This window comes from Microcoleus sp. LAD1_D3, assembly GCF_036702135.1.
Lineage (GTDB): Bacteria > Cyanobacteriota > Cyanobacteriia > Cyanobacteriales > Microcoleaceae > Microcoleus.
This window is the reverse complement of the sequence record NZ_JAUBSB010000011.1, coordinates 1-115,343: the sequence shown is the minus strand read 5'-3', so window position 1 is coordinate 115,343 and position 115,343 is coordinate 1. Positions and strand designations below refer to the sequence as shown.

The window sequence follows — 115,343 nt, the reverse complement described above, 5'->3', positions numbered from 1 at the left end:
TCCCCCAATATAAAGCTCCCCTACCTCTCCCTCGTTACATGGCTCCATCGCTTCGTTGAGCACGTAAAAATGCTGGTTGGTCATTGACCGACCGTAAGGGATGCTTTTCCATTTCGGGTCAACGGTTTCGATGGGATATAAAATCGACCAAATGGAAGCCTCGGTTGCACCTCCTAAGCCAATAACAGCAGGGGTTGAAGCCGGGCTGAGCTCAGATATTGCATCAAGGCCCTGGGCGGGCGGGACGCCCACCCCACCACCAGAGGCTGATTTTTCTTGTGGGATGGGCATCTTGCCCGTCCTCTTCAATTGAGTTGCAATATCTAAGTCTAAACTTTCGGACACCGAGCTAGAAATTAAAGCTTTGATTTGACCTGGCAAGGTCAGCGGTATCCAATCACCGCTGAGAAGGACTAATCGCACAGATGAGGGTAAATCTTTGCTATGACTAGCGGCATAATCCACCAGCATCTGCATCAAGGCGGGTGCGGAGTTCCAGATGGTGACTTGTGCTTGCGCGATCAGATCGACCCAGTGAGCGGGATCTGGCGATGCTGACGGTTGGGGGATAACAACCGTTCCTCCCGCAGCCAGCAAGCCGAAAATGTCATATACAGATAGGTCGAAACTGAGGGAGGATAGAGCTAAGACGCGATCGCCTGCTCCGACTTCAAAGCGGTAGTTAATATCGAGGAGTGTGTTAACTGCACCGCGATGCTCGATCGCTACTCCCTTGGGTTGACCAGTAGAGCCGGAGGTGTAAATCACATAAGCTAAATTATCCGGTGTCACCCCGCTGTCTGGGTTTTCTTCGCTGAAGCGATCTAATGTTTGTGAATTCCCATCCAAGCAGATGACACGCGCTTGGTGTTCGGGTAGAGACTCGGCTAAATGTTGTTGTGTAAGCAAAACCGGCGTTTGGGAATGTTCCAACATGAACGCCAGCCTGTTTTGCGGATAGTGCGGATCTAGCGGTACATAAGCTCCGCCAGCTTTGAGAATGCCTAATAGACCTACAACCATCTCTAGCGATCGCTCCACACAGGCTGCGACCAATACCTCTGGCCCTACACCCAGATTCTTCAGATGATGCGCTAACTGGTTAGCTTGGGAGTTTAACTCTTGATAAGTTAGCTGCTGGCCTTCAAAAATTACTGCAATAGCGTCAGGCGATCGCTCTACTTGGAACTCAAATAACTGGTGAATGCAAGTATCTTGGAAATTACCTAGCATTTTCTTCTTCCTTAGATAGGGAAATCCTGAGTTTTTTTGAGTTTTTTGCTCCGTTCCCATCCGAGTTGGGGAGTTAATAGCAGACCATAACCAACAGGCTTAAATTATTTAAATAAATTGGTAGTCAGATGGGGGTGATAGCGCCTAGCACCACCCAATAAAGCTAAGCTCGGTAAACTTTTGCTGCGATCGCCTAATCACTTTATGATATATGTTAATCGCGGTATCTGTGCGATCGCGGTCACTATTTCATCTACATTTAGGTACGTAGTTGGGCTTTAGCCCCCAAAGAGCGCCCAAGCGCCACTACGTACCTTTGAATCAACCCTTAAGTCAGGTACGTAGTTGCGCTTTACCCCCCCCCAAGCGCTCAGTTCCCTGCTTGAGTGGAATCTCAATCACGAACTCTGCTCCCTGTCCAGGCGCGGAAATACAAGCCAGTCTACCATGATGTTTTTCTACTACAATTTGGTAGCTAATAGCCAACCCCAAACCAGTGCCTGATCCGACAGGTTTCGTAGTAAAGAAAGGGTCAAAAACCTTCTGCCTTACTTCCTCTGTCATCCCCGCTCCATTGTCGGCAATCCGAATCTCTACTTGGTTACTATTTATAACACTGGTACGAATACGAACTTGGGATTTTTTCTTAGCCCTTGATGCTATAGGAGAAGTCGCTAATGATTCCTCTATAGCATCAATCGCATTGCTGAGTATATTTATAAATACTTGGTTCAGGAAGCCGGCGTAGCATTCTATTTCAGGGAGCTGACCATACTCTTTAATAATTTCAATTCCAGGATGGTCTGGCTTAGCTTTTAGCTGATTTTGCAACAGTAGCAGAGTGCTCTCGATCCCTTCATGAATATTTACTGGTTTCATTTCCGCCTCATCCAAACGCGAGAAATTCCGCAGCGACAAGACAATCTGGCGGATGCGTTCTGCCCCTAGCTGCATCGAATCAAGCAGTCTAGGAAAATCGGAAGTTAAGAATTCCAGATCGATATTGTCGGCAAAATTCTGAATTTCAGGAGTTGCATTAGGCAATTGCTCCTGATAGAGATTCAGCAACCCCAGCAAGTCATGAAAATAGTCGTTAGCGGGGGTAAGATTGCCGTATATAAAGTTAATTGGGTTGTTAATTTCGTGAGCAATACCAGCAACCATTTGCCCCAGACTTGACATTTTTTCAGTTTGAATTAGCTGAGTTTGTGTGGCTTGCAATTCTTTTAGGGTGAGTTCAAGTTGAATTGCTTGTTCTCTCAGCAGGCTATTTTTTTGGTTTAGCTCCAGAGTCCTATGTTCTACTTTTTGTTCAAGCGTTTGGTTGTAATCCTCTAATTGTTCATTAGCTGTTTTCAAGTTTTGAGTAGCGCTTTCCAATCTCCCATAGAGCATTGCATTTTTAAGGGATATAGCTATCTGTGAAGACAGTATTTTTAATACCTCCACCCTTTCCATGGTAAAAGCACCACTTGTTATATTATTCTCCAAATAAACAATGCCAATCAGCTTGCCTTGATTAATAATAGGCATAGATAATATGGACTTCGGTTTGGTTTTTAGGATGTAAGGATCGTTTATGAATCTTTGTGACACTCCTGCATCATTTAATACCACATTTTCTTTAGCTGTACGCACATAATTAATTAGGGAAAGGGGCAGGTTCTCACTATTTTCAACGGGTGATTCTGAACACAATACAACCGCATCTCTCTCCACAACACCTGTAGCTTTTATCACTAACTTTCCATCTTTATCTAAAATCAGGCAGCCAGTTGTAGCTCCAGCATTTTCCATCACAATTTTAAGTAACTTATCTAGCAACTTATCGAGAACTATTTCCTCAGCCAAAGCCAGAGATGCTTTGTTCACACTGGACAAATCCAAAACCGCCGAACTTCCTCCCGTGGTCGATGTTGTTGTTGTCCTATTAATCTCTATGCCTATAGATTCTCGCATCAGCATCTCGGAAAATACCAAATGATATCTAGACTCTAAATCTTTAACTTTACTTTTTGCTCCCCAACGAATATATCCGTAGTAAGCTTGTGTCAGATAGATTCGAGCAAACTTGTCTCTGCCTAGGGAGAAATAAAACTCGGCTGCTAGTTCCGATGCTAGTGCTTCTTCCTGAATGTATCCTTGTTCTTGAGCTCCCTTTATAGCTCGGTCATAATATTCCATTGCTTCTACAATTTGTCCTTGAATCCGTGCTTTCTCAGCCTCCACAAGCTCATATTTATGCTGGAAATTAGACGGGGCATCAAATGACCATTTCTGCATTTTTTGTTGATTTTCATCGACAATCGCCAAGTATTCTTGTTGCTCCGAGCTTGAATCTTTGGGATACTGAGCAAGGAGAGCCAGCGAATAATAGAAGTTGTGAGGAGCAGAAACTACCATACCGAGCGCACTGACTGCGTGTTCTGCGGCTAAACTGGCGTTGGCAACGGCATTCTTAGAATCTTTAAACAGATAAAAGAGAATGGTCTTGGCGAGATAAGCAATAAATAGCAGAATTCTATTGTTAGTTTCAATAAAAATCGGTATCATTTGTGTTTCATTAAAACTTTGCCCCACTAACTGACATTTAATCTCAGCTTCATTTTGAAGATTTAGTGTCAATTGATGAAATATCTGGATGTAATATATAGAATAGTCTTGTTTTAGCTTGAGCGCTAAATCAAGATATTGCTCTTGTTCCTCTTCTACAATGTCTAATCGTTGCCCGGTCAAAAATAGGCTGGCACAATAAACAGTAACACAATAACCAGCATATTCTATATCTCCCGTTTCCAGCCCACTTTGCAACCCTGATATTAAAAATGGCAAGGCTTCTTTAGCTGGCTTTTTCCAATGTACGACAAAACCGTTAAATAATTGGTAGACTTTACATTTAAGCGAATTGGCGTTAAATTTATCCAACAGCTTTAACGCTAGCTGACCTGCATGATATCCAGCATCTATTTCCCCGATGGCTGAACACAGTATTATGCTATAAAAAACATACGCAAAAGCGGCAAGAGGGGAATGACCGTGTTCCACGCAGATTTTAACTAGAGTCACTGCAAGCGGGAGCAAAATTTCGGGTTTGGCAGCGTAAGCAGGAGAAACAAGGGACATCAGTATCCTTAAAGCCGCTATCTTGTAAGGGTCTGTCATTTCTGGGATCTTGTCTAAGTCCGCGAGCTTTGGCAATCCAACCACAAAGCCGCCGTCACCTTCGTCATTTGATAAGGAAACACCCAGCATATCCAGCACTTGCAGCCCAGTATTAATGGCTTTTAACATCTGATTTTGAGCCATATAAAACTGGATTTGTAGCTCGTATACTTTCACTCTTTCGAGCAGCGTGTTAGCTTGTTGCAGAACGACTTCCGCAAGAGTGGCTGACCTTTCATAGTTGGTATTGAGATATTCCGCCTCCACTGCTTCTACATATAGTGCGAGGGTAAGGTCATAGTTACTGTGCCAACTGTTTTCTGCTAAGAGTTCTAACCCTACTTTTAGTAGCGTGACAGCAGCTTCATAAGCTGTGGCTGCTTTAGCTTTTCGACCAGCTATTAAATTTAATCTAGCCAGCTTGTATTTTTCTTCTTGCTCGGTAATGAATTCTACTCCCACATTGAGCTGGTTAACAATATCAAAAATATTTTCTTCTAAGTCGTATTGATTTGTATTCTGCCACAGTAGTTGACCAATTTTTAGGTGGGTAGCTTTTTGCTCGTCAGAAGGAATCAGAGAATAAGCCGCTTGCTGCACGCGATCGTGCAAAAATTTGTATGATACTTTGTAAGTATTAATTTCTGATTGGGTTCCTTGATCGCTCCCCATTACCAATGACTCATTACCATTGAAGAGTAAAGGAAGTTTAGAGGCACTTTCGCCGATGGGCAAAATTAGACCTGCCTGAAGCGCCTCCCATAAAGCAGATGCTGTTTCTGATATAGATTTTTCACTTACTATTGCCAAAACCTCTAAATTAAAGCGGTTGCCAATACAAGCTGCTAACTTTAAAACTTTTTGGGTATCTGGAGGCAGTTTTTGAATATTTCTGGCTATGAGTTCGACGACATTATAATCTGCAATTCCAATAGTTTGAATTTTTCCCAGGTCCCACGCCCAACTACCAATGCTGAAGTCAAATCTCAACAGTTTGTCTGTGTAAAGAGATGTGAGCATTTGAGTTAGAAAAAAGGGATTTCCTTGAGTTTTATTGAAAACTAACTCAGCTAATAACTTACACTTTTCTCTTTCAGTGTTCTTGTTTTTAGCAACCCAACTTTCCCCCTCAATTTGTCCGTGTTGCTCAGAAAAACAAGCAAGAGAGGGAACTGCTGATGAGCAGTTGTCACCCAAAGTGTCAGCGACTAATTGATTGACTGTACTAAGTGTCAACGGTTGGAGGACGATATTATTTATTATTGAGCCACAGCAATAAATACTATCTAAAGTCTGCATTAAAGGATGAGTTGGACTGACTTCGTTATCTCGATAGGCTCCAATTACCAATAAATATTGGCTATCTGAGTCAGTTAGCAGCACATGAATCAATTTTAATGAAGCAGAATCTACCCACTGCAAATCATCTAAAAATAAAACGAGCGGATGTGCTTTTTGGGTAAAAATATGAATGAATTGTTTAAAGGCAAGATTGAAACGGTTTTGTGATTCGCTTGCCCCTAATTGAGAAACTTCAGGTTGGTTGCCAACGATCAATGCCAACTCGGGAATAACGTCAATGATCACTCTAGTATTTGGACCTAACTCATTTAAAATCTTCAGTCTCCAAAAGTTGATTTTTTCAGGACTTTCTGTTAAGAGTTGGCGAATTAGTTCTTCAAAAGCTTGAATTAAAGCTGCATAGGGAATGTTACGCTTAAATTGGTCAAACTTGCCTGCGATAAAATAACCCCTGGCTCCGACAATGGGTTTGTGGATTTCATAAACTAAGCAAGATTTACCTATTCCTGAGTAACCGGAAACTAGCATCATCTCGGCTGTTCCAGCACTAACTCTGTCAAAAGCCTCCATTAGATGGGCTACTTGCGTTTCTCGTCCGTACAGTTTTTGTGGAATCAGAAATCGACCGGACTTATCACGCTCACCCGGAATAAAGTTACAATTTTTGCCAGTTTGTTGTAAGTGATTGAGACATTGTTCTAGATCGGCTTTCAGACCATAAGCACTTTGATATCTATCTTCAGCAGTTTTGGCTAATAATTTCATCACAATGTCAGAAATTGCTTTGATAATCTCGTCATTTTGAATTTGAGATTGGCGAGTGTCACTCGTAATTTCTACTCTGCTGTTTTCCTCTTTTGCCGAGATCATGTGCCAGAGCGGGACAGGCTGTTTAGCGATGTGGCAGTGAACTAATTCCATCGGATCTGTAGCCTTAAATGGCACTTCACCGCACAGCATTTCATAGAATGTGATACCTAAAGAGTAGAAGTCGGTGCGGTAGTCAAGTGAGCGATTCATCCGCCCTGTTTGCTCTGGTGATATATAAGCGATTGTGCCTTCTAGTAAAGTGGGATGGCTGAGTGTTTGGGTTTCTCTCGACAATCGCGTGGCAATGCTAAAGTCAGTAATTTTTACGTCGAGGCTAGCAGGAGTGATGATGATATTTGTTGGCTTAATATCTTTATGAATAATTTGGTTGTCATGCAATTTCCCCAGAGTATCTGCTAACTGAATAGCAATTCCCAAAAACTCTTTGAGTTCAAGTGGGCGACTATTCAAAAACTTTTTGAGGGCTTCTCCTCGTGAATCTTCCAATATCAGTGCTAGACCATTACGATCATTTTCCAATCCATAGGTCTTGACAATCCCTTCTAAATTGAGATGTCGGGAGATTTCATATTCATGTCTCAATTGCATAATCTCTTCGACCGTAGGATACTCACCTCTAAGGAGCTTGATAATTACAGGACTCCGATCTTCCTTCCTCTCGGCGCGATAAACTACTGTATTTAAACCCTCATTAAGTTTTTCGAGGAGCTTGTAATTTGCTGTGATATTCATAAATATTGAACCTATCTTAACACTATAGTATTTGATGCTGTACGACAGTAAATATTGAGGGCATTTTCGCTAACACTTTCATTCTTGTTTTAACATTCAAGCATGAAAAAAATGTTTTTTCGTTAATTACCTTAAAAAATGTCTTTACTTTGGCAAAATAGATGACCCTTTATCTCTAAATAGGATACCACATGCCGCCCCTAAGTAGATAGGCGCAAAAAAATATAAATGGGCTGTAGGGGCAGGTTTAGCCCGTAATCATTGCTAGGAGAGATTTTGGCTTTTTAAAACAGATCCGGCCCACCTTTGTTTACAGTGGTTTTCAAGTGTATGAGGTAGAGTAACAACAATGAGTAAACCAATTTTTAAGAGCTTTGAGAGTGAGCGAGTCGAATCCGTACAAATGCTGACGCTTAGGTGTCACTACTTACGTGCTCCAACCGAACGTAGATATTTTGTAGCTTAGACTCTTCTGCTTTCAAGCGGATTTAAATATGGAGAGTAAAAAGACAGGTAAATAACTTGCTTCTCATAGGGCTTCAATCAATCAGGCTTCGGGATACCTCAGCATATTTCTCATTAACGTAAGTTTGGAGGCATTGCTGAGAAATCTCGATCGCACGAGCAATCCCGGCAAGTGAAATACCTTCTAACAACAATGGCTCAATTAGTTCTTTTGTCTGCTGGGCAATCATTTTATGAATGCGGAGGTTCAACGAATTGCTGCTGATCGCACTTAACGCACTTAACACACTTAAACCGTTGTTTACTGTTGTGAATGCGACCGTTTTTGACAGTCTGGCAAGAAGAACAGTTAGGACAAAGAGGCATAGTCAGGGATAGATTAGCAAGAACTACTGCTAATCTAGCATCATTACTTCTAGGGCACTACCGGAAAAACCTTGTCTTTTTCCTAATCGCTAGAAAATGACATCGGTGCCATCGGCTATTTTGTAGATCGGTACAATGTATCCTTACTTCTTTAGCACTACTAAGGTAGTTTATAACTGCTCGATCGCACAATCAATTCACCTTGACTGGGGTTACGACTGAAGATAAAAGCTCCTTCTTGAGTTTCGCCACTTGACAAAAAATCAATTTGTTGGTCGCCGGATTCCACAACTTCGCCGTTGACCCGCAGTTCGGCACTAATTTGAACTGATTCTGCCGTTTCGCCGCCCGTGTTTGTCACTGTAAACGGTACATAAAATTGCCCTTGAGTTTCACGAATAGGCGTGTTCCGAGTGACAGAAATAATCGGAGGTTCGTCTTTTTTAGTCACCCAGTTGTAGATTACGAGTCCGGTGAGGGTAAAAAGGATCAAGCAGGCGATCGCAAATGTCACCCATTCAGCAAAAGTTCTTTTGTGTTGCTGTTCGTTATTGCTTTCACTCATACCGCCAACCTCCCCGCCGCGCCGCCAACAGCCGCCGGCAATCCCAATACTAACGTATAGTTCAACCAAAGCGACCACGGGTCGTCAAAAGTGAGTTTGTGGAAGAAAAACATCATAAATGCAGAAGCCGCCAGGGACACTAAATAGGCCATGACAGTTTCGCTGAGGGGACGCTGAAAAATCCCTTGCTGCTGCTGCCTTTTTGCTTGATAAGTAAAGCCTGCTACAAATACTATACCGTAAGAAATTAGCAGCGAAGTGGCGATAATTGCTAATTGCCAAGGCGGCGAAATAGCTGCCGCTAGCATGGGAATTTCGTCAGTTGGGGCGATGTTAAAAGCAATGATCATCGCGCCGATTAAAGTAGCGCCGATATCTGCTAGAGTTGCATTAATTGTAGGTTCCTGTTCACTGTCTGAACTTTGATAGCGATCGCCGCTCAAGAAACCGTTGGCCAGGGCTACTCCCAAGGCAAACGGCAGGCCTTCAAAGATGATTTTCCCCAAAGTTTCATGCAGCGGAGTCTCCGGCGTAATTTCCCTGAGCAAAAATAGGATAAAAGCCGCACAAACAATGCCAATGGCGATCGCTACTACGGTATCGATTGCAGCATCTAGCCAGCGGATGTCTTGAGTTTTGCGAAAACCTTCCGTGCGAGTCAGCAAGAAAACGACGAGAAAAGTAGTTGCGATCGCGATCGACATTTCCGCTGGTGTAGTATACGAACCGATCCACCAAACCTCCATCGTATAAAGCAGGGGAATTCCGAACAAAAAGCCGCCCGATGCACCTCGAATGATGTCGTTTAGTTCATTTGACCACTGATTTTTGCGCTGTTTTTTTCTCTGGTTCATTTTTCAGTTAAAAGGCCAATTAAAAATTATACAAAATTTCCCGTGCTTATAAATCCCGTTGCCAAATCTTGATAGTTTTGTCATCACTTCCACTAACCAGAGTCTGCCCATCCGGGCTAAAAGCCACAGAGTAAACTCCCCATGTGTGTCCTAAAAGAGTACAAATCTTCTCTCTAGCCTCTAGATTCCAAAGTTCTATCGTTCCGGGTTCGCTATCATAATCTGCGTTCTCACCATCGCTTCCACCAGTTGCGATAATTTTATCATCACGGCTAACAGCTAAGCAGAAGCTTCCCATTGAATTTTCCGCAAGAGTATAAATTTCTGTTCCTGTATCAAGATTCCACAACTTGATAGTTCCGGCACAGTCTAAGGTAGCAAAAGTTGCTCCATCAGGGCGGACAGCCAGGGCACAAACAGAGTCCATACCCTCCTGCCAATTCTTTGTCCAGATTTCATCTCCTGTGATTAAATTAAAAGCTACTGCACTTAGAGAAACACAATCATCTCCACTGCTACTGAGTAAAATATTTCCGTCATGGCTGAATAAGATATCTAAACTATAAAATACTTCTACTGGCCACTTTAAAGTCCGAATTTCTTCTCCATTTCTAAGGTTCCAAAGTTTGATAGTTGTGTCTTCACTGGCACTTGCCAGAGTCTTCCCGTCGGGGCTGATAACTACAGAAGTAATTATGTCTGAATGTCCGGTGATGGTGTAAATTTCCTCTTTAGTGCTGAGATTCCAAAGCTTGATAGTTTTGTCCTTACTGCCGCTAGCAAGAGTTTGTCCATCAGGGGCGAGGGCAATGGATCTAACCCCTTGTGAATGTCCTGATAAAGTGTGAAGTTCTTGCCCTGTGTTGAGGTTCCACAGCTTAATTGTGCTGTCAGCACTTCCGCTAACTACAGTCTGTCCGTCTGGAGTGATGACAACAGAAGTTACCGAGCTTGAATGCCCGTAAAGGGTGTGTACGCATTGCCAGTTAGTTTGAATCATTTGATATTACTCCTAGCATTCATCCAGCAACCACATTTTTACTGATTGTTTTCAATGCCATTAAAGTGCAAGCTGAATTTCGGAATATTCTCCTAAAGCTTCGTTGACAACAATCAGTTTTCCTTGACTATCCGCCCCTAATTGTTGATTGGCATTGAGTAATTCAATTCCATAAATAGTACCGTCGGGGGCAATATCCACATTCATTTGCTCGCTAACCTGGATAGTTTTTACCTGTGTGGTTTTTTCTTTCAGGTATATATAAGCTACGTTGTATCTTGGATCGTAAGTCAGTTTCATGGAACCTCCTGCTCAAAAGAATTTGACAATTACAGTGATAATTATCCAGTCTTCGCCTTCTGGGGCTGCGATCGCCTCCACTTTCTTCATAGCATAAACTTTTCCCTGCCACTCAGCATTGAAGGAAAAGTTGCGCCTAAATCCGGTTCGGCCAAATTGAGCCGGAAAAGTTGTGCCACTTTCAACAGTAGCAATTACTTCTGCCTCAGTTGCACCTCGCTCAATCAATCGTGCTTGAGCATGGGGATGTAATCTAACGCTCACGTTGCTATTACCTCCTTTTTGCCTCTTTATTTTTGCACTAACTTAATTCACCACAGCCGCGCATAAGCATCAAAATAAAGGCATGAGTGTCCAACAACAATCTCATTCCATGTACTCCTTAAACTCTTCTAGCGGTTCGTCAAAATCATCGGACATCCAAACCATTCCTTTGGCACTTCCTGCTTGCCGATTGGGTTTAGCTTGTTTGGGAATTCCTACCAATTTTACAACAGGCTGGTTATCTTGAGTAATCGCAACTTCTTCGCCTCTCATTGCCGCTTCGATTAATTCCAGAAGCTTTTCTTTTGCCTCAACAATGTCTACTTGATACATAATTCGTGGCTCCTTACTATCAATTTCAAACATCTGTATTCTAACTCAATTAAACAAATCTTCTTCCTCCAAATCAACAGACTGTAATTCCAGATCACCAGACTGCAACTGAGCCGGTGTAGCAGGAATCGCGGCAATAATTGCATCGATTACCTTAGCCACTGGAATAATCTCCATCCCCAACTCCGGAACCGGTTGATTTTTAGGAATAATCGCCCTTTTGAAACCCAATTTCGCCGCCTCCCTCAGCCGCAATTCTAATTGGGAAACCGGCCGCACCTGTCCCCCCAAACCAACTTCTCCAAGCAAAACTGTGCGCGCATCGATTACCCGATCGCGAAAACTGGCCACAACGGCGATCGCAACTGCCAAATCCGCCGCAGGTTCATCCACCTTCAACCCGCCAACCGTTGCCAAAATCACATCTAATTTAGATAAAGGAATCCCCACCCTTTTCTCCAAAACAGCTAAAATTTGCTGCAATCTAGCATTGTCCACACCAGTAGTAGTGCGACGCGGCGAACCAAAACTCGCAGGGCTGACTAACGCCTGAATCTCCACTAAAATCGGTCGAGTTCCTTCGCAAGTAACAGTCGTCGAAGTACCGGGAGAAAATTCATCTCTATTCCCTAAAAACAACTCCGACGGATTATTTACTTCTCGCAAACCGTTGGCTACCATTTCAAAAACACCGATTTCGTGAGTCGCGCCAAAACGGTTTTTCATCGATCGCAAAAGTCGGTGAGAAGCAAAGCGATCGCCCTCAAAATACAGTACAGTATCTACCAAATGTTCCAAAACCCTCGGTCCGGCCAAAGCTCCATCTTTCGTAACGTGACCGACAATAAATAAGGTAATATTTTCCCTTTTCGCCACCTGCATCAAAGCCGAAGTACATTCCCGCACCTGAGCCACCGAACCCGGAGCCGATGTTAAACTAGCAAAATAAATAGTTTGGATGCTGTCAATCACCGCCACATTCGGTTTCAGCGCTTCCAACTCCCGCAAAACAACCTCTAAATCCGTCTCTGGAAGCAAATAGAAATTCTCCGCTGAATTGTCCTCAAAATCTGTTTTAACTTCCCCGTTACTGCCAGATTTATGTCCGCCATTACTTGACAATTCAACCGGATTAGCCACGCCCAAACGCTGCGATCGCAACTTCACCTGCTGGCCGGACTCCTCCGCACTGACATACAGTATCCGATCCTTGCGGGCCAACATATTCGCCACCTGCAACAGCAGCGTCGATTTCCCGATTCCCGGTTCCCCCCCAATCAACACCAGCGAGCCCGGAACAATCCCGCCTCCCAAAACTCGATCGAGCTCCCCGTAACCAGAAGGCCAGCGAGACTGAGTTTGGTCGGAAATCTGCGATAATCTGAAAGATACCCTTGGTTGACCCTTCGACTTATCAGGGGGCGAACCGCCCACTGTCTTAGTTGTCACCCCAGTTAAACCAGCCCGCGGCACACCAGCAGTAGGTTGCTCTAACTGCTCGTCAAAAGAATCCCACTTCTGACAGCTAGGACATCTGCCAAAATATTGTGGTGAATCATAGCCGCATTCCCGACAAATATATTGTATTCGAGGCTTAGGCATTGTTTACTATGATAAATAGTCACCCTAACATTTAGAAAAGTCTGAGTTAAAGCAATTATCAAGCTTTCAGACCCATCCTTACACATGATTCAATTTGTGTCTTCTATGATAGGGTACAAAAAAATAACATTATCTGAAATGTAACTTAAGGAGTGCTCGGTAACTTGGAAAACCATAAAGAAAAAATTCTGGTAGTCGATGACGAAGCCAGTATCCGCCGCATTCTGGAGACTCGCCTTTCCATGATTGGCTACGATGTCGTCACCGCTGCTGACGGCGAAGAAGCTCTGGAAACATTTCGCAACACCGAACCCGACTTAGTGGTTTTGGACGTGATGATGCCAAAGCTCGACGGTTATGGCGTCTGTCAGGAGTTGCGTAAAGAGTCAGACGTGCCTATCATCATGCTAACCGCTTTGGGAGACGTAGCCGATCGCATCACCGGTTTAGAATTGGGCGCCGACGATTACGTCGTCAAACCTTTCTCTCCCAAAGAACTTGAAGCCCGCATCCGTTCGGTACTGCGCCGGGTTGACAAAAACGGAGCATCAGGCATTCCCAGTTCCGGAGTCATCCACGTCACCAATATTAGGATTGACACCAACAAGCGCCAAGTTTACAAAGGCGACGAACGAATTCGGCTCACGGGCATGGAATTCAGCTTGTTAGAACTGCTTGTCAGCCGTTCTGGAGAGCCTTTTTCGCGATCAGAAATTTTGCAGGAAGTGTGGGGATACACGCCCGAACGCCACGTAGACACCCGCGTAGTGGACGTTCACATCTCGCGGCTTAGGGCAAAGTTGGAAGACGACCCCAGCAATCCCGAATTAATTCTCACCGCCCGTGGGACCGGCTATCTCTTCCAGCGAATTGTCGAAATTGGAGAAGTAGGATAAAGTCAGTTGGCAGTTGGCAGTTGGCATTAGTTAAATTACCAACTACCAATTACCAATGACTAATGACTAATGATTAATGACTAATGACAAAATCTGATCCCAATAGAGTTTTGCGGCAATTGCCCTTAGTTGCAGGAGGGTTAGCAGGTACGCTGCTAATGGTCAACCGCTTGTTGACAGAGCAAATTACAGATTCTCAAGCTCGATCGGACGCTTTGGGAGTAATTATTAGCGCTTTGCTGATTTTAACAGGTTTGCTGTGGCAGCAGGTGCAAGCGCGATCGCCGGATTCCGTAAAACTTATCGGCGAAGAAGGTTTTGAATTTGCGCCGGATTTGCCGGATGCTGTGAAAATAGAATTAGCCTGGGCGTCGCGTTTGCTGTTGACAAATACCGCCACAAGGTCGATCGTAATTGTGTATCAAGGAAAAGTTTTATTGCGGCGCGGTATTTTAGGCATCAATCCCGAAGTCAAACCAGGACCGATATTGCAGCGAGTGCTCGACAAAAACAAACCAATTTATTTAGTAAATCTCAATATTTATCCCGGCAAAATTGAATTTGACTATTTGCCAGAAAATACTCAAGGAGTTATCTGTCAGCCGATCGGCAGCCAAGGCGTTTTAATCTTAGGTGCTAACGCACCCCGCAGCTACACAAAACAAGATGAAAACTGGATTGAAGGGATTGCCGACAAACTAGAAAATACCATCAATCAATTTTAGATTTTAGATTTTAGATTTTAGATTTTAGATTGTGGATTTTAGATTTTGGATTGTGGATTGCACAATTCCAGCCCTATCAAGGTGCGATCGTCTTCGAGGGCTGCGCTAACGACGGATTTGCCTCATTCTAGGTGTTGGCTATCGGCAATAAACAAGATTTATTACCGATATCTTTTGAAAAGAACAAGAGCGCTTCCCCCAACAAAATTTGCAGGGTTTGAGGGTATTCTTCACCACTCCTGAGCCGGCTGCGTGCACAGGGCGGCTCTTAGTCCTCAACAACGCTCTCCGGGTGCGCTAGGCGCACCTTACTAGCTCAAAACTCTCAACTCAAAACTCCAAACTACTACCGAGCCCAGTCAGTACCGCGCCACAGCGTAAAAAACAAAACACTAGAAATCAGCGCGCCCAGCAGCCACTTAATAGCATTTTTAAATAACCCCACGCGCTGATTTGACTGAACCGCAGCACTTTGCGTCTGTAACCGTTCCTTAGCCGGAGTAATTCTAGAAAGAATTTGCTCTTTCAATTGCTGTGGGTTTTGCGTATCCGCTGGTACCCCCAAACGGGTAAGTTCCCCCGCCAAATTCCTTAAATCTTCAGGACTACCCTTATTCAGCCGTTCTTCCACCTGCTGCAACTGAGCTAATTGTTGGTTTGCTTGAGTAGTAATTTGCTGGTTGTTTTGGTTGTTGACGTAGATAGTGCCAAAAATTCCCAAAGGTAGCATCAACAGAAAAAGCAGACCTAGCAGCAGACACACCCAAGACAAAACCTTCAAAAAAACGTCTTCCAAACCTCTGCGATCGTACCCTTCTCCAAAAAAGATCAGCGCCATTGCCAGTAAAGGAACTGGCACCCGTTCCACTACAGCCCCAATCGTTTGCAATTCCCAGAGACGATTGCCAAAATTGGCTGGTATAAGAACTGCGATCGTATCTAATACAGACAAAATTAATAGGCCGTAGCCAATCCAACGCAGTCTGTAGATAGAAAAACCTTGTTCGCCTTGTAAGTCATTCATAAAATAATCAGAGTTGTTGTTAAGAAAAATCTCTCTTGACCCCGCCCAAAGAACGGATACAAGTCCCCGACAACAGTCGTGGAGAGTCAAAAATTTTAGACTCTTGTTCAAGCTTCCAGATTCCCCTGTGGAGTCAATCTAAAAGCTAAAAGCTAAAATCGACAGAATCGAGTCAAGGTTCGGGGAATCGCGGCTGCCACCACTCATACCAAGAAACCCAAGCATTCTCTAGAATTTTTTTGGCATTTTCTGGAGTTGTTTTATCCAAAGGCACAGACATCTGAGTCCACAAACAGCGTCGGTCTTGAATATTTCCCCTACCCAACAACCAAAACAGAATACGGTTTGGCTGCCAATCGCGAGTATTTCGATTATATCTAAACTGTTGGGAAGTTACTGTAGCACTGCCATTAGGATTGATACACGAACTCAAATACAGTCTATTTTGCTGTTGCAAAATTCCGTGAAACCCCGCGCTTTGAGTGTTTGCCAATGCTAGTTTACCAGGATACGACTTGAGAATAGTATGTCCCTTCATCATACCTTCCACATCCCCAATGCTGTCTACCGCATAGCGCATCTCTATTTCTAGAGCCATGCTATTTTTTTGATATTCATATTTCCTGGCAGCTTTGAATTCTGAATTTTCCTTAATTTTCAGAAGCGCGCTCTTGTTTAGTTTCCAATCGGCTAGAGGCACCGACTCGGGAAACTCAAACGGGGTTGCCACATTCTTGCCGTCCGATGGATAGAAAACCAATTTTCCGGCAACCAACAAAACGCCTCCCAAAGTAACAGCCAACAGGGAAAGCCTAAGTGGTTTCCAAGAGGTAATAGCCATTAGCAATTCTGTCCTTCCTGATTTGGGGGTTGGTCTTTCAAAATTGCGAACCAGCAGAATAACCCGAAAATAAATACAGCAATCATAGAAAAGATTACCGAACCATTTCCTTCGTGCCAGTATTTAAATGCTTCGGGTTGAGATAGCGATACCAGCACGGCCAGGAGACCAACGCGCGCGGCATTCACTACAAATGCAGTAATTATTGCCACGAATGGCAATACCATTTTCTGACCCTTAGTGGTAGGAAACATCAGTAAAAAAACCAGAGCTAGTCCTAACAATTGTAGCATCGCATTCACCCCGGAACAGCCGTGATTCACTTCCACGCTTCCCTTCTCCAGGATTAGAAAAACCCCTTTCCGCACCACTTCAAATCCTAGATAGTGCAGGATGAAAGCTGAAAATTTAGCGGTTAATTTGGGGACATCAACGAATACTCCGATCAATCCGGGAGGAATAGCTGTATAGCCAAGAATTAGAAGTTCCTGCCAATATTGTTTGAGTCCTTTTGTTCCAGAAGCCAGCAATGCGAGACTGATTCCACACAAAAAAGGCGTTGCTCTGATAAAAAAGTCGTATCCCGATATCGACGAACTTTTGAGCAATATTAAAGCAATTAACGATGACCCAAAGAAGCTGGCGAAAATTCCGCTTTCAAAAGTTAAGGATTCGTGCCTTTCCCAAATGAGAAATGCTACGACTCCCCAAAACAGTAACATTGTACCGAACAGGTCTGTGTCGTTTGTTCGGGAAGTCAGAGTTAGGTGTAGGGCAATCAAACCGGAGGCGATGCCTAACAGCCAGTATTTAGGTTCTTGGACGTGCTTGAGCCAGTTGATTTCGGTCATTGCTGCTTTGTGTTTTTCCTAAAAGCTTCTAACATACTTAACCTTGTAACTCTATTAAAATTATCAGCTACAAACACTTGAATTTATGCGTTTGTGATGATTTTTCACTAAATCTTCACAAAGATTGACAAGAGTAAATATGTGTGATAATTACCTTCACTCAAGTAATTCTGAAGTTAGGCGCAAAAACCAAAGAAAACAGGTTTTTTAACTCTGATCGATCGCACTCAACTAAAAATTTTCCTCCCTCAAACCCGGTTTCTGCGCCTAGAGTTTAAATGTAAAGCTTGAACGCAAGACAGAAACCATTCTTGGACGCACTCTTGAGCTTGAAAACCAGTTTTTTACCGGTGCTGGTTTTTGGTAGCCCGTGCGTCCAGGAGTAGATTAATGAGAGTAGACTTTCCGGTAGTAAGTTTGATATTCCTCCGAAAGCAGGGGTTCCCACCACTCTCGATGGGCTAAGTACCATTCTACCGTCTGCCGCAAACCTTCTTCAACGGTTACTGAGGGAGTCCAACCTAACTCAGTTTTAATTTTGCTGGCATCAATAGCGTAACGCCGATCGTGCCCGGCTCTATCTTTGACAAATGTGATCAATTGTTCGCAAGGACGCGCGGGTAAATCCTCAGCTAATTCATCCATTAGCTGACACAGCATTTTGACTAAATCGAGATTTTTTACCTCGTTGTTGCCGCCAACATTGTAGGTTTCCCCAGGCTGACCACGGTGAATAACGGCATCTAAAGCACGGCAGTGGTCGAGAACGTAAAGCCAATCTCGCACGTTTTGACCGTCGCCGTATACTGGCAGCGGTTTGCCCAATAGCATATTGATGCACATTAATGGAATCAGCTTTTCTGGGAAGTGATAGGGGCCGTAATTGTTGGAACAGTTGGTGATAATTGTCGGGACGCCGTAGGTGTGGAAATAGGCGCGGGCGAGGTGGTCACTGCCAGCTTTGGAGGCTGAGTAGGGACTGTTGGGGGAGTAGGCAGTTGTTTCTGTGAAGGCTGGGTCATCGGGGCCGAGACTGCCGTAAACTTCGTCGGTAGAAACGTGGAGGAAGCGCATTGGTGCTTTGAGAGAGGGCTCATCAATTGCTTCAAAATGCTTGCGGAAGGCTTCTAAAAGTGTGAAGGTTCCGACAACGTTTGTTTGAACAAAGGCGGCAGGCCCGATAATTGACCTGTCAACGTGGGATTCTGCGGCAAAGTGGGCGACGGTGGTGATGTTTTCTTCTTTGAGCAAGGTATCGACTAGGGTACGATCGCAAATATCCCCCTGCACAAACCGAAAATTTTCGCCTCCTTCCAAAGTTGCCAGGGTTTGTCGGTTTCCGGCGTAGGTTAAAGCGTCGAGTACGACTACTCGATCGCCCGGATAGCTGTTGCACCAGTGATGCACAAAATTCGAGCCGATAAATCCAGCCCCGCCCGTCACCAACAATCGGCGTGGATCTCGCTCAATGCCTTGAGTCGCGTTGTCTGTCATAAAAATAAGAGTTATTCCAATAACTAAGCCTTTACAAAAGTAGCCTTAAAAGTAGTTTGTCACCAAGTGTTTGCCAGTCTGTAACTAAATTTTCTACTGTCTCACCTCAGATGTTCTAATTTGGGCGCGATCCAAGTATTGGTTAACAAAACTTGAACTTCCACCGATCTGTTAGCCCAAACGCTTACATAGCAACCATTCCAGATGTTTAAGCGGGCAATTTAAAATTTGAATTGCGTGACGCTATAGCTGACTTTTGCGATCGATCCGCGATATGGGCTGCGCCCAGAGTTGATACATTTGTAAAGAGCTGTTACCATTAATTTTTTAATTATCCTTTACAATCTCCAGAGCACCATGAAGAAGTTTCAAGTGTTAGCTGGCATTGCTTCCGTCGTCGCGATCGCAAGCAGTATCGCTGTTTGTGACGCCGCATCTGCTTTCCCCTGTTCCTACAGCAAATCTGGGGCGGCTAAATCTGGTTCTGCGACAACGCTCCTAGGTTCCGGCGGCTCGGAGCGAATCAATCCGTGGAAATCCTACAAAACAGCAGCTCTCGGTTTCCTAGGTTTGGCTGGAGTTTTTGGTGGCGGTGCGGCCTACATGAGCTACCGTGCCGGCAAGCGCGCCTCTGCTGCTTGCGCTGCGATGACCGATAATTTTGAAGTTTTTGAAGAGTCGGCTCCGATCGCAGATGCAGATGTTTCTGGACGCATGGAAGTTCCCGCCTTGCTGGATTTGGCGCCGGCGGGTGCTGTAGCTGAGTCAGCAGATGCGGTTGCAGCCGTTCGCGAACACCCAGAAGCTCCGGGCGGTGAGCTGGATTTGCCGGTTTCGCCAGTTGCCGAGTTGAGTTCTGAAATTGCGATCGAACAAGTCCAAAGCGCGATCGTCAAATAGTTATCTCAAACCAAAGTATTCGTTTAGCGCACCTCCAATCTTGCAAGATTGGAGGTTTTTTGACTTGAAATTATCTACTCTACAATTTCTTGTCCGGGCGATCGCGAAGCACTGCCAACAATAGACAAATGAATCGATAGCACACAATATCATATTCCGCCTAAGCAAACGAGCATTTAATTAATATCAATTCAAAAAACTCTGGCTACAATCATCAATTTTATATCACTTATTAAAAGTCGCAGAACCCGTTAGGACAAGGCTGTATCCATTGGTGTCAACTTAAGTCTAAAAACCTTGAGAAATATCGCTTTTACCTGAGTCCAAATCCCCCTAAATCCCCCTTAATAAGGGGAGTAGGGGTTGACTTTGAGCCTTTCCGGTTCCCCCCTTCTTAAGGGGGGCGCCAGGGTGATCTAAGCTTAATAGTCAAACAGCAGTATGTGGCTGGGTTTGAACTTAAGTTGATACTAATGGGTTGTGTCGTTTTCTTACTGTATTTGATTCGATTGAAAACTGCTATAAAATTAGATGAGTCAAAGCGAGACAGTAGGCTGCCGAGGCGATCGCTAAAAATGCTCTTCAGATCAATCTGAGGGTAGACGGCAAGAGTTCAAATCCCCTGCTATCGTGGGAAATATAGCCCTACAGATTACAACTATAGGTTATTATGAATGCTTGGCGCGATCGATTCAATCAATTTACAGGTAAAACTAGACTGGCAGTTTGCCGGGTGTTCGTTCACCTAACAGGCGAAGAAGTTGCACCGCTGTTAGGAGTTCTCAACCGCACCGCCAGAAAAGCAATTGATGCCGATGGCGACATAGCAGTTTTAGGAGAAGGTCTTGTAGAAATTTGCAATCACCTGTTGCAGTACGACAACTACTGGCAATCAGCCGCCAATGAAGGCGATGTTTTTTGGAATGAAGGCGAAGCCGGCGATTATGTGGATGAACTTTTCACTGATTCAGCCGATCGCTATCTCAGCGAGCCTCAATACAGTACATCTGTTTACGATAAAAATTCCCCCTTGTCTTTGCCTGTAACTAGAAATGTGGTGGTGATGCTGACAGTTGCGTATGAAGGCGAAGTTCCTGCCCTAGAAACTGACCTCGCTGACATCAGCCCGCTGAAAGTCGGTTTAAAAGCAATGATTAATTTACATTACCAAGAAAGGCTCCGAGCTGTGCAAGTTCACTTTTCTCCCGCACAGTTGGGAGACGAACTTACCAACGAGCAAGTGTTGGTCAATTTCCCGGAACTTATTCCCATTTAAGGAAGGCAGAAGTTCGGCAACGGATTCAGTAACTGATGTAACTGATGTAACTGATGCCGGGAAGAAGGAAGAAGGAGCAATTATCAAACAACCCAGGCTAAATTACAAATTACAAATTACAAATTACAAATTACTATTTATGATGCTGCGAAGACTGACAATTTATTTAATGGCTTTAACTTTTTTATGGACGGCAACCGCCTGCGGTTCTCCTAGCAGACAAACTTCGACAAATCCTGCGGGAAATCCAAATATTAACACAGTGCGTCCTGCACCAAATAATAATAACTTGACTCAAGGTCAATATTCTGTACAGCAAGCTACCTACGACGATGCGGATGGCGAATACAGTTTAATGTTGCTGAATACTCCCGCCGGCAGTCCCCCTGTTTACCGCACTAGGGATTTGCAAATGGCTCGATTAACAGATGAAGAAATATCCGCAGGCAAGAAAAGTTATCTAAATGTGGATAACAATAAAGCGGTTTTGCATTTGACAGAAGATTTTAAAATTGAGTACGTTCACAACGTGACTGAAACTGTCAATAACCCTCAAACCGGTCAGCCCCAAACCGTAGTAGTGCGGCAGCAATCTGGCTTCTGGGCACCGTTTGCTGGAGCTGTTGCCGGTCAGGCGATCGGCAGTTTGTTATTTAGACCGCAATATTATATGCCACCAGTCTATCAGCCGGGAATTATGACAGGATATGGCGGCTATGGCAATACTTACGGCCAAGCTGTTAACCAATATCAAACTCGCTACCGAACTCCGCCTCCAGAGGTGAGAAACCGTCAAGTTTTAAGGACGACCGGCCGCTTGCGATCGCCCACATATAACCAGCCAGTAAGACCCTCAGCACGGCCAAATGGCAATCGATCAACCGGTTCGGGTTACGGTGGCAGCACTTTGAGGCGATCGCCGCAACCGCGTCAAAATCAAAACAAGCGGCAGCCGAGTTTTGGTAGTGGCAGAAATTCTCGTCAACCTAGTCGGAGTCGCTCTTTCGGGAGTGGCAGAAGGCGCTGAGTAGAAGATTGCCAAAATCAGCCACTGACATCGGTAAAAGTTGATTTTATATATTCTCCCGATGCCACGCCGCCGCAGGTATGGAGAATGAAAACTTTGGAATAATTGATTTAGCCTTCTCTGTTTCCCCCAGACCCAAAAAATATGTGATTTAATTTCTACATTGGTATGTAGGTGACAATATGTCTTCTTCACAACCCCCGTCAGGGGAAAGAAACCCTCTAGGATTGGATGAATTGATTGCTATCTTGGTTGCCTTCGGCACGATGGGAGCAATTTTATTTTGGGTAACAGGTAAAAATCCCGATCGATTGAATGCCAGAAATTGGCAATTTCCAGCCGTTTTTTCTCAACCTGCTGTCACACCCGCGAGCCCGGGAATATTAACGCCTGCGACGCCGAATTCGGATGTACGATCGCCCGCTACAATCCTGATTCCCTCAGAATCGGATGTCGCACCTGTGGGATCTTTAGGGCCGATTTTACCGCAAAATCCTCCGGTGGGGGTGATCGTTGTTCCTCCCACGCCAATTGCGCGATCGACTCCCGCTCCAGCAATTACCAAACCGAAAGGCGATAAACCGAAAGCAGATAAACCCAAAGTTGGGCCCGTTAGATTCTCCGATGTTCCAGACAAATATTGGGCACGTCCGTTCATTGTAGCCTTAGTCGATCGGAAAATCTTTACTGATTTGACTGACAGCAAATTTCGTCCCGACGAACCGATGACGCGAGCCGAACTAGCGCGCTTAATTCAGCGAATGTCCGACGACAAAAAGCCGATCCGAAAACCGATTGATTTTAAAGACGTAAAAGAGAAAAGTCCTGCAGCTACTGCGATCGACCACACCGTCAAAACTGGATATCTTAAAGGATACCCAAACAATGAGTTCCGTCCCGAAAAACAGATTCCGCGTGTCGAAGTCATCGCCGCTTTAGCGAGCGGTTTGAGCCTGAAACCATCAACAAAAGCAACCAAAACTTTACAAGTTTATACAGACAGGGCAAAAGTGCCGAAATGGGCAGTTAACAAAGTAGCATCAGCCACAGAAGCTGGCATTGTTGTCAACCACCCGAAGCGCACACTTTTGCAGCCTAATAGAACAGCAACTCGCGCTGAAGTAGCAGCCATGATTTACCAAGCTATGGCCAAAAAAGACCAAGTACCTGCTAAGTCTTCTGAGTATGTTGTGAAGCCTTTAAAGTTGCCCAAGTAATATTTTAGGGGCGTTGCTCAGAGCAACGCCCCACAATAACATTTAATCGCTCTTGTTTGTAGTCAGGACTGAAGCCTTCTCACTACGAACCAGCTAGATTAATCTTGAAACACCATAATGCTGCCCGAATAGCAAGCTACCCAAACCTGATTAGTTTTCGGATCGTAAGTAATCCCGATCGGACTTGAATTAACCTTCACTGTTTGCAGCACTTTCATATCGCTCGTCCTAACTTTGCTAACAGTATTCGAGAAATAGTTGACGACATAAAGCAGTTTTCCCTGATCGGAAATTGTCATGCTGCGAGGTGCTTTCCCTGTCGAAACTTTGTCCACCACTTTACCAGTTTTTAGGTCAATTTTTGCCACATTTCCTTCACCATTTAAAGTGGCATACAGATACTTTCCATTGGGATCGATCGTCAAATGACGTGGCGCATTGCCAATATTCCTCAGCCATTCTACGGAAAAGTCTATAAGATTAACTTTCGCAATATCGGAAGAACCCATGACGGCAACATAGGCATCTTTTGAGTCGGGAGTAACAACAATACCCCGAGGATACGCACCCAGTTTAACTCGCTCGATTTCGAGATTTTTATTGATATCAACTACGCTCAAATCCCAACTGCACCAATTGCTAGCGAGCGCGAAGCGATTGTCAGGCGAAACAGCATTAAATTTCGGAACTGCACCTACAGGAATTACCTTTTCTATTTTCAAAGTTTGGGTATTGATGCGGTACAGAAAACTTTGGTCGTGTTTGGCCGCTGGAGAACACCTGTCGGTTCCCGGATTGCTAAACCCCGAACCGTACATTTTGTAGTTGGAGACGTAGGCATATTTTCCATCGGTTGAAAAAGCCGCTTCTACGGGAGAGCCTTTATAATTGCCTTTGAATTTAGAAAAGCCGAATTTCGACAAATTTACTGTATCGGGAATAGTCTTGACTAATTTAAAGTTCCTGTCGTAAACTGTGATTGTGTGGCGGTACATCATGTTTTGAGCAAAAAACAAACCCGCTCCCGAATAAACTATTGATTTGGGCGAAATGTTGCCGTAAATAGTTTTTTTCAAGGTCATTTTTCCTTGAGGGTTGTCGGGAGGATTTACTAGGTTTGGGGTTGGTAATTCACTTTCTTTATCCTCGGAGTTTTCAGTTTTAAATGGTGGCAGAGAGGGTTCTTGGGGCTGAGTTTGAGTTGGATCTTCGAGTTCGTTTGTGTTATCTGTGGCGGTAGGAGATGGCGAAGTTCGGTCGACATTTGGCGCGATTTTTTCCGCAGCTTCAATACTCGCCTCTTCCAGCTTACCTTTCAGTGCTGACAAGGTTTTAGGGCCAACAATTCCGTCAACTTTCAGGTTGTTCTCTGCTTGAAACTTTTTCACAGCAGCCTGGGTGAGAGAACCGTAAAATCCTGTGGGCTGGCGACGAAAATAGCCTGCGTTTTGTAGAGTTTTCTGGAGGTTTGCCACTTCTGGGCCTGAATCACCTTTTTTGAGGGCGAGTGCGGGGTTGACTAAATTGAAAATTGTGAGAGCGATCGTAAAGAAAAGTAAAGGAGTATATGCTAAATTCAGGTGCATTTTTGAGTGGGTCGATCGAGTTTGACCCGCAGCCGTTTCCCAAGTTTCAGCTAAATGTAGGTAGGCCAGTCCGTCCATAGTTTTTACCGGGTATTTTTGGTGCTATGATACACCAGTTAACTTTGATGAAAGAGAGAATCTTATTATAATCAAACTTAGGATAAAATCTCCAAGCAGTTTTTAATGGTGCAAGCAAGTAGGAGCGATCGACAATGAGGAGTGGGGAACAAACAACCGCAGAATCAACGACCAAAGAATCCCGCCAGACGGTGCTGGGGGACGGTGACGGGGGACTTTGCCAGCGGGCTTGGGTAGAAATGGATTTAGCAGCTTTAACTCACAATGTAAAACAGCTTAAAAAGCTCTTATCTCCCAACACAGAACTGATGGCAGTTGTGAAAGCAGATGCTTACGGACACGGTGCTGTTGCAGTCAGTCAAATAGCATTGCAAGCAGGTGCTAGTTGGCTGGGAGTGGCGACAATTCCCGAAGGAATAGAATTGAGAGAAGCTGGGATAGAAGCGCCGATTTTGCTGTTGGGGGCAACCCATACAGCCCAACAGGTAAAGGCGATCGCCAAATGGCATTTGCAGCCCACTATTTGTACTGCCAAACAAGCCCTAATTTTTTCGGAAGTTCTCGCTGGTCTTAACCAATCTTTGCCGGTTCACGCTAAGTTGGATACGGGAATGTCTCGCTTGGGTACGCCCTGGCAGGAAGCTACAGAATTTGTGCAATTAGTCAAGCGGTTGCCCAATTTAAAATTAGCCAGTATTTACTCTCACTTGGCGACAGCAGATAGTCCCGACCCCGCCGTTATGAGAGAGCAGCACCAGCGGTTTCAACAGGCGATCGAGCAAATTAAAATAGCAGGAATTAACCCCCCTCGCCTCCACTTGGCTAACTCTGCTGCAGCCCTCGCTGACCCGGATTTGCACTACGATTTAGTACGAGTAGGTTTAGCTACCTACGGTCTTTATCCAGCACCTCACTTGCAGTCGAGATCCAATTTGAAGCCCGCAATGCAGGTAAAAGCTAGGGTAACGCAGGTGAAAACAATTGAAGCAGGAACTGGCGTCAGTTACGGCCATCAATTTATAGCTCAGCGGCAGACACAGATTGCCGTAATTGGTATCGGCTATGCAGATGGCATTCCGCGCAATCTTTCTAATAAAATGCAGGTTTTAATCAGGGGTAAATTCGTGCGGCAAGTGGGCGCGGTAACGATGGATCAATTAATGCTGGATGTAACCGATATTCCCAATTTAGAAGTCGGCGAAGTGGTGACGCTGTTGGGCAAAGATGGGGAATATCAAATTACTGCTGACGATTGGGCCGCGACTTTAGGAACTATTTCGTGGGAAATTCTCTGCGGTTTTAAACACCGATTGCCCCGCGTAGCAGTAAACTATTAACAGTAGTCCGGCAGGGGTTTAAACCCCTGCCTCATAGCTAAAGTCGGTTTAAACCGACTCAAGAGTTTGAAGGATAAAATTATCGAGTTTAGTCCTCTTCTAGAGGACTTCCGCTATGAGACAGGGGTTGAAAACCCCTGTCGGAATCTCGGAATAAGCGATAAGACTGAGACTGCAATTCTCAATTTCCAATTCCCAATTCCCAATTAACATGACAGTTATTCAGACGTTTTTACCAATAGCCCAAACCTTCTATTCTCAGCTAAATGCAGAAAGAACACAAGCCTTGGAACTAGCCCAAGAATTCTCGAAAAAATTCGTAGAATTGGGGTTTAAAATTGTACCTCAACTGCTGTGGGCGATCGGCATTTTGTTAATTACCCGATTTGCGATCGACTTTGCCGGCCGCGTGACTCGCCGAGCACTGAGTCGCACCGAAGCCACGCTGCGGAAATTCTTAGTTCAAGCTGCCGAAATTACGATTTTGGTAGTGGGAGTAGTCGCCGCTTTGAGTCAGTTGGGAATTCAAACTACCAGTGTGGTTGCGGTGGTGGGTGCAGCGGGTTTGGCGATCGGTTTGGCGTGGCAAAATACTTTGTCCCACTTTGCTGCTGGGGTAATGTTGATTAGTTTGCGGCCCTTTGAAGTCGGAGATGGGATTGAAGCTGCGGATGTTAAGGGAGTGGTGGACAGCATCGGGATTTTTTCCACAACCGTGGTGACAGACGATCGCATAAAAATTATTGTCCCGAACAATCAGTTGTTTAACGGTACACTGAAAAATACAACGGCAATGGGAACGAGGCGAGTAGACTTGAAGATTGATATTGGCGATCGGCCAATTCGTCCGACAGTAGCTGAGTTATTAGAAATTGCCCACTCTCACCCGCTGGTGTTGGAAAATCCGCCCCCGACTTGTTTGGTGGCCGAGATTACTCCCGATACAACTATTTTATCTCTCCGACCTTGGTGCGCGTCGGTGGCCTACGAACAAGTGCGATCGCAAGTTCAACAATACGTCAAAGAGGCAATGGATGCCGAGAAAAATCAAGAACAATAGATATAAATCTCAAATCTAAAACCTACAATTGATCCGAGGTATTTCCCATGAGCAAGTGGTATCCGCAGCAAATTTTGCAAGAACCCGGTGTCAGGATCACCCCAACCGAGAAACAAACAATTCTCAGCAAATTTCCGCCTCCCGACGAAAACGGTCAAATCTATGCCGACGGGGTTTTTGAAGGCGGCGGCGTGCGCGGAGTTGCCTTTTTAGGAGCACTCAGGTGCTGCAACGATTTGGGCATCCGGTGGCGAAAATTGGCAGGTACTTCTGCCGGTGCAATTACTGCCGCAGTATTGGCAACCGACTTGTCAATTGATGATTTAGAGGAAATTTTAGGACAGCTCGATTACAGCATATTTTTAACTAAAAAAAACAGTCCTCTAATTTTAAACGGCGACCCCGCCGACGACTTGCAATCTCCTGCTTGGACTCTACTTTTCTTAACAGTTAGCCGTCAAATGGGAGAATATTCGGCGCAGCCTTTCCGGCAGTGGCTGGAAGCAATGCTCGGTCGAGGTAACTTGCACACTTTTGCCGATGTCAAACAAATCGTAAAAGACCGGGAATTAAAAGTAGTAATATCCAACCTCACTCGCGGTGAAATGTTGGTGCTTCCCGACGACTTGCGGCGGCAGGAATCGGCGGATTCCGATGCTTTATACCAGCAGTTGCAGCTCACACATCCAGAAGATTTTAGCGTGGCTGAAGCCGTTCGGTTGTCGATGAGTATTCCGCTATTTTTTGAACCGGGAAAACTGGGCGATGACTTAATTGTAGATGGCGGAATTCTGAGCAATTTCCCCCTGTGGATTTATGACAAACCATCCGTCGGTTCGACTCCCGCTGTGCCCCGCTGGTTTACCTTTGGGTTTCGATTAGTTGATACTGGAATTGAGAGTAAAGTTAAGATTGATACTCCGCTGTCGATGCTGGCGGCGATGTTCCGAACGATGATGAAAGCAAGAGACCGCTATCACCAGCGGGAAATGGATAAAGGCAGGGTGATTAATATTGATGTGACTGACGCTGGGGTGACGACGACGGACTTTAATCTCGATGGCGATCGCAAGGCTCACCTGTACCGCTTGGGGTATTTGTATACTAAGAGGTTCTTTTTGAGTTCCAATTTTAGTTGGGAAAAGCACTTGAAGGCTAGGGGCTTTGGGGAAGAGGCTGGAGGTTGAGGTCGCAAAAAGTATACAGAGTAAGGGATTGAGGAATTTTTAAATTAGGGGTTGGCAAAAAGAAGATGTGTGTGCTATAGTTAGTTACTGTCATCTTGGAGAGGTGGCTGAGTGGTCGAAAGCGGCAGATTGCTAATCTGTTAAGGGTGTTAACATCCTTCGAGGGTTCAAATCCCTCCCTCTCCGTTTTAGAGCTTCTAGGAAAAAATTCCTTTTAATCAAATTTTTGGACGGGCTAGAACCCCATCCCACAAGAAAATTTTGTGGGATGGGGTTCTAGCCCGTCCAAATTATTTTTGCAATTCAAGTCTCGTCTAGCCGCAATAATCAACTACTAAATCTAATTCAGTGCCTTCATCGCTTCGACAAATTGCCGCGATATAAATGGCAAAATTTCTTCATTCTTGCTATTCTCTTTGCCCTCGGTAAATACAACCAACAAATACGGCCGCAAGCCGGATATTTCAATATAAGCAGCATCGTGACGAACTTGACTTGTCAGTCCCGCTTTTGACCACAATTTTGCTGATTCTGGCAATCCGCCACCTAAAAAACCTGTAACTTGATTTTCAGGATCTGCCTCTAATTCTGCGGGGTCTAAACTGCGTTTCATTAAACCCATCATTTCTTGGGATGCTTGGGCAGAAACAGCTACGCCACCGATTATACTGTGCAGCAAACGCGCCGCTGCATTTGTGGTCAGCATATTTCTATTTTCCATTAATTCTCCCAGAAATGCTCGCTCGCGACCGTAGGGGCCGTCACACCAGGTTTTTTGATTGGCGTTAATATTTTGTAATTCCGGCCAATCCAATGATTGAAAGTAACGGTTGACGAGGTTTCGCTGCTGTTTCCAAGTTTCAAAGGGGCCTGGTGATAATTCTGGGCCGCTGGTGGTGCCGGTGAGCGCGTCTACTACTAAACTGGTGGCGTCGTTGCTGGAATCAACTATCATATCTCGGACGGCGCGTTCTAATTCTGGCGATGTTTGAATCATGCCTTTTTGCGCCCATTCCCAGATGGCAACGAGGTAGAATAATTTGACGATGCTGGCGGGATAAATTCGTTCGGAAGCTCGGTTGCTAAAACCTCGGGGTTGATATTTCCAAAATTCTTCTGCACTCAGGGCGCCGCCTGTATTGACTCGCACCGGAGGATCGTAGACTATCCAGGTAATGGCTGTACGATCGCCACTTAATCCTGTAAATTCTGCTTTTGCTGCGTCTATAATGCTACTGCCGAGGGTTTCTAATTGTTCGTCTTTGTGGAAAAATGTCATGGTTGATGGCTGACGGTTAACGGTTAACGGCTAGCAGCTAATGGCAATCTATCGTTAAATGCGAACAATTAACAGCAAACAATGAGCAATTAGCAATGGCCAATTATCAATTATCTGATGTTGTGGAGTATCGGGCCCGATCGCACATAAATATTTACGATTCCCCAAAGTGTGATCGATTGGCAACTCAAGCAGCGCTGGGGCGACATTTGCGCGTCGTTGAACTCCCCGTAAGAGAGAGCGATGTAAACTTGGATACAACGGCTGTGATGGTGCGACTGTGCGAAGATGATTATCGGGGATGGCTGGATATTCGAGATGTTGAGTTGCTCGATCCGACAGAAACAGTGTATCATCCTCTGGTGGTTTCTGAGGCCCAAATCAAGGAAAAATTACCAATTGTAATTACTTTCGCTCGCGAGGCTATGAACCAATCCAATTATTATCTTTGGGGCGGTACAGTCGGGCCGAATTATGATTGTTCGGGCTTGATGCAAGCTGCTTTTGTTGCTGCGGGCATCTGGTTGCCGAGGGATGCTTATCAGCAGGAAGCTTTTACTAAATCTATTAGTATCAGTGCTTTAGAACCGGGGGATTTAGTATTTTTTGGTACGCCAGAAAAAACAACTCACGTAGGATTATATCTCGGAGATAATCGCTACATTCACAGTTCGGGACAAGCACAAGGTCGCAACGGTATCGGTATCGATGTTTTGTCGGAGGATGGCGATCTAGTCAGTCAAGCTTATTACCAGCAATTGCGGGGGTATGGTAAAGTTGTGGCAAGTTATCAACCTAGTTAGTTGTTAACTGTTGACTGTTGACTGTTGATGTTATCGAATAAATAAATGGACGCTGCATTATTTTTGGAAAAATTGGCTGCACAGCAGGCTGGCGCGGAGGTTGTTCTCGACGTGTCGGTGGTGGTGCCGGTGTATAATGAGGTGGAAAGTTTGCCTCATTTGATTGAGGCGATCGCCTCTTCTATCCAACCATCTGGACTCAGCTATCAAATTATTTGTGTAGATGACGGTTCTAAGGACGGTTCTGCTGAACTTCTCCAGCAGTTAGCCAGCAGTCGCGATGACCTTTGTGCTGTAATTTTGCGTCGCAATTACGGGCAAACTGCTGCCATGTCCGCAGGTTTCGATCGCGCTCGCGGCCGTGCTATTGTTACCCTAGACGGCGATTTGCAAAATGACCCGGCTGATATTCCGCTGTTGTTGGCAAAGTTAGATGAAGGCTACGATTTAGTTAGCGGCTGGCGGAAAAATAGGCAAGACAATACTATTAGCCGGTTGATTCCTTCTAAAATTGCGAACTGGTTAATTGGTCGCGTTACAGGCGTAACTTTGCACGACTACGGCTGTTCTTTGAAAGCTTATAAATCTGAGTTGGTAGCAGACTTGAATCTCTACGGGGAATTGCACCGCTTTTTGCCTGCTTTGGCGTTTATTGAAGGGGCGAGAATTGCAGAAATTCCAGTGCGACATCACGCCCGCCGTTTCGGTCAAAGTAAGTACGGAATTTGGCGGACTTTTCGGGTGTTGATGGATTTGTTAACTATTTCTTTTATGAAAAAGTTCCTGACTCGACCGATGCACGTTTTTGGACTTTTGGGACTGAGTTCTATGACGTTGGGAACGGTTTTAGGAATATATTTGAGTTTCGTGAAATTTGGTCTCGGTCAAAGTATTGGCAATCGTCCTTTGCTGATTTTGGCTGTGGTTTTACTGTTAACTGGCGTGCAGTTATTTTGTTTTGGTTTGCTGGCGGAAGTGATGATGCGGACTTATCACGAGTCGCAGGGAAAACCAATTTATCGGGTGCGCGAGGTATTTGGTTCTAAGTAAGGGGTTGCTCCCAATTGTACTCTGTGATAAACAGAGGAAAAGTTTTGAGTTGTAAGTTAAATAATTTAAAACTCAAAACTCAAAACTACTTCCTAATCTTCAATTCTCTCATCTAAACTCTCAAATCTCAAATCTAAAATTGATTGACTTTTTGAGCTTGTCGGAGAGATGTAATAGTTGCGATAGCGTGTTGGGCTACTGCATCTATTTCTGCTTCGGTATTGAACCGGCCAATACCAAACCGAATTGAAGCATAAGCTAATTTGTCCGATCGCCCGATCGCTGCTAAAACATGAGATGGAGAAATTTTCGCCGAAGTGCAAGCAGAACCCGAAGAAACTGCCGCCGCCGGTTGCAAACCCAACATCAACGCTTGACCGTCAACGCCGCCTACACTAATATTGAGATTCCCCGGCAATCTCTTCGTAGCGTGACCGTTGAGAAAAACATCGCCCAATTCACTCAAGTTTTCCCACAAACGCTGCCGCAAATTAACAACTCGTTCTGTTTCCGACGGCATTTCTGCAATTGCCAATTCTACTGCTTTGGCAAACCCAACTATTTGCGGTGGGTAGAGAGTTCCCGATCGCATTCCCCGTTCGTGGCCTCCTCCGTGCATTTGCGGCGCTAGCTGCACTCTCGGTTTGTTGCGGCGCACGTAGAGAGCACCGATCCCTTTTGGCCCGTAGATTTTGTGGGCTGTCAAGGACATTAGATCGATATTCATCTCCTCTACGTCGAGGGGAATTTTGCCGATCGCCTGTGCCGCATCTGTGTGAAAAAGAATGTCATTTCCGCGACAAATTGCTGCAATTTCTGCGATCGGCTGGATGACGCCAATTTCGTTGTTAGCCGTCATCACTGAAACTAAAATTGTCTCGGCGCGAATCGCTTTGATCAAATCGCCTATATCAATCAGCCCGTCGCTTTTCACGGGTAAAACAGTAATGTCAAACCCCAATTTTTGCAAATAGGTACAGGGGTCGAGAATTGCATTGTGTTCGGTTTTTACTGTGATAATGTGCTTTCCTTTACTGAAATAAGCCTCGGCGATGCCTTTGATCGCTAAGTTATTTGCTTCGCTTGCACCGCTGGTAAAAACAATTTCTTCTGGGGAGGCGTTGATCGCTTCTGCTATGATTTGTCGTGACTGTTTTACCGCTGCTTCTGCTTCCCAGCCGTAGACGTGGTTGATACTGGCTGCGTTGCCGAATTGTTCGGTGAAATACGGCAGCATCGCATCAAGTACCCGTTGATCTACGGGGGTTGTGGCGTGATTGTCGAGGTATATAGGACGTGCGGACATAGTGCAGTTTTGGGTGAAAAAAGTGTTAGGTTTATTGTAGACGAGCCCCTTGTTCTACTACAAAACTTTATAATTAACAAATATTTGTGAAGATTTATGCGAGCTGACATTCAGGGATTAGAAATTACTGTTGGTGAGCTCAAGCACCTCACAGGCGCGCGGCCCGATCGCGTATACCGGCCGCCGACAGCGACTAAGTTTGCCCGCGAAGCTTTGAAAACAGTCGGTTTAATTGTTTTGCTTCTAATCAGTTGTTGGCTAATGGTTGCGATATTTCCTAGAGCTTATTTGTTGTGGTTCGCCTTTCACTTGGTTGCGATCGTCGGTTTAATCCTTGAGGATGCGTGGAAAATTCGGTGCAGTCGGCAAAACAAAGATTTAATCAATCTTTTTGATGATGTCGAGCGCTATAATGGTATAATCGAAGCGATCGCCATTAATGATCAGATAGAAGATGCTGGCAATGCGGGAGTCAAAATCGGCGATCGAGCAAAAGTTATTGAAGCCTTGCAGCTAATCAGAGACGATTTAGTCAGAGCTTTGAAAACCGAGCGAATTCTTAGGGAAAACAAAAAATTTGTCGATACTAACTCCGAATTGTTTGCCAATAATTTGAGAACTTTGAATGCCCTGCAAATTAGCGATCGAGCCAGCGAACAAGGACGATTGCTCAACGAAGCTTTGCAAGTAGCTGTGGGAGTTCAAGCAGAAATGAAAAAGTTGCAAGATCGAAACGCTGCTAATTTTAAAAATGGCAAAACTTAGTAGCTTGCACGGCTGCGTGCGCCTCTTACCCAGTAGCAATAGGCAGCTTACTGAACCCAGCGAACTCAAACACATTCTCCAAATTAGGAGTTATGAAAATAGTTAAAAAAATATCATAACTATTGTAAATTTTTTCCTGTTACGTAACAGGTAAGGATATCTTGGAAAGGTGACGTTAACAACCAGGTCAGTATGTCTTCTGCCAAACCCAAGATTATAGTTCTCGACGACGATCCGACTGGTTCTCAAACCGTGCACAGTTGCTTGCTGCTGACACGTTGGGACGAAGACACCCTGCGTTTGGGGCTGCGGGACAAGTGCCCGATTTTCTTCATACTGACAAATACTCGATCGCTAACTCCCGAAAAAGCAGCCTCCGTCACCCGCGAAGTGTGCCAAAATCTCAAAAAGGCGATCGCCAGCGAAGAAATCGAAGACTTCCTAATAGTTAGCCGTTCCGATTCTACCCTGCGCGGCCACTATCCCATCGAAACCGACGCGATCGCTGAAGAACTCGGCCCCTTCGACGCTCATTTTCTAATTCCCGCCTTTTTTGAAGGAGGCAGAATTACCCGCCACAGCGTGCATTACCTAATGGTTAACAGCGTCGCAACGCCTGTTCACCAAACCGAATTTGCCAAAGATTCAGTCTTTGGCTACAGTCACAGTTACCTCCCCGACTATGTAGAAGAAAAAACCAAAGGTCGCATCCACCATGATACTGTCGATCGCATTTTACTCGAAGACATCCGCTATGGAAGTTTAGATCGACTGATGGAGATGACAGACAACCAATGTGCAGTTGTGGACGGCGAAAGCCAAGCCGATTTAGACACATTTGCCAAACACGTTCTCGATGCAGTCAGTCAAGGCAAAAAGTTTTTATTCCGCAGCGGGGCGAGTATTTTAACATCCTTAGCTGACCTCGGTCACCAGCCAATCGCAGCCGACAATATGGCAAAATACGTGAGGGGCGGCAAAGCGGGTGCGGTAATAGTTGGTTCCCACGTTAAGAAAACTACTGAACAATTGGAACGCTTGTTAAAAGAACCCAATATAGTTAGCATTGAATTAGATGTATCTCACTTGCTAGAAGATTCACCAGAGTATCGCACCCAAATGCTCGATGAAATTCTCGAAAAAGTCCGCACTGCTCATGCCAATGGCAAAACGCCTGTAATTTATACCAGCCGCAAGGAACTCGAATTTGACAATGCAGAAATTAGGTTAAAATTTGGAGAGGCGGTTTCTGCTTTACTGATGGATATCGTGCGGGGACTGCCTGCAGATATCGGTTTTTTGATTAGCAAGGGCGGCATTACTTCTAATGATGTTTTGAGTACAGGTTTGTCGCTGAAAAGTGTCAGGCAAATCGGTCAAATTATCGCAGGTTGTTCGGTGGTGAAAACCGATGCAGATCATCCTCTGTTTCCCAATTTACCTGTAGTTTTGTTTCCGGGAAATGTGGGCGATAGCCATGCTTTGGCTACGGTTTACAAGCGGCTAAGCAAGTAGTATAGCTCGTTGAATCGCAGATTAACGCAGATGAATGTACCTTCAATTCAGGTAGAATGTTCATCTGCGGTTCGTCGATGGGTTTCAATGCTCGATCGAACTTTATGGCAATTGTTACTGCACGGCAACTTCAAAAAAAATCTCTAGCCAACTTTTCCCTTGTCAAATCCACCACCATAGGATATAATTGAAAGTCTGTCTGTAACTAAAGCCGATCGCCCCATCTCCCAATCGCCCCTCAGCAGTCGCTCTCAAAAAAATCAAATTTAGGAAAAAAAATTAAGGCAGAACTCTACATATAGAGCCAACAGCGCAACAGCTACAGCTATCAGTAGCGTTTCCAGCTTGTATCAGCCTAAATTTTAAAATTAAGTAGAAATTTGCAGCTCGTAATTTTTAGCTCAAAGGATTAGCATATAAGGGTGACAGAACATTATCATCCCCTAAACTCATTAAAAGATGGCCATTGGTTCAAGCTGATCTGTGGGGCGAGCTTTCAACACCTGCCAGCAGTTCGGAATCTCACCTTGGCTTACACCCTAGCAGGCGCTGACTGTATCGATGTCGCGGCAGATCCCGCCGCCGTCGCCGCAGCGAAAGAAGCCCTACAAGTGGCCAGCGACTTACAGGCAAGAACTCAAAACCGCAGGTTTGGCGGCAAAGGGTTGCCGTTGCTGATGGTGAGTTTAAACGATGGGGAAGACCCGCATTTTCGCAAAGCCGAATTCAACCCAGCCGATTGTCCGGTGGACTGCTGGCGGCCGTGCGAAAAAATATGTCCAGCCGAAGCAATAGTTTTTCAGAGTGCTGGCAGTGGTTTTTCCGGGGTGATAGACCAGCAATGCTATGGCTGCGGTCGCTGTCTGCCGATTTGTCCGAGCCAACTGATTTACACTCGTTCTTACGTGTCTGCTCCCGCCGCGATCGCACCTTTAATCTTGCAATCCGGTGCGGACGCCCTAGAAATCCACACGCAAGTAGGCAGAGAGGCAGATTTTGCGCGACTTTGGTCGAGCATAGCTCCCTGGGTCGCTCAACTCAAGGTAATAGCAATTAGTTGCCCCGATGGAGACGGTTTGATTGATTATTTGCGGACACTCTATCAAATAATTTCCCCCCTTCCTTGTCCCCTAATTTGGCAAACCGACGGTAGACCAATGAGCGGAGATATCGGAACAGGAACTACTAGAGCCGCAGTCAAACTCGGTCAAAAAGTTTTGGCTGCCCAGTTGCCGGGATACGTGCAACTTGCAGGCGGCACTAATGCTCACACTGTCAGCAAGTTGAGAGCCGAGGGACTGATGAAGGATGCCGGGAAAAATTTGTCAGTTCCCCCTGTCCAATACATTGCAGGTGTAGCTTACGGCAGCTATGCCAGGGTTTTGCTATCGCCAATTTTAGAACAATTAGAAACAATGCAGACCGATCGAGCTTATGCCGTTCCGGTGGCAGTCGCGCGGTCAGCAGCCGGAGTTCAAACATCTCGGCTACCTCAGCTCGAAGCCGTCCCAGAACTTCTCTCGGAGGCCGTGAGTTTAGCTTGTTCTCTAGTTTCCCAGCTCAAAGAATTTTAGTCATTAGTCATTAGTCATTAGTCATTAGTCATTAGTTACAAGTAAAAAACAACTGACAACTGGCAACTGGCAACTGACAACTGACTAAAAAGTTGAAAACGTCACCGAACAAATCGAGGCGAATGCAGATTACAGACGACCTCAACAGATTATTAGACATCGTGCCAGATGAGATCCGGCAGCCCTTAGAGCAGCACCCGCAGCGCAACAATCTCATTGAGATTGTTATGGATTTGGGCCGCCAACCAGAAGCTCGTTTTCCATCCTTGGCCGAACCTCTTTCTCAAACGCCTGTTTCCAAGGCAGACCTCAACTATTGCATCGAGCGAGTCGGCCACTTCGGCGGCGACAATCGAGCCGGTATCGAGCAAACCCTGCACCGAATTAGCGCCCTTCGCAACCGCAGCGGCGAGATTATCGGCTTGACTTTGAGGGTGGGCCGCGCTGTGTTCGGGACGATCGGTATTATCCGCGATTTAGTCGAAACCGGTCAGTCAATTTTGATGCTAGGTCGCCCCGGAGTCGGCAAAACCACTGCCCTGCGCGAAATCGCCCGCGTCCTCGCCGATGACTTGGAAAAACGGGTGGTAATTATCGACACCTCCAACGAAATTGCCGGAGATGGAGATATCCCACACCCGGCGATCGGCAGAGCTCGCAGAATGCAAGTTTCCCGCCCCGAACTCCAGCATCAAGTCATGATCGAAGCAGTGGAAAACCATATGCCGCAAGTGATCGTGATTGACGAAATCGGCACAGAGCTCGAAGCTTTGGCGGCTAGGACGATCGCCGAAAGGGGCGTGCAGTTGGTCGGTACCGCCCACGGGAACCGGATCGAAAACTTGATGAAAAACCCGACTCTGGCAGATTTAATTGGGGGCATCCAAGCGGTGACGCTGGGAGATGACGAAGCAAGACGGCGCGGTTCTCAAAAGACGGTTTTGGAGCGCAAAGCACCGCCAACTTTTGAAATTGCCATCGAAATGCTCGAACGCGAGCGCTGGGTAATCCACGAGCGAGTTGCAGATGCGATCGACACTTTGCTGCGGGGACGCGAACCGCACCAGCAAATCAGAAGCGTCAGCGAGACTGGAGAAATAATTATCGAGCGCGAGTCAGCCGCTCCCCCCGCCCGGTTTCCGGGGATGGCAGCTTCCAGCGGCCCGGCTGCGGTATCAGCAATCCGGCCCGTCACACCGCTCTCTGGGTGGCGCAGTGCTGGCAAAATGGTGCCGATGCCCGCTCCCAGCGAGAACTTAGCTGCTAAGAGCGCGCCCGTTGCTGAGACTCGGTATTTCGAGCAACTGCTCGAAGAATCCCTGTCCGTCGAACCGGTACCCAAGGCCGGACGCTATTCCCATAATGTCGGCCCTAACGGCGAAGATTTGCCCCTCCACGTTTATCCTTACGGCATACCTCGCCACCAGCTCGAACAGGTGATTTCGACGCTGAACCTGCCGGTACTGCTGACGAAGGATATTGAGAGTGCTGACGTGGTTGTGGCTTTGCGATCGAACGTTCGCAACCAGTCGAAATTGAGGCACTTGGCCAAAACTCGCCAAGTTCCCGTGCACACAATTAAGGCCGCCACTATTCCCCATGTAGCCAGAGCTTTGCGGCGTCTGTTAGACATGGATGACCCCGGCACCCCGGAAGTGGCAGACCTCGCCTTATTCGCCCGCAGCGGTTCTTCTGATGAGCTCGAAGCTCTGGAAGAAACGCGCTTAGCAGTCGAGCAAATTGTCATTCCGAAGGGACAGCCGGTGGAACTCCTGCCCCGTTCTCCTAACGTCCGCAAAATGCAGCACGAACTTGTGGAACACTATCACCTGAAGTCCCACAGTTTTGGGGAAGAACCAAATCGTCGCTTGCGGATATATCCAGCTTAAAGTTGGAGATTAGTGCTTTTGAAGGCAGAAGGTAGAAGGCAGAAGGGATAATTTTTTCCTGGCTTGTGTCTTTTACCTTTTGCCTTTTTCTTTTGAGTAGCTGGCAAGTTTCTGATATGATGTGGTGTGACACTGTTCTTGTTAATGCGATCGGCTAAATTCCCAATTTATAATTCCCAATTTATAATTCCCAATTCCCCATATTTGGAATACACGAGCTTACAAGTTCCCCAATTCCTAATAGTTCAGCTACGCACTTCCCTTCGGCTCCCTTCGGCTTCGCCAACGGACGAGCCGCCGGCTAGCAACTATGCTCAGCACAAACTCATCAGCACCTGCTCAGTAAAAGTTGCCACTTCCCCAATTATTAAACGAATCTACCTGAGTTGACATGAATGATTCCATAATTCAGCTATTTATTAACTTAATTACTACTGAGATTGGAGTGCGAATCAGAACCCAAGATAGAGCGGGCTTGTCTCATAAAATCATCAGTCGAATGAGAGCCAGAAAAATCGCAGAAGCGGAAAAATATTATAAATTTTTAACCGACAAAACTTTTGAAAGTAAAAATGAATGGTCAGAATTAGTATTGCTATTAACAACAATTGAAAGTTATTTTATGCGAGATAAAGGACAATTTGCTCTGTTAAAAAGAGTAATTTTTCCTGAATTGATAGAGCATAAAAGAAACTTGCACAAGACCTTGGGAATGCAGCCGACATTGCGAATCTGGAGTGCGGGCTGCTCCACCGGTGAAGAACCTTATTCTTTAGCTATTGTTTTAAAACAGTTGATTCCCGATTGGGAACACTGGAAAATATTAATTTTAGGTACAGATATCAATGAAAAAGTAATCAAAAAAGCGCCCCAAGGAGTTTATAGTCATTGGTCGTTTCGCTTGGTTGAACCGCAGATACAAAAGCAGTATTTTCATCCGAGGCAAAATGATTGGGAAATTAATCTAGAATTGCGCCAAAGTGTCAACTTTAGCTGTGTAAATTTAATCACAGATGAGTTTCCTAATATTTACCAAAATATTTATAATCTAGACTTAATTTTGTGTAGAAACGTTTTTGTATATTTTGAACATAAGTATATTTCACTGGTACTGAAAAAATTTTCCAAGACCCTGAGACCTGGAGGATATTTAATGACTGGTCACGCTGAAGTTTTCGGTCAAATTATGAACGAGTTTCAACCCAAAATTTTCCCGGAGTCGGTGGTGTATCAGCGTCGGGATACAGTACCGGAGGAAGGCTCTCAAATAGAGTCTAGGATTGCAAGGGTAGGGGAAGCCAACTCGGCATTTAGGGACTTCCCGAAAGCAGATACTATGGGCGATGATAGTGGTGAGTTGCTAACAGGGGAAACGATGCCACCTAGTGTTACTACTAACAGCAATTTTTCCGAGATGCCGCCCGTATTAAACATAAGTAATCCGCTGGGGAAGATGCTGCCCTCTCGCTATCTGGAGGACGCATTGCCGAACAATGGCCTGTCAGTTACACAAAAAATAATAGCAGAAAATACTCAAAATAAAACTGCTCAAATACTCATTTTAGAGGCTAAAAAATTATTTAAAGCTCACGATTATGCTGAGGCAATCAACAAGGCACAAGAGGCAATAGACTTGCAGGGGCATAATTTTGATGCTTATTTTTTAATCGCTCAAGTTCAGGCAAATGCAGGCAATTATTCTCAGGCAATAGAATACTGTAATCGAGCTAGGAAAGTAGAGCCTGGATCAGTATATACTGATTATTTACAAGCTCAAATTGCTGAAGAACAGGGGCAATTGGAAACAGCAAAAAAATTATTAAAGAGGACTATTTATATGTGTCCATCTTTTATTTCAGCTTATATAGAACTAGGGAATATATACAATAAAGAAGGTCAAGTAAAAAGAGCTCTTAAAATGTACAATTCATCTTGTGAAATCCTGAAAGCACTACCGCCAAACACTCCCATAGATTCGCAGGGGAAAATGACAGCTAGTCAAGTGCTGATGAACGTAAAAAAAAAATTGTTAAGATTATACAGTAAAGAAACTGTATACTAAAATATGGAAACTAAACCGTATCTTATCTTTGAACAGAACGGTTTTCTCTGCGGTATAGAAGCCTGTTATGTTCGGGAAATTTTCTTTCTGCCGGAGTTGACAGCAATTGCAGAAGCACCTCAAGATATTGTTGGGGCGATCGACCTTCGGGGCGAAATTCTGCCCGTGATAGATCTGAATCTCCGTTTGGGATACGTTTGGCAGGAGTATTCTGTGACAGATAGTACGATCGTCATCGAGTGGCAAGAATTTAAAGTCGGTATAATTGTCAATCAAGTTCGCGAAGTTAAGGAACTCTCAGAAGATGCCATCACTCCGCAGCTATCTTACGGGCGAGAGAATTCAGAAGCCTCTCATCATTTTGTAGCGGGACTTGCCCGCTGCGAAGCCGATATTATCATGCTGCTGAATCTCGATCACTTAATTCGATATTCTCCCGAAAAGTCAGAGGAAAACTGGCCTGTTTCTCTAAGCAATGCAGGTAGTGAAGCAGCAGCTGATGAGGCAGAGACGGAAAATTTACACTCGCAAATAAGTACAAAATTGTTAGGCAAAAATCCTACAAATGTGAGCAATCGTCACGTTTTTTGCCCGCAGGCTACCCCCGAAGAAAAAGCAATTTTTCAATCGCGTGCTAATAATTTGAGGCGGCGAGGCGAGGGGGAAAATGATGCTGCAATTAATATTTCCCTGGCGGTGTTTGTTTTGAATGGCGAATACTTTGGTATTCCTTTGGATGTAGTGCGCGAATTTACTGATATTAACCAAGTAACTCCGGTTCCTTGCACTCCCGATCGCATAGTGGGAAATATAAATTTACGGGGAGAAATTGTGACGCTAATTGATATTCGCAGTGTTTTAAATATGTCTTTAAATATGTTGGAGACGGCAAATTATCTCTCTAAGGCGATCGTTGTTGAAGTTGGGGATTTTGTCACTGGTATAGTTGTTGACGAAATATTAGATATTATATACTTAAATGTGTCGGAAATTGCGGGTGTTCCGGCTGCACTGTATTCTGCCAACCGCGAATATCTACGGGGGACAGCTCTTTACGGGGACAAAATGATGGCTATTCTGAACTTGCAAAAACTTCTGACAAAAGGAGGATTAGTTGTTGATGAAGAGGTTTGAATCAAATCAAAAACAGGACTTACGCAAAGCCTATGTATCATGAGTTAAGTAAAGCATCTGGCTTGATACTTCATTTCCTTCGCAATCCTGATCCAACGCACAGCTCAGGACTGGTAAGGATCGGGACTCAGCATGAGAGAATTATCTTGAAATGCGTCCAGGACTAAAGAAGTTAGTTATACCCAATCCGCTTTTTAAGTGCTATTTGACTAAGAAATCTAATTCGTGTATGCACTTGCTTAAATTAAGGAAAAAAATATGTTTGCTAAAATAAACAACTTAAACATTAGAAACAAGATGCTGCTCGGATATCTAGCGCCAGCCGCTATATACTTAGGGTTTCCCGTAGTAGTTATCGCTACTACAAATCAGGTGTTTACAACTTTTCAAGAAACGGAAAGGGTACAGCACGTACTCGGAGAAACAACTAATATATCCCTAGGTGCGGAGCAAATGGTACGGGGGCTACGTGGGTATTTAATTAATAAAAATAATGATTTTTTAACGGATTTTCACACAGGTGCAGAGTTGGCTCAGCAGTCGGCGGATAATGTAGCGCCGACCGTTAAAGATCCCGAACAGAGAATTCGTTTGCAGAGGATGCAAAAGCTAGTCAAGCAATATTATGAGGGTTGTAACGAAGACATTGTTCGCTTAGTGCTGCAAAATCAGACAGCGACAGCCATCGCTGTATTTAATACAGGCAAGTACAAAAAGGTAGTGAATGAATTTTTGAAAGTGAACCGGGAATTTCGGGAAACAGAATTAAATCTGGTTAATCAAAAAACGAAAATGACGAAGGAAGCTTTAAGCTTTTTGGTATCGACGCTGCTGGTTGGTTCGGTGCTGTTAGTGCTGTTTGGTGCGGGTATGGCTGGGCGGATATCCTCAGGAATTGTTGCAACTATCGATCGGGCAATTAGCTCGATCGCCTCTTCTTCCACTGAGATTGCAGCCACCGTGGAAGAACAGGAACGCATGGCAAGTCAGCAAGCAGCTTCAGTAAATCAAACTACTATTACAATGGACGAATTGGGAGCATCTTCCAGGGCGACATCACAGCAAATCGAAACCGCCCTGGTTCAAGCAATGCAAGCCTTAAATTTAGCTGGAGGTGGCACAAAAGCTGTAGAACAAACTTTAGAAGCAATGGCAACTTTGAAAACTAAAGTTCAAGATATCCAAGGACAAATTATAGAGTTGAGCGAACAAACAGATCACATTGGTAATATCTCAACTTTAGTTAGCGATTTGGCGAATCAGACTAATATGTTAGCACTCAATGCTGCTGTTGAAGCAGTGCGGGCGGGAGAACACGGCAAGGGGTTTGGTGTCGTGGCGTCAGAAATTCGCAAACTTGCCGATCGCAGTAAAAAATCAGGAGTGCAAATTAATCTATTAGTTGCTGATATTCAAAGGGCGATTAACTCAACGGTAATGGTGACAGACGAAGGCACCAAAACAGTGGAATCGGGCGTGAATATTGCCTCAGAAACCGCAGTGGCATTTGCAGGAGTTACCAATGCCATTAACAATGTAGTTTTAAGTTCTCAGCAAATTTCGCTAAATGCCAAACAGCAATCGATCGCGATCGAACAGGTAGTGCAAGCTATGAACTCCCTCAATCAAGCCGCAGCCCAAACCGCTTGCGGTATCAGTCAAACTAAAGTCGGTACTCAAAAATTGAATGAAGCAGCCTTAGATTTGAAAGCAATTTTGTAGGAGATCAATGAATTATGAATAGTTACCAAAAAATGCCAAATATATCCTTAAGAATTAAAGCAATTGCTTTGGCGAGCTGCCGCGCTACAATTCCAGTGATATTAACTGGAGTAATAACTTTTTTGGGAACCAATCAGAACCTAATCTCAAATCAGCAGTGTAGTTGTTATTTGGGAGTTATTATTTTTTATTTACTACCAATTCACAATTCCCTATTCCCTATACTTCTGCTACGCGAGCGTACAATTTTGCAGTTCCTTATACTTAGACTATGCGATCGTACAAGTTACCAGTTACCAGTAACCAATTCCCAGTAACCAATGATTAACAATTTTTTCCCAAAAATGCAGCCTCGACTGCTGCTGCTCCTAATTTTAATTACCTTAACTCTAGTATCTATTTTTGGTTGGTATGGAACTTCTTCTTCAACAGAAGCACTGCAAAATTTAGCATTAATAACCCTTAGTGACAGTGTTAATTCCACCGCCAATCAAATGATTAACAAGTTTGAAAATCTGAGAGCCGATATTTTGTTTCTCCGCCAAACTCCCCCTGTTCTGGGAATTATTAGAACTCAAGAAGGAAATGGAGGAGACAAAAAAACTAATTCAACTTATAAAGAGTGGGTTGAGCGAATGCAAGTCACATTTTTGTCCATGATGGAAGCTAAGCCATATTATATGCAATTGCGTTACATATATCACAAAGGTAAGGATATCGTGCGCTTAGATTCTGACGGCACAAATATCAACGTTATTCCCGATTCTAAACTACAAAGTAAAGCAGACAGAGATTACTTTCTGGCGACTATGAAGCTACAACCAGGACAAGTCTATGTGTCTTCCTTAAATCTGAATCAGGAAGGCAGGAAAATAAAAATTCCTTACAAGCCAACAATTCGCTACGCAACTCCAATTTTTAATGCCAAAGGAGAAAGACAAAGCCTTTTGATTAGCAATGCTCTGGGTAGCACTCTTATCGATATGGTGAAAAATTTCACTTCTGAACTCTCCGACAAATCTTTTATCTTAAATCAAGATGGGTATTATCTGGCTCATCCCACCAATCCTAAAAAAGCCTGGGGAGTTGATCTAAAAACTCACGAAAAAATCAAAAAGGATTTTTCATCCGACATACTTGCTAAAGCAATCGACTGACTATTCAACATAATTATCATTACCACTTACCCATCAGCCCTGGTCAATTACCTATTACTCAAAAACATATATGATGATTGAAGATCAAGAACTTCGAGATGTATTTAAAGTCGCTAGTCAAGAACACTTACAGAAATTAGACGACGGATTGCTGTACTTAGACCAACATCCGAGCGACTTAGCTAAGTTAGAACAATTGTTGCGGGAAACCCATTCTCTTAAAGGTGATGCTGGGATGCTGGGAGTAAAAAATGTAGCATCTTTAGCTCATCAAATGGAGCATATTTTGGAAGGTGTCAAGCGGGGAGAAACTCAACTGAATTCGGATATTAGCGATCGACTTTCGCAAGGTTTAGATGCCATACGGAAACTCGTTAACGAAGCAGTTACCGGCGAAGATTCCGGCGTTAATACTTTTTACATCCTCGCTAACATGATGGGTGCTTCTAGTCAGCCACAGCCCCAGGCGGCCGCCTCAATAGTACATCATTCATCTTCACAAGTACCAGAACAACCGTTGGTAGAACCGCAATTTACTGAGCCTCCTACCCAAGAACTAGAAACAAATGTTGAAACTTCTGAAGTCCTTAACTTAGAGAAAAATTCCTCTTTTTTACCGCTACAATCCAAGCCAGAATTTCTACTGCAAGCTCAAAACTTGCCTGCACCTTCTGGGCCCGCCACTGCGTCGGCTTCGCAGTCGGCAGTTACTGCATCCTCAACCTCATCTTACCGCATTGAAACCATTCGCGTTGCTACTCAAAATTTAGACGATTTAATGACTCAAGCAGGGGAACTTACTGTCACAAAAACTCGGCTAGGACACCGAGTTGCAGAGATAGAACAAATTACAACTTTGTGGGAAGAGTGGAGCAGAGAATATTTTGTAACGAGCTTGAATGTTGATCGGATGCAAATAGATGAAAACGGTATTAAAGCCAACGGTAAATTTAGCCACTTGCAGGATTACTATCAACGTACAGAAAAACGTTTAGAACGTCTCGGAACTTTAGTCAACCGCTTGAGAAATCGAGTTTATGAAGATACTGCCAGACTCGAATTAATCGCTGAGGCATTAGAATCAGGAATTCGCACCCTGAGACTGCTGCCTTTGTCTACTATTTTTAATTTATTTCCTCGAACTGTACGAGACTTAGCGAAACGGGAAGGTAAAGAAGTTGCATTAGTGATTGAAGGAGGGGAAACTACAGCAGACAAACGCATTTTAGAGGAAATGAAAGACCCTTTAATGCACATGATTAGAAATGCGCTCGACCACGGTATTGAAACTGTTGAAGAGCGGGAAAAAATAGGTAAATCTCCCGTGGCTACTCTCCGAATTAAAGGCTACAAGGTTGCTAGCCATATTATTATTGAAGTTGCTGATGATGGCCGGGGACTAAATCTAGAGACCATCAAACAAACGGCTGTAAAACGTAATATTTATACGTTTGAACAACTGGCAGAAATGACCGATACTCAAGTCCAATGTTTAATTTTTACTCCGGGGTTTTCGACCAAAAAATTTGTTACTGAAGTCTCGGGCCGCGGGGTAGGTTTAGATGTAGTTCGCACTAATGTTGAAGCCCTAAAAGGTAGTATTCAAGTAGAGTCTTTGCCGGGAAAAGGATGCACTTTGAAACTGCAAATCAGCACGTCTTTAGCTACAGCAAATGTATTAATTGTAGTAGTTGAAGACATTCCTTATGCTCTGCCAGTAGAGTTTGTAGACACGGCAAAACAGGTGTCTCAGTCTGAGATATTTGCTATAGAAGGTAAGGAAACTATACTTTCAAACGGCCAGCCTCTGTCAGTTGCTCATCTGACAGATTTACTAGAAATAAACCAGAAACACCAGAAACAATGGTGGAACAAAAATCGGCACTTGAGACAGGGAACCAACAGCGAAATTCTTAGAAAAAGTCAAAAAGCATCCCTAAATTCAAATTTTTCAAAAATGCCTTGTATTGTTTTGAAAGTTGGGGAGGAAAGATTGGGATTATTTGTAGATGCTTTGATAGACGAACAGGATGTGGTGATGAAACCTCAAAGTCAATTGCTGAAACGGGTGCGAAATGTTTCGGGTGCCACAATTCTCGCTACTGGGGAAGTTTGTATGGTCCTCAATCCCCACGATTTGATAAAATCTGTACGCCAGCAAGTTTCGTCCCGTGGGCTTTCTGGTGCGCGATCGCAACTTGAGACTGCCAGCAGAAAACAAGTTATACTCTTAGCAGAAGACTCGATCGCCACGCGCACTCAAGAAAAGCGCATCCTGGAAGGTGCGGGTTACGAAGTTGTGACTGCGGTAGACGGATTGGATGCTTTCCATAAATTGAAAACTCGCGATTTTGATGCTTTGATTTCTGACGTACAAATGCCAAATTTAGATGGGTTAGCCCTGACTATTAAGATTCGCGAGCAGAAAGAATACAGTGAGTTGCCGATAATTTTAGTGACATCTTTGGCGTCGGATGAAGATAGAAAAAGAGGGGCTGATGCGGGGGCCAATGCTTATATTCCTAAAGGGACTTTCAATCAAGATGTGCTGGTAGAGACACTAAAAAGGTTAGTTTAGTCATGAGTCATGAGTCCTTGGTTATTAGGCATTTGTTATTTACTACCAATTAGCAAGGCCCAATACCCAGTGCCCAGTGCACAATTACCAGTGCATCGATGCCCAATGCCCAATACTTTGATTCTGCGGTTCCTGAGCGAGTTGTACTGAGCCTAGCCACTCGCTCTGCGCGGCTTGCCCGCTCCCGAACCCCAAGGGAAGTAAGTCGAAGGGCCTTACAAGTGCCCCATTTCCCATTCCCCATTTCCCATTCCCCATTTTCCAGCAAACAGATGTTATCGCCCATTAAACTATTGTTAGTTGAAGATTCTCCAGTAGTTACGCTCGTCCTCAAACGAATTTTTGATTCCTCGCCCGAAATCAAAGTTGTAGGAACCGCTTGCAATGGGTTAGAAGCACTAGAATTAATCCCGAAACTTCACCCCGAAGTAATCTGTACAGATTTGAACATGGCACCAATGAACGGATTAGAATTTACGAAAGAAGTAATGAAGAAATATCCGCTACCAATTTTAGTAATTAGTGCTTCAGTGCAAGCGAATGATACTCAGAATGTATTTCAAGTCTTAAAGGCTGGTGCATTGGATGTTTTTCCAAAACCGATTGGCGGCTTGGTATCAGATTACGATCGTCTAGCCAATCAATTAATAGCTAAAGTGAAAATCCTCTCAGGAGTTAAAGTATTTACACGGCATCAAAAAACGATGCCCCCAGAAGATAATAATCAAATTTTAAAAATTAACCAAGCACCAGCTGCTAATTACAAGTTTTCCAACGAAAATGTTAAATCTTCAACTATTAAAGTATTGGCTATAGGGGCTTCTACAGGGGGGCCGCAAGCGCTGTACGCGATTATTTCTAAACTTCCGGCTAGTTTTCCCGTGCCTATAATTTGTGTCCAGCACATCAGTGAAGGTTTTTTGCAAGGATTAGTTGATTGGCTAGGTAATGAATCGAAACTGCCTGTTAAGATAGCTTCTTTTGGGGAATTGCCACAAGCTGGGACTGTTTATTTTCCGCCAGAAAAACGTCATTTAGAATTGGACTCTCAAGGGCGATTTGTTTATTCAGAAGCTGCTCATGTCGCGGGACACTGCCCTTCTGTAACGGTGACATTTAAATCGGTAGCTAATTTTTATAATCGGGGGGCAGCGGGGGTTTTGCTGACAGGAATGGGTAGAGATGGTGCTGACGGAATGTTGGCTATCGCTAAACAGGGCGGTTTGACAATCGCCCAAGACGAAGCTAGCTGCATTGTCTTCGGAATGCCCAAGGAGGCGATCGCCCTCGGTGCCGCCCAATATGTTCTACCTGTCAGTGCGATCGCTCCCTTACTCCTGGCTAAATTAAAAATTTAGGACTTACCCTGCAAATAGTGCAGAATACCCCGATCCGCGACTTGTTAAAAAAATCGGGGATAAGAGAGCGCGAGCGCAACTTTTTAGTTCATTAATTACTCGAATTCCTTCATTAATTACTCAAAACTGATTTTTTTATTCCGATTATTTGATTTTGATAAACTTACCAATTACCTCGCGCAACTTATCAGCATCAAACGGCTTAGTTAAATACTCTGTTGCTCCCGCCAAACGCCCCTGTACCTTATCAAAGGCTCCATCTCGCGCTGTCAGCATTACGATCGGCAAATTCTGAAACTGAGGCAAGCTGCGTACCGTGCGGCAGAGTTCCAATCCGTCAATACCAGGCATCGAAACATCCAGCAACAAAACAGAAATTTGTTCGTGATAAATCGTTGACAAAGCATCCACTGCATTGTCGGTTACGAGAACTCGAAACTCTTTGCTTAAGGCCTGTTTAACAAGTCCTTGCATCACGACGCTATCATCAACTGCCAAAATAGTTGGTACTTGACTGCTACTTGCAGACATATTCTTCTCCCTGTTTATTTATACTTCTTGAAAATACAAAACATACTTCATGGAGTTATTTTTTGAGAGTTGCCTCTACACAATAATTGTCAACCCCGTTGGAGCGTTAGTTGAAACTTACCCCTGTTTTTTTACCTCAAACTCGAAAAAAGAGATTGGGAGAGTGGTCGATCGGCAATTACAACATTTGCAAAATGTGCATCCGGGCCCAGAAACCCTAGAAGGTCGAGTTTGAGTAACGATTGTTACAAAGTTTAACATCTTACCAATCTTTTGTAATTCATCTCCTAACTGTAGTTAAACTCCAGGCTAAGGCACAGCTCGGTAAAGAACCCAGGTATTGTGGCACAAACGCCTGATTTAAATCTACCAGCAAGCCAGCTACCCACGATTAGCCAAGTCTGTTAAAATACAATTAAACTGATAAAAAAATTCTAGGTAAGCAATAGTCATATATTTTGGAAAGCTGCTTCCTCCCAACAGAGGCTCTTAGATTTAGAGAGCCGGAGGTATTCAAAAGCATAGTCAACTGGAAGTAGAATTTATATAGTCTTAGATCTGGGGTGCTCTAACTCCGATAACTCAAAAGTTTCCAGATCACTCAAGAGGTTAGTCTGAATTCGGCGCAAGCAACCTGCGCCGAACTTGCGCCCAGAGTCTCCCAGCACAGAATTCATAGCTTGTTTTTCAAGGGAAGTATTGGGAAGGGCGGTTGCCAGCAACTAGACGGGCAGTTACACATGATGAAAGCACCCTTGCCTCTTGGTAAAAAAGTGTTCAAGCTCCATAACATTGACTTGTATCATCTTATGGGCTCTGCTCCAGACGCTTGCTTGGACAATTTGGTCGGTTTGGCAGCTCAGATCAGCCGAACTCCTATTGCTTTCTTGAGCTTGATTGACGGTAACCGTCACTGGTTGAAATCGCAATTAGGTATCGATCGAACTTTGGCCCACTGTTACCTGAATTTTTGCGCTCGCGCCCTGGATAAAATTCCCGAAGAGTTAGCAGTCGGCTCAAACTCAAACTCGGAATTTGACCTGGCAATCCCCCTGCAAAAACCGCCCGTTGCTCCCGAATCTGCGATCGAACTCTCTATAAAATCCTTTAAAGAACCGCCCGCCGCCATTGTCCTAGACGCTTCCACAGACGTGAGATTTGGCGAGCATCCCCTGACGGTTTTCTACCCCTTCGTGAAATTTTACGCCGGCATCCCAGTCATGACCTCAGATGGGCAGATGCTGGGAGTGCTATCGGTCATGGACTCAGTACCGAGAGACTTGACAAAAGAAACCATAGAAGCTATCCAAGCTTTGAGTCGGCAAGTTGCGAGTTTGGTGGAGCTGCGCTGGCAATTAGTCAAAGCCCAGAAACAGTTGGCAGAGGCAGAAGATATCAGCTCGGACAGCGCGCAAATCTCGGAGTTAGTTTCTGGCTCGAACCCATCCAGCTTGTGTGCCGTACAGACGCCACAGAGCAGCAGGAGAATATACGGCACAAAAAAGCTCCCGACGATCGAGGAAACAGGCAAATCTCAATATTCGTGGGAAACTTCAGCGAGCATCGCGCGTGCAGACGATACCAAACAAATCCGAGAAATCGTTGTCGGCTCCGGGGACACATCTGAGCGCCAATTAACGGCCACGTCACTACAAGAGCGAGCTCGCTTGGGAGCTCTGCAAGCTAAAGTCGGTGCCGCCCTCGGACAAGGTGGGAAAATATCGCCCATCCTCAACCGCTGCACCGAGGCAATGGTAGATTACCTCGACGCCAAAGAGGCGACTATCTGGACGTTCAACCCACAGACAGAGCAGTTAGAATTGCAGGCCGATTCAGGACTCAGCACCGAAGGGTGGGAACGGGAAATAGAAGATTGGGTGCGATCAGAACCGGGAAAACTCCAAACGGCTCCTGTATGCCTACTGTCGAACCCGTCTCTGTGCGCCATTGCCTATCCGCTGATAGTGGAGGAGCGGCTGGTGGGAGTGATGGCTCTGTGCAGTAGCGCTTTGGTAAGCGAGGGAGCGCTAGAAGTTCTGGGCTGTATGGCTAATGCCATCGCCGTGGCGATTGATCGCATCACGGCCCGAGAAGAATTGTTGAGCCGCCGGGAAGGCCTGCTCTTCGGCCTCGCCAGCCAGATGCGGAATTCCCTCGACCTCGACAAAATTTTAGATACGGCTGTCAACGAAATTCGCAGCTTGTTGCAGGTTGACCAGTGCTACTTTTTGTGGTATTCCATCTCGCGAGACGGGCAGCCAAGCTTTGCAATCACCCACGAGGCGGCAAATCCCGAACTGAAAGACCGGCTTACAGAATACCCGATCGAACAAGTAACGCTGCTGGCCGAGAAAATTACCCACCGCCAAACGCTCCGGATCGGCGACGCGGCAACAGCACTCTGCATCGAACCACCCACGCGAGCTTTTTTGAGCAGTATCGGGATTGTTTCTAACCTCCTGCTGCCACTCAAGACTCGCTCCGGTCAAATGGGTGCTGTAGTTTGTAACCATTACAGCACCCACCGTTCCTGGGCGACGAGCGAAGTGGAGTTGCTGCAAGCGGTGGTTGATCAACTGGCGATCGCGATCGACCAAGCCGAACTATACGCCCAAACCCGGGCGGCAGCCTTAGCCGCTCAAACTCAAGCCCGCCAACTGACGGAAACTTTGCAGCAGTTGCAGCAGAAAGAAGCTCAGCTCATCCAAAACGAAAAAATGTCCTCTCTCGGTCTAATGGTCGCCGGCGTCGCCCACGAAATTAACAATCCGGTAAATTTTATTTACGGCAACTTGACTTATTGCAAGCAGTACATGAAAAATCTGCTGGATTTGCTGCACTTGTATCAAAAGCATTACCCGGAGCCTTGCCCCGAAATACTCGACAAAAACGAAGAAATCGATGTTGATTTCATAGTGCCGGATTTGCTGAAAATTTTGTCTTCAATAGAGATGGGAACTGAACGCATCCGCCAAATTGTCCTGTCTCTGCGGAACTTCGCGCGGCACGACGAAGCGGAGATGAAGCGGGTGGACGTTCACGAAGGGATTGACAGCACGCTGCTTATTTTGCAGAGCCGCTTAAAGTCAAACGGGTTAATACCGGAAATTGAGGTAATTAAAGACTACGGCAACTTGCCGAAGGTAGAGTGCTATCCCGGACAGCTCAACCAAGTATTTATGAATATTTTGGCGAATGCGATCGACTCTTTGGAAACTCAGCCCCCACCCAAGACGATCAAAATCTCGACGGCGGTGGTGGCCCCAAACTCGGAGGCTGGTGAGTCAGGAAAGTCGAGCCCTCAAGTTGTGGTGATTCGGATTCAAGACAGCGGGCCGGGATTGGCCGAAAAAGCTAAATGCCACTTGTTTGACCCTTTCTTTACCACTAAACCTGTGGGCAAGGGTACGGGGCTCGGCTTGTCTATCAGCTACCAGATTGTGGTGGAAAAACACGGAGGAAGCTTGAACTGTATCTCGAAACCGGGACAGGGAGCAGATTTCAGGATTGAAATCCCGGTAGCTCGCCCCCCTGCGATCAAAGAATAAACCTGCGGGCGATCGGTTCCAAAAACATTTTTTAAATTTTATTGTCAAAATGCTTGACAGATTCCAGTGTTTGAATGTTAAGATAGTGAAGGTTAAGACGTTGGGGCGTCGCCAAGTGGTAAGGCAGCTGGTTTTGGTCCAGCCATTCAGAGGTTCGAATCCTTTCGCCCCAGTTAAATTGTTTCCGGTCAATCTATTTTAGATTTTAGATTAAAGAATTGAAGCATTGACCCCACGGATAAATTCGGGGGCTTGCTTATCGGATACAGGTTTTTTATTTCTCCACGGATGAATCTGGGGACTTGTATCTTGGATGATGAAGGTCAATCAATTATTTAACTGATTGTTTGTAGTCTGCCCAAGGGCGACGAGAGAAGACCGACTTCATAGCTACAAACCTAATTAGGGCTTGCACACAGGGTATAAGAAACCGGTTTCTTTGGTCGGCAGTGGGGATTTGTGGCAGAAACCAGTTTTTTGCGTAAGTCCTCATACAAAATAGAGTGAACCGGCCCTACTCCATATCACTGCAAAGTGATGGGGCCACGAGCGTTTAGTTGATCGAAAACGTATCGGGAAATTGCCGGAAATGCTGTTTCGTCCTTGGAATAAGCCGGATCGTCTGCAAAAACAACTAAGATATAAATCGCGCGATCGTCTAAAGTTCTGACAAATGCCGCTTCGCTGCGGGATTTGGAAGTATAGCCTACTTTGGAACCAAAATAAATATTAGTTGGTAAAGATTCGCCGAGAAATCCTTGTATCGAATTGCTAGGGTCATTTTTCCATGCCTTGGGGTCTAAGTCTCTAGTCAGCAAGTAAGCCATTTTGCGACTGGCGACGCTGGAAACCGCTTGCCTAGTATAGATTTCATATATTAATCTGGCGGCTTGGTCGGTAGTTACTTGATTGCGAATTGGCTGGGAAGCATCGCCCCGCAATTGCAAGTCGCGACCGATTGGGCCTTCTTGCCTCAAATAGTATATGGGATAATTTTTGGTGCTTATACGAATATCATTGTAGCCTGCAGACTGGAAAAATGTGTTAATTTGAGTGCGCTTTTTCAGCCATGTTTGCAAGTCTTCTCCTGCAAGCCGTCCGCCGGATTTTGTATCTGTGATTTTGTCTAAAAGCCTGCTAGCAGCATCGTTGTTGGAGACGCGAATCATTTGATCGAGGTCGTTTTTAAAGGCAGATTCTCTTTGCGTAATGATGCCTTTTTCCATGGCTGAGTAAAAGGCTGCCATCCAAAATAATTTGGCAACGCTAGCGGGAAATCGGAGAGTTTGATTTTGATATCCGGCAAAGGTGTGAGTTTTGGAATTGCTGACATCAAATAAGGTAATTGATAGCCGTTCAGCAGGCAATCCTTTGCTGGTTGCAATCTTGACAGCTTCATCAACAATCCCTTGCAATTCTTGAGAGTAAACGGGATTGGGAGGTGTTTTGATGTTGTAGCTAAAGGTAGGCTCGCTTTGACGAGCAGCTAAATTTTCCGATGGTTCAATTGTCGGAGGTGAGAGTGCTTCTTGAGGCGAGACGGCCGGTTGAGCCAAGATGACTGGCGGTTCTGGGGGACGGCGAATTCTGAACGGTATTGTGACGACCCAAAAGAACGCGATCGCCCCGGCGATTAAACACAAAATGTTACGGTATTTTAGCCGAGAAAATTTCGTCCTCACTCGGCGACGAGATGGCACTGGGCCTTCGCTGCTTTGGCGTCGGCGTCCGACTGGGCGCTGGCTGCTTTGGCGTCGGGATTGGATTAGACCTGTTGCATGAATCTTTGCTCGCTCGGTCAACCGCAGATACCAGGCAGATGAACGCAGATTAACCCAGATAATTTCAAGAATTGAGAGCGACTTTTGCAAGAGGTCTATGGGGCGTCGGGTCTGGATTGGGCGACGAGATGGGACTCGGCGCTCGCTGCTTTGGCGTCGGGACTGGACTGGACGCTCGCTGCTTTGGCGTCGGGACTCGATTGGGCGTTGGGGCCCGATGGGGCGGCGTCGGCGTTCTACTTGCATTACAGTGTTGTGGTATCAAACTCGCACGATCAGTTTATAATAGGGCGGCATCTAAATGACAAGTGTATCGATCTAGTCCGCTGTTGCCAATTTTATCTGTCTACTAGGCTGATTGAGACTTCTAGTAATTGTAAAATTTTCAGGATAGCACTGAGTTGAAGCAAAATCCTTTGAAAAACATGAGAAATTTTTGGAGTCTGGCTGTTTTGGGATTTGCGATCGTCGGCGTGAATAATTCTTTGATACCTGATGTTTGGGCATTTCAGTCTCAATCTGCTACGGGATATGTTGTTGAGCGACAAACAGCCGGACAGGGCGCGGATGTAGCGTTTTCCTTGACGGGAGAAAGCGAAAATCTGGAAGTAACAAACAAGCAAACTGTTTCCAGTTTTCCGAGTATGTTGTGGGACTTCAACAATTTAGCGGAAATTTCCTATTCCGAATTGCTGAAGATGCTGGCGAGACGATCGGACTCAAATGATACGGAGACAGAAACCGCTGCACAACCCGAAGACATAGCACGTTTTGAAAAGGTTGTACAGTATGCAAAACAACAAAATTTGCACGATCGCACGATCGGAGAAATCGTCCAGGCGATCGCCGATAATTTCCAAGGATTGCCCTACGCCGAGGGTTTGCTGGACAAATCCGGCGAAGAAAAGTTGATTGTAACTTTGAATAAATTTGATTGTGTTTTATTTGTCGAAACTGTTTTGGCTATCGCCAGGGGCGTAGCAGTACAAGATTACGACTACCAAAATTTTGTAAATCGCATAGAAGAACAGCGGTATTTAAACGGTAAAATCAACGGTTATTGTAGCAGATTGCACTATTTTTCCGAATGGATTAACGACAATCAAAAACGGCAAACTGTGGAAAATATCACCGCTGAATTAGGTGGAATTCCCATGAATAAAACACTAAATTTCATGAGTCAGCACCGCAGCAGTTACCCGCAAATGGTCAAAGACGAAGCAACTTATCAGTGCATAGTCAGCCAAGAAGCAGACTTAGCCAAAACTACTGTTAATTACATCCCGACAAATCAGATAAAAAGTGTTTATTCTCAGTTAAAACCAGGGGATATTGTAGCGGTAGCCACGGATGTTAAAGGATTGGATGTCACCCACACGGGTTTAGTTTATCGGAATGCTGACGGGAACCTCGGTTTAATTCACGCTTCGCCGGCTGGGGAGGTGACAGTTGCTTACGACTTGCACAGATATATTAGGAGAGTCGAAAGTGCGATCGGCATAGTAGTCGCTAGGGCGAAAACCCCTAATTAAATTGGTTTGTACTCCTAGGGTGCATCAGCTTGCATTATTTTAGCTGAAAATTTAAAATTTCTGTGCTGACGCACCCTAAACACTCTGTTGTGGGGTGGGCTTCTAGCCCGCCCGAAATATACAAATTAAATGCACAACAGTTTATTGAACAATTTCGCTGCGAGATACCTTACTACTTCTAGCAGGATTTGGCGTTAATTCGGGCGGCGAAACTTGAACACTTCCCCACTCATTCAAAAAGCTTTTCAGTAAAACCTCTTGCTGAGTGCGAAATGTCTCGACATTTGCCCCGCGATTCATAATCACAAACCACACTGTTTCTTGTTTTTGAGTGGGCAGGGCTCCGCCCAAAGCGCTAACATTATCCAACGTGCCAGATTTGATTACTGCTAATTGGGGAAGCGGCCGTTCTGATAGTATTCCTTTATCTTTCCCAACTACAGTTAAGACATCCGCAACTGTCATGCTGTAAGGTTGAAGATAGCGTTCTAAAGCTATAAACAACGCGCAAGCAGCCCGGGGAGAAATGCGATTTTCTTCGCTCAATCCCGAACCGTTGACGAGTTGAATTTCTGCGGGCGGAACTCCGGTTGCTGCTGCTGCTTTTTGTGCGACTGTTTTAGCGCCGCCGACAGTATCCGCTAGCATATCTGCCATGAGATTGTTGCTGTACTGATTCATTTTTTTGAGCAGTTCAGCAAGGGGCAAAGAATAATGTTTGACTAAAGGCTGCACGTCATTGGGAGATGCTGGCAAAACTTGTACAGTACCATCAATTGCTATTTGGGGTTTTGGCGTATTGGGAGGCAGGGTTTCATACTGGGCGGCGGCTTCGCTGGACCAGATTTGACTATTCAATCCTTGTTTGAGCAATTCTCCCGATTTGATGGGATCAAGTTCAAAGTTCATGTAAAACTTATCGACAATTATCAAACTGCCAGTGACTCGCTTGATCCCTTTTTGATTTAAGGCGTTACCGAGGGCGATCGCCTCTTCCCAAACAAACAACGGATCGGCGCTTCCCTGAACGATTAAATCGCCTTTTAATACGCCGTTTTCTATTTTTCCCGTTGTACCAATTAAGGTGATAAATTGATGTTCTGGCCCGAATTGTTGCAGCGCTACCAGAGATGTTGCTACTTTGGTAATAGAAGCGGCTGACAGAGGAACTGTACCTTGATGATTGGCTAACAAAGTATTGCCCGATTGCATCCAGATGCCTTGGTCTTCTTTGGCATAACCTTGTGCTGTTAAGCCGTTGAGATATTGCTGGATTTTGGTATTTGTGGCGGTTTCTGGATTGCTAACAGAGACTATTAAGGGCTGAGTCTGACTTGGTTTAACTGGGGGGGGAGAAGATTCAGCTACAGGAGAGGGAGATGCAAGTTGAGGTGATTCAGTCGCTGCACATCCGGCAATAATGGTGAGAAGGGCGATCGAACTGGCAGCAGTCAAGTAGCGGTTTTTCAGCATTACTTTAATTTTTTTCATCAAATGTACGATCGTCTGTTCGGCACGCCCGATGGAAAGTTTAACATTAACACGCGCGTTTTGGAGCATTCGGCTCTGCGTTACCAGAATCCCGAACCGCTCACATTAGCTATCTTCTTCTCCATCTTTCTTCGTGATCTTCGCGTCTTCGTGGTTCGTTAAATAAATATTGTTTAAATACTGCGGGATTTTATACCAATAGCCCGGACTGTTTTTAGTTCCTAGTCTGAAACCCTGGATTTTCCGTTGGTAGCTCACATCTTGCATCATTCTCAAGAACAGGCAAGATGCCTGTTCCACAACAAGTGCAATTTCTTGTGGGGTGGGCATCCTGCCCGCCCATAAAAAGCTTATTGAAAATGGTGCAAGATGTCAGTTGGTAGCTCGATTGCGACTCGCCTTGAAACCCTTATTCTACGGTTGGTAATCAAAAACTGTTTGAAGTATTGTTATACCAGTTCCCAAAAACAATGCAACTCTAGGCAAGCTCCCAACCCTTATCTTATAAGCCATTCCCAAATCTAAAATCTAAAATCTAAAATAGTATGATCTTCAGCGCCTGGGGCCTTCACCCCAGGCCGATCGCTCTCACAAATTTTCGGTAAACTGGTTTATCCAGCCATACTCCCCATACTCAGCGGCACCATCTCGCCGTGAATCGTCAGGCCTAATAACATCGGCCCGCCCGGTCGGATCAACTCTCCTGTAAGCGCGCAGCGTTCCTCCTGCTGTGCTGTGGCATTAATGCTAGCTCGAATATCCGATCGAGAAAACATCTGGCGATACTCTCCAGACTTCTGCTGCACGTAATTCCAGAGCAAATCTCGAATCAAAGCTTGATAGCCTTGATTGCCTGCGAGCTCTTTAAGTCTCTCCTTGAGTTCTTTTTCCAGTCGAATGCTGGTGACTTCCATTTCGGTGGTTGAGGTTCTAGGTAGGGTATGCATAATTTTTTCTCCGTGACGGGTGGACATATGTGTAATATCAGTGTAGTATGTTTACAGCTAGATTGAAAGCCTCTTAACCACCTTCTGCCGACAGTGAAATTTCTCCCCACCTACTCCACCTATCAACTGAAGTGCGATCGCCCCTGGGGTCGCTCCGAGTCGTTATGGCACGTCTTTAGCACGGGTTTTGCGACAGTCGCAGCGACCTCGTGGGCGGGCCGGGGCTTAAATAAACCCGGTTATAGTGGATTAGGACAAATAGCAGAAATTCATTACAACGAGGTAGACCACGACGGTCTGCAAGTGGCACAGCCATATCGAGAGACGCGAAGCGGGAGGTACAGCTAAACGACTGTACCAACACAGGATGAAAATTTGCCTTTAGCAGTTTTTCTAGCCCCCGCTTCTAAGTAAGAGAAGCGGGGGCATTTGATTGGATATTTGAAAAATTCGATCGGCTTGGGGAACTGGGAAAAAAACAGATGTAGCCACTGCTGACGAAGCAAGCAAAATTCAAAATTCAAAATCTAACATCTAAAATCCAAAATTGATGAGGAGGAGCAAGCCGTGACCGTAGTAACTGATGTATTGAGGCAATCTGTGGTGGTGTTTTCTCAGAATTACCTACCAATGAGCCGTGTCAACATCAAACGGGCGATCGTACTTTTGGTAACAGGCAAGGCTGAACCTCTTGATTTTAGCATTGGCAACGGCTGGCTGGTGCGATCGCCCAGCAGCAGCATCCACGTACCCGAACAAATCCGCTTAACTTTTGGTAACAGGGAACGGCTTTGGAAAGTGCCGCCGGTCAATCGCCGGGAAGTTCTGCGCCGCGACGTTCATTCTTGCCAATACTGCGGTAGCAATCGGCATTTGACGCTGGATCACGTGATGCCTCGATCGAAGGGAGGCCCGCATACTTGGGACAACGTGGTGACTGCTTGCGAACGGTGCAACTCTCGTAAGGGCGATCGAACTCCCATAGAAGCCGGAATGACTCTGCGAACTAAGCCGAAAGCCCCCATACACCCCACTGTTGCTTTTGCCGAACTTTTTTGGCACGAATACCAAATAGGGGAATAGGGCATGGGGGATAGGGCATGGGGTATGGGGCATGGGCAGAACAGGTAATTGGTAATTGGTAATAGCTAATAGTTAATAGCTAATTAAGTCCTGTAATTGAAAAGGATTTTAGGCCGGAATAGCAAACTTTTCATTCCGACCTATCCAATGCCCGATGCCCAATTCCCAATTCCCAATTCCCAATTCCCAATTCCCGATTACCAATTTTCAATTACCAATTTTTAACTTTCAATTCCAAATTTAGGGCTGTCAATATGCTGAAGTTGACTTACACTGAAACGGGCTTTAACCTAGAGCGTTTGGCTCAATCTCCCGAACAGTTAGTGGCGCTGCGAGTTGTGCTGGCTATGCGAGTTGGTCAAAGCATCAGCGTCGAATCGAGCACTGCGGCATTTTTGCTGCCCGCGAATTTGCCAGCGCTGTCTCTGTTGGAATCTGAGGCCCGCCGAAACGACAACGATGCGATCGACCTTTGTGTTGCTGATGCTGAGTTTGTAGAAGTGACTCTGCGCGGTACGTGGATTTCTGGCGCGTCTGAGGGGGCTGATGGGGTGTTTGCGACGGTGTTGGGCGATCGGGCGGAGCTCTTGCTGCTCAAACTCTGGCTGGAAACTCAGGCTGCTGCGGAGGTTGTCGGGGAAGTCGGCGATTAATATCGGATGTGGAAGGAAGAGGGAAGAAGCAAGAGGGAAGAAGTAAGAAGGAAATATTTTCTTCATATCGCACTCCCCCACTTTCTCCCCCTCTCCCACGCAGAAGCGCACTCAATTCCATTCTCCTTGCAGCCCAAAAGCAGCCCAATAATAAGGAGATTGGAATTCTGGAAGCTGTAGCACTTCGATTTGCGCCGATCGCAATGCCGCAGCAGGCGCCAACTTATCTTGGAGCATTTTTTTGTAAAATCGTGTCATCAACTCAGAAGTTACTTGATCCTCAACACTCCACAGAGAAACCACCACACGTGGCGCCCCCGCATACATAAACCCTCTTGTCAAACCCACCAACCCTTCTCCCTTAATGTCTTTTCCCAAACCCGTCTGACACGCACTCAGCACCACCAATTCGGCCGGTAAATTGAGATTAAAAATATCATTCAGTCGCAAGTAACCATTTTGTAACGTACCTTTCTCATCAACCAAAGAAAGCACCAATCCCGATAATTCTGGATGTTTGCTATTAGCAAATCCGTGCGTAGCGAAATGAACAATGCGATATTGAGATAAATCGGGACTGGTTGCCGTGGTACGATTAGCCGTAAAGTCAAACGCTTGTTTTTCCAAATCATCGGGTACCAAAGCCAGGATTTGCTCAGCTTCAGTTCGCGAGAAAGGTAGGCGAGTCCAATAAATTTCGGCCTCTGAGGCAGATCTCTGTAATTGTTGCGCTTCCACTGGCAGATTTTCAACAGTTTGATTCTTCGTTACCGGCGATGTACTCGTGCCTTTGAGCCGTTCATCGTCAGTGCTAAAAACTGGATCTGCAAACAATGCGATCGCCTTTGGAGCCGGTTGACGAGTCGCCATATCCCGCCGCAGAATAGCTAAAGTTGAAGCAGAAGGCAGATTAACAATTTCATGCTTAACTATTAGCGGCGCTTCAGATTTTTCCAGAGTAAGGGCGCCAAAAGGAATGTATTGCAAGGCTCCATCCGCAACAATTAGCAAGCGTTTGTTGCCCAACTCAGAAGCAACCGGAGCGAGGATCATTTGGCTCAGAAGTTCAGCAGATTCAGCAACCATTTGAGGAGAGGTTCTCGTGGTGGCTTTGGTTAAAGTATCGCGGAAATTCTTAGCCGTGGCTTCAATCTCGGTGCGAGAAGGGAGTTCGTAACTGGTGAAAGAAGTTTTCGTCACCGCCCACAAATAACTGCGCTCCTCACCCAGAGAATATTCTAAAAGTAGCGTATTGTCATCGAGTACCTGTTGTTGAATTTGTGGCAAGTTGAGAGGTTCGGGATATTTTAGAGCAGCGTAACGAGGACTGCTGGCGCGAATTTTAGCTTCTATTTGAGCGAGTTGCTTGAGAACTGTGTCGATTTTTTGTTGAATTTCATCCACAGCTTCTTGGGTAGATTTAGCGATGATAATTTGGTATTTGCGATGCTGAAAATCACTGAGTTGTTGTTGCAAATTTTGTTCTTGTGCTAGCAGTTGCGAGTCAACACCTTGGCGAATATTTGCGCTGGCTTCGCTAAGGAGTTCAAGTAGACTGCGGGCACGAGCACGTTCGCTAGCATGAAAGGCTTGTGCGTCGTAACCTTTATCTGGATTTTTCAGGTGCAGTTGCATAAACAAATCGATGTAAAACTGATAATAATTTTGGTTGCGGGCAAAGTAAGACTGGCGCAGTTCTTGGCTACCGATTTGAGTGCGGAGGTTTTCAATAATATTAATTGCGGTTTCGATTTCGGTTTGGGCAACTGTGAGGTTATTTTGTTGTTGGTTTAAGATGGCTTGATTGTAGATGATGTGCGCTTCTTCTGTTTTGTAACCGAGTTGTTGGGATACAGATAAAGCTTGGTTATAGTTTTTAAGAGCGGTAGAATTCTGACCTAAAGCAGCTTGTATTTTCCCCATTTGGTTGAGGACTGTGGTTTCTTTTACTTTGTCGTTTAAGTGTTGGGAGATTTTTAGGGCTTGGTTGTAGGCATTCAGGGCAGTTGACCATTTTTTTGAAGCGATGTAGGTGCTACCAATGCCAGTTAAGGCAGTAGCTTCTGCTGCTAAATTACCTGCGGGTCGGGAGATGACTAGGGCTTTGTTGTAGGAGTCTAGGGCATTTTTCCAGTTTCCTGTAGCAGCGTGAATATCACCAATGTTGTTGAGGGTATTGGCGACTGCCGCTTGGTCATTTAATTGATAAAACAGGGGTAATGCTTGGTTATAGTAATCCAGGGCGCTTGTCGGGTCAGCTAAATCGGTGTAGAGTTGACCAAAACTGTTGATAATAGCGGCTTCTTCGGCTTTGGCACCGGCTTGTTTTGATAAGAGTAATGCTTGGTTGTAGGAGTCTAGGGCAGATTGAAATTGTCCGAAATGGGCGTAAATTTTACCGATTGAAAGGAGAGTGCGTGTGGCTTGGGCGTAGTTTCTATCTGCACGATATAGTGCGACGGCTTCTTCTAACTTTGCCAGTGCAAGTTGTTTAGATTCGACTGTGCTTTGGCTAGAAAGTTGGGTTCCTTTCATAAATGCTACTTCAGCAGCAGAAACTTTTATCCCAACTGATAAATCCCACAGGCGAGCTGTTCTATCACTACTAACAGTGAGGATTTGGCGACCATCAGGGCTAAATTTTGCATGGTTGACCCCATCCTCATGTCCTCGAAATATCGCTAGAAGATTGCCTTTTGCATCCCACAAACGGGCGGTTTGATCCTCACTAGCGGTGAGGATTTGCCGGCCATCGGGACTAAATACGGCGCTGTTGACAGAACTGTCATGATCTCGCAATACTGCTAGGAGATTGCCAGAAATATCCCATAGGCGGGAAAGTCTATCGTTACTGGTGATCAGGATTTGACTACCATCGGGGCTAAATACTGCACTCTCATCGTGACTGGAACCTTTATCTACATTTTTCTGCCCCCGAAACTCTGCTTTGAGATTGCCTTTTGTATCCCACAGGCGGGCATTTCCGTGGAAATCACTGCCTAGAGTGAGAATTTGGCGACCATCTGGGGTAAAGATTGCACTTTCGACACTCGTCTCATGCCCCCGAAACTCTGCCAAGAGATTACCTTTGGTATCCCACAGACGGGCGGTTTTATCTAAACTGGCGGTGAGGATTTGGCTGCCATCGGGACTAAAGACTGCACTGTTGACATAACTTTGATGTCCTTGGAATATAGCCAAGAGATTACCTTTGGTATCCCACAGACGGGCGGTTTTATCCATACTAGCGGTGAGGATTTGACGACCGTCCGGGCTAAATACTGCACTTTTGATTCTATGCTCACGGCCCTGAAACTCACTTAGGAGATTGCCTTTGTTATCCCACAGGCGAGCAGTTTTACCGCTGGCGGTGATGATTTGCCGACCATCAGGGCTAAATACGGCGCTTTCGACATCAGCCGGAAAAACAGTTAACAGATTGCCTTTGGTATCCCATAACCGGGCGATTCTATGACTGCTAGTGGGATCAATGCTCGCTATTTTATTAATGGTAGTGGGATCGATAGTAATGATTTGATGACTGCTAGTGAGGATATGACGACCATCTGGGCTAAATACTGCTCGGCTGAACCCATATTTATCTTCCTGTAACTCTATTAGTTGAGCGTTCTTTTTAGATACGCTTTCCTGAGAGTTTTGTAGAGAAGCTGTTTGCTCGGCTTGGGCTGCGCGAGCGATTGATAAATCCCATAACCGAGCGGTGCCATCCTCACTGGCGGTTAGAATTTGCCCACCATCGGGGCTAAATACTGCACTTGTGAGACCTCTTTCATGTCCGCGGAACTCGACCGTGAGATTGCCTTTGGTATCCCATACTCGTGCAGTTCCATCCAAACTGGCGGTGAGGATTTGACTGCCATCGGGACTAAATACGGCACTGTTGACGACTTTCTCATGTCCCCGGAACTCAGCGAGGAGATTACCTTTTATATCCCATAAGCGGGCGTTTGTTATACCAGTAGTGAGGATTTGACGACCATCAGGGCTAAATATGGCTTTTTCGATCTGCTCTTTCTGCCCCCGGAACTCGGCTAGGAGATTACCTTTGATATCCCATAGGCGGGCTGTTTCATCATTACTGGCGGTGAGGATTTGGCTACCATCGGGGCTAAATACTGCGGTGTTAACTGACCCCTCATCCTCAAAGGGGCTAATTACTTCACTGTTGGCTGACTCCTCATTCCCTAATCGAAACTCTTTGAGAAGATTACCTTTGGTATCCCATAACCGGGCTGTTTTATCTACGCTGGCGGTGAGTATTTGCTTGCCATTGGGACTAAATACTGCACTATTAACTATCAATCGCAATTCATGTATCCCATCAGGTCCCCGCAACTGTGCTAAAAGATTGCCTTCGGTATCCCATAGGTTGGCAGGATAAGAACTATCGTTGAGGAGAATTAGACGACCATCGGGGCTAAATACTGCACTAACAATTTGACTGGGGATAATTTGGCGACTATCACTAGGGTTAAATATTGAACTGGTAACTCGAATGCCTTGTCCCCGGAACTTTTGGAGGAGATTGCCTTTGGTATCCCACAACCGGATGTTTCCATCATAACTAGCAGTGAGAATTTGGCGACCATCGGGGCTAAATATGGCACTGCTGACTCCTTGCTCATGTCCCTGGAATTTGACCAAAAGATTGCCTTTGGTATCCCACAAACGTGCAATTTTATCATCACTAGCGGTGAGAATTTGCCTACCATCAGGACTAAATACCGCACTCTTGACACGCTGTTTATGTCCCTGGAATATTGCCAGTTGAGCGTTATTTTTAGATACGCCTTGCTGCAAGGTTTCCCTAGCACCTATTTGTTCGGTTCGAGCGGACAGAAAAGCTGATACGTCCCACAGGCGAGCGATTTTATCCCAACTAATAGTAAGAATTTGCTTACCATCGGGACTAAATGCTGCTTTAACTATATCGTTATGCCCCCGCAGCTTTGCTAGCAAATTACCTTTGGTATCCCAAATTTGAGCAGTTCCATCTCGACTACTGGTAAGAATTTGGCGACCATCAGGGCTAAATCCTGTGACAGTCCATACAGAACTCCAGTCTGAATCTCCATGCTGCCCAAATAAAGCGATCGCATTACTTTTAAGATCCCAAACACGGGCGGTTCCATCCTTGCTGACGGTGAGAATTTGCTGACTATCAGGGCTAAATATTGCATTAAAGACTGCCCCTTCATGTCCTTTAAACTGTGCCAGGAGATTACCCTTGGTATCCCACAGGCGAGCGGTTTTATCTACACTAGCTGTGAGAATTTGTCTGCCATCGGGACTAAATACGGCTCTAAGGACCTCATCCTGATGCCCTTGAAATTCTTTGAGAATATTACCTTTAATATCCCACAACTGGGCGGTTCCATCTGACCCAACAGTAAGGATTTGCCGACCATCAGGGCTAAATACGGCTCTTTGGGGAATTTGTACGCCACTTCTCCTTTTCTTATGCCCCTGTAACTCTGTTAGGAGATTGCCAGAAGTATCCCACAACCGGATTTTATCTGAAAAGTTACCAATGGTGAGAATATGACGACCATCAGGGCTAAATGCTGCACTGGAGAGGCTATGATTTTCACGCCTCCGTAATTCTTTGAGGAGATTGCCAGAAGTATCCCACAGGCGGGCAATTCCATCCTCACTGGCAGTCAGAATTTGGCGACCATCGGGGCTAAAGACCGCACTTGTTACCTCTTTTTCATGACCCCGGAACTCTTGGAGGAGATTACCTTTAGTATCCCACAGGCGGGCGGTTTCGTCCTGGCTGGCGGTGAGAATTTGGCGACCATCGGGGCTAAATACTGCACTTCTGACTCTCCCCTCATGCCCCACAAACATGGCGATTTGCCCGCCAAATGCTTGCACGGGTTGCTGCGTTCCTGATGCGCCTGGGTTTTCTGTTGCCGGTGATTGGGATGGCGTGGGAATCCTGGGTTGGCCACTGATGGGGATGCTGTAGGTAGTAGCGAATACAACTCCCATCACCAGAGGGAGACAGCGATGCACTTTTCGGTATTTATCTGGCAGCATAATTGTTTTTTGGGAGAGTTAAGAATTGGGAGAGGGGGGTCAACTAAACCTTTCTCTAGCGAATCCGTAAAAGCCAAAAGCTATAGTTGCTTTTTGGATAGGCAAATCTGCTTAGCGTTGGCTCTTTTTTTTATCGAGGTCATTAAAATTAAGATGGGCTGGCCGTTAGTTGTCAGAAAAATTTATTTATGTTAAAGAGAAACTCTATCATTTTTCATAATCGTTGTCTGTCATTGGCTGCGTCAAGGGTGAGGCAAGGACGTTAAGGGATGTAACTTGAATCGATCGGCGGCGGGGCGTTTGCTCGTCGATGTTATTATCTTTTGACGGGCTGACTGTGGTTTGTAAAGCGAGCGGATTTTTCTCAAGGGACAGCTACCTGGCTCTAATATCAACTCCGGTAGCATGGGAATTAATATTACCCCCAGTCAGGACACCGCGAGTGCCTAAGTCCTCATATGCTGCACCATTCTCAATTAGCCTTTTATGAACAGGCTTTCCGGCCTGTTCCACAAGAAAATTTATATTTTGTGGAACAGGCATCTTGCCTGTTGCTGACAATAGTGCCAGATATCAGTAAGTCCCTTTAGGGTGTATAAATTATATTGAAGTAAATGCCGTTATCTTGCAGATTGTCGCCTTTATCGCTAATTCTCACCAAAGGAAAAGCGTAATCTACGCGCAGGTTCACCCGCTGTATCGGTTCCCAGATTACCCCCAAACCCACACCTACTAAAAATGTTTGATTGGTTAATTTATTAGGATTGTTCGCAACGTTCCATACCGTACCCGCATCCAAAAAGGGAGCTAATTGAAGTTTGGGATTTCCCGAAGCATCGCGCTGCAAAGTAATCCGATCTTCGATCGAAACTCTGAAGCCGTTATCGCCAGAACGGACATTTTGGCGGTAGCCGCGCAAAGATTGTCCGCCGCCAATTACAAATTGCTGTGAAGGCAACAAACTATTAGCTGACAACTGCAAGTCAGCCTGCAAAATTAATAAATGTTTGTCATTCAATCGCTGTACTCGCTGCACTTGACCCAGCCAGCTAAAAAATTGTCCGTCGGGATCAGAACCTTCGTATTGAGTAGCATCAAACAAGCTAGTGCCGATCGTAAATTGCGATCGCACGGCCCAAGCACCCTGCGGGTCGCGCCGAATGTAGTCCTGTCCCAACTTAATTGCGCTCGTAGTGCTGACACCCTTGGACTCCTCGCGGATGCCAAAAGAAACCGGTTCGCCAGCGACAAAAGTTCTGCCTGTCTGATAAGTAAAACCAGCAGACAAGGCAAATTCTTCGATCGGGGTTCTCCGCAGCGGCTGGCGGTAACTAACTTCAAATAAATGCGATTTTCCCGAAATATCAAAACTATCAAAAGGTTCTTGTACAATACTGTTGCGGTTCGGTGCCGCCCTCAATTGCAAAGTGCCGTTCATCGCATTTAGCGGCACGCGATAGCTGAAATCAAACACGTCTGAATCGCCGATCGATCTGTAATAAGCCGCTGCAAGTTCGTCGCCATTTCCTGTTATATTGCGGTGCCGCAAACTAACTCCCAATCTTTCGGAACCGACACTGGGAGGCGAGTAATTGTCAATGCTGAAAGTAGGTTGAAATGGATTAGCTTCTGAGACTCGGACGATCAGAATGCTCTCGCCTTCATTATCCCCAGCCCGCAGGCTGGCTTCTACATTGTCAAATAAAGGATCGACTCGCAGCAGCCGGAGTTGGTCTTCTAAGGAAGCTGTGCTTAAAGGCATTCGGGCACCGAGTCGAATCCGGCTGCGGATGTAACTTGGATTCAATCTTTTAGTTCCTTCTACCTCAATTCGGGCTAGCTTGCCTTCAATCACTTGAATTTGGACTACCCCTGCGGTGATAGTTTGGGGCGGCAAGACGGCTCTCGAAGTGATGTAGCCACGATTGAGATAAATTTCGGTAATTTTGTCGGCGATTTGTTTGAGCTGTTCTAGGGTGGTAGAACGGCCTTCTAACGGGTTGACTAAGGCATTAATTTCGTCTTGGCTTAAAATTGTGCTGCCAACTACTTGAATTTTCTGCACCTCAATTGGTGTATTCGGCAGCGTTGGGGGAACTGGCGACGGGGATCTCGGCGCTACTGTGGGCGGTACTGGGGGAGGTTCTGGGGAAGGCTGGGGGGCGGGTTGCAGAAATCGATCGCGATTTGGATCGGGCTCCGTCGGCGGCGGTGGCAGGTTTGGAGGTGGCGAGGGTGGGTTCTGGGCTAAAACATGATTGCAATGTAGCTGGTTCTGACATTGGGGATCGTTGTCAACCAGATTTGTTTGTTCGGGCAAGATGCCCGCACCACAAGCAGTTTCATCGATTGTGGAACAAGCATCTTGGCTGTTATCGGCGGGGTTAGATTGTGTTTCTGGTTCAGGGTTGGTCTCGATGGAATCGGGAAGCTGATTTAAGTTGGTCGCTGTTTCATCCTGATTGATTTCCAGTTTTTGCAGTGCTAATACTTCATTGCCCGTATCTGCTGAGTTGTCAGCGGCGACGGGCAACAGAGAAATATCGTTGGTTTGGGATATAGCTTTATTGGCATAAAAGCAACCGATGGGGAGTCCAGTCAGAAGTGAAATCGCCAACCGAAATATTGCAATATTTGCACTCGGGCGCATAATTAATATTTTGTCTAAAATAAGTTGGTATGCTGCTTGACTCTGCCAGTTTATCATTTAGTATTGAGCGCAATTTAACAATAAAAATTTCCCCAGTCCGGCTTTCAATAGGCAAGCGAGCCGTTCCGGCTCATTAGCACAAAAATTTTCATTTATTTACGACGATCGACCCAAAAACCCCGAACAGGCAAAAATCATCTCTGGCGCTGCCAAACACCCCCGCTCGAAACCGAGTTTTTTGTATGCCGTGCAAAAGTCATACCATTTGAGATTTGAGATTTGGCAATGACTCGCCCAAAAACGGATACCGTACCCCGAACGCTCATCAGTGTAGATCCTAAAATTTTAGACTCTTGTTCGTGCTCCCAGATTCAATGCAGCAAGTAAATCTAAAATCTAAAATCTAAAATCTAAAATCTAAAATCTAAAATCTAAAATCTAAAATCTAAAATCGACTGACTTATGGCTATCAGGGTTTGGGGTACGGGCCTAGGGTTGCATTCTTTTGTGAAGCTAATGTCGAATTATTTTTTTGTTATGGGTGTTAACTCACTTGCGACTAAGGGTTCTTGGGCGATTTTGCCGAGTTCGACTGAGTTCAACACTTCTAACCACTTGAGCGCTAAACTGGCATCGCTGGGAGACTCCAGGCGCAATTGAGCTAGAGTTGCCAGGTACTCGTACCAGAGACCTTGTTGGGCGAAGATGATGAGCTTGGCGCGACGATCGGGCGATCGATCCAACTCTGTTTTCACGGTTGGGGCGAGTGCGGTGCGGTTGATCCACCCGGAAACGAGAACATCATCTGTAGAGTTTTTTGGGTTGCATTTGATAGTAAAGTACCATTGATAGTTTTTGCCAACTTCCAAGGCTGGCGAGTTGCCGTCAGAGTCGAGGCGGACGCTAACGATACCAGCACGGCTAGTTACCATCCGAAAACTTTTTTTGTATAGTGTTTTGTCGCTTTCGTCTGCTAACTCAAACTGAACTGTTTTGTCGAGGGCTATGGGAAGGTAGTAGAAAAATGTCGGTGTTGCTGATATGGTTTGCCCCATAGTTGATTGGGGAATTAAGGCAGTTAAAGCAGTTGTGGCCGTGGGGCATTCTAAGCCGCGGGTTCCTCCCCCTTCCCGCCTTCCGGGTACTCCGTCCTGTGGCGGTTGAAAGCTATTCCACGCGGATCTCAATTGCTCGCTGTTCGGTCTGGTTCCGCTTGGTTCAGGGGGTTGAACTGTTTGCCAGTTGAGGGGTATCTGGGGTCGTGAGGGGTGCTGGAGGCTGTTTGCGGGGCTGTTGAGAGCCTCTGCTGGTATTAAGAAACTACCGGCGGCAACTGCCTCTAAAGACAGAATTAAGGAAAAGACACCGATATTTAGAGCAGACTTCAAAGCCATGACGAACCTGCCTTCTGATGAACCTAAGAACTTTATCGCACGGTTTTATTCTACCCAAGGTTTTGGCGAATCTAGTAATCTGTTGTACTTAATTTATATCTTTAGGCAGATACGATTAGTTTGGTCGTTCTGATCAACATAGAATTCTCTGTCGCGTTTTTCAGTGGTAGCTTAGTAGTTATACTTACTTGCATTGACGGCAGCAGGTTGGGTTGAGCTTGTTAAACCCAACTTTGACCCAGGCTAATATTCCGGGTTTTTTAACTCAGACAAGAGGCTAAAACGAATTATTTTCGTAAAAACACCAGGTTGATGCGTCAGTCCTGGATATCAGGAAACTCGGCAATTTTGCTGGTGAACCTCAAGCGATCGGCTACAAGTTACATATCAGGTTTTCTGTACAATACCGGCAAGAAATTTAGCATGAATCTCGATTCACCTTTTCTCTCGGACAAACAGCCTTCGGGGCTGCGGATGGTCAGACCCATCGGAGTCTTGGCACTGCACGGCATTGCTTTTTTAGGAAATAGGTTGTTCGCTGTCGATCGCGCCGAAGGGCTGCTATTGGAGATCGATCGAGAAAGTGACAACACTACTGTTTTGAATCCTTATCAAACGGCTAAGTTTGCAGGCGCAACCGGGCTGGCTATTTCGGAAGATAGTCTCTGGTTTGCGCGGGATGAGGATATTTGTTGCTGTCGGAGCGCAATTCGGGACGGCGGGATCGCTGAACTCAAACCGGAACATTTTGTTTCACTTTCTTATCCTGCTGACGGGATTGCTGTTTGGAAATCTACGCTTTATGTCACTTGCCAAAGATTGGGATCTATTCTGGTTTTTGACCTGAAAACTGGTCGGGAAATTACTCGGTTTTACGCTCCCGGTATTGGGGTGGAAAATATCACAGTCCGGGATGAGGAAATTTGGGTTTGCGACAAAACTGAGCAAACTGTTTACTGTTTGGAACGGGGAACTGGGGAGATTAAATTTAGCGTTTTGACTCCCTTTGAGTCGCCTTCTGGTTTGGCTTTTCACAAGGATTCCGAAACCGGGGAGGAGGTTCTGTACGTGGCTTATGCCGGGGATGAACTTTACATCCGGGATGACCCGAATTCGGAAGATCCTTTTCAAGTGACGAAGCGCGATCGCACTTTTATTCAGCCTTTGTATTTTCACTACAATGAAGCCGAGCGCTACGCTCTGTCAAACGGTTTTTTGATGGAAATGTCTTATGTGGAGGAACTGTCTCCTCTCGATGAGGTAGAAATCGAAAATTTGGAGTGGCGGATTGCTTTGCCTTCGGAAACTCATCGGCAAAAGGTAAGGAGTGTTACGCCCATCGGAATGCCTTTTACTGAGGAAATTCAGGAAGGGGAACGGGTGGCGGTGTTTAAGTTTGATCGGCTGCACCCTGGGGAACGCCGAATTTTTGGCTGGAAGGCATTGTTAGAAGTTCGATCGATTAAGTATCAGTTGTCGCCTCGGGATGTCGAAAAGAGTCCGAAGCTGTCGCCGGAGTTTGCAGCTAAGTATTTGGTGGATAATGACAATTTGGCGATGGAGACAGAGATTGTGCGATCGGCTGCTGTGGCTGCCATTGGCTCAGAAACTAATATTCTGAGGCAGTTACTGAGCATTCGTAATTTTGTTTACGATCAACTTTCTTACGGAATTAGACCTCACATTGACACTCCCGATATTGTGCTGCGCCGCGGCATCGGTTCTTGCGGCGAGTACGTGGGGTTGTTGTTGGCTTTGGCTAGGTTGAACCGGATTGCTTGCCGCACGATCGGGCGCTACAAGTGTCCGGCTTTTGCTGACAGAAAAGGTGTGTCGCTGGAGCCAGATTTCAATCACGTTTGGCTGGAATTTTACATTCCTGGTTTTGGCTGGGTGCCTATGGAATCTAATCCTGATGATATTCAAGACAGAGGCCCTTATCCTTTGCGATTTTTTATGGGTTTGGCTTGGTATCACGTAGAAATTGGCAAGGGAATTCGGTTTCAAAGTCTCACGAGCGGCGGTCTTCCTTTAAACAAGGAGGATGTTTCCGTGGGGACTCTGGCAATTAATCATGTGAGGTTTACAATTTTGGAAGATTTGCCAGCAGTTTGAGTGGAGTGTTAATAGTTAAGAGTTAGCCGTCAACATTCAACTGTTAACTATTAACATTTTTCATCTAAAATCGAAAATAGGAAATGTAAAATCAGAGGAAGAGACGTTGTGGAATTTTCGATTGCTAATATTCTCGTTTTAGTGGCTTTTGTACTGCTGCTGACGGTGACTGGCGGGGTCGCTTATTTGACAGCGGTTGAATGGCGCGATCGCAGGCGGTTAGATAAGGCTAAACGGAAAAAAAAGTAGCGGTTTGCTGTTGACAAATCGCATTTTTTATGATATATAACAAGGCGACCCAACCAGGTCGCCGTGTTTTGTGATTTGAAATATTTTCACCGCAGATGATATCAAGTTCCGTAAAAATAACCGTTAGAATTTTGTAGTGAGGACTTGAGTCTTCATACAAAACTATGACTCACGGGCGTCCCGCGCCATAATAAACACAACACCATTAACACAGATGAAAAAGGGGATTTTGGATTGGGAAGTTTAAGTCCACTGTCGGAAAAATGTATTTTCTTGCCAAGCGGCGGCGGTGCGTTTTTCAAGTGCTGCCATTTCTGTTTGGTTCAGGGGTTTGAATGCTTGGGCGACTTTAAAATTTTCTTCTAATTGCTTTACTGAGTCGGCGGCGATGACGCAGCAGTGCACGCCGGGAAGTGAAAGCGTGTAGCCCATTGCTTGGTGCATTCCATCTAAAACACCGTTCTGAAATAATTTGCCGTAAGCTGGTATTTTCATGGCTATGACGCCAATGTTTTTGGCTTTGGCAACTGGTAAAGCGCTGGTAACAAAGGAGCGCGGATGGTGTTTTTCTGCCGCGTTGAGGGAGATTAATGTTGTGTCAAAAGGATAGCGATCCAAGCCGGCCACAATGATAGCAGGTTCGTGGTGTCCGCTGATGCCGGAAAAACGAATTATTTTTTGCTGTTTGGCTTCTTCGATCGCCTTTATTGCTCCTTTGGTGCTGAAAATTTGGTCTAATTCGGCTTGGAATGAGACGTGGTGGAGTTGCCACAAGTCTAACCGATCGGTTTTTAATCTTTTGAGCGATCGCTCTAAGTCTCTCCACGCGCCGTCTCTGTCTCTGGCGGAGGTTTTTGTGGCTAGGAATAGGCGCGATCGATATGGTGGCAAAACTTTGCCTAAGTTTTCTTCGCTGGGCCCGTACTCGGCCGCCGTGTCAAAATAGCGAATGCCTAATTCGATCGCGCGTTCAATTTGCGTCGCTGCTTCTGCTTCTCTTCCCGGCTGCGACAGCGGTGTTTGTCCTGCCCCTCCCAAACCGAAAATAGGCACTTTCACGCCGGTGTTGCCTAACAGTCGTTCTGGCATTTTTACTGTGGCGGCCCCCTGGTTATTGGGTGCGACTGCGATTTCCCGATCCTGCTGTTCGATCGCCTTAGCACCTGCAATGCCGCTGGCAACAGCTATACTGCTCAATATAAAATTGCGGCGAGTCTTTTTGCGGGTCATTGTTTCCGTCTCCTCAGAATATGTGAGAGAAATTAACCGCGTTTGTGTTGGCACAATACATAAATTTTTACTGCAAATCGGATAATTTTCCCCCTCTCCGAGGGAGGAGATGGCCGGGGGAAAATTATCGATGTGCCGATCGACTATTGCTCAATTATCCATGCGCGAATCAGTTCGTTTATCTGTTCTGGTACTTCGTCGTGGGGACAGTGACCGGCTTTGATAAAGTGTTCTGTCAACTGCGGATAGTGTTTGCGAAATTTGGCGCTTCTTTCTGCGGAATTCATCCACGGATCGCCTTCTCCCCACAGCATTAGCAACCGGCAGTTTAATTGACTTAGCAATACGTCGATTTTTTCCCCTTGGGGTGTTCGGAATACGGAGGCGAATACTTTGGGGGCACCGGGATCGCAGGAGGGAAGGTAAATTTCTTCTACTAATTGGTCTGTGACGGCGCTTTGGTCGAGATATACTTTTTCTAGGGTTTTCCGAATTGTCGATCGCTGGCGCACGTACTGGAACAGCAGAAAACTTGCCCAATCTTGCTGAAATAAGGTTTTAGCTACCGTAGATATGGCTTTTTGCAAGGGCGGGGCTTCAGGTGCGGGCTGCGGTTCGCTGAAGGGGCCGGCGCTGTTGATTAATATCAGTCCGGCTGCTGATTCGGGGCGCTGGGCTGCTACGCACAAGGCGGCGTAGCCTCCGAGGGAGTTGCCGGCTAGTACGGCGGGCCGGCCGATGATGGTGGTGATAAAGTCGTGTAGTTGGTCGCGCCAGAGGTCGCCGCTGTACTGCAATTCGGGTTTTGCCGATCGCCCGAATCCGATCAGGTCGATCGCCCACACTTCAAAGTCTTTGCTCAGGCCGCTGATATTTTTGCGCCAGTGGTCTGTGGACGCTCCAAAACCGTGAATTAACAGCAGGGGAGGGCGTTCGGGATGCCGATCGCTGGATCGAACGTAGTATACTGAATGCCCCCGCCACTGCCAGTAAGTGCCGGCTATGGGGGCTGCGGTGATAGGTGGGGTTGTTTGCATAATGTAAAGAAATAATTATTTACTTTAACTATTGTATCGCGACGCTCAGATTTATATAGTTTGACCAACGGGCCGGGGTTTTGCCAGCAAAGGATTGGTCAATGTGGGCGAGTTGGGAGCTGCCGCTCTGCCGCACTCAGGCTTAATAAGTTTTGTAACGAATATTGATTTTGTGAGGGGCGCAGCAAGGGGAGATATTTTGCCCGATCGCATTTGGGAAAATAAATCGGGTTGTGGCTGCAACATACCTAGGTATGATGATTGTGCTGTGTGGCGGTAAGAGATAGCTCTGGGGCGCTCGGTGCAAAGGTTGGCGGCGAGGGTCGAACGCCATTGGCGAGCGTTAAGGGATCGACTTTTTTATAGTTATTTCCGAGCTTTTCCAGGTGGGGATCGTTTGTTCAAGAGGTGTTGACGGCTTGGGGGATGCAGCGAACTTAAGCGTTGCGAGTTGACAAAAGCTGAAATCAAAAATTTTGTGGCTGGGAGAACTTATAAGTAAAATTACTGATGGTTCTCTGCAGAAGTTTCTCAGAATCGCTGAATATTTTGTGACGTTGTTTGCTGTTCTTAATTGCTTTGATACTCTAAGATAGAAGTAGAGCTGCGCCGCTCAATTAATTAGCATTTTGAATATTAGGGAGCCAACTATGCAGGGTGTGAACTTTATCCACCTGAAAGTTAGGGAGTTTTCTGAGTGATTGCTATTTCACCTCGTCCCGTCGGACGCAATTGGATTACGATTAGCTTCGCTTCTACCCTATACCTGTGTCCTATTTTGGATCTGCTCCTAGCAGAGCTTCCGGATCACTGGCAAGCGGAATTGCGGTTAGGGCTTCAAGAAGCTTTGGTAAATGCTGCTAAGCATGGAAACAAATTAGACCCCGGTAAAACTGTGGGAGTCCGTTTTTCGATCGTCCAAAACCAATATTGGTGGGTGATATCGGATGAAGGTTCGGGCTTTAAGACCCCTTGCAGTTGTGACCTTTATACCGATGATTGCGACAATCTCCTCGCAGAGGACGTTGCAGATAACTCTGGACTACCTCATGTGGAACAGGAATGTGGTAGGGGGTTGTTTATTCTTTACCAAATATTCGATCGGGTAGAGTGGAATTCTCAAGGTACAGAGTTACGGCTGTGCAAAGAACTTCCCAGTCGCTACCGACTGCCTCGCTTGCGCTAGAACTGCTATTGGGCAGCAGTTTTCACCTCAGCTAGACGTGGAAAATTTTTCGTTCTCGGGCTGAAGTTTGCAGTGAGAATGTGAACGTTCTGGCGATTGATAGCTGATCATAATGCAAAATGTGAGTTTTGAGTTAAAAAAGTATAAATCTTTTGAACTCACAATCGCGCTGCTCGATCGAGCGGCGCGATTGTCTAATTTTTGAACGACTAATCAAGCCCAAACTCAAGACTCAAAACTCAAAATTATTTGCCGTGGGTGGGACAGGGAGGAGCAGATATCGATCGATCCAGCCATCCTGCTGCTTGGTTTAAGCGCGGGAGAGCTTCTTCGGGCTGTTTTTTGAGCAAAAAGACCAAAGCGGCCGCAGCTTGCTCTCCGGCCCGCGCTGAACGGTTGGCTTTGAGGCGGTGCCAATCTTTTTCGTGGATGGCGAGGCGCGCGGCTAGAGCTTGGGCTAGTTCTACCGTGCTCAGCTCGTTGAGGTTGACAGTTTGGGTTGTTTGTGTAGTTTCAAGCATAGGTGGTAATTATAGCGATTTGGCTGCCGTTTCTGAATTTAAAAAATATACTGCATATAATAACAACTTAATTGGAAATCGGTTTTTTTTATTATTGTCAGGTTTGCAGATCGAAATGCCTCAACAGCCGTCAGAGTTAAATCCGGAAGAGCAAGAAAGCGAGTTTGTTCAAGCGCTCGCAGCAGTGGAGCGATCGCTCGCGGCAGTCAAAGAACGGTACACTCAAATTCAGGTCGATCGACAGCGCCAAGTAGAACTCGGTCATCGGCGCGAAGAAATCCGCCAGTCGGGGCGCCGAAATCCATTGCCGCAACTCAAAAAAGAATTGCGGGAAATTGAGCAAGAATTGGAAACTATCGAGTTGAATTTAGAAAGCAGCCTGTTTTCTTGGGGAAGCATAAAACAACCTTTTTGGCAAGCAGTTCGGTTTGGGGGACTCGGTATTTTGATCGGTTGGATTTTGAAGTCCTATGCAGGTTGAAGGATGTTGGGAGTTAGGATTTTTGATTTTTTTATTTACCGCAGAGGGCGCAGAGGGCGCAGAGGAAGAGAAAAGAGAGAAATATGGTGCAAAATATTAAATAAACAGGAGTGGATATGACAAATCAACGAATAGCAGCAATTTTGCGCGCAGGTGAGCCCGACGAAACTGTAACTGTTCAAGGCTGGGTTCGCACTAAGCGCGAATTGAAAGAATTTGCCTTTGTCGAAGTCAACGACGGTTCGGCGATGGCTAACTTGCAAGTAGTCATAAATTCCGATTTACCAGACTTTGAAAACGTACTCAAACAACTGAATACAGGTGCATCTTTAGAAGTGTCGGGAGTGCTGGTAGCGTCTCCGGCGAAAGGACAGCGAATTGAGTTGAAAGCGTCACAAGTACAAGTTTATGGCGATGCAGACCCGCAAACTTATCCGTTGCAAAAAAAGCGGCATTCCTTTGAATTTTTGCGGACAATCGCGCATTTGCGGCCGCGCACAAACACGCACGGTGCTGTCTTTCGAGTCCGCAATGCTTGTTCGGCGGCGGTACACCAATTTTTTCAAGAACGCGGTTTTTTGTGGGTTCACACTCCGATTATTGCTGCTAGCGACTGCGAAGGGGCGGGGGAAATGTTCGCCGTTACCAACTTTGATTTAAAGAATGTGCCGCGCACTGATTCGCAAGAGGTTGATTATGCTAAAGACTTTTTTGGAAAGCGCGCTTATTTAACAGTTAGCGGCCAGTTGGAAGCGGAAGTTATGGCGATGGCTTTCGGAAATGTTTACACTTTCGGGCCGACTTTTCGAGCGGAAAATTCTAATACTTCGCGACATTTAGCTGAGTTTTGGATGATTGAACCGGAGATGGCTTTCTGCGATTTGCAGGGAAACATGGATCTGGCTGAGGCGTTTTTAAAGTACATTTTTAAATACGTTTTGGATCGTTGCCCGGAAGATATGGAGTTTTTCAACGAGCGCATTGACAAGACGGTTTTGGCTACTGCTGAAAATATCATTAATAATCAGTTTGAGCGGATTACTTATACCGAGGCGATCGCACTTTTGGAAAAAACCGACAAAAAGTTTGATTTTCCGGTAAGTTGGGGTTTGGATTTGCAGTCGGAACACGAGCGTTATTTGGCTGAGGACTTGTTTAAAAAGCCGACAATTGTCAGCGATTATCCCGTCGAGATTAAAGCATTTTATATGCGTTTAAATGATGACGAGAAAACGGTGCGAGCAATGGATGTTTTGGCTCCTAATATTGGGGAAATTATCGGCGGTTCGCAGCGGGAAGAAAGGCTGGATGTGTTGGAGCGGCGCATGGAAGCCCAGGGTATGAATAAGGAGGAATTGTGGTGGTATTTGGATTTGCGCCGCTACGGTACTGTGCCTCACGCTGGGTTTGGTTTGGGATTTGAACGGTTAGTGCAGTTTATGACGGGAATGGGGAATATTCGGGATGTGATTCCGTTTCCGAGAGCGCCTTTGAGTATTGATTTTTAGTTGAGGATTGTTTGTAGTGAGGACTAAAGTCGGAGCGAGTTTTAGAAGGACTTTAATCCTCACTACAAACACCTTCTTTTCCAATATAAAATATAAAATATAAAATATAAAATATAAAATATAAAATATAAAATATAAAATATAAAATGGTATAAACTAATGGTACTTCAAATCCCATCGAGTTCCCAAGCACCAACTGTCACCTGGGAAGGCTTACCAGCCGACTTTGTTTTACCCGACGATCCTGTGGAAAATATTCAACAACCACCCCTTGCGGCCGCTCTCACCGATGCTCTCGGAGCCGCTGGACGCATTCAGCCGATCGCCCTAATCGGTTCCAATTTTGGACTGGTAGCGACAGTAAATAAGCAGACTGTAGTCAAAGCACCGGATTGGTTTTACGCGCCGCAAGTGCATCGAGTCGCAGAGGGCAGCATTCGCCGCAGTTACACGCCCAATCTGGAGGGTGCGCCGGTATGGGTGGTGATGGAGTTTTTGTCTAACGAAGATTACGCCGAACTGTCGGCGCGATCGACTCCTCCCTATGGCAAGCTCTACTTCTACGAGCAGATTTTGCAAGTGCCCACCTATGTTACCTACGACCCCTACGAGCCCAAGCTGGAAGTGCGGTATCTGCAAAATGGTGGTTATGCAGCCCAGACCGCTGATGCTGAGGGACGGGTGCGGATTCCAGAGTTGGATTTGTGGCTGGGGATTTGGCCAGGGGAACGGCTGGGACAAACTATGAATTGGCTGCGCTGGTGGGATGAGGCTGGAAATTTGCTGCTGTGGAGTTCGGAACAGGCCCAACAGGAACGGCTGCGGGCAGAACAGGAACGCCAGCGGGCAGAACAGGAACGCCAGCGGGCGGAGGTATTGGCGGCAAAGTTGCGGGAGTTGGGTGTCGATCCCGATCGGCTGGCATGAAAGGGCGGGATGTCTGTGACACAACAAGAGAGCAGTAAAGTCATTACTACGAACCTTAAAATGGTTTTTAGTAATGACTTTAGTCCTTATTACCAATTAAGTCGCCGAGGGAATTGTGATATCAACAGATTGCACTTTGACCGAAGTTCCCAAACTCGATAACGGCGGTTGAATGGCTGCCGTATTTCCCACTACTAATGTTACCAAATTCTCCGGTTTCAAGTAAGTCTTGGCTACGCGCTGCACGTCGGCAATTGTTGCTGCTTCAATGCTGCGGCGGTAACGAAAAATGAAATCTTCGGGATAACCGTAGTATTCGTAGCGCATTAATCGCGACAAAGTTTGAGTGGGATTTTCAAATTTGAAGATGAAAGAATTTAGGGTGGAATCTTTAGCAAAAGCTAATTCTTCGGGGGTAATTGGTTCGGTGCGGATACGATCGATCTCTGCCCGAATCGCCTGGATAAACGGTACTGTTGCGTCCGATCGCGTTTGGCCTCCAGCGACAAACACCCCCGGATAGTCATATCTCGGACTCCAAGCCGCATATACTGAATAAGCTAAGCCTTGGCGCGATCGCACGTTATTAAACAAACGACCACCGAAACCGTTGAGAACCCCGTTCATCACGTCCAAAGTACCGTAATCTGGACTGCTGAGCATTCCGCCCAAATGTCCCATTTGCACGTAACTTTGACTTAATTGCGGCTGATTTACCAAAAATATGCCGCCGCCCTTTGCTGGTGATACCGTTGGTAGCGCAGGCACTTCTGCACTCTGACTCGGTTGCCAATTGCCGAATTTTTGCTCAATGAGCGATCGCATTTTAGCTGTATCAAAGTCCCCAGAAATACCCAAAATCATATTCTTGGGATGGAAATATTTCTGGTAGAAACTCACCAAATCGTCGCGGGAAATATTGGCGAGGGTTTTGTATTCTACCGTGCGCGCGTAAGGACTGCGATCGCCATAAATTAACTTTTCAAACTCGCGGCCGGTAATATCGTTAGGATCGTCATTGCGGCGGGCGATCGCACCTTGAGTTTGATTCTTCGCTAAATCTAACTTTTCCTGAGCAAATATTGGCTCCCGAATCACTTCCGCAAATAAGTCAAACACGGGTTCCACATCTTCAGCTAAAGCACTAAAATTAGCGGTACCCGAACTAACATCAATCCCCGTTTCTACCGAAGCTGCTCGCTGTTCTAGCAACTGATTTAGTTCATCAGCCGTATGCCGGCTCGTGCCGCCAGTTCGCATCACTTCTCCCGTCAATCCTCCCAATCCAATTTTCTCGGCAGGTTCAAAGCGCTCGCCCGTGCGAAATAGTGCCGTTCCCCCGACTAACGGGAGTTCCCGGTCTTCCATAAGATACACGCGGATGCCATTTTTTAGCTCGAAGCGAGTATATTTAGGCAGTTTAATTTCTGGCACCGCCGGGAATGTTAATTCGTCGTAGTGTTTCGGTGCCGCCGCAAAGGAAGGTAACAAATTAAACGTGCCCAGTGAAACAGTAAAAAAGCAAAGCGACAGCAGAAATAACTTTACTTTTTTCAGTCTCAATTTAGTCCTTTTCATTCTTTCTCCTAAGTTATACATTCTGACAAATGTTGACTGTTGACTGTTGACTGACAAATGTTAACTGTTGACTGTTGACTGTTCGCTGTTGGCTGTTCGCTGGAAAGCTCACCACTGACAACTGACAACAGTCAACAGTCAACTGACAACAGACAATAGTCAACAGTCAACTGACAACAGTCAACTGACAACTGACAACAGTCAACTGACAACTGACAACTGACTTCTTTACAGCGACAAAAGCTTACCAATCGTGCGATTTTCCGGGCGGAAAGTTGCCTGAGAGACACGCTGAATGTCAGCCGGAGTAACAGCCGCGATCGCCTCCAATTCCTTGAACAAATTTCGCCACGAACCGGTTTTCACTTGATAGTCCACCAGGGAAAATGCCATGCCCATATTAGAATTGAGCGATCGCAACAAATCGGCTCTCGCCTGAGTTTTCACGCGATCCAATTCCAAAGCAGAAACCGGCTCAGTTTTCAGGCGATCGATTTCCTTGCTCAAAGCTGCCGCCACCTCATCAACCGTGCGACCCGGAGCAGTTTGAGCGTAAAATAACATCAAATTCGGATACTTTTCCCCCGGATAACCGCTGAAACCTTGAGCAGCCAGCGCCAATTGCTGCTGTTCTACCAAAGATTTGTAAAGCCGAGAAGTGCGGCCATCGCTGAGCAAAGAACCAATCATTTCATAAATCGCATTGTCGGGATGATTCATCGCCGGCCGGTGGTATCCTTCCAAATACCAAGGTTGAGTTTTTAATTGCAGCGTCACTTCCTTAGTTTGCGTTTGGGGAGGTTCGACAAGTTGCAATTCTGGAGGCGCTGGTTTCGCCTTGTAACGGCCGAAATAAATTTGAGCGAGTCGCTTCACCTCCGAAGCTTTCACGTCTCCTACCACCGCAACAGTCAGCTTGCTGGGGACGTAGTGAGTCTCGAAAAACTTCTGCACGTCGCTGCGGCTGAGGTTTTTAATGTCTTCAGTGTAGCCAATTACGGGGCGGCGGTAGGGATGAACAGAGAAAGCTTTGTTGGCAAAAACTTCAACCATTTGTCCGATCGGAGAATTCTCGGTTCGCAGCCTGCGCTCTTCTAAAATTACCTGTTTTTCTTTGTAAAATTCCCGAAATACCGGTTCTAGAAATCGCTCGGATTCCAGCGACATCCACATTTCTAACTTATTAGCTGGGAGGCTGTAAAAATACATTGTGGCGTCGGTGGAAGTAGCGGCATTTAGTCCCACTCCGCCTGCTTGTTCCACTATTTTACCCAGTTCATTGCGCTTGACAAATTGCGAAGCTTCGGCTTCAACTTTGTCAAATTCTGCTTTTAATGTGGCGACTTCTTCAGTTTTGCCGCTGGCTTTCGCTGCTTGCATTTGCTCGAAGAGTTGGTCTTGTTTTTCTAGCAGCGGCTTTTCGGCTTGATAGTCGGTAGTGCCGATTTTTGGCGTGCCTTTAAAGGCTAAATGTTCGAGATAGTGAGCGACACCTGTTTGGCCGTCGGGTTCGTTTGCGCCGCCGACATCGGCGTGAATCAGAAACGATGCTACGGGCGCTCTGGGCCTTTCGAGTACGATGAATTTCATGCCGTTGTCGAGCTTAAATTCGCTGACTTGGCTGATTACTCGATCGAGCGACGGTTGAACAGAGACTGCTTGGGAGCCACTAGCGGGGTTGGGGCGGGCGAGGGCGATTTCGGGAGAAATGCCCCACCACAGCAGTACAGCGGCCAGCAGGGAGGCAATGAATCGAGTTTGGCTCACGGGCGATTCCCTACGGGATAGCTTCGCTTCACGGGGTTTTTGGAACTGCGGGGTCATTCGATTTTAGATTTTAGATTTTAGATTTTGGATTTTGGATTGTCAAACAAAAAATGTTTGTGCTCGGTGGCCAGAGATTCTTTTCTAAGGATAAAGATTTTTGGAGGCATAAGCGATCTGTTGCGCCGCAGATGTTAAGCTGATACAGCCAATCTCAAAAAGGGTCATTCGATTTTAGATTTTAGATTTTAGATTGTCAAACGGCAAGAAGTTTATGCCGAATAACAACAGAGGCTTTTTAAGCATAAAGATTTTTGGGGGCATAAGCGATCTGTTGCGCCACTTCCAGTTTAAGATTAAAGTCACGCACAACTTAAAACTTAACATAATTTAGTTTTTCAGTCCCGCTCCCGTAGATCTAAGTCGCCAATTACCGATTGCAAAGCCATGCGAATTTTTAATCAGTCTCCTCCTTCGGAAACAGAAACCAAGAAGCGAATTTTACAAGCCGCTCAGCGGTTGTTTGCCCGCAGCGGATACGACGGCACGACAACTCGCGATTTAGCAGCGGCGGCGGGGGTGGCGGAGGGTACGCTATTTCGGCATTTTGATAATAAAAAAGCTATTTTGATTGAGGTGGCGACGGAAGGATGGGTGGAGTTGCTGACGGATTTGCTGACAGAATTGAGCGAGATGGGCAGTTACAAAGCAGTGGCTCAAGTGATGCGGCGGCGGATGCTGAATATCCGTGAGAATAGCGACATGATGCGGGTGTGTTTTTTGGAGGCGCAATTTCACCCGGATTTGCGCGACAGAATTCAGTTGGAAGTCATCGGAAAAATGAGCGCTGTGGCTGAGGCTTTTTTTGAAACGGCGATGGAAAAAGGAGTTTATCGGAAGATGAATCCGAAGATTGTCGCTCAGGTATTTTTGGGAATGTTTGCAGTCGCAGGTTTCAGTCAAAATACGATTATGGAGCCGAATGCTTCACCGCAGGAAATGCAGGAAATGGCGGAAGGACTCGCAGATATTTTTCTGAATGGGGTTTTGCAGAAAGATGAATAATTAGGGCAACAGGGAAAAGTTGTTATGGGCAAAATTTTGCACTATTCTATTCGGCCGCTAACGCAGGAAGACGAGCCTTTTCTCTGGCAAATGCTGTATGAAGCGGCGCACGTGGCAGAAGAAGGTGAATCAACGGTGCAAGCTGTCGTGAATCATCCTTTAATTGCAAAATATGTCCAAAATTGGGGACGTGCAAACGATTTGGGCTTCGCAGCGATCGAATTGAACGGCAGCCAGCCAGTAGGAGCCGCGTGGCTGCGTTTGTTTGCGGGGGATGACAAGGGATTTGGCTGGATTGACGATACTATCCCGGAATTGGCGATCGCGGTTCTTCCCGAATATACAAATCAGGGTGTAGGAACGCAGTTGCTGGCTCGTTTGTTGTCCGAAGCGAAAGCATCTTATCGATCGCTATCCCTGAGTGTCAGAAGCTCAAATCGGGCCCTGAATTTGTACGAGCGATCGGGCTTTAAAGTCATTGAGGGAAGCGAGACAATCAACCGCACAGGAGGGACATCATTCACCATGAAAGTTGATTTTGATTAAGTGAATTATTACTCTATAAATTCGTACATTTGCTGTACCCAATTCTCTCGATTGGCCGACCATTCATCCGTCATTACTTCCCAAGTTGTATTGCTTTCAAGTTCCAGCAATAGACTTGATACTTCTTCAAGCGTCGATGCTATATGACCTTCTTCTACCCAACTTTCACGGATCATTTTCCAGAGACTTTGTACCGCTTCTCGCTGAAAATTTGATTCTAATTCAACTAGCAATTTGGCTAGGTGTTTTTCGTCCATTGTGGCTGACACCTCGCTCATCCAACAGTTGCGACGTTCTTTCCATTCTTCCGTCACTGCATCCCCGTTTAGGTGGGCTTGAAACTCTAACAGTAATTTGTTTAGTTCTACCATATTAAATTTTGTCTTGTTTGCAGTTTGTGCTATGATTGTACAAATTTTATTGATTTAGACTGTTGGTTTTTTATAATGAGCTATGTGGCTGAGGCTTTATTTGGAAACGGCGATGAAAAAACAAGTTTATTCAAAGATGAATCCGAAGATTGTCGCTTAGGTATTTGTGGGAATGTTTGCCGTCGCGGGCTTCAGTCAAAATACGATTATGCAGCCGAAGGCTTCTCGGCAGCAAATGCAGGAAATGGCTGAAGGACTCGCTGATATTTTTCTGAATGGGGTTTTGCAGAAAGATGAATAATTAGTCCTTAGTCATTAGGAAATTTTAGAGCCTGAAAACGCATATTTACAGGCTCTTACTCGTCGAAACTACTCCTTAAACTTGTGCATTTCCTGTACCCATTTCTCGCGATTCTGCTGCCATTCATCGGTCACCGATTTCCAATTGGTATTGGTTTCAAGTTCCAACAATAAACTTGATACTTCTTGAACAATCGATGCTCCCATACATTCTTCTACCCAACGGTCCCGACGCTCTTGCCACTGAATATCTACCGATTCCCACTGCAAGTTAGATTCCAATTCAACTAGCAATTTTGCTAGATATGTCAGGTTAACTGATGCTGCCACATCGCTAACCCAACTTTCCCGGCGCTCTATCCATTCTTTTGTCACTCCTTCCCATTTGAGGTTGCTTTCAAACTCTAACAGTAACTGATTTAGTTCTACCATCTTAAATGTTGGATTTGTTGTAGTTTGCGCTACAATTATACCAAGATTTTCAGTAAACAGAGTGTTAATTTTTTTTTAAGATTGCGGTTGCAGTGAAACTACAGAATAGATAACTGAATAATGAGCGATGAATTTACTTTAGATATGCTAGACATTCCCAGCGGTTGGAGGCGGGGCGAAGGTGACTGGACAGGAGTGGCGGCGGCTATGGCTAGAGGGGAAACTGTAGAAGTAATTCAAGAAGTGGGTTCTACTTTGTGGCAAAACAGTCTGCCAGAAAAACATTCTTTGTATTGGGATGGGGAAAATCTATCAACTATCAAAGCCAGAATTTGGATTAGTTTCACCCAGAGAAGATTTTCGCCGGAATCTGCTTTGCCAAAGGTTCAGTGGCATCCGAGAGTGTTGTGGGTAGGGATAGGTTGTGAACGCGGAACAGGGCGAGAATTAATCGAAACTGCGATTAAACAAGTATGCCGTGCTTATCATTTAGCCGAAAGTGCGATCGCAGGTATTGCTACAATAGACACTAAAGCAGGTGAAGTCGGCTTGTTAGAACTTTGTCAAGAGCGAAATTGGCCGTTAAAAACTTTTGCGGCTGACATTTTAAGTTCCGTAGAAGTCCCCAATCCTTCAAATATTGTAGTCAAACAAGTCGGGACGCCTAGTGTAGCAGAAGCTGCGGCACTTTGTGCGATCGAACTGATATCTTGTAGCATTCTTAAGAACAGGCAAGATGCCTGTTCCACAAAGAGTGAATCTGCTTGTGGGGTGGACATCCTGCCCGCCCGTGAAAGGCTTTTAGTCCCTAAACAAATATTTCGCACCAAAAATCCCCCCCTTTCACAAGGAGGGGTTAGGGTAGGTTCTGCCGTAACAGTAGCGGTTGCAGTTTCCCCGATCGAGTATCTGGGATAATGTATTACTGAGACAAAGTATTGGCATTCACAAATCGACCAATCAACCCAGAAACGAATGACAACACAATGGAGCCCACCAAAGCCGGCCAAAAACCGCCAACCACAAAGCCGATATTGAACGCACCCGCCAACCACGAAGCCAGCGAAAGCGAAATTGCATTCACAACGAATAAAAACAAACCTAAAGTAATAACGGTCAAAGGCAGCGTCAGCAATGTAAGAATCGGTCTGACAACCGCGTTCACCAATCCAATAACAACAGCAGCAAGCATCGCCGCCGGAAAGCTCACCACCGCAATACCTGGTACAATGTTAGCGGTAATGATCAGCGAAACCGCTGCTACTATCCAAGTTAAGAAAAAACTTACCATATCTTTTTTTCCATCTCCATCACTATTAATTAAGATTGTACCTGTTTAGTCGATCGACCAAAGTTCGGGATACACTACGAAATACCCACCTTGCGAGAATATCAGACTTATGAAACTCCGGCAACTAGCAGCATTCCTTTTGGCGCTAACTATCTTCATCCTGCCGCAGCCAGCCCAGGCTCAATCTAAATATTACGCTCCGCCGTTGTCCTTTAGCAATGCCGAACTGACAAGACGTGATTTTTCTGGTCAAATGCTGCGCGCGGCTGAGTTTTCTAACGCTAATATGGACTTGACTAATTTTTCTAATGCCGATTTGCGGGGAGCAATTATGAGCGCTTCGGTGATGACTCAGGCAAATTTGCACGGCGCCAATTTAACTAATGCAATGATAGATCAAGTTAAATTTACTAATGCCGATTTAAGTGATGCAATTTTAGCCGAAACAATTTTGCTTCGTTCTACTTTTGACGGAGTTGATATCACCGGCGCTGATTTTACTGACGCAATTATGGACGGATCACAAGTTAAAGAATTGTGTACAAAAGCCAGCGGTATTAATTCTCAAACAGGGATTTCTACTCGCGATTCGTTGGGATGCCGCTGATTTATTTTACAATCCCATAATTTCAATTTGTGGAACGGGTCGGAGAGCCTTTTCCTGGCTAGAAGCTCACCCCACAATCAATAAATACAACAAATAAATTTGTTTTTGGAACGGCCCGGAGAGCCTGTTCCGGGCTAGAAGCCCACCCCACAATCAATCAATACAACAAATAAATTTGTTGGTGGAACGGGTTCTCTGACCCGTTCCTGACAGCCTAAACCAAATTTACTAAGGCTTTGCTTTTTTCTGAGCAGCGGCATAATGCTCACTCATTAACTGATTAACTTCTGGATTGTAAATCCGCAGATAATTCCAGTAATTCTCAAACACCGATTTTACGTATCCTTTCGTTTCAGGAAAGGGAATCTTTTCCGCAAAAGCATCCGGGTCACTAAAACTAAACCTCTTCAACCAATCTGCTACTGCATTCGGCCCGGCATTGTAACTCGCCACAGCTAACATCGAGTTATTCTTGTACTCGTCGTGAGTGTGATCCAAATACCACGTACCGAGTTTAACGTTGTCGTCCACATTCTCCAATGAATACTTTTTGAGGCTGATTTGAGCAGCAACCCAAGCTGCTGTTTCCGGCATTACTTGCATTAAACCGGTGGCGCCAACTGATGATTTGATGGCGGGCATAAACCGCGATTCTTGCCGGATTAATGCTGTTACTAATACTGGATTTATTTTGCGTTCTTGCGACCATTTGACAATGGTTTCTAAGTAAGGAAAAGGATAAAGTGCTTGCCAATAAATCGGTTGCTGTCTGAGTTCGAGGTATTGGGTTCTATCATCTGGTTTATCGCGCTGCCGCAAACTACCAACCATCCACAAACCGTCTAAATTGTCTCCGACTGCAACTCGCATTAAACCGTCTGTAAACTGTTCGGCAATACTTGGTTCTACGCGGTCGATAAATTCTATTTGCCACAGCGTCCAGGCATCTCTATCTTGACCTAATTGATAGAGTTCTTTTAACGCAGGAGAACCAGCCGTTGGTTCGGGGCGCTGAGGCGGCCGCACTACATTGGGAGACAAATCTCGGACTGTGGTAAAGTCGCCGACGGGCCAGCCAAGAAGTACAGCCGATCGCCACGCAAAATAGGATTCTGGATAGCGTAAGATCGTGTAGTCAAATGCAGTCTTAGCGTCTTGTTCCCGACCGAGTTGCTGTGCCCATTTCCCGACCCAAAATGCTGCTTCTGGAGCTTGTTCGCTGTCGGGATTGTGGGTGGTTAATTCTCTCGCCCACTGCCAAGCTGATTTTAAATCTCCGCCTTTGGCAAACTGCTGGGCGATCGTCCACCGCAATTCGCCTGCTTTATCAGAATTATTGTATTTTGTCAAGAGCAACTTGCGGGTATCTGAGGCGGATTGACCGCTGCGTGCTTTGTCGAGAAGTTGGGATTTATCTAACAAAGCTTCGGGGGCATAATTGGGGAATTTGCTAATAACTCGATCGAGCAAAACGATCGCTTCTTTCGGTTCGCTCAGCCGCGATAGCCGAATTAAACCCAAACCAGTATCTTCGGCATCGGGAAACTCGCGCACTAATTCTTGATAGGCAATTCTCGATTCCGGGATTTTTCCGGCGAGCCACAAACCGCGAGCTTTTCGGTAAACATTTTTGGCGTTACGGGGAGCTTTCCCGTAAGCAATAGCTCCTTTGCCGTAATCTTGTTTTTCCCAATAGCCAAAGGCAATTTCTTCCCAATCTTCCGGTTTTAAAGTGGCGCTGTTTCGCTGCACCAGTTGTTCCAAAATTGTCCCGTAGTCTTTGACATAATGACCGTGTTTTGCTACGAGCAGCATCAACGGCGGCTGATTGGGATTTTCTTTTAACTTGCGGAGGGCAATTTCTACGCTGCGAGGATGACCAGGAAATTCAGTAATTGCCTGTTGCCAATATTCCGGTTTTGACTTGCCTAAAACATATAAAGCTTCCGCTGCTACGGGGTCGCTCGGATAGTTTTTGAGCAGTTCCTGCCAAGCTTTTTGGGCTTTGCCTTTGTCGCCGCTTAATTGGTAGGCTTCCGCTCTTTTTAGGGCAATGTGAGCAGCTAAAAGCGGATATTCTTGCTCTAATTTGTCCAATAAGTTTAATGCTTTGGCGGCATTTCCTTGCTGGATTAAATCGCTGGCAAGCAGGTAGCGAGCGCGGCTTTGAGGGGAGATTTGCTGCTGCGGGTTCGTACTTGCAGACTGAGTAGCTGCGAGTTCAACTAATTTTGCCGATCGCTCGCTCGGTGACAGCGACACCAACATCTTGACTTGCGATTCGGAATTCGCTGCCTCCAGGGGCTGCTCGGCCTTCTGGAATGAGCCCAAACCCATCCATTTCATCGCAGCAACCAAAGAGCCGATCGCAATAACGCAAACTGAAACGCTGATTAAAACAGAAAATCGGGCCCGGCGTCGTTTTAGCATGGGAAAATTTAAGAGAATAAGATATAGAGAACCGATCGTTTGTCAAGAGCTATCACAGGCAGGATGGGTGTTCCATGCCATCAGAGGCAGGATGCCTGTTCAACGAGAAATAAATGTTAAGAGTGGGGCAAAAAGGGACAGCCGACCCCCAAACAGATGATTGAGATTGGTGGAAGATCCAATCGCAGGCGGACTTGGCTGATATAGTAGCAGAATTTATTTCGATGTGGAGCGAAGAATTTGTGCGATCAATCTATTTCCCCGCACCAAGGAAAAACCACAAACCACCAAGTACAAAGTACAATCAAAAATCTAAAATCTAAAGTGTAAATCAAAACATGGAATTTCTAGTCACCGATACGCCCCGCTCTGTTTGGACGGGAGACGCCCTGGCAATTGGTCTATTTGAGGACGCCCTGGAACTGGGCGGCGAGCTGGCACAATTAGATGAAAAGCTTGCAGGCACTTTGAAAGAGCTGCTACTGGAAGTAGATTTTAAGGGCAAAGCGGGCACGAGCGCCATCACCCGTGTCGGCGGCAATAATCCCATTCGCAAAATTGCGATCATCGGTTTGGGCAAAACAGAGGATTTAAAATTAGACACCGTGCGGCAAGCTGCGGGTGTTTGCGCCAAGTTAGCCAAAAAAGAGAAATGCAAAACCCTCGGAATTAGCTTTCCTGTATGGAAAAACGCGCCGGATGTTACAGCCAGTGCGATCGCCGAAGGTGTAGAACTTTCCTTGCATCAAGACAACCGTTTCAAATCGGAACAGGAAGACAAAAGCCCGCAACTCGAACAAATTCATTTGCTCGGTTTTGCCGGTACCGAAAGTGCGATCGCCCGCGCCCGCCAAATCACTGCCGGAGTCATTTTAGCACGGGAATTAGTCGCAGCACCGGCAAATTTTGTCACCCCGATTACAATGGCCGAAACCGCTCAAAGTCTGGCTGCAGAATGCGGTTTAGAATTAGAAATACTGGAGCGGGAAGACTGCGAAAAACTAGGCATGGGAGCCTTTCTCGGCGTAGCCCTAGCATCTGATTTACCACCAAAATTCATCCACTTAACTTACAAACCAGAAGGAAAACCGCGCCGCAAAATAGCCATTGTGGGCAAAGGATTGACCTTTGATTCCGGCGGTTTGAACATCAAAGGTGCGGGCAGTGGCATTGAAATGATGAAAATAGATATGGGCGGCGCTGCGGCTACTTTGGGAGCGGCAAAGGCGATCGGACACATCAAACCCGATGTGGAAGTTCACTTTATCAGCGCCGTCACTGAAAATATGATCAGCGGCCGCGCCATGCGCCCTGGAGACATCCTTACAGCTTCCAACGGCAAAACAATTGAAGTCAACAATACCGACGCTGAAGGCCGTTTAACCCTGGCTGATGCTTTGGTATTTGCTGATAAATTAGGAGTTGACGCAATTGTCGATTTAGCAACTCTAACCGGGGCCTGCGTAATTGCTTTAGGCGACGATATCGCGGGTTTGTGGAGTCCTCAAGATAGCGTCGCCGCCGAAATTGTCGCAGCCTCAGAATTAGCCGGCGAAAAATTTTGGCGGATGCCGATGGAAGAGAAGTATTTTGAGGGCTTGAAAGCATTGCACGCCGACATGAAAAACACAGGCCCACGTCCCGGCGGTTCGATTACGGCGACGCTATTTTTGAAGCAGTTTGTAAAGGATACTGCATGGGCGCATTTAGATATTGCCGGTCCGGTTTGGACTGACAAAGAAAATGGCTACAATGGCCCTGGGGCTACCGGTTTTGGAGTTCGGACTTTGGTGCATTGGGCGCTCGGCGGTGCTTAATTGTGGATTTCCAGCGCAAAAATTGAGATTTTCTCTGCCTTAAAAGTCTGCTAGTCCATCTGTGAGCTAGGGGTTAAAAACCCCTGGCTCACTGCTTAAGTAATCTAAAAGAAAATTTAATAGTGATCATTAACAATTTAAATGTTTCTGAAGCAATCAGTAGGCGAACCTATCTATTCCGTCACAGGGAGCAACGTAAGCGTTGTAAGCGTTGCGAGCCGTGACGCTCGGCATGGCTCATACTTCGGGAAAGCTTCGCTCCCAAAGCCTAACCGAGACAGTTTTGACATTCCTTCACAAAATAGCTGTTTCATAAAAAATGAAAAAAGTATATAATTATGTAAATATTTCACTAGCCAAAATCAAATAATTAGATTTGATCGGATTTGCATTGGTACAGATAACTTTTTTCTTGAACTTCATGCAAGAACAATTAACAATTTTTTTTTCACCACTTGCTGTATCTTCCGCACTCGGTTGCAACGCAGTACCGGAGTTGCGACTGTACGCTGTTTTTGATTCGCTGACGGCACTGGCTTATTGCTCGATCGCCCTCTCTTTAGTTTATTTTTCCCGCCAAGGTTCTCACCGCAAGATTTTCCGGCTGTTTGCCGTTGTTTTTTTTGCCTGGGGCGCTGCTAAATTGACGGAAGTTTGGACGCTTTGGCATTCCATATATTGGCTGTCGGTAACTCTCAAAGCTGCAAGTGCTTTGATTTCTTTGCTTTTAGCCGCAGTCGCTCTCGCCCTCATGCCGAAAGCACTTGCAGATTCTGGTTTAAATCACAAAGAAAATCTTCAACAACTGCCGTTAAAACAGGTAGAAAAAAACCATCACCAGCATGATATCGAAAAAGGAGAATTGGCAAAACCCTTACTCAAATTTTCCCCTTCAGATACTATTGTCGATCGCGCTTTAGATATCAATTCGCTTAACGAACAGTTAGAAAAAGAAATTGCCGATCGCCACCGAGTTGAGGAAAAGTTGCAACTGACTCAGTTTGCGATCGATCGATCGGCAGATGCGATATTCTGGATCGGGCCCGACGGTAAATTTTTGTACGTCAACGACGCTGCTTGCTCTTCATTGGGATATTCTACCGCTGAATTGCTCTCGATGACCGTGCACGACATCAATCCCGATTTTCCCCAAACTGCTTGGAGTTTGCACTGGAAAGTCTTAAAACGCTGCGGTTCGGTTAATATTGAAGTTCACCACCTCACTAAGTACGGTCGCATTTTTCCGGTAGAAATTACGATCGACCATTTGGAATTTAACGGCAAAGAATATCAGTGCGCGTTTGCTCGCGACATTAGCGAACGCAAGCGGATTGAGGCAGCTTTGCGAGAAAGGGAAGAAGAATTTAGGTCATTAGTTTCTAGCATTCCCGGTGCGGTTTACAGGTGCAGTGCTGCTGGGCGATCGAGCTTAACTTTTATCAGCAGTGGCATAGAAGCTATTTCCGGCTATCCCGCAGCTAACTTTATGCAAAAACCGGTGCAGGCTTTTCCGAGTATAGTTTATCCCCAGGACGCGGAATATATCGATAAAATTATCGCTCAGGCTATTAAGACAAAACAACCTTACACGCTCGAATATCGCCTGATTCACTGCGACGGAAATGTGCGGTGGGTTGCAGAGAAAGGTCAAGCCATTTTCAACGCAGCAGGTCACGTTTTATCCCTCAACGGTGCGATTTTTGATATGACAGAGCGCAAAGCAGCGGAGGATGCTTTGCGGCTCTCCGAGGCGATCGCCAACAACAGAGCCCAGCAGCTAGAAATCGCTCTCAAAGAACTCCGAGAAACTCAAGCTCACCTAATTCATACCGAAAAAATGTCAAGTCTCGGTCAAATGGTAGCTGGAGTAGCTCACGAAATTAATAACCCTGTCAGTTTTATCTACGGCAATATTTCCTATGCCAGCCAATATATCAGAGACTTGTTGCAGCTTGTGGAACTTTACCAAAAACACTATCCTCAGCCCGTGGTAGAAGTTCAAGAATGTATTAACAATATCGATTTAGAATTTCTGAGAGAAGATTTACTAAAAATATTATCTTCGATGAAAATGGGAGCCGATCGCATTCGCGAAATAGTTCTGAGCTTGCGAAACTTCTCGCGTTTAGACGACTCGGTAAAAAAACCTATTAACCTTCACGAAGGCATAGATAATACCCTCTTAATATTGCACAACAAACTTCGAGCCAGAGGCGACTATCCAGAAATAACAGTAATCAAAGATTACGGTCAACTCCCTTTAATAGAATGTTACCCAGGTCAGCTCAATCAGGTATTTATGAATCTGCTTAGCAACAGTATTGACGCCTTGGAAGATGCTTGCAACCAAAAAAGGCGAGCGGCAGTCGGCGGCGACGATTGGAAACCAACTATCAGCATTCGCACAGAAGCCCTGAACGAAAATAGTATTTGCATCCGCATTGCGGATAATGCGATCGGCATGACAGAAGACGTGCGTAGCCGATTATTTGACCCATTTTTCACGACTAAACCGATGGGAAAAGGCACTGGTTTAGGGTTAGCCATCAGTTACCGAATTGTCGCTGAAAAACACGCCGGAGCCTTGAGCTGCCGTTCCACCGTAGGAGAAGGTACGGAATTTGCGATCGAGATTCCTTTATGAATTAGTGCGACGGAAGTATCCAGACTGTGGCAGAAGTTATCGATCACTATAAAATGTCAAGTGGGCTGTAAAAAAAATTTAATTTTCAAGAAAAATCCAAAAATTGGCTATAAATTACCAAGGTAATAATCAACATGGGAGTGAAATCGTAAATTCTGTACCTCGACCTAAAGTTGAGTAGACTTCTAGTATACCAGAGTGTTTCTCAACTACAATCTGCCGTGCGATCGCCAAACCCAATCCCGTGCCTTTACCCACGCCTTTAGTTGTAAATAAGTGATCAAAAATATTAGCTTTTATCTCATCTGCTATCCCTGGCCCGTTGTCAGAAATGCGAATCAACACCCACTCCTTAGACTGTCTTTCCGTGCGAATCGTGATGCAATAGGCTGGGGCTTTAATCTTCTCTAAACTCGGTTCCCGATTAGATTCTTCCAGTGCATCAATCGCATTCGCCAATATATTCATAAACACCTGATTTAATTGTCCGGGGAAGCAATCAACTGATGGCAAGTTCCCGTACTCTTTCACAACTTCAATCGCTGGACGCTGTTCGTTCGCTTTCAATCTGTGTTTGAGAATCAAAATCGTACTGTTAATTCCGTCATGAATATTGAAAGGAACTTTGTAATCTTTGTCGGATCGGGAGAAGGTACGAAGACTGGTGCTGATACCTTGAATGCGATCGCACCCGACTTGCATCGAATTCAACATTTTGGGTAAATCTTCTACGAGATATTCAATGTCAAGTTCTTCTGCTATTTGCTCGATGTCATCTCCAGGATGGGGAAATTTTTCTTGGTAAAGTTGCAGGTATTTGGTCAGATCTTTGACGGCGGCGATCGCTTCATGAATATTGCCAGAAATAAAACCGACTGGATTATTAATTTCATGGGCAACCCCGGCCACTAAGTTCCCCAACGCCGACATTTTTTCGCTTTGCACTAATTGCAGTTGAGATTGTTCCACCTGGTGAGCGTAGTCCTGGGCTTGCTGATACAATCGCGCATTTTCTAGGGAAATGGCAGCCTGAGTGCAGAGGAAGTTGAGGACGAGCAGACGATCGCGAGTAAACACTCCTTTCGTCGAGCTATGTTCGAGATAAAGTATCGCAACTAAGTTCCCGCGATCGAGAATCGGAGTACATAACATACTCTGAGAGTGATACTGGAGCGTACAGTCATTCATTAAACCCGGAATATCGGTCTTGCCACCTTCAATAACCACAGTTTCCCGAGTATGTTTGACATAATAAATTAGCTTGAGCGGAATCACCGCCGAGCCATCTATAGGTTGGGTTTGCAGCAGGGTGGTGGGTGTCTGGTTATCTGGATTGAGGTGAGTTATTGCTCGGATTTGCCATTCATCCTGATGGGGGAGTAGCAAAGCACAAGTTTCTGCCCCTGAAGTTTTCAAAATAATTTGATTGAGGGTGCCGAGCAATTCATCAATCTGAATTTTACTGGATAAAGCTTGAGCAGCTTGCACAATAGAGGCAAAATCAAGGGCATGGGAAATACTCGTGCTATTGCTGGAAGTGTACGAAGAGTGGTTAATCGTTCCCAGCGTCTCTAGGGGATTAAAGCTAAGTGTGGGCTGATTCAGGATAGGTTGAAGTAATTGGGGATAGCGTTGTTCTAGGTCTTCTATTTTGGCTTTAGCTCCCCAACGGGCATAACAGTAATACGCTTCCTGCATATAGCTGGCGGCCACTTTTTCTTTGCCCCAGTCAAGGTAGAACTTGGCAGCTAGTTCGTTGGCAAGTGCTTCTTCTTGGAGGAATTGATTTTCTTTAGCTAGTTGGATGGCGCGATCGTACAAATCTATTGCTTCTGCTTTATTGCCCAAAACCCGATGTTTTTCGGCCTCAACTAAATACCATTTATGCAAATGATTCATGGGAGCATTTTGCGCCCACTGTTGCAGAGGAGTTTGATGGGTTTGTACCCGATCGAGAATTTCAGCTCGATCGGTTTCTAGCTGTGTGGGGAAAAGTGCTAGGTGTGTCAGAGCAGCATAGAAATGGAAAATGGGAACATAAACCAATCCCGATAATGCCATCAAATACAGCTTGACTTGGCAAATGTAGTTTAAGGCAGCCGGATAATTGCCATAAGAGTAGGCAAGCAGCAGTTTGTAAATATAAACAAGAGCGAGCCCAGTAAGATCGTTGTCCCGATGATGCTTAGGAATCATCACCGTTTCATCGTAGGCATCACCAATTAAGCAATCCGACAGAATACGAGTTTCCCTCAAGTTCTGCACTGCCTGCTGCGTTATATCCAAATAAGTCTGGGCAGAATATTGTTTAGTCTGCACTAAGACAGCCCTGTAACCTGCTATTTCTGGCTCCCAAGTTTCCAGTTCTACCCCACCAAAAAGGTTAGCACTGAAGTAAGTGATCAAGCAGTAGCCAGCGTTGAGAAAATCACCAGTTTCCATACCAGCCGCATAGCCATCTTTAACTGTCAGCATCATTGCCCTCAGAGATTCCTGACGATGCTGAATAAAGCCGCCAAAAAGAAGTAGAACTGTACACTTGAATTCCCGCACATTAAATCCGTCAAGCAAGTTCAGTGACAATCGCCCAAAGCTATAGCCCGTTTCCACTTCTTCTAAAAAGGCACAGAGTACCATAGCGTGAATCGCATACCCTACCGTTGATGCGGGTGTATTCCCAAAGGAGAGCGATAAACTCACCATCGTCGCGCTCAGTATAGGCATTAATCCGGGCATTCCCTGGAAGACAGGTGCAAATAACATTCCTAACAGCTCCATGGCTGCCTGAGTTTGGCGATCGCTCATTACAGGTAGATCGATTAGTTCCTCAATCCTTCTGCCGCTTTGTTGGCCCGCTAGAGTCTGTAGCGCTTTACTAATTTTGGCTTCGTCAGGTGCAGTGGGGAGTTCAACCCCTAATTGCAAGAGTGCATCTCTTGCCACTGCGATCGCTTCTAACAACTTGCTCTGGGCTGTCTGTGCGACGATTTGAATTTTGTAAATTTTGATTTTGTCTAAAATCGTCTGAGCTTCTTGTAACACCAGTGCTGCCATCTGTTCCATGCAGTCAAGATCGGCATTCAAATAGGCGGCTTCGGCAGCAGCAACATAAAGATTTATGGTCAATTCATATTGAGCTTGCCAGCAGTTGACTGTCAGTAGCTCAATTCCCGTTTGTAGATAGATATTTGCCGCACTATAGGCTGTAGAATTTCTAGCTTTCTGTCCGGCTTTTAAGTTAAGTTGAGCTAAAGTTTCCCGTTCACTTTGTTGAGTAAATAACTGTTCTCCTTGGTTCAAATGCCTGACAATATCAAATAGTTTTTCCTCTTGCTGTATTTCAGAGGAATTTTGTAGAAGCAATTGTCCAATTTTGAGATGGGTTGCTTTTTTCTCTGAATCTGGAATGAGTGAATATGCCGCTTGTTGGACGCGATCGTGCAGGAATTTATAATTTGCATTAGCCGCAGCTTGGTTAACCGTGGCGATCGCGTCACTTTGGGTGAAGAATTTATAGATTTCGGTGGTGGGGACGAGCAAGCCTTCTTGCAGGGCTTTCCACAAATCTGCCGCCGTTTCTTCAAATAGTTTTTCTGAAGCGATCGCCAAAGTAGCTATATCAAACTGCGCTCCAATACAAGCTGCCAACTTTAACCCAGACTGAGTTGCGATCGGCAATTTTTGCAATTGCAGTGCCATAAACTCCACCACATCATCGGTGAGCGCTAAAGCTCGGACTTGAGCAATATCGCACTGCCAATACCGTATATTCCAATCAAAGGTAATCAGTTCATCGTCATGTAATGCCTTAAGGAACTGCGTAGCAAAGAAAGGATTACCCTTAGTTTTTTGATACACCAAGTGTGTTAATGGTTGAGCTAAGGCGCGATCGCAATTCAGCGTATTTGCTACCAACTGATTCATATCCGCTAAACTCAACGGTTGCAGCGTAATCGTATTCACCGTCGCCCCTGCTTTAACAATCTCATCCACCGTCAAGATAAACGGATGAACCGGGGACACTTCATTATCCCGATAAGCACCCAATACCAAGAGATGCCCCGTATCTTGGATCAACAGTTGTAATAACTTTAGGGATGCTGAATCTGCCCACTGCAAATCGTCCAAAAATATCACTAACGGATGTTCTTTTGTGGTAAACACTTGCACAAATTTTTGCATCAGCAGATTGAAGCGATTCTGTGCTGCGCTTCCCGATAGTTCTGGGGCAGGGGGTTGAGTACCAATGATGCGTTCTAATTCAGGAATTACCTCGATCAAGACTTGCCCATTGTCTCCAACTGCTGACAGAATCCTGGTTTTCCAGCTTTGTAACTGAGCGTCCGATTCTGATAGCAATTGTCCCATCAAATCCCGGAAGGCTTGCACAAAAGCCGAAAAGGGAATATTCCGCTGAAATTGGTCGTATTTGCCTTTAATAAAATAACCGCGCTGACGAACAATTGGCTTATGAACTTCATTCACTACTGCGGTTTTGCCAATCCCAGAAAATCCTGCCACTAGCATCATTTCTGTACAGCCAGCGCTGACTCTTTCAAATGCCGCTAATAGATTATCAACTTCAGTTTTTCTACCGTATAATTTTTCGGGCATTAGGAAACGGTCTGTAATATCCCGCGTTCCCAATCCAAACGTCTCCATGTTACCTGTTTTTTGTAATTGAGCCAGACCAATCTCTAAATCGTGCTTCAATCCCAAGGCACTTTGATAGCGTTTTTCGGCATTTTTTGCCATCAGCTTCATCACAATATCCGAAACCACCTGCGGGATTTCTTGGCTGTTTATTGCAGGAGGTTGTTTGGCAATATGGCAGTGAACCAACTCCATCGGGTCGTCACATTCAAATGGCACTTTTCCGGTCAGTAGTTCGTAAAAAGTGACGCCCAGAGAATAAAAGTCGGTGCGGTAGTCTATGCCTCGGTTCATTCGTCCAGTTTGTTCGGGAGAAATATAGGCGAGGGTTCCTTCTAAAACGTTGGGATTTTGAATTTCTTGAGTTTCTCTTGGCAGTAGGGAGGCGATGCTAAAGTCAATCAGTTTGACTTGTTTAGTTTCGGGATGTATTAGAACGTTAGCTGGCTTAATATCTTTGTGGATGACTCTGTTTCGGTACAGTCCGTCAAGAATGTCAGTTATTTGAATGGCTATTTCCAAGATTTCTACTAGAGTCAGCGATCGTTCTTGGGCGTAGTCTCGCAGAGAAATACCGCCACAATCCTCCATTACTAGGGCATAGCTGTGGCGATAGGATTCCAAATTGTAGGGTTCAACGACTCCAAGTAGACGTAGATTTTTGGCGATAGTATACTGGTTGCGGAATTGCAGCAGTTCGCTGAAGCTGGGATAGTCTCGATTTAATAGTTTGATGACAACCGGAAACTGGTCTGTTTCTCGGATGGCTCGATAAACTAGGGTTCTCGAACCACAGTATAATTGCTCAACCAGATTATATCCAGAAATTCGGTTTGTCAAATCCACTGCGGTACTCCTCTGGATTACTCCATCTCAGACATTGACTCTTGTAAGTAAGTATACACTTTTATTTGTCGAGTCTAACGATGATTTAACAGCGACGAACTCCAGCAGACAGACTCTACCGCTTCTACTCTTTCTAACTTTTGAACATAAAGATTGCCATCTATCAAGATAATATTATCCTTTGAGAGGCAATAAAATTGTAAACTCCGTCCCTACTCTTAATACAGAATTTACCTCGATCGCCCCTCCATGTTTCTCAACCACAATTTGACGAGCGATCGCCAATCCCAACCCCGTCCCTTTCCCTACCCCCTTGGTAGTAAATAATTCATCAAAAATCTTCTCTCGCACTACTTCACTCATGCCCACACCGTTATCTTTGATGCAAATTATTGCTTGTTTTTTATCCCGAAACCAGTCGGTTTTAATGGTAATTTGATTGGTCATTTCTGCATAAACTCGTCCTTGATTGGATTCATCCAAAGCATCTATTGCATTACCTAACAAATTCATAAATACTTGATTCAACTGTCCGGCATAACACTCCACTTGTGGCAAATTGCCGTATTCCTTAATCACTTTGATTTCCGGACGAGTTTCGTTAGCCTTGAGCCGATGTTTCAGGATCATAATGGTGCTATCGATGCCATCGTGGATATTACAAGCTACGGGATAGTTAGTATCAGCACGGGAGAATGTCCGTAGACTGGTACTAATATCCCGAATCCGCTTCACGCCTTCCCGCATCGAACCTACTAATTTCGGTAAATCTTCACGGATGTAGTCAAGATCGATGTTCTCGATTTCGTCTTGAATCTCTGGATCAAGTTGGGGATATTTTTCTTGATACAAATCGAGCAATCCAAACAAATCTTTGATCTGATCTAAGGCTGGTTGAATATTACCAACCAGAAAACCAACCGGATTATTAATTTCGTGAGCAACCCCAGCCACTAAGTTTCCCAACGCTGACATTTTTTCGCTTTGAACTATTTTTATTTGTGCTTGTTTGAGATCGGTTAATGCTTGTTGAGATTCTTGATACAAACGGGCATTTTCTAAGGAAATAGCAGCTTGAGAAGCCAGCAGATTTAGCACTTCAACCCGATCGCTCGTAAACGCCCCTACCGTCAGGTTATTTTCTAGATATAAAACTCCTATCAACTGCCCCTGATTAAGAATTGGAATACAAAGAACACTTGTCGGCTGATTTTTTTGAATGTAAATATCGCCCGCAACCTGGGAACTTACCCTAGCATCGACTATTACCAAAGGTTTCAAACTACGCTTGACAGTGTTAACAAAACTAATCGCTACATTCTGACTTGATTCTAGCGGTATTGATGGTAATAGCTCAGGTTCATCTCCCTCTTCTAAAAGAGCCACTACCTGTAAATACTGTTTTTGTTTGAGCAATAAGACACACTTAGTTGCCCCAGCATTCGCGATCGCTATTTTTAAAAGAGTAGTCAGGAGTTTATCTAGTTCAATCTCCCCAGAAATGGCTTGAGAGGCTTGGATCAGAGTAGGCAAATCCAGAAATTCAGAGTTGCTGCTAGAAGAGTGAGTAGAAGTAATCGTTCCCCGGGCGATGGTTTCCTTAAAGGAACTAAAGGATTGAGGTTGCTGAAGGATAATACTGAGTAGGCGAGGATAACGTTTTTCCAAATCGTCAATTTTGGCTTTAGCTCCCCATCGGGCATAACAATAATAGGCTTCAATCATGTAGGCTTGAGCAACTTTTTCTTTGCCCCATTCCAAGTAGAACTTGGCAGCTAATTCGTTGGCGAGGGCTTCTTCGTTGATGAATTTATGATCTTGAGCGAGTCGGATGGCGCGATCGTACATTTCAAGTGCATCTGCTTTATTGCCCAAAACCCCCTGCCGTTCTGCTTCAACCAAATACCATTTATGCAGATGATTCATGGGAGCATTTTGCGCCCACTGGTACAGAGTCGTTTGATGGATTTCCACAGAGGCAAGAATGGAAGCTTGCTCGGTTTCTGGCTGTGTGCGGAAAAGTGCCAGGTGTGTCAAGGCTGCATAAAAATGGAAAATGGGAACAAGAATTAATCCCGATACTGCCATCACGCACTCTTTGGCTGAGTTAATGTAGTTTAGAGCAGCCGGATAATTACCAAAGGAATAGGCAAGCAGTAGTTTGTAGACGTAGACAAGAGCGATCGCACTGAATTCACGATCCTGATAGTGCTTAGGAATCATTACCGTTTCATCATAGGCTTCGCCGATTAAGCAATCCGACAGAGTACAAACTTCCCTCAAGTTCTGCAACATCTGCCGCTCCATATGCAAATAAGTCCGAGCCGAATATTGCTTCACCTGAGCCAAGGTAGCACTGTAGACTGCAAGTTCCGCTTCCCAAGTATCCAGTTCTACCCCACCGAAAAAGTTGATGTAGCTGTAAGTAGCTATGTTGTAGCCAGCGTTCAGAAAATCGCCAGTTTCCATGCCAGCTATAAAGCCCTCTTTCAGCGTTGGTATCCCTGCCCTCATAGCATTTTGATGATGCTGAATAAATGCCCCAAACATATTATGAGTAATGCACTTAAATTCTCGTGCATTGACCCGATCGAGCAATGAGAGGGCCAATTTACCAAAGCTATAGCCCGTTTTTGCCTCTCCCAAAAAGGCACTTAATACAAGTCCATGAATCGCATAGCCCACTGTTGATGCGGGTGCATTCCCAAAGGAGAGCGATAAACTTACCATCGTGGAGCTCAGTAGGGGCACTAAGCCTGGAATTCCTTGGAGAATGGGTGCAAATAACATTGCCAATATGGGCATAGCTGCCTGAGTCTGAGGATCTCTCATCACAGGCAGATCGATTAGTTCCTCAATTTTTCTGCCGCTGAGTTGGCCCGCCAGGCTCTGTAGCGCTTTACCAATCAAGGCTTCGTCAGCTTCGGTGGGGAGTTCAACCCCCAATTGCCAGAGTGCATCTCTTGCTACTGCAATCGCTTCTAACGTCTTGCTTTGTGCTGTCTGTGCGACGATTTGAATTTCGTAAATTTTGATTTTGTCTAAGATTGTCTGTGCATTCTCTAACACTTGTGCTGCCATCTTTTCCATGCCATCAAAGTCAGCATTCAAATACGCGACTTCAGCAGCAGCAACATAGAGTTTTAGGGTCAATTCATACTGACTCTGCCAGCAGTTGGCTGTCAGTAGCTCAACCCCCACTTGTAGATAAACTCTGGCTGCCGTGTAGGCAGTAGAATTTCTGGCTTTACAACCGGCTGCCAAGTTTAGTTTAGCTAAGGCTTCTCGTTCGCTAGGTTGGGTGATTAACTCAATTCCTAGATTCAAATGTCCGACAATATCAAACAGTTTTTCTTCTTGCTCTATTTCGGCACAATTTTGCTGGAGTAACTGTCCTATTTTGAGATGAGTGGATTTTTTCTGTGAATCGGGAATTAACGAATATGCGGCTTGCTGGACGCGATCGTGTAAAAATCGATAAGTGGGATTAGCTGAAGCCTTGAAAACTTCATCACTATCCGATTCCGTAAAGAACTTATAGATTTTGGTCGTGGGAATCACCAAACCTTCCTGTAATGCTTTCCATAAAGCCGTAGCCATCATTCCAGCAGATTTCTCACTGACAATTACTAACGTATTCAAATCAAACTGTGATCCTATACAAGCAGCTAAGGTGAGAACATACTGAGTTCCTTTGGGCAGCTTCTGCAATTGCAACGCCATGAATTCAACGACATCATCAGTGATAGCTAAGGCTTTCACTTGGGCAATATCACACTGCCAATGCCGAATCTCCCAGTTAAAGCTAATTAGCTGCTCGTCATGTAATGTCTTGAGAAACTGAGTTGCAAAGAAAGGATTACCCTGAGTTTTTTGATAGACTAATCTTGTCAAAGGTTGGGCAAGTGATGATTCGCAATTCAGCGTATCCGCCACCAACAAATTCATATCTAGTTCGCTTAACGGTTCCAAAGTAATTGTATTCACTGTTGCCCCCGTTTTAACTATCTGATTCACTCTTAAGATAAATGGATGCACTGGCCAAACTTCATTATCTCGATAGGCCCCCAATACTAATAAATATCCTGTATCGAGCATCAATAATTGTAGCAAATTCAGGGAGGCTGAATCCGCCCATTGCAAGTCATCCAAAAACATCACTAAAGGATGTTCTTTGCTGGTGAAAAGTTGCACAAATTTCTGCATGAGCAGATTAAATCGATTTTGGGCGGCACTTCCTGACAATTCTGTTGCAGGAAGTTGATCGCCAATTATGCGTTCTAACTCAGGAATCACGTCAATCAAGACTTGTCCGTTGTCTCCTACTACTTCTAAAATCTTGGTTTTCCATGTTTGCAGTTCGGTATCCGATTCTGATAGTAATTGACCCATTAAGTCGCGGAAGGCTTGCACAAACGCACTGAAGGGAATGTTGCGTTGAAATTGATCGTATTTGCCTTTGATAAAATAACCGCGCTGACGGACAATGGGTTTATGAACTTCATTGACAACGGCGGTTTTCCCAATTCCTGAAAAACCTGCTACTAGCATCATTTCTGTTGACCCCAAGCTGACTCGCTCAAAGGCAGCTAATAGTTGATCAACTTCTTTTTCTCTACCGTAGAGCTTTTCGGGGATAGTAAAGCGATCGCAAATATCTCGCTTTCCGAGTTCAAAAGATTCTATCTGGGCTGTTTTTTGTAATTGAACTAAACACATCTCTAAATCGTGCTTGAGTCCTAATGCACTTTGATAGCGTTTTTCGGCATTTTTTGCCATCAGCTTACTGACAAGTTGCGATAAAATTAAGGGAATTTCAGGATTAATTTGATGGATCGGTATCGAGTGTTTAGCGAGGTGACAATGCACCAATTTCATCGGGTCATCAGAGATAAATGGCAAATTTCCTGTCAACAATTCATAAAAAGTCACACCCAGGGAATAAAAGTCGCTACGATAGTCAATGCCTCGATTCATCCGTCCTGTTTGTTCTGGGGAGAGATAGGCTAATGTTCCTTCTAAGATATTGGGATTCTGTATTTCTTGGGTTTCTCGTGGTAGGAGGGATGCAATACTAAAGTCAATTAGTTGAATTTGTTTTGTGTCTGGATTAATGAGAATATTAGCGGGTTTAATATCTTTGTGAATGACTCGGTTTTGGTAGAGATAGTGGATAATGTCTGTTAGTTGTATGGCGAGTTGGAGAAATTCTGCTAAAGGTAAAGCTTGAGATGATTGGGTTTGATTTGTTGCTGTTTTGAGATAAGTAGGTAGGGAGACTCCGCCAAAGTCCTCCATTACTAGGGCATAGCTATTCTGGTATACTTCGAGCGTCAGCGGTTTGACGATGTGAGGGAAATCTAGATTTTTGGCAATGGTATATTGGTTGCGAAACTGGACGAGATCGTTGAAGGGGGGGTATTCGTTTCGCAGCAGTTTGAGGACGACTGGGTATTGGTCACGGGTACGGATGCCTCGATAGACTAGGGTGCGTGTACCTACATAAAGTTGCTCTGTAATCTGATAACCTGACAAATTGGCGCTCGCATCCATAGCTCGTTGCTTCTCTGTTATACAAGAGTTAAATTAAAACCTTCCATTCCATTGTATTTTATTATTTGACAAAGATACCGATCGCAAACTCTGCACCTTCGCTAGGGACAGAATTAACTGTAATTTTTTCCCAATGTTTATCAACTATTATTTGACCAAAAGCAAGTTAGTCACAAGCATCCGGATTCATCTATTTACCTTTGACAAAAGCTGCCCATCCTGAGCGCAACCCCCTGGACTCATTCCTTTGTAGGCTCAGGAGGGGACCAATCTCAAATCTCAAATCTCAACTTTCAAATCGCATGACGTGCGAGCGCTAATCCTAAACGAGTTTCTTTCCCTACTCCGCACTATTGGGGCTATGTTATGTATAGTATGGTTGCGTAAGTTGTGATGTATCAACAAACCATAATTTGTAATTTTTAACCGCAAATATACGCAGATAAACCAGGATATAGAGTTGAGCTTATCTGCGTATATTGACTTAAATCTGCGGTTTTATTATTCTTTATTCCCCGTAGTGGCCCCCGACCACCTTACCCCGAAACACAACATAATTGTAAATGTTGTAAAAAATCATAATCGGGAGCAGAACGCCCATGAACACAATCATAAATACCAGGGCGCTGGGCGAAGCTGCGGCTTGGTAAATCGTGATTTGCGAGGGAATAATATAGGGAAAAACAATCAACCCCAAGCCGATAAAACTGAGCAAAAAAATCAGAATTGTCCAGACAAATGGCGTGCGTTCTTCTTTGTTTGCGAGACTTTTCAGCAGCAGTCCCACCAACAGCACCCCCAGCAAAGGAATCGCGGCAAAGACATAAACTAGCGGTTTCTCAAACAACCTGGATCTAGCACTTTCGTAAAAAATCGGAGTGGCGAGCGTAATTAAAACCGCTCCGATTAAAGTCGTTACTGCCGCAATTTTAGCCGTGCGATAGTGATTTGTTTGCAGTTCGCCCTCCGTTTTCATAATTAGATAGGTTGAACCAATCAAAACATACCCTTGAATCAGCGTCAAAGCAACCAAGATCGATCGCCAATCCAGCCAATCCCAAGTAGTACCCACAAAGTGACCAGCTTCATCAACCGCAATGCCTTCGATCACCGCACCGAGGGCAAATCCTTGAGCTAAAGCTGCTAAAAAACTGCCAGCACCAAAAGCATAATTCCAGAATAATTTGCGATTAGAATGCTCGCGGAACTCAAAGGCGACAGCCCGAAATATCAAACCAAAAAGCATCAGGCAAATCGGTATGTACAATGCCGTTAAAATCGTGCCGTAAGCGAGGGGAAATGCGCCAAACAGAGCGCCTCCCATCAACACCAGCCAAGTTTCGTTAGCGTCCCAAACGTTGCCCAAACTCGTCATTAAAATGCCCCGGCGTTCCTCGTCGGAAGCAGTCAGAGACAGGATGCCTACTCCTAAGTCAAAACCGTCTAGCATGACATATAGCAGGAGAAACAAAGCCAAAACTACAAACCAAACTTGTGGGAGAAAATGCTCCAAAGCTTGCATAAAATCTCCTATTGTTGTGCTTCTACGGGACGTTGATCGGGAATGTGTCCTGCGGGTTGACTTTCGACTGCAGGTTCATTGTCTAATCCCGGTAGCGGCAGAGTTAAATTAGGCCCTTGGCGGATAATTCTGCTGCCAAAATACAAGGCACAAACAAACAAAAAGCTGTAAACAACGGCAAAGAAACTGAGAGAAGTTAAAACATTGCTGGCGGGGATGTTTGACACCGCATCAGCAGTGCGAATTTGCCCGTATAAAGCCCACGGTTGTCTGCCGACACAGCGCACAATCCAACCCGATTCTACAGCAATATATCCCAGGGGAGCAGCTAATACCCAAGCGCGCATCAGCCAAGGTTGACTGCTAATATTTTCAGCAGAAAGTTTGCCTCGCATCCACTGAATTATACTGAACAGCATCAATCCCACAAAGAAGAATCCAATTCCGGACATGATGCGAAAACAATAGTAGATTAAACCCACCATGCGTGGTCTATCTTCGGGCTTCCATTCCTTCAATCCGAGTACGGGTTCGGAAAGTTTTTGTTTGAATTCCAGAACGTATCCTAAGCCATTGGGAATGCTCATTTCCCAGTCATTTTTTTGTGCTTTTTCATTAGGCAAAGCTAGCAAAGTCCAATCTGCTGACTCTCCCGCTGGTGAAGTTTCCCACTTAGCTTCGATTGCTGCTAATTTAGTGGGTTGATAGTGATAAACTTGTTCGGCGCTCAAATGTCCGATGTATATCTGCAAAGGTGCAACGGCGATTGCCGTCGCTATGGCAATTTTTAAAGACTTGGAAAAAAAGGCTTGGTTGCGCTTATTGAGAATGTACCAAGCGCTAATTCCCCCGATGACAAACAGCGAAGTTTCTAACGTCGCAAAAAACATATGGAGAATGCTGTTTAATGCGAACGGGTTCATAATTGCTTGAAAGTAATCGCTGACAATAAACTTGCCATTGACCATTTCTCCACCCGCAGGAGTTTGCAGCCAAGAGTTAGCGACTAAAATCCAGACTGTGGATAGGTTAGCGCCGAAGGCTACCATGATTGTAGCGAAATAATGGACGATCGGGTGAACGCGCTCCCAACCAAACAGCATAATTCCTAAAAAGCCGGCTTCTAGCATAAATGCCATTGAAGCTTCAAAGCCCAAAATGCTGCCAAAAAAGTCACCAACAGCTTCAGAAAATGGTGCCCAGTTTGTGCCAAATTGAAATTCCATCGGAATTCCTGAAGCTACTCCAATACCGAAGTTGAGGAGGTAGAGTTTAGACCAAAAACGAGCGTGGTGGTAGTAGTCGGGATTGCGAGTTTTTAGCCACATTCCTTCAACAATTACCAGATAAATCCCCATTCCAGTTGTCAGAACTGGCCACAGCATATGGAATATGGCGGTTAGCGCAAATTGCATCCGCGATAGCGCCACGGTGTTAGATAAGATATCCATCGTTATGTCCTTTAGTCAGTTCAAGAGAGGTTAGCTTGCACAAATTCCATAATGGACACTGGTTATAATGTAGTGTAAAAATTTGTGACATTTTGTAGAGTTGGCAATTTTTAAGGTTTTATACAGATTTCGGTTGTATTTTCTTGTATGTTAAAATAGGTAGATTATGATTTGCCGTTGGTGGGGGCGGGTTTATGAGATTGTGGGTTTTAGGCATTTATTGTCGGTGAACCCCCCCCTACAAGATTTATGTTCGGTGATGGAAAGATTATCTTAGCGAACCGTGACTGTATAAGTCAGTTTAAAGGGTTTAAAATTAGCTTTGTTTTGGGCTGTTCCGCTCAATTCAAGTTCGTAAATCCCTGCCTTGGGAAACACGATATCAGCTCCCGGAATCCCTTGATATTTCTCCGCAGATATGGCTTTCAAAGGCGGCTGCATCAGCGGCTTATCCCCATCTTTGCGCTCTTTCGGATAAACAGCCAATTTGCAATTACACTGCTCTAGTGGGATAATTTGACCGCCCCTGCGAGTTAGGGCAAACCACACTCTCGCAGGCTGTCCGGCGCGGGGGTTGTGGTTGGGTTCTAGGTGAAAGGTCGCTGCTACATCTCCTGATACTTCGACTTCGTGCGCCAAAACTGAAATCGAGTTTAAGTGCGAGGCACTGGGAATTGCTGCTTCAATTAGCAATCCCAAAAAAACTAACAATCCCAAACTTTTACTTTTGTTTGACAGGCGAAACATAAAACTTCTCCAGTGATAAAATTGACCAAAATAAGCGCGATCGCACAAACATAACTAATACCACAACCACCGCTAACACCGCTGTCAGCAGTTGATTGTGCAACTTCCATTCAAAACCGCCGAGATAGTGGGAACCGATGAGTGCCGCGTGTACAGCGCACAGCAGGAAAGCTGGAACGCTTAACAGGTGAAGCATTCGCCACAGTTTGCCTAAAAAATTTTGAATACGATCGCAACTTGTAACCGCCGCCGGCAACATCAAAATTAGGGCCGTCATCCCAGCCACCATTCCCAACTGGTGCTGCGGCAACATAAAATATAGCGCGTCAAAATTCCATTTCAGCGTATGATCCAGCATATGAAACGTGTGTGCGAGTGCTAAGACAAACGCGCCCACACCCAAGGCGCGGCGGTAGCGCAGCAGTTGCGGCAAAAACTTGCTAACCGGACGCGCCAACAGTGCTAGCATCAAGCACAGCAGCGCTGCGTGGCCTGTGAAATCGACCATTTCATCGGTTCGCAGCAAGGTAAGAATCCCGATCGCCACCGTCACCCACCCACCCGCACGAAACAGTTGACTGCGCTTGTCCGCGCTCAATCTGCCAGCAAAAAAACCCACTCCCAGCATAGTTGGCAGTGTGCCGAGTCCAAAAGCCAGCATCGTCGCCGCACCCAAAACCGGGTTTCCGGTTTCCGCCGCCTTAATCTGCGCCGCGTAGAGGAAACCGCAGGGAATCAAACCCCAAAGCAAACCCAAAGCAACCGGCACCCACCATTTTTTTTGTGCCGAAAGCTTGCTCATTGCTTGTCCGACTCGATCGTGCGACATTGGGTGCAGCAGCGGCAATCTGGGCAGCAAGTTCGGTTTAATTTGCACTACTCCGAACCAAATCAGCATCGTGCCCGTCAGAAGTGCGATCGCGCGTCGCAATTCGCTACCCGTACCTGCCAAAAGTCCGCCAGCAATTAACACTGATCCCAGCCCGCCAATTGCAGCACCAACCAAAGCGTAAGCAGCAATTCTCCCCAAATTTAGCAGCAAATGAAAGCGGAAAGCAGCTAATTTATCGTTGCCGGAATTAGAAAGAGAAAACGCCATTGTCAGCGGGCCACACATCCCCGCGCAGTGACCGAAACTGCCGAGAAATCCCAAAGCGCTAATTAGCAGCAGGTCTAGCATTTTGCTGTTTTTTTCCCAAACAACGCCATCAAGATATTGACAAGATTTTCTTTTGCTATTGCACGCTTTTTTCTTGATTTTTTACAAAAATTTATCTCATTCGATCGCTTTTGTCAAAAGACAAGTTGTCAAACTTCTCTCAGGCCTCACCCATATCAAAAATGACTGATGACTAATAACTACTTTTGTTCTGGATGCGCCGCCGCCGGCGAAGCTGCACCCATTTGATTTATAGCAGCAATTAGCTGATAAAGTCGCCCTAAATCCCGCTGGTTGAAATGCAAAGTCAGGCGCGGCAGCTCGAAAGTTGCATCTCCTATTTCCGGTTCCAAAGCTTGACTTTTTTCAATTTTTCCGGTGACAACAATATCGCTAAAGTCAGTATTTAGCCGATCGACATTCTCCTCAGAAAGCTCTGTTTTCAAGCGAATTACCAATTTTTCGCGCACGTAGCGGCAGGAGTGATAAACCAGATAAAAACTACCGATCGCCTCGCAAGCGACATTTATATCATCAGTAATCGTATATAGGCTGCGATCGTCGGGTGAAATCAAACCCCGACCGCGCAATTGTTTTTGCACAAAATAATTCCAATCAAGCCAATAATCTCCTCCCGGTCGATCGATCAATACCACAGGAGCCGGCCCGAACTTGCCAGTTTGAGTCAAAGTCAGACACTCAAAAGCCTCGTCCAGAGTGCCGAAACCGCCCGGAAACAGAGCCAAAGCATCGCTCTCCCGGAGAAAAAATAACTTGCGAGTGAAAAAATATTTAAAATTGAGCAATTTGGGATCGCCCGCAATGAAAGGATTAGAACTCTGCTCGAAAGGTAACTGAATGTTGAGCCCAAAAGAACGTTCAGCAGTCGCCCCCTCGTTCCCCGCCTGCATAATCCCGCCGCCGCCGCCAGTAATCACCATAAACCCCTGCTGGGCGATCGCCCGCGAAAAGTCTCTGGCCATCAAATATTCCGCAGATTGCGGTGACACCCTCGCCGAACCAAAAATCACAATTTTGCGAACGTGTCGGTAAGGATAAAACAGCTCAAAAGCGCTCTCCATATCTCGGAGCGACGCCGCAATAATTTTCCAGTCAAGGCGATCGAGATCCTCTCCAGTCATTTGCACTATAGTAGAGAGCGATCGTTCGATCCACTCAGAGTGCTTCAACATTGGGAAGCGATCGATCAAATCGATCAATTCAGCTTGGAGGGACTCAAAACCTTGACCAGACCCAGAAGAAATCATGAATTTTTCCGAAACGGTAACTATTTGTCGCTACTAAAAATTAAGGGGCAAGCTAAATTTAGAAGCTAATAGCGACCGGCAAATTGCCCTGGTGGCCACTAATAACTTTTCCAGTAGCTTTGCCCCGGTTCTGAAGCGAGTTAGCTTTCGCGGCCCAAAAAGAACAGCGCGAAACCGCTCGCAGTTGGGTTAAATGTACTTTTCCAGAGTGTTGGCCAGAGTAGTTTTCGGAACTGCCCCAACCACCATATCCACCCGTTGACCGCCCTTAAATATCATCAGCGTCGGAATGCTGCGGATACCGTATTGGCTGGCCACGTTAGGATTCTCGTCGGTATTAACTTTTACTACCTTGACCTGCCCTTCATATTGTTGAGCAATTTCGTCTACGACGGGTGCCACCATCCGACAGGGCCCGCACCAGGGAGCCCAAAAATCCACTAGAACTGGAACTTCGCTATCGAGCACTTCCTGCTTAAAGGTAGAGTCGGTTACTTGCGCGGCTGCTGACATCCCTAGCCATCCTTGTAAATACTATTTCTCGGATAACAAGTCTAGCAAAAAATGTAACCACTTGCGTCAATCGATTTTAGATTTTAGATTTTAGATTAAAGAATTGAAGCATTGACCCCACGGATAAATTCCGGGGGCAAGTTTCATCGGATACAGGTTTTTTATTTCTCGACGGATGAATCCGGGGGCTTGTATCCTGGATGATGAAGGTCAACGATTTTAAGAGAAGGCTTCTGAAGGAAGAAGCAAGAGGGAAGACGGTAGAAGCAAGAAGGCACAAGGTTTCTGAAGGCACAAGGCACTTATGTTTCCGAAGGCACTTATGTTTCCGAAGGCAGAATACACTTATGTAGAAGAAAAATTCTCCCAATCCCAGACTCTCCCACTCTCTCACTCTGGGCCTCTCCGGAGCTAAAAGCCTCAGTCCTGTATCTAGTAAGCAAGAGCCAAGATGTCCGGCAAAAAAGGAACCGCCCGAACAGTAGTCCGGGCGGAGTGTGGTGTGAGGAGTGAACGGAAACATTCGTCTCCGCTTCTTCTATTGTGACATCTCCTTCTCGATAATTCCACAATATTCTGTAAATTTCGAGACTCTTGAACAAATTTTGTCAAGGTATGCTGGTATTTAATCGGTAAATCTACTTACCCATGCCCAACTGCTGAGCTTTTTGATAGACTTTACCCTCGGTCAGCAGAGAAGGAGCAATTACCACCTCCACTTGCTGCATCTCCTTAAGATCCTTAGCGCCCAAGGTACCCATGCTAGTTTTCAGAGCTCCGAGCAAGTTGTGCGTACCGTCATCTAGCACCGCAGGTCCCCGCAAAATTTGCTCCAAAGTACCCGTAGTCCCCACGCGAATGCGAGTGCCTCGCGGCAAAACCGGGCTGGGAGTCGCCATCCCCCAGTGAAAGCCGCGGCCAGGAGCTTCGGCGGCCCTGGCAAAGGGCGAACCAATCATCACTCCATCGGCACCACAGGCAATGCACTTGCAGATATCGCCGCCAGTAATTAAACCGCCGTCAGCAATCACCGACACGTATTTACCAGTTTCGCGATAGTAGTCGTCCCGCGCGGCGGCGCAGTCTGCTACCGCTGTGGCTTGGGGAACGCCGACACCCAATACGCCCCGAGACGTGCAAGCAGCCCCCGGCCCAATGCCCACGAGAATGCCCGCAGCGCCAGTTTTCATTAAATTCAGGGCGACTTCGTAGGTCACGCAGTTACCCAAAATTACTGGGATCGGCATTTCTTGACAGAATTGAGTCAAATCTAAAGATGAGATCGATTCAGGGGAAAGGAAAGCTGTCGAGACTACAGTTGCTTGCACAAAAAATATATCGGCTCCCGATTCAGCAACCGCCCGGCCGTATTTGCTCGCACCGGCCGGTGTACCGCTGACGGCGGCAATCCCTCCTCCTGCTTTAATTTCTTTAATTCTGAGCTCGATTAATTCTGGCTTGATGGGTTCGGCATAAAGTTCCTGCATCAGGGAAACAAATTCGTGGTTCCCCACACTGGCGATGCGCTCTAATATTGGCTGGGGGTCGGCATAGCGGGTTTGAATTCCTTCTAGGTTGAGCACGCCCATTGCTCCCAATTCCGACAGCAAAATAGCCATGCGGACATCGACTACTCCGTCCATTGCGCTGGCGATAATCGGGATTTCTCGATCGATCCCGCCAATCTGCCACTTGGTATCTGCCAAACTCGGATCGAGGGTGCGCTGTCCTGGTACGAGCGCGATTTCATCTATGCCGTAAGCTCGGCGAGCACTTTTGCCCCGCCCAATTTCAATATTCACGCTGTTTCACTTCCACAATGTATTTAAATTAGAGTAACAAAATCGTAGCCTGTCAGCAGGTAGCGATCGCACGCCTGTCTTTCAAAAAAGCTCGGCACTGATTCTGATTGTATTCTGATTATATGAAATCGAAGGGGATACTTTTCCTCAGCAACGGCCACGGGGAAGACTCGATTAACTGTCAAATTCTCAAAGCTTTGAGAGTATCTGGCGCGGATGTTGATGTCTCGGCCATGCCGATTGTAGGTGACGGGGCTGCTTACGCGCGATCGACCGTGCCAATTATTGGGCCCACCAGTCAAATACCGTCTGGGGGAGTTTTTTACATGAGTCCCCTGTTTTTCCTCAAAGATATTGGGGCGGGGCTGATTGCTTTGACTTGGCAGCAATTGCAAGCTGTTTGGACGCATTCGCGTCGCTGCGATTTGGTGGTGGCGACTGGGGATATTGTCGCGGTGGCGATCGCCCCCGTCGTGCATCACCACAATCGAACCCGATCGCACATTTTCACTCACCCGATTTGCGATATCTTCCGCCGTGTGTGTTTTTTCATAATCTTGGGAATCCACATCCCACATAATCAACTTTTTGTGCATTGGGGATAACAAATAAGACAAAACTACAAATCGCCTACCCCAAGGCGGGCGAAAACTGATACTTTGTTGCTTAACCTCAACTTCCTGCAAAAGTTTGTCCGTTTATTCAATTTCCGACAGCAAAACTTCCCTGGGTTTAAACATCATATCTTTGTGAGAGTATGAATGGTTTGTCAACTCTTCTCCCCTCCCGACAATCATTTGCACGATTTCTGGAGGTTTCTCAATATTGCGGCAAATTTCAAAAAAAGTTGCTTTAACTTGATAGCAGTCTAAGATATCTAAAAGCTGATTTGTATAGGAAGCATAGGGGCCGTTGTCGTAGGTAATGGCAAAAACTTTCCCTTCGGTATCGGCGCGGTTGATGCCGAAATAATTGTAAAATTTAGTACCTTTAATCAACAGCGATACAGCGAAAAATCACGCTATGGTGAAAAGCAGAAACTTTTGTAAATTTTTACCAATTCGCATAGCTGCACGCACTCAATCGAAAATGAAAGTGGAGGGTTTTCAGATTACCACAATTGGGAAGCTAAATCCTTAAACTATTTTATCATTAATTAGACCTCTTGCAAAAATAATTAGGACGGGCTCTCCGACCCATCAATTGATGAAAAGGATTTTTGCAAGAGGTCTATTATGGTCCATTCCGAGATTTTTCAGTTTTGGCGATCGCACAGTATCTAGGGCTTGCCGAAAAAGCCTAAAACCTCGACAGAGAAAGACTTTGAATGGTTTGAACGCTCCGCGTGTGCAAGCTT

Annotated in this window: 84 protein-coding genes and 2 tRNA genes (1 of these 86 running past the window's edge); 41 read left to right on the top strand and 45 right to left on the bottom strand. The window is 45.5% G+C overall.

Annotated elements, in window-relative coordinates; all coding sequences use genetic code 11:
- The 11 genes from QUA74_RS09150 to radA all read right to left on the bottom strand — a co-directional run.
- On the bottom strand, window positions 1–1,233 hold the start of the coding sequence (locus QUA74_RS09150) for an amino acid adenylation domain-containing protein (RefSeq protein ID WP_333327201.1). It extends 4,611 nt beyond the left edge of the window; the window shows 1,233 of its 5,844 coding nt (coding positions 1–1,233); its start codon is at window positions 1,231–1,233; its stop codon lies off the left edge, out of view.
- 333 nt (window positions 1,234–1,566) lie between these two features.
- Window positions 1,567–7,260: an AAA family ATPase gene (locus QUA74_RS09145; RefSeq protein WP_333327199.1), complete on the bottom strand. Its 5,694-nt coding sequence runs from the start codon at window positions 7,258–7,260 to the stop codon at window positions 1,567–1,569.
- A 539-nt stretch (window positions 7,261–7,799) separates the two neighbouring features.
- On the bottom strand, window positions 7,800–8,012 hold the full coding sequence (locus QUA74_RS09140; RefSeq protein WP_333327197.1) for a hypothetical protein: 213 nt from the start codon (window positions 8,010–8,012) through the stop codon (window positions 7,800–7,802).
- Entirely contained in the window at window positions 7,957–8,091 is a 135-nt protein-coding gene (locus QUA74_RS29840) for an IS1/IS1595 family N-terminal zinc-binding domain-containing protein (protein ID WP_445302133.1), read from the bottom strand. The genes QUA74_RS09140 and QUA74_RS29840 overlap by 56 nt, the downstream gene beginning before the upstream one ends.
- A gap of 160 nt (window positions 8,092–8,251) precedes the next feature.
- Window positions 8,252–8,656: a TIGR02588 family protein gene (locus QUA74_RS09135; protein ID WP_333327195.1), complete on the bottom strand. Its 405-nt coding sequence runs from the start codon at window positions 8,654–8,656 to the stop codon at window positions 8,252–8,254.
- A complete protein-coding gene (locus QUA74_RS09130) occupies window positions 8,653–9,510 on the bottom strand; it encodes a TIGR02587 family membrane protein (RefSeq protein WP_333327193.1) in 858 nt (285 codons plus the stop codon). The genes QUA74_RS09135 and QUA74_RS09130 overlap by 4 nt, the downstream gene beginning before the upstream one ends.
- Before the next feature lie 46 nt (window positions 9,511–9,556).
- Window positions 9,557–10,510 carry a WD40 repeat domain-containing protein gene (locus QUA74_RS09125; protein WP_333327191.1) on the bottom strand — a complete coding sequence of 318 codons (954 nt, stop codon included), beginning with the start codon at window positions 10,508–10,510 and terminating at the stop codon, window positions 9,557–9,559.
- Window positions 10,511–10,570: 60 nt separating this feature from the next.
- Window positions 10,571–10,810 (bottom strand): DUF2283 domain-containing protein, encoded by a 240-nt coding sequence (locus QUA74_RS09120; protein WP_333327189.1) that lies wholly within the window; start codon window positions 10,808–10,810, stop codon window positions 10,571–10,573.
- 12 nt (window positions 10,811–10,822) lie between these two features.
- On the bottom strand, window positions 10,823–11,074 hold the full coding sequence (locus QUA74_RS09115) for a DUF4258 domain-containing protein (protein ID WP_333314620.1): 252 nt from the start codon (window positions 11,072–11,074) through the stop codon (window positions 10,823–10,825).
- 102 nt (window positions 11,075–11,176) lie between these two features.
- Window positions 11,177–11,407 carry a type II toxin-antitoxin system prevent-host-death family antitoxin gene (locus QUA74_RS09110; protein ID WP_333058140.1) on the bottom strand — a complete coding sequence of 77 codons (231 nt, stop codon included), beginning with the start codon at window positions 11,405–11,407 and terminating at the stop codon, window positions 11,177–11,179.
- Window positions 11,408–11,452: 45 nt separating this feature from the next.
- Window positions 11,453–13,009 carry a DNA repair protein RadA gene (gene radA / locus QUA74_RS09105; RefSeq protein ID WP_333327187.1) on the bottom strand — a complete coding sequence of 519 codons (1,557 nt, stop codon included), beginning with the start codon at window positions 13,007–13,009 and terminating at the stop codon, window positions 11,453–11,455.
- A 164-nt stretch (window positions 13,010–13,173) separates the two neighbouring features.
- Here radA and rpaB point away from each other — a divergent pair, with 164 nt between their 5' ends.
- Window positions 13,174–13,905 carry a response regulator transcription factor RpaB gene (gene rpaB / locus QUA74_RS09100; protein WP_071587789.1) on the top strand — a complete coding sequence of 244 codons (732 nt, stop codon included), beginning with the start codon at window positions 13,174–13,176 and terminating at the stop codon, window positions 13,903–13,905.
- An 83-nt stretch (window positions 13,906–13,988) separates the two neighbouring features.
- Complete coding sequence (locus QUA74_RS09095; RefSeq protein ID WP_333327185.1) at window positions 13,989–14,630, top strand: cofactor assembly of complex C subunit B; 642 nt, start codon at window positions 13,989–13,991, stop codon at window positions 14,628–14,630.
- A gap of 346 nt (window positions 14,631–14,976) precedes the next feature.
- Here QUA74_RS09095 and hpsJ-A read toward each other — a convergent pair whose 3' ends face one another.
- The 4 genes from hpsJ-A to rfbB all read right to left on the bottom strand — a co-directional run bounded on the left by hpsJ-A (window position 14,977) and on the right by rfbB (window position 18,840).
- Window positions 14,977–15,654, bottom strand: coding sequence for an HpsJ-like protein, cyanoexosortase A-associated (gene hpsJ-A / locus QUA74_RS09090; RefSeq protein ID WP_333327183.1), 678 nt, complete (start codon window positions 15,652–15,654; stop codon window positions 14,977–14,979).
- Window positions 15,655–15,826: 172 nt separating this feature from the next.
- Window positions 15,827–16,495, bottom strand: coding sequence for a cyanoexosortase A system-associated protein (locus QUA74_RS09085; protein WP_333327181.1), 669 nt, complete (start codon window positions 16,493–16,495; stop codon window positions 15,827–15,829).
- The gene (gene crtA, locus QUA74_RS09080; RefSeq protein WP_333327179.1) at window positions 16,495–17,346 is read right to left on the bottom strand and encodes a cyanoexosortase A; all 852 of its coding nucleotides are present in this window, start codon (window positions 17,344–17,346) and stop codon (window positions 16,495–16,497) included. Before crtA ends, QUA74_RS09085 begins: the two co-directional genes overlap by 1 nt.
- A 387-nt stretch (window positions 17,347–17,733) precedes the next feature.
- Window positions 17,734–18,840 (bottom strand): dTDP-glucose 4,6-dehydratase, encoded by a 1,107-nt coding sequence (rfbB, locus tag QUA74_RS09075; protein WP_333327177.1) that lies wholly within the window; start codon window positions 18,838–18,840, stop codon window positions 17,734–17,736.
- Window positions 18,841–19,197: 357 nt separating this feature from the next.
- Here rfbB and QUA74_RS09070 point away from each other — a divergent pair, with 357 nt between their 5' ends.
- From QUA74_RS09070 to QUA74_RS09055, 4 genes are all read left to right on the top strand, one after another.
- Window positions 19,198–19,740 carry a hypothetical protein gene (locus tag QUA74_RS09070; RefSeq protein ID WP_333327176.1) on the top strand — a complete coding sequence of 181 codons (543 nt, stop codon included), beginning with the start codon at window positions 19,198–19,200 and terminating at the stop codon, window positions 19,738–19,740.
- 670 nt (window positions 19,741–20,410) lie between these two features.
- Window positions 20,411–21,016 carry a DUF1517 domain-containing protein gene (locus QUA74_RS09065; protein WP_333327175.1) on the top strand — a complete coding sequence of 202 codons (606 nt, stop codon included), beginning with the start codon at window positions 20,411–20,413 and terminating at the stop codon, window positions 21,014–21,016.
- 139 nt (window positions 21,017–21,155) lie between these two features.
- On the top strand, window positions 21,156–22,043 hold the full coding sequence (locus tag QUA74_RS09060) for a hypothetical protein (RefSeq protein WP_333327173.1): 888 nt from the start codon (window positions 21,156–21,158) through the stop codon (window positions 22,041–22,043).
- A gap of 182 nt (window positions 22,044–22,225) precedes the next feature.
- Entirely contained in the window at window positions 22,226–23,260 is a 1,035-nt protein-coding gene (locus QUA74_RS09055) for an S-layer homology domain-containing protein (RefSeq protein ID WP_333327171.1), read from the top strand.
- A 98-nt stretch (window positions 23,261–23,358) separates the two neighbouring features.
- Here the strand turns inward: QUA74_RS09055 and QUA74_RS09050 are convergent, their stop codons facing one another.
- Window positions 23,359–24,924, bottom strand: a complete 1,566-nt coding sequence (locus tag QUA74_RS09050; protein WP_333327169.1) for a peptidoglycan-binding protein — start codon at window positions 24,922–24,924, stop codon at window positions 23,359–23,361.
- 134 nt (window positions 24,925–25,058) lie between these two features.
- Between QUA74_RS09050 and alr the strand changes: the two genes are divergently transcribed.
- The 4 genes from alr (at window position 25,059) to QUA74_RS09030 (ending at window position 28,694) form a co-directional block, all read left to right on the top strand.
- Entirely contained in the window at window positions 25,059–26,261 is a 1,203-nt protein-coding gene (alr, locus tag QUA74_RS09045; protein WP_333327166.1) for an alanine racemase, read from the top strand.
- Window positions 26,262–26,472: 211 nt separating this feature from the next.
- The gene (locus tag QUA74_RS09040; RefSeq protein WP_333327164.1) at window positions 26,473–27,321 is read left to right on the top strand and encodes a mechanosensitive ion channel family protein; all 849 of its coding nucleotides are present in this window, start codon (window positions 26,473–26,475) and stop codon (window positions 27,319–27,321) included.
- A 47-nt stretch (window positions 27,322–27,368) separates the two neighbouring features.
- Window positions 27,369–28,508 (top strand): patatin-like phospholipase family protein, encoded by a 1,140-nt coding sequence (locus QUA74_RS09035; protein WP_333327163.1) that lies wholly within the window; start codon window positions 27,369–27,371, stop codon window positions 28,506–28,508.
- A gap of 97 nt (window positions 28,509–28,605) precedes the next feature.
- Window positions 28,606–28,694: transfer RNA gene (locus QUA74_RS09030), tRNA-Ser, on the top strand.
- 154 nt (window positions 28,695–28,848) lie between these two features.
- Here the strand turns inward: QUA74_RS09030 and QUA74_RS09025 are convergent.
- A complete protein-coding gene (locus QUA74_RS09025; RefSeq protein WP_333327161.1) occupies window positions 28,849–29,787 on the bottom strand; it encodes a serine hydrolase in 939 nt (312 codons plus the stop codon).
- A gap of 95 nt (window positions 29,788–29,882) precedes the next feature.
- On the opposite strand from QUA74_RS09025, the gene QUA74_RS09020 reads away from it, so the two are divergent.
- On the top strand, window positions 29,883–30,590 hold the full coding sequence (locus tag QUA74_RS09020; RefSeq protein WP_333327159.1) for a C40 family peptidase: 708 nt from the start codon (window positions 29,883–29,885) through the stop codon (window positions 30,588–30,590).
- 45 nt (window positions 30,591–30,635) lie between these two features.
- Window positions 30,636–31,640, top strand: a complete 1,005-nt coding sequence (locus QUA74_RS09015; protein WP_333327157.1) for a glycosyltransferase family 2 protein — start codon at window positions 30,636–30,638, stop codon at window positions 31,638–31,640.
- Window positions 31,641–31,773: 133 nt separating this feature from the next.
- On the opposite strand, the gene QUA74_RS09010 is transcribed toward QUA74_RS09015, so the two are convergent.
- The gene (locus tag QUA74_RS09010) at window positions 31,774–32,946 is read right to left on the bottom strand and encodes an IscS subfamily cysteine desulfurase (protein WP_333327154.1); all 1,173 of its coding nucleotides are present in this window, start codon (window positions 32,944–32,946) and stop codon (window positions 31,774–31,776) included.
- Between the two features lie 96 nt (window positions 32,947–33,042).
- Here QUA74_RS09010 and QUA74_RS09005 point away from each other — a divergent pair, with 96 nt between their 5' ends.
- The 10 genes from QUA74_RS09005 (at window position 33,043) to cheB (ending at window position 48,700) form a co-directional block, all read left to right on the top strand.
- On the top strand, window positions 33,043–33,711 hold the full coding sequence (locus QUA74_RS09005; RefSeq protein WP_333327152.1) for a hypothetical protein: 669 nt from the start codon (window positions 33,043–33,045) through the stop codon (window positions 33,709–33,711).
- 192 nt (window positions 33,712–33,903) lie between these two features.
- Window positions 33,904–35,226 (top strand): four-carbon acid sugar kinase family protein, encoded by a 1,323-nt coding sequence (locus QUA74_RS09000; RefSeq protein ID WP_333327150.1) that lies wholly within the window; start codon window positions 33,904–33,906, stop codon window positions 35,224–35,226.
- A gap of 422 nt (window positions 35,227–35,648) precedes the next feature.
- Window positions 35,649–36,800: a circadian clock protein LdpA gene (ldpA, locus tag QUA74_RS08995; protein WP_333327148.1), complete on the top strand. Its 1,152-nt coding sequence runs from the start codon at window positions 35,649–35,651 to the stop codon at window positions 36,798–36,800.
- Between the two features lie 122 nt (window positions 36,801–36,922).
- A complete protein-coding gene (locus tag QUA74_RS08990; RefSeq protein ID WP_333327146.1) occupies window positions 36,923–38,689 on the top strand; it encodes a R3H domain-containing nucleic acid-binding protein in 1,767 nt (588 codons plus the stop codon).
- 391 nt (window positions 38,690–39,080) lie between these two features.
- Entirely contained in the window at window positions 39,081–40,751 is a 1,671-nt protein-coding gene (locus tag QUA74_RS08985; protein WP_333327145.1) for a CheR family methyltransferase, read from the top strand.
- Between the two features lie 3 nt (window positions 40,752–40,754).
- The gene (locus tag QUA74_RS08980) at window positions 40,755–41,885 is read left to right on the top strand and encodes a chemotaxis protein CheW (RefSeq protein ID WP_333327143.1); all 1,131 of its coding nucleotides are present in this window, start codon (window positions 40,755–40,757) and stop codon (window positions 41,883–41,885) included.
- A 258-nt stretch (window positions 41,886–42,143) separates the two neighbouring features.
- Entirely contained in the window at window positions 42,144–43,607 is a 1,464-nt protein-coding gene (locus QUA74_RS08975; RefSeq protein WP_333327142.1) for a methyl-accepting chemotaxis protein, read from the top strand.
- Between the two features lie 320 nt (window positions 43,608–43,927).
- Entirely contained in the window at window positions 43,928–44,764 is an 837-nt protein-coding gene (locus QUA74_RS08970; protein WP_333327140.1) for a cache domain-containing protein, read from the top strand.
- Between the two features lie 73 nt (window positions 44,765–44,837).
- Window positions 44,838–47,342 carry a hybrid sensor histidine kinase/response regulator gene (locus QUA74_RS08965; RefSeq protein WP_333327252.1) on the top strand — a complete coding sequence of 835 codons (2,505 nt, stop codon included), beginning with the start codon at window positions 44,838–44,840 and terminating at the stop codon, window positions 47,340–47,342.
- Between the two features lie 272 nt (window positions 47,343–47,614).
- Window positions 47,615–48,700 (top strand): chemotaxis-specific protein-glutamate methyltransferase CheB, encoded by a 1,086-nt coding sequence (cheB, locus tag QUA74_RS08960; protein WP_333327138.1) that lies wholly within the window; start codon window positions 47,615–47,617, stop codon window positions 48,698–48,700.
- A gap of 144 nt (window positions 48,701–48,844) precedes the next feature.
- Here the strand turns inward: cheB and QUA74_RS08955 are convergent, their stop codons facing one another.
- A complete protein-coding gene (locus QUA74_RS08955) occupies window positions 48,845–49,231 on the bottom strand; it encodes a response regulator (protein ID WP_015175702.1) in 387 nt (128 codons plus the stop codon).
- Window positions 49,232–50,040: 809 nt separating this feature from the next.
- Between QUA74_RS08955 and QUA74_RS08950 the strand changes: the two genes are divergently transcribed.
- Together QUA74_RS08950 and QUA74_RS08945 are read left to right on the top strand one after the other, a co-directional pair.
- Complete coding sequence (locus QUA74_RS08950) at window positions 50,041–52,779, top strand: GAF domain-containing protein (RefSeq protein WP_333327136.1); 2,739 nt, start codon at window positions 50,041–50,043, stop codon at window positions 52,777–52,779.
- Between the two features lie 101 nt (window positions 52,780–52,880).
- A tRNA-Gln gene (locus tag QUA74_RS08945) sits at window positions 52,881–52,952 on the top strand.
- 351 nt (window positions 52,953–53,303) lie between these two features.
- Here the strand turns inward: QUA74_RS08945 and QUA74_RS08940 are convergent.
- Window positions 53,304–54,806 carry a serine hydrolase gene (locus tag QUA74_RS08940; protein WP_333327134.1) on the bottom strand — a complete coding sequence of 501 codons (1,503 nt, stop codon included), beginning with the start codon at window positions 54,804–54,806 and terminating at the stop codon, window positions 53,304–53,306.
- Between the two features lie 179 nt (window positions 54,807–54,985).
- Here QUA74_RS08940 and QUA74_RS08935 point away from each other — a divergent pair, with 179 nt between their 5' ends.
- Window positions 54,986–56,092 carry an N-acetylmuramoyl-L-alanine amidase-like domain-containing protein gene (locus QUA74_RS08935; protein ID WP_333327132.1) on the top strand — a complete coding sequence of 369 codons (1,107 nt, stop codon included), beginning with the start codon at window positions 54,986–54,988 and terminating at the stop codon, window positions 56,090–56,092.
- 141 nt (window positions 56,093–56,233) lie between these two features.
- On the opposite strand, the gene QUA74_RS08930 is transcribed toward QUA74_RS08935, so the two are convergent.
- Both QUA74_RS08930 and QUA74_RS08925 read right to left on the bottom strand, forming a co-directional pair.
- Window positions 56,234–57,565 (bottom strand): D-alanyl-D-alanine carboxypeptidase, encoded by a 1,332-nt coding sequence (locus QUA74_RS08930; protein ID WP_333327249.1) that lies wholly within the window; start codon window positions 57,563–57,565, stop codon window positions 56,234–56,236.
- Window positions 57,566–58,194: 629 nt separating this feature from the next.
- Entirely contained in the window at window positions 58,195–58,530 is a 336-nt protein-coding gene (locus QUA74_RS08925; RefSeq protein ID WP_333327130.1) for a ribbon-helix-helix domain-containing protein, read from the bottom strand.
- Window positions 58,531–58,623: 93 nt separating this feature from the next.
- On the opposite strand from QUA74_RS08925, the gene QUA74_RS08920 reads away from it, so the two are divergent.
- From QUA74_RS08920 to QUA74_RS08910, 3 genes are all read left to right on the top strand, one after another.
- Window positions 58,624–58,878, top strand: coding sequence for a hypothetical protein (locus QUA74_RS08920; RefSeq protein WP_333327128.1), 255 nt, complete (start codon window positions 58,624–58,626; stop codon window positions 58,876–58,878).
- Between the two features lie 219 nt (window positions 58,879–59,097).
- Window positions 59,098–59,613 (top strand): HNH endonuclease, encoded by a 516-nt coding sequence (locus QUA74_RS08915; RefSeq protein WP_333327126.1) that lies wholly within the window; start codon window positions 59,098–59,100, stop codon window positions 59,611–59,613.
- Between the two features lie 254 nt (window positions 59,614–59,867).
- Window positions 59,868–60,266, top strand: a complete 399-nt coding sequence (locus QUA74_RS08910) for an alr0857 family protein (RefSeq protein WP_333327124.1) — start codon at window positions 59,868–59,870, stop codon at window positions 60,264–60,266.
- 111 nt (window positions 60,267–60,377) lie between these two features.
- On the opposite strand, the gene QUA74_RS08905 is transcribed toward QUA74_RS08910, so the two are convergent.
- The 3 genes from QUA74_RS08905 to QUA74_RS08895 form a co-directional block, all read right to left on the bottom strand.
- Entirely contained in the window at window positions 60,378–66,329 is a 5,952-nt protein-coding gene (locus QUA74_RS08905; protein WP_333327122.1) for a CHAT domain-containing protein, read from the bottom strand.
- Between the two features lie 586 nt (window positions 66,330–66,915).
- Window positions 66,916–69,036 (bottom strand): ShlB/FhaC/HecB family hemolysin secretion/activation protein, encoded by a 2,121-nt coding sequence (locus QUA74_RS08900; RefSeq protein WP_333327120.1) that lies wholly within the window; start codon window positions 69,034–69,036, stop codon window positions 66,916–66,918.
- 467 nt (window positions 69,037–69,503) lie between these two features.
- Entirely contained in the window at window positions 69,504–70,373 is an 870-nt protein-coding gene (locus QUA74_RS08895; protein ID WP_333327117.1) for a DUF928 domain-containing protein, read from the bottom strand.
- 423 nt (window positions 70,374–70,796) lie between these two features.
- On the opposite strand from QUA74_RS08895, the gene QUA74_RS08890 reads away from it, so the two are divergent.
- Both QUA74_RS08890 and QUA74_RS08885 read left to right on the top strand, forming a co-directional pair.
- Window positions 70,797–72,488, top strand: coding sequence for a transglutaminase domain-containing protein (locus QUA74_RS08890; protein WP_333327247.1), 1,692 nt, complete (start codon window positions 70,797–70,799; stop codon window positions 72,486–72,488).
- 108 nt (window positions 72,489–72,596) lie between these two features.
- On the top strand, window positions 72,597–72,737 hold the full coding sequence (locus QUA74_RS08885; RefSeq protein ID WP_333029071.1) for a hypothetical protein: 141 nt from the start codon (window positions 72,597–72,599) through the stop codon (window positions 72,735–72,737).
- A gap of 243 nt (window positions 72,738–72,980) precedes the next feature.
- On the opposite strand, the gene QUA74_RS08880 is transcribed toward QUA74_RS08885, so the two are convergent.
- Both QUA74_RS08880 and QUA74_RS08875 read right to left on the bottom strand, forming a co-directional pair.
- Window positions 72,981–73,967 carry an aldo/keto reductase gene (locus QUA74_RS08880; RefSeq protein ID WP_333327115.1) on the bottom strand — a complete coding sequence of 329 codons (987 nt, stop codon included), beginning with the start codon at window positions 73,965–73,967 and terminating at the stop codon, window positions 72,981–72,983.
- Window positions 73,968–74,110: 143 nt separating this feature from the next.
- Window positions 74,111–75,004, bottom strand: coding sequence for an alpha/beta fold hydrolase (locus QUA74_RS08875; protein ID WP_333327113.1), 894 nt, complete (start codon window positions 75,002–75,004; stop codon window positions 74,111–74,113).
- A 697-nt stretch (window positions 75,005–75,701) separates the two neighbouring features.
- Between QUA74_RS08875 and QUA74_RS08870 the strand changes: the two genes are divergently transcribed.
- Window positions 75,702–76,190: an anti-sigma regulatory factor gene (locus tag QUA74_RS08870; protein ID WP_333327111.1), complete on the top strand. Its 489-nt coding sequence runs from the start codon at window positions 75,702–75,704 to the stop codon at window positions 76,188–76,190.
- Between the two features lie 245 nt (window positions 76,191–76,435).
- Here QUA74_RS08870 and QUA74_RS08865 read toward each other — a convergent pair whose 3' ends face one another.
- Complete coding sequence (locus QUA74_RS08865) at window positions 76,436–76,711, bottom strand: DUF6439 family protein (protein ID WP_333327109.1); 276 nt, start codon at window positions 76,709–76,711, stop codon at window positions 76,436–76,438.
- A gap of 115 nt (window positions 76,712–76,826) precedes the next feature.
- On the opposite strand from QUA74_RS08865, the gene QUA74_RS08860 reads away from it, so the two are divergent.
- From QUA74_RS08860 to QUA74_RS08850, 3 genes are all read left to right on the top strand, one after another.
- Window positions 76,827–77,192, top strand: coding sequence for a DUF2203 domain-containing protein (locus QUA74_RS08860; protein ID WP_333314790.1), 366 nt, complete (start codon window positions 76,827–76,829; stop codon window positions 77,190–77,192).
- A 116-nt stretch (window positions 77,193–77,308) separates the two neighbouring features.
- The gene (asnS, locus tag QUA74_RS08855; RefSeq protein ID WP_333327107.1) at window positions 77,309–78,700 is read left to right on the top strand and encodes an asparagine--tRNA ligase; all 1,392 of its coding nucleotides are present in this window, start codon (window positions 77,309–77,311) and stop codon (window positions 78,698–78,700) included.
- A gap of 159 nt (window positions 78,701–78,859) precedes the next feature.
- A complete protein-coding gene (locus tag QUA74_RS08850; RefSeq protein WP_333327105.1) occupies window positions 78,860–79,627 on the top strand; it encodes a Uma2 family endonuclease in 768 nt (255 codons plus the stop codon).
- A 96-nt stretch (window positions 79,628–79,723) separates the two neighbouring features.
- Here QUA74_RS08850 and QUA74_RS08845 read toward each other — a convergent pair whose 3' ends face one another.
- Together QUA74_RS08845 and QUA74_RS08840 are read right to left on the bottom strand one after the other, a co-directional pair.
- Entirely contained in the window at window positions 79,724–81,205 is a 1,482-nt protein-coding gene (locus tag QUA74_RS08845; RefSeq protein WP_333327103.1) for a pitrilysin family protein, read from the bottom strand.
- Between the two features lie 228 nt (window positions 81,206–81,433).
- Window positions 81,434–83,029 carry a pitrilysin family protein gene (locus tag QUA74_RS08840; RefSeq protein ID WP_333327101.1) on the bottom strand — a complete coding sequence of 532 codons (1,596 nt, stop codon included), beginning with the start codon at window positions 83,027–83,029 and terminating at the stop codon, window positions 81,434–81,436.
- Between the two features lie 387 nt (window positions 83,030–83,416).
- Between QUA74_RS08840 and QUA74_RS08835 the strand changes: the two genes are divergently transcribed.
- Window positions 83,417–84,034 carry a helix-turn-helix domain-containing protein gene (locus tag QUA74_RS08835; RefSeq protein ID WP_333327099.1) on the top strand — a complete coding sequence of 206 codons (618 nt, stop codon included), beginning with the start codon at window positions 83,417–83,419 and terminating at the stop codon, window positions 84,032–84,034.
- A 24-nt stretch (window positions 84,035–84,058) separates the two neighbouring features.
- Window positions 84,059–84,580, top strand: a complete 522-nt coding sequence (locus QUA74_RS08830) for a GNAT family N-acetyltransferase (RefSeq protein WP_333327097.1) — start codon at window positions 84,059–84,061, stop codon at window positions 84,578–84,580.
- Between the two features lie 8 nt (window positions 84,581–84,588).
- Here QUA74_RS08830 and QUA74_RS08825 read toward each other — a convergent pair whose 3' ends face one another.
- Window positions 84,589–84,951 carry a hypothetical protein gene (locus QUA74_RS08825; RefSeq protein WP_333327095.1) on the bottom strand — a complete coding sequence of 121 codons (363 nt, stop codon included), beginning with the start codon at window positions 84,949–84,951 and terminating at the stop codon, window positions 84,589–84,591.
- Window positions 84,952–85,123: 172 nt separating this feature from the next.
- On the opposite strand from QUA74_RS08825, the gene QUA74_RS08820 reads away from it, so the two are divergent.
- Entirely contained in the window at window positions 85,124–85,252 is a 129-nt protein-coding gene (locus QUA74_RS08820) for a hypothetical protein (RefSeq protein WP_333327093.1), read from the top strand.
- Window positions 85,253–85,320: 68 nt separating this feature from the next.
- On the opposite strand, the gene QUA74_RS08815 is transcribed toward QUA74_RS08820, so the two are convergent.
- The gene (locus QUA74_RS08815) at window positions 85,321–85,683 is read right to left on the bottom strand and encodes a hypothetical protein (RefSeq protein WP_333327091.1); all 363 of its coding nucleotides are present in this window, start codon (window positions 85,681–85,683) and stop codon (window positions 85,321–85,323) included.
- Window positions 85,684–85,803: 120 nt separating this feature from the next.
- Between QUA74_RS08815 and QUA74_RS08810 the strand changes: the two genes are divergently transcribed.
- Window positions 85,804–86,601 carry a cobalamin biosynthesis protein gene (locus QUA74_RS08810; protein ID WP_333327089.1) on the top strand — a complete coding sequence of 266 codons (798 nt, stop codon included), beginning with the start codon at window positions 85,804–85,806 and terminating at the stop codon, window positions 86,599–86,601.
- Window positions 86,602–86,605: 4 nt separating this feature from the next.
- On the opposite strand, the gene QUA74_RS08805 is transcribed toward QUA74_RS08810, so the two are convergent.
- Entirely contained in the window at window positions 86,606–86,974 is a 369-nt protein-coding gene (locus tag QUA74_RS08805) for a phage holin family protein (protein ID WP_333327087.1), read from the bottom strand.
- Between the two features lie 109 nt (window positions 86,975–87,083).
- On the opposite strand from QUA74_RS08805, the gene QUA74_RS08800 reads away from it, so the two are divergent.
- Complete coding sequence (locus tag QUA74_RS08800; protein ID WP_333327085.1) at window positions 87,084–87,581, top strand: pentapeptide repeat-containing protein; 498 nt, start codon at window positions 87,084–87,086, stop codon at window positions 87,579–87,581.
- Between the two features lie 228 nt (window positions 87,582–87,809).
- On the opposite strand, the gene QUA74_RS08795 is transcribed toward QUA74_RS08800, so the two are convergent.
- Window positions 87,810–90,011 carry a transglycosylase SLT domain-containing protein gene (locus QUA74_RS08795; RefSeq protein ID WP_333327083.1) on the bottom strand — a complete coding sequence of 734 codons (2,202 nt, stop codon included), beginning with the start codon at window positions 90,009–90,011 and terminating at the stop codon, window positions 87,810–87,812.
- Between the two features lie 338 nt (window positions 90,012–90,349).
- Between QUA74_RS08795 and QUA74_RS08790 the strand changes: the two genes are divergently transcribed.
- On the top strand, window positions 90,350–91,828 hold the full coding sequence (locus QUA74_RS08790) for a leucyl aminopeptidase (protein WP_333327081.1): 1,479 nt from the start codon (window positions 90,350–90,352) through the stop codon (window positions 91,826–91,828).
- A gap of 421 nt (window positions 91,829–92,249) precedes the next feature.
- The gene (locus QUA74_RS08785) at window positions 92,250–94,472 is read left to right on the top strand and encodes a PAS domain S-box protein (protein ID WP_333327079.1); all 2,223 of its coding nucleotides are present in this window, start codon (window positions 92,250–92,252) and stop codon (window positions 94,470–94,472) included.
- Between the two features lie 129 nt (window positions 94,473–94,601).
- On the opposite strand, the gene QUA74_RS08780 is transcribed toward QUA74_RS08785, so the two are convergent.
- The 11 genes from QUA74_RS08780 to QUA74_RS08730 all read right to left on the bottom strand — a co-directional run bounded on the left by QUA74_RS08780 (window position 94,602) and on the right by QUA74_RS08730 (window position 114,984).
- Window positions 94,602–99,971 carry an AAA family ATPase gene (locus tag QUA74_RS08780; protein ID WP_333327077.1) on the bottom strand — a complete coding sequence of 1,790 codons (5,370 nt, stop codon included), beginning with the start codon at window positions 99,969–99,971 and terminating at the stop codon, window positions 94,602–94,604.
- Between the two features lie 174 nt (window positions 99,972–100,145).
- Entirely contained in the window at window positions 100,146–105,524 is a 5,379-nt protein-coding gene (locus QUA74_RS08775) for an AAA family ATPase (protein ID WP_333327075.1), read from the bottom strand.
- Window positions 105,525–106,032: 508 nt separating this feature from the next.
- Window positions 106,033–107,046, bottom strand: coding sequence for a cytochrome d ubiquinol oxidase subunit II (gene cydB / locus QUA74_RS08770; protein ID WP_333327073.1), 1,014 nt, complete (start codon window positions 107,044–107,046; stop codon window positions 106,033–106,035).
- Window positions 107,047–107,054: 8 nt separating this feature from the next.
- On the bottom strand, window positions 107,055–108,497 hold the full coding sequence (locus tag QUA74_RS08765) for a cytochrome ubiquinol oxidase subunit I (RefSeq protein WP_333327071.1): 1,443 nt from the start codon (window positions 108,495–108,497) through the stop codon (window positions 107,055–107,057).
- Between the two features lie 273 nt (window positions 108,498–108,770).
- Window positions 108,771–109,244, bottom strand: a complete 474-nt coding sequence (locus QUA74_RS08760; RefSeq protein WP_333327069.1) for a hypothetical protein — start codon at window positions 109,242–109,244, stop codon at window positions 108,771–108,773.
- Window positions 109,219–110,424 (bottom strand): urease accessory protein UreH domain-containing protein, encoded by a 1,206-nt coding sequence (locus QUA74_RS08755; protein WP_333327068.1) that lies wholly within the window; start codon window positions 110,422–110,424, stop codon window positions 109,219–109,221. The genes QUA74_RS08760 and QUA74_RS08755 overlap by 26 nt, the downstream gene beginning before the upstream one ends.
- A gap of 179 nt (window positions 110,425–110,603) precedes the next feature.
- Window positions 110,604–111,671 (bottom strand): LOG family protein, encoded by a 1,068-nt coding sequence (locus tag QUA74_RS08750; protein ID WP_333327067.1) that lies wholly within the window; start codon window positions 111,669–111,671, stop codon window positions 110,604–110,606.
- A 189-nt stretch (window positions 111,672–111,860) separates the two neighbouring features.
- Window positions 111,861–112,184, bottom strand: coding sequence for a thioredoxin (gene trxA / locus QUA74_RS08745; protein ID WP_006631199.1), 324 nt, complete (start codon window positions 112,182–112,184; stop codon window positions 111,861–111,863).
- 638 nt (window positions 112,185–112,822) lie between these two features.
- Window positions 112,823–113,986, bottom strand: coding sequence for a GuaB3 family IMP dehydrogenase-related protein (locus QUA74_RS08740; protein ID WP_333327065.1), 1,164 nt, complete (start codon window positions 113,984–113,986; stop codon window positions 112,823–112,825).
- A 23-nt stretch (window positions 113,987–114,009) separates the two neighbouring features.
- On the bottom strand, window positions 114,010–114,582 hold the full coding sequence (locus QUA74_RS08735; protein WP_333327063.1) for a hypothetical protein: 573 nt from the start codon (window positions 114,580–114,582) through the stop codon (window positions 114,010–114,012).
- Window positions 114,583–114,684: 102 nt separating this feature from the next.
- On the bottom strand, window positions 114,685–114,984 hold the full coding sequence (locus QUA74_RS08730) for a polysaccharide deacetylase family protein (RefSeq protein WP_333327061.1): 300 nt from the start codon (window positions 114,982–114,984) through the stop codon (window positions 114,685–114,687).
- Between the last annotated feature and the right edge of the window lie 359 nt (window positions 114,985–115,343).

Bases quoted from the DNA above. Each gene is read 5' to 3' on its own strand.
- QUA74_RS09145 (WP_333327199.1), bottom strand. From the start codon at position 7,260: ATGAATATCACAGCAAATTACAAGCTCCTCGAAAAACTTAATGAGGGT.
- QUA74_RS29840 (WP_445302133.1), bottom strand. From the start codon at position 8,091: ATGCCTCTTTGTCCTAACTGTTCTTCTTGCCAGACTGTCAAAAACGGT.
- QUA74_RS09135 (WP_333327195.1), bottom strand. From the start codon at position 8,656: ATGAGTGAAAGCAATAACGAACAGCAACACAAAAGAACTTTTGCTGAA.
- QUA74_RS09130 (WP_333327193.1), bottom strand. From the start codon at position 9,510: ATGAACCAGAGAAAAAAACAGCGCAAAAATCAGTGGTCAAATGAACTA.
- QUA74_RS09125 (WP_333327191.1), bottom strand. From the start codon at position 10,510: ATGATTCAAACTAACTGGCAATGCGTACACACCCTTTACGGGCATTCA.
- QUA74_RS09120 (WP_333327189.1), bottom strand. From the start codon at position 10,810: ATGAAACTGACTTACGATCCAAGATACAACGTAGCTTATATATACCTG.
- QUA74_RS09110 (WP_333058140.1), bottom strand. From the start codon at position 11,407: ATGTATCAAGTAGACATTGTTGAGGCAAAAGAAAAGCTTCTGGAATTA.
- radA (WP_333327187.1), bottom strand. From the start codon at position 13,009: ATGCCTAAGCCTCGAATACAATATATTTGTCGGGAATGCGGCTATGAT.
- QUA74_RS09095 (WP_333327185.1), top strand. From the start codon at position 13,989: ATGACAAAATCTGATCCCAATAGAGTTTTGCGGCAATTGCCCTTAGTT.
- hpsJ-A (WP_333327183.1), bottom strand. From the start codon at position 15,654: ATGAATGACTTACAAGGCGAACAAGGTTTTTCTATCTACAGACTGCGT.
- QUA74_RS09085 (WP_333327181.1), bottom strand. From the start codon at position 16,495: ATGGCTATTACCTCTTGGAAACCACTTAGGCTTTCCCTGTTGGCTGTT.
- crtA (WP_333327179.1), bottom strand. From the start codon at position 17,346: ATGACCGAAATCAACTGGCTCAAGCACGTCCAAGAACCTAAATACTGG.
- rfbB (WP_333327177.1), bottom strand. From the start codon at position 18,840: ATGACAGACAACGCGACTCAAGGCATTGAGCGAGATCCACGCCGATTG.
- QUA74_RS09070 (WP_333327176.1), top strand. From the start codon at position 19,198: ATGAAGAAGTTTCAAGTGTTAGCTGGCATTGCTTCCGTCGTCGCGATC.
- QUA74_RS09065 (WP_333327175.1), top strand. From the start codon at position 20,411: ATGAATGCTTGGCGCGATCGATTCAATCAATTTACAGGTAAAACTAGA.
- QUA74_RS09060 (WP_333327173.1), top strand. From the start codon at position 21,156: ATGATGCTGCGAAGACTGACAATTTATTTAATGGCTTTAACTTTTTTA.
- QUA74_RS09055 (WP_333327171.1), top strand. From the start codon at position 22,226: ATGTCTTCTTCACAACCCCCGTCAGGGGAAAGAAACCCTCTAGGATTG.
- QUA74_RS09050 (WP_333327169.1), bottom strand. From the start codon at position 24,924: ATGGACGGACTGGCCTACCTACATTTAGCTGAAACTTGGGAAACGGCT.
- alr (WP_333327166.1), top strand. From the start codon at position 25,059: ATGAGGAGTGGGGAACAAACAACCGCAGAATCAACGACCAAAGAATCC.
- QUA74_RS09040 (WP_333327164.1), top strand. From the start codon at position 26,473: ATGACAGTTATTCAGACGTTTTTACCAATAGCCCAAACCTTCTATTCT.
- QUA74_RS09035 (WP_333327163.1), top strand. From the start codon at position 27,369: ATGAGCAAGTGGTATCCGCAGCAAATTTTGCAAGAACCCGGTGTCAGG.
- QUA74_RS09025 (WP_333327161.1), bottom strand. From the start codon at position 29,787: ATGACATTTTTCCACAAAGACGAACAATTAGAAACCCTCGGCAGTAGC.
- QUA74_RS09020 (WP_333327159.1), top strand. From the start codon at position 29,883: ATGGCCAATTATCAATTATCTGATGTTGTGGAGTATCGGGCCCGATCG.
- QUA74_RS09015 (WP_333327157.1), top strand. From the start codon at position 30,636: ATGGACGCTGCATTATTTTTGGAAAAATTGGCTGCACAGCAGGCTGGC.
- QUA74_RS09010 (WP_333327154.1), bottom strand. From the start codon at position 32,946: ATGTCCGCACGTCCTATATACCTCGACAATCACGCCACAACCCCCGTA.
- QUA74_RS09005 (WP_333327152.1), top strand. From the start codon at position 33,043: ATGCGAGCTGACATTCAGGGATTAGAAATTACTGTTGGTGAGCTCAAG.
- QUA74_RS09000 (WP_333327150.1), top strand. From the start codon at position 33,904: ATGTCTTCTGCCAAACCCAAGATTATAGTTCTCGACGACGATCCGACT.
- QUA74_RS08990 (WP_333327146.1), top strand. From the start codon at position 36,923: ATGCAGATTACAGACGACCTCAACAGATTATTAGACATCGTGCCAGAT.
- QUA74_RS08985 (WP_333327145.1), top strand. From the start codon at position 39,081: ATGAATGATTCCATAATTCAGCTATTTATTAACTTAATTACTACTGAG.
- QUA74_RS08980 (WP_333327143.1), top strand. From the start codon at position 40,755: ATGGAAACTAAACCGTATCTTATCTTTGAACAGAACGGTTTTCTCTGC.
- QUA74_RS08975 (WP_333327142.1), top strand. From the start codon at position 42,144: ATGTTTGCTAAAATAAACAACTTAAACATTAGAAACAAGATGCTGCTC.
- QUA74_RS08970 (WP_333327140.1), top strand. From the start codon at position 43,928: ATGATTAACAATTTTTTCCCAAAAATGCAGCCTCGACTGCTGCTGCTC.
- QUA74_RS08965 (WP_333327252.1), top strand. From the start codon at position 44,838: ATGATTGAAGATCAAGAACTTCGAGATGTATTTAAAGTCGCTAGTCAA.
- cheB (WP_333327138.1), top strand. From the start codon at position 47,615: ATGTTATCGCCCATTAAACTATTGTTAGTTGAAGATTCTCCAGTAGTT.
- QUA74_RS08955 (WP_015175702.1), bottom strand. From the start codon at position 49,231: ATGTCTGCAAGTAGCAGTCAAGTACCAACTATTTTGGCAGTTGATGAT.
- QUA74_RS08950 (WP_333327136.1), top strand. From the start codon at position 50,041: ATGGGCTCTGCTCCAGACGCTTGCTTGGACAATTTGGTCGGTTTGGCA.
- QUA74_RS08940 (WP_333327134.1), bottom strand. From the start codon at position 54,806: ATGCAAGTAGAACGCCGACGCCGCCCCATCGGGCCCCAACGCCCAATC.
- QUA74_RS08935 (WP_333327132.1), top strand. From the start codon at position 54,986: ATGAGAAATTTTTGGAGTCTGGCTGTTTTGGGATTTGCGATCGTCGGC.
- QUA74_RS08930 (WP_333327249.1), bottom strand. From the start codon at position 57,565: ATGCTGAAAAACCGCTACTTGACTGCTGCCAGTTCGATCGCCCTTCTC.
- QUA74_RS08925 (WP_333327130.1), bottom strand. From the start codon at position 58,530: ATGCATACCCTACCTAGAACCTCAACCACCGAAATGGAAGTCACCAGC.
- QUA74_RS08910 (WP_333327124.1), top strand. From the start codon at position 59,868: ATGCTGAAGTTGACTTACACTGAAACGGGCTTTAACCTAGAGCGTTTG.
- QUA74_RS08905 (WP_333327122.1), bottom strand. From the start codon at position 66,329: ATGCTGCCAGATAAATACCGAAAAGTGCATCGCTGTCTCCCTCTGGTG.
- QUA74_RS08900 (WP_333327120.1), bottom strand. From the start codon at position 69,036: ATGATAAACTGGCAGAGTCAAGCAGCATACCAACTTATTTTAGACAAA.
- QUA74_RS08895 (WP_333327117.1), bottom strand. From the start codon at position 70,373: ATGGCTTTGAAGTCTGCTCTAAATATCGGTGTCTTTTCCTTAATTCTG.
- QUA74_RS08890 (WP_333327247.1), top strand. From the start codon at position 70,797: ATGAATCTCGATTCACCTTTTCTCTCGGACAAACAGCCTTCGGGGCTG.
- QUA74_RS08880 (WP_333327115.1), bottom strand. From the start codon at position 73,967: ATGACCCGCAAAAAGACTCGCCGCAATTTTATATTGAGCAGTATAGCT.
- QUA74_RS08875 (WP_333327113.1), bottom strand. From the start codon at position 75,004: ATGCAAACAACCCCACCTATCACCGCAGCCCCCATAGCCGGCACTTAC.
- QUA74_RS08865 (WP_333327109.1), bottom strand. From the start codon at position 76,711: ATGCTTGAAACTACACAAACAACCCAAACTGTCAACCTCAACGAGCTG.
- QUA74_RS08860 (WP_333314790.1), top strand. From the start codon at position 76,827: ATGCCTCAACAGCCGTCAGAGTTAAATCCGGAAGAGCAAGAAAGCGAG.
- asnS (WP_333327107.1), top strand. From the start codon at position 77,309: ATGACAAATCAACGAATAGCAGCAATTTTGCGCGCAGGTGAGCCCGAC.
- QUA74_RS08850 (WP_333327105.1), top strand. From the start codon at position 78,860: ATGGTACTTCAAATCCCATCGAGTTCCCAAGCACCAACTGTCACCTGG.
- QUA74_RS08845 (WP_333327103.1), bottom strand. From the start codon at position 81,205: ATGAAAAGGACTAAATTGAGACTGAAAAAAGTAAAGTTATTTCTGCTG.
- QUA74_RS08840 (WP_333327101.1), bottom strand. From the start codon at position 83,029: ATGACCCCGCAGTTCCAAAAACCCCGTGAAGCGAAGCTATCCCGTAGG.
- QUA74_RS08835 (WP_333327099.1), top strand. From the start codon at position 83,417: ATGCGAATTTTTAATCAGTCTCCTCCTTCGGAAACAGAAACCAAGAAG.
- QUA74_RS08830 (WP_333327097.1), top strand. From the start codon at position 84,059: ATGGGCAAAATTTTGCACTATTCTATTCGGCCGCTAACGCAGGAAGAC.
- QUA74_RS08825 (WP_333327095.1), bottom strand. From the start codon at position 84,951: ATGGTAGAACTAAACAAATTACTGTTAGAGTTTCAAGCCCACCTAAAC.
- QUA74_RS08820 (WP_333327093.1), top strand. From the start codon at position 85,124: ATGTTTGCCGTCGCGGGCTTCAGTCAAAATACGATTATGCAGCCGAAG.
- QUA74_RS08815 (WP_333327091.1), bottom strand. From the start codon at position 85,683: ATGGTAGAACTAAATCAGTTACTGTTAGAGTTTGAAAGCAACCTCAAA.
- QUA74_RS08810 (WP_333327089.1), top strand. From the start codon at position 85,804: ATGAGCGATGAATTTACTTTAGATATGCTAGACATTCCCAGCGGTTGG.
- QUA74_RS08805 (WP_333327087.1), bottom strand. From the start codon at position 86,974: ATGGTAAGTTTTTTCTTAACTTGGATAGTAGCAGCGGTTTCGCTGATC.
- QUA74_RS08800 (WP_333327085.1), top strand. From the start codon at position 87,084: ATGAAACTCCGGCAACTAGCAGCATTCCTTTTGGCGCTAACTATCTTC.
- QUA74_RS08795 (WP_333327083.1), bottom strand. From the start codon at position 90,011: ATGCTAAAACGACGCCGGGCCCGATTTTCTGTTTTAATCAGCGTTTCA.
- QUA74_RS08790 (WP_333327081.1), top strand. From the start codon at position 90,350: ATGGAATTTCTAGTCACCGATACGCCCCGCTCTGTTTGGACGGGAGAC.
- QUA74_RS08785 (WP_333327079.1), top strand. From the start codon at position 92,250: ATGCAAGAACAATTAACAATTTTTTTTTCACCACTTGCTGTATCTTCC.
- QUA74_RS08775 (WP_333327075.1), bottom strand. From the start codon at position 105,524: ATGGATGCGAGCGCCAATTTGTCAGGTTATCAGATTACAGAGCAACTT.
- cydB (WP_333327073.1), bottom strand. From the start codon at position 107,046: ATGCAAGCTTTGGAGCATTTTCTCCCACAAGTTTGGTTTGTAGTTTTG.
- QUA74_RS08765 (WP_333327071.1), bottom strand. From the start codon at position 108,497: ATGGATATCTTATCTAACACCGTGGCGCTATCGCGGATGCAATTTGCG.
- QUA74_RS08760 (WP_333327069.1), bottom strand. From the start codon at position 109,244: ATGTTTCGCCTGTCAAACAAAAGTAAAAGTTTGGGATTGTTAGTTTTT.
- QUA74_RS08755 (WP_333327068.1), bottom strand. From the start codon at position 110,424: ATGCTAGACCTGCTGCTAATTAGCGCTTTGGGATTTCTCGGCAGTTTC.
- QUA74_RS08750 (WP_333327067.1), bottom strand. From the start codon at position 111,671: ATGATTTCTTCTGGGTCTGGTCAAGGTTTTGAGTCCCTCCAAGCTGAA.
- trxA (WP_006631199.1), bottom strand. From the start codon at position 112,184: ATGTCAGCAGCCGCGCAAGTAACCGACTCTACCTTTAAGCAGGAAGTG.
- QUA74_RS08735 (WP_333327063.1), bottom strand. From the start codon at position 114,582: ATGCACAAAAAGTTGATTATGTGGGATGTGGATTCCCAAGATTATGAA.